Source organism: Spirosoma endophyticum (assembly GCF_900112365.1).
GTDB classification, from domain to species: Bacteria; Bacteroidota; Bacteroidia; order Cytophagales; family Spirosomataceae; genus Spirosoma; species Spirosoma endophyticum.
Window position 1 is genome coordinate 634,384 of record NZ_FOLQ01000003.1, and the last position, 81,362, is coordinate 715,745.

The window sequence follows — 81,362 nt, forward strand, 5'->3', positions numbered from 1 at the left end:
CAGGTTAGGCGAAGCCGTTGTCATTTCTGATATGTCGCTACTAAAATCCCAGGCCTGTAATTTGGCCCCAAACGCCATCCCCCGCGCTAATGCGTTAACACCAGTTCCAATCATGGTGGTTGCTACGTGCGTTGGGTGTTCCTCATCATCGGCAGTGGCGCTGGCGTTGTCTTTCTGCGTAACACGACCGGTTAATTCGACGTGGGTCGTGCGTACCGCTCCACCATCCCAGATACCCAGCTTGGTCTGTACCGATGCGCTGCTACCTGACAGATTCAGCCCAAGGCTACCGCCTGAATAAAGTGAAGAGGTGCGAGTTATGTTGGCCACCTGCGTATTACCAACATTCGTAGCATTATAGAGCAGATTTCCTAGCGCATCTACACCCGCCAACTCGACAATCCGACCATCGCTTCGGACTTCCCGAAGCGGACGCCCCAGTTTTTTGGCCAGTGAAACCGCTACGCTATAATTGGCGTCGTAAACTTTTTGAATGGTTTGCTGAAGCTGGATGATTTGCTGGCGTTGCGAAGCTGAATAAGGTAATGATTGCGCTGTCAACGTAGTGGCATTGAAACCAATGAAACCAGTTGTTAGCGCCAGGAAAAGCCGGAACCATAAACGTTGTAACATGCTGTAAAAAGAATCGGATAGAACCCTGATTGAAAGGTATATACTCAGTACGTAAAAAGAACGATTCATGTTGCGTTCCAGAATTGGGGCTGTTCTGGATTAATGGGCTTTTAATGGTAACTTATTAAACCTTTCGCTTGTAAAGCAGTCATACCGATTCAGTTAAGCCTTTGCATATGGATACGTTCACGACACGATCGCGCGATATTGTTCGGTTACGGTACCTATTCGCCCGCGCGGGTTTTGGCGCAACACCCGCCGAACTGGATGAGGCTTCTGGCAAGTCACTACGTAAAATAGTGCGTCGGTTGTTCACCGACAGCGAATCGGTAGTGGAACTGCACGTAGTGAGTCCGGACGAAAACGAGTCGAAGCAGGAATTAAAAGGCATGATGCGCGATGGGCAACTCGATAAAGATATGCTCAAAGAGCGCATTCGCCTGAATACCGAAAAAGTACGCGATCTCAACCTGCAATGGCTCGACCAGATGGCATCAGGCAAGGGCGCTTTGCGCGAGAAAATGGCCTTGTTCTGGCATGGGCATTTTGCCTGCCGGACGATGGGGCGCAATCCACTACTTATGCAACAGTATGCCAATACGCTCCGGCAACACGCGCTGGGCCGTTTTGGCAATTTACTCATGGCCGTCTCGAAAGAACCCGCCATGCTGCAATTCCTGAACAATCAGCAAAACCGGAAGAATGCGCCCAACGAAAATTTCGCTCGTGAAGTGATGGAATTGTTCACGTTGGGACGTGGTAACTATTCGGAACACGATATTAAAGAAGCGGCCCGCGCCTTCACAGGCTGGCAATTCACGCCCGAAGGTCAGTTTATCTTTCGGGAGCGCATTCATGACGACGGTGAGAAAACTATTTTCGGGAAAACGGGCCCCTTCAAAGGCGAAGACGTCATAGCAATGCTACTCGAAAACAAGCAGACCGCCCGATTTATTACCGCAAAAATTTATAATTACTTTGTTGCAGATGGCCCGGTTAGTAAACCAGACGACAAAAAACGGGTTGACGAACTGGCCGAACAATTTTACAAAAGCGGCTATGACATAACGGATCTGATGGAGACGATCTTTATGGCCGACTGGTTCTACGACGCTAAAAATCAAGGGGCGCACATTAAATCGCCGGTGGAGTTGCTGGCTGGTCTGCGCCACACGCTCGGCGTTCGTTTCGATCAACCGCAACCGCAGATTTTTGTGCAGCGAACGCTGGGTCAATTGCTCTTCTACCCACCGAACGTAGCGGGTTGGCCCGGCGGTAAAAACTGGATCGATTCATCGAGTCTGCTCTTTCGGATGCAGTTGCCAAACTACGTGCTGAAAGCCGCCGATGTCATGGTACAGCCCAAAGAAGATGGCGATGTGAACACGCAGGCGCTAGCCCGAAAAGGCGGGGCAAAATTCAGAACAACAGTTGATTGGGCCGATTTTGAAGCGGCCTTCAGCAAAACACCTGACGAAGAATTGACTAAGACCATTGCCGCTACGTTGCTACCGTTTCCACTACGTCCCGACCAGCTTCCGTTACTTGAAAAACAAACCAATCCGGCTCAGACTCGTTCTGAGCGCATTCGTGCCCTAACGGCCGCGCTGATGAGCCTGCCGGAATATCAACTAACTTAATGGTGAAAGAGCGAAAGAGTGAATGAGCAAAAAAACTGGCGCTATCAATTCACACTTTCGCTCTTTCACACTTTCGCTCTTTAATCATGAACCGCAGAAACTTCCTCAAACAATCGGCTTTCACGACGGCGGGCACTATGCTGATTCCGCATTTTCTGAAAGCCTACGAAATGCAGGCGCTGGGCCAGCCGTCAATAGCCTCAACTGGTAAAGTGCTGGTTGTTGTTCAACTGTCGGGTGGTAACGACGGCCTGAATACGGTGGTGCCCTATCGAAATGATATTTATTACCAGGAACGCCCGACCATTGCCATTCGACCCGAAAAAGTGTTAACGCTAAACGACGAAATTGGCCTGCATCCGGCTATGACGCCCTTGAAAGCCCTGTATGATGAAGGATTATTAACCGTCATTAACAACGTTGGTTATCCAAATCCCGATCGGTCGCACTTTCGGTCGATGGACATCTGGCAAACCGCCAGCGATTCAGATAAATACCTGCGCACGGGCTGGGTTGGGCGTTACCTGGATGCCGCCTGCTCTGGTAAGGAACAGCAGCCTTTTCGCACCGTCGAAGTCGATGATACGTTGAGTCTGGCTATGAAAGGCAGTAATTCGAATGGGTTGGCCGTTTTAGATCCGAAAAAACTCTATAATCAAACCCGGGGTAATCTGGTCACGGGTTTAAGTCACTCACATAACCAGACGAGTGAAGAACCCGAATCTGTAGCCTATCTGTATAAAACACTAGCCGAAACGGTGTCATCGGCGGCCTACGTGTATGATAAATCAAAAGTATATTCCAACACCGCTACGTATCCGAATCACGAACTGGGCAATCGTCTCAAAACCGTAGCGCAACTGATTCAGTCAGGGGTTACTACGAGCATTTACTACGTATCGATAAGCGGTTTTGATACGCATATCAATCAGCCGGGGCAGCAGGAACGTTTACTGGGTCAATATGCCGAAGCGGTCGGCGCTTTCATGACCGATTTGAAAGCTACCGGTCGTCAGAATGACGTCATGCTAATGACATTCTCTGAATTTGGTCGACGGGTGAAGCAAAACGCCAGCAACGGTACCGATCACGGCACAGCCAACAACGTGTTTTTGATTGGGGGCGGACTGCCATCAGGACGTGTATTGAACGAAGCCCCGAATCTGACGAAATTGACCGATGGCGACCTGACGTATTCGGTGGATTTTAGACAGATTTATGCTACACTTCTCCACGATTACCTGGGCGCCGACGACGTAGCCATTCTGGGTCGAAAATTCGATGGACTGAAGATCGTGTGAGAATAGGAGGAGAAAGGAGAGATGAATAGGTTAACTTTCATTCATTTCTGATTGAAGAGAAATTTTTCGGCGATATAACCCCGAAATCTCCTCTATTCTCCGTTATTTCGCAGATAAAGTTAGTTCATAAACATCTGAATGGTAGGTATTATCATGGGTAGTCTCTCCGATCGTAAGGTCATGCAGGAGGCCGCCACTATTCTGACCGAGTTGGGCGTCTCGTGGGAAATGGACATTGTTTCTGCCCATCGCACACCCGAAAAAATGGTCGACTATGCTAAAACAGCCCGCGCTCGTGGGCTGCGGGTCATTATCGCCGGAGCGGGTGGAGCGGCTCACCTGCCGGGTATGGTGGCGTCAATGACAATCTTGCCCGTCATTGGTGTTCCGGTCAAATCAAGTAATTCGATTGATGGCTGGGATTCGGTCCTGTCAATTCTGCAAATGCCCGGTGGTGTACCCGTAGCAACAATGGCCCTCGATGGGGCGCGTAATGCCGGTATTCTGGCCGCGCAGATTGTTGGCACCTTCGACGACGAAGTGGCTCGCAAGCTTACGGATTTTAAAGAAAGCTTAAAGGAAAAAGTGGCTGATATGAGCCGAGAGTTGCTAAATAATGGATAGTGTGCTTCTATAAAGCAGTTCCTTCCCAGAAGCCCACATATCTACCCTTATTTATACAATCCTAATTACACATTATTGACAATGGACGATACCAACCAGCCATCTAATCCTCGCCGAGCCGGAAATTCCAGTTTGCCAGCCATCACGCTCATTGCGTTGGTCGGACTGATTGCCGCCCTCCTTTATATTGGGTACGGCTACGTTACTGACGATACAGATGGCTCTGACGAACTAACAAACGTAGCACTCGATACGGCGTCGCAGCAACCACTGGCACAAAATGATCCTGAAATGTTGATGGCTCCACAGGAGGCTGACACGTCTTCGCAACCAGCGCCGGTCGATCTGTCGCAGGCAACACCGCCCGTCGATGCGCCTGAAGCCAATGCGAAAGCGGAAGAAGTCGCAGAAGACAATCGGGAAACGACTGATGGCAAGCCTGTTCCCGTCGAAAAGCCGGTGGCTGTTAAGCCGGTCGAGAAGAAAGTAGACAAGCCGAAAGAAGAAAAGAAAGCTGAAAAGCCAAAGACAGAAGAAAAACCAAAGGCAGAAGTTGCTGTCACGAAGGTGAAAGTGAAGCCCGGCGGTGTGGCAAGTACCTATACCGTTGGGAAAGGGGAAACCTTCTATAGCGTAGCGAATCGGTATAACATGAAAATTGCTACGTTAAAAGCCCTTAATCCCGACGTATCGGAAACCAATGTTAAAGCCGGCGTTACGAAGCTGAGGGTGAAAGCAATGACCGTTCATACGGTTGGACCGGGCGATGTACTACGTGTCGTGGCTCAGAAATATGGTGTCAGCAAGGAAGCCATCATGCGCGCCAACAAGAAAGATAAAGATATCGCCGTTCGGGGCGAAAAATTGATTATCCCGTATCCGGATAAACAGTAAAAATAGTCATAAGTCATTAGTCGCCAGTAACTGACGTTGGTGACCATTGACTTACGACTTACGACTATTTTTTCTCATACACCAGTCCGACCGTAAACCGTAGGTCATTGTTCTGGCGGCCCGGGACGACCAGGCTTTCGTAGGCATTCGCTATGGTTGACCGTAAACTGACAACCTGTGTTAGTTTTATCTGAACGCTCACACTTGCATTCCACCGAACATTATATTTCCCCAATGCGGGTTGATAGAAGGCCGTGTGAGTTATGGTAAATCGATCCTTGTCGAAGGTGTATTCGCCATAGAGCCGGGCTGAGTTTCGAAAAATATTGATATCATCCAGCTCGACGAAATCGGTGTATTCCTGCATGAGAACGTCAGTAATGGAAATATACACGCGCTTGCGATTTACGAGTTTATAGCCAGCCCCAGCTGCGGCCGTCCAGCGATGCGTGATCTGCCGCAAGTTGCTACGTTCATACGACCCGAAGGCCAGGTAGTATAATCGCTTTTCGTATCGATACGTTGTCCGCAAATCCCCAAACCACTCCCGTTCGGCCAGAACGCCACTTTGTCTCCCGTACACAAACGAAGGGGTGCTCGATAGTTTAAAATAGTTGCTTAACTGATAGTCGACGGCGCTGGTTAACTGGATAAGTGTGCGGTTCACATTCCCACTCGTAACCGTACCGTCGGCGGTGAAGCGATACCGAAAGATGCGTGTTACTGGCTTTGGAAGTTTGACTGAATCGACTTTCTGTTGGCCAGAGGTTATCCTGGCTGAATCTTTTTTACTGATTATAGTAGAGTCTGATAAAGAGGGCCGTAGTGGGTCGGATTGCTCAACAATTTGAGCGCATGCATGATAACGAATAAAGAGAAAACCGAAGAGGAGTAAGAATAACGGGATGTTTTTCACAGAATACCGTATTGTTGAAAGCGCAACTTAGAAAAAAAAGATACATTTGACGACTGACCAGCCGGTCAATTTATCCAATAGCCCTTACTTTCTAACCATCAATAACCATGACTCGCTGGGGAATTTTAGGACCGGGCCGCATTGCCCATAAATTCGTGCAGGACCTGCTTACACTGCCCGATGCGCAACTTTACGCCGTGGCATCTACTAGCCAGCAACGGGCCGATGAATTTGCCCAGGAGTACAACATTCCTCATGCATTCGGCGCCTACGAAGACCTGATTAACCTACCCGATCTGGACGTAGTGTATGTGGCAACGCCCCACGTAAAGCACCATGAAAACGTAATGATGTTGCTTAATGGAAATGTTGCCGTACTGGGCGAAAAGCCATTTGCTATGAACGGCGAGCAGGTTCGGGAAATGGTCGAAACGGCCCGGACGAAGGGCATATTTCTGATGGAAGCCCTCTGGAGCCGATTCATGCCCGGCATTGTACACGCATTGGAGTTGGTTCAGTCAGGAGCGATTGGGAAGGTCGTTTCAGTAAAGGCTGATTTTGGTTTTAAAGCCCCCTTTTCGCCCGAAAATCGACTTTTCAACAAAGATCTTGGCGGTGGTGCCTTACTCGATATTGGCATTTATCCGCTGTTTTTATCATACCTTATTCTGGGTAAACCCGTCACAATTAAAGCATCAGCTACGTTCGGAACAACGGGTGTTGACGAACAAAATGGTATCGTAATGACGTATGCTGATGGACAACTGGCTTTGCTGGATAGTACGTTGCTGGCCAAAACCGACTGTGTTGGCTTGATTCAGGGCGAAACTGGACAAATTAAGATTCATAGTCGCTTTCACGAAACGGAAGGGCTCACGCTTTTTCAGGAAGGCAAAGAGCCGACAATTATTGCGTTTGAACGTGCTACGCATGGTTACGATTACGAAGCTAGGCACGTTATGCAGTGCCTGGCCGAAGGCCGGACGGAAAGCCCACAGTGGTCGCTTGATGACAGCCTGAATTTGATGGAACTACTAGACACTATTCGTGCCGAAGCTGGAATTATCTATTGAGGGAAAAACAAGTATTTAATAGCGTTGTTTGTCTTAAAGCCTTCGTTAACAGCCATACTCGGCGTAGTATGAAAGGGAATAGGTCATGGTCCGGCGCTTCGTGGTTCCTGATTGGCTTTCTGGCCATATTGGAAGGGTGTATCGGTTTGCTTGATCCAAATGATCATAATAAAGGAATTATTAGCGCCGTATACCCTCAAACGGTCATCCCTTCTGACAAATGGAGTTGCTATGAACCGGCTCTTATCTTCAATCCAAAAATCGGGCAAGCCAATATTGTAATTGATAATGACAGCAGTTTTCATGGTTATTTCGACTACAAAAACTACTACGATTCAACTCGATTTTCCGGGAATTTTCCCTGTATAAATTACCAGCTTGAACCTATTGACTTTTCAAAATACACCTTGCTCGGTAACTATGCTGCTGGTGGCTGCAACGTAGCGTTCACCAGGATCGTTGAGCCAGATGATCGCGCAAAAAAATATATCTATACGGTAGACGTTCGAGAAGCTGGGGCTTGTAAAAAACTAGAATACAGCATGAACTGGATACTTGTCCCCAAGTTGCCAGTAGGCTATACCGTAGAGTTTCTGGTAAAGTAGGCATACGTTTACGTAACTTTGCGATATGACTGACCGCTATGCCCAGCGCGGAGTTTCCGCCAGTAAAGAAGACGTTCACAACGCTATTGCCCAACTTGATAAGGGGCTTTTCCCCAAAGCATTCTGCAAAATTGTCCCCGATACGCTGGCGGCTGATCCAGATTTTTGTACCATTATGCACGCCGACGGAGCTGGTACTAAATCGTCTCTGGCTTATCTCTACTGGCGCGAAACGGGCGATCTGAGCGTTTGGAAAGGTATTGCGCAGGATGCTGTCGTCATGAATACCGACGATTTAATTTGCGTTGGCGCTACAGGGCCCATGCTTTTGTCGTCGACAATCGGACGTAACAAAAACCTGATCCCGGGTGATGTGATTGCCGAAATAATAAAGGGTACGGAGGAGGTTTTGCAGATGCTCCGTGATTATGGTGTTGAGATTTATAGCACTGGGGGCGAAACTGCCGATGTGGGCGATCTGGTCCGGACGATCATTGTGGACAGTACCGTTATTGCCCGAATGCGACGCGATCAGGTGATTAGCAACGACCGGATTCAACCGGGTGATGTTATCGTTGGTCTGGCATCGTTCGGTCAGGCGACCTACGAAACGACCTACAATGGTGGCATGGGCAGCAACGGTCTGACGTCGGCCCGTCACGATGTACTAGCGCATTACCTGGCTGGAAAATACCCTGAAAGTTTTGATCCCGCTGTCGATAAATCCCTTATTTATAGTGGCAGCAAACAGTTAACAGATACGTTGCCAAACGTTCCGGATGGTACAACAGTTGGCCAACTCATTCTGTCGCCAACGCGGACCTATGCACCCGTAGCGAAAGTGCTGTTGGATGAACTTCGCCCGCAGATTCACGGCATGGTGCATTGCTCAGGTGGAGCCCAAACGAAGGTGCTTCATTTTGTTGATAACCTGCACATTATCAAAGACAACCTCTTCCCGATTCCACCTTTATTCCGGCTTATCCAGGCCGAAAGTGGTACAAGCTGGCAGGAAATGTATAAGGTCTTCAATATGGGCCATCGGCTGGAGGTCTACTTATCCGAAACGTACGCACAGCAAGTTATCGACGTAGCGAACTCATTCGGGATTGAGGCCCAGATTATTGGACGGGTTGAAGCCTATGACGGCAAGCAGGTGACAATCCAGAGCGAAGTAGGTAATTTTATTTATTGAGTTACTTAATGACTTTGTTTATAGATCGCTGTCGAAAGGATGTACCATCCTAACGAAGCCCTCTTATGAAAAAAGTCTATACTGCTCTTTTCCTGTTTTGCTTGCTTGTAGCTGCTGATGCCATAGGTCAGACGACTTATTTTGAGCAGGACTTTTCGACGGGTAGTGTTCCCGCTGATTATATTAGTGCTACGCCGGATAATACGAAGTTTAATGGTATTGGATCAGGGGCCACACTGCTTGTAAATGTTGTGGGGCAGGCATTGGAATTTGATCGTCAGGCTGACAATACGACGCGGGGATATGTAGTTCGGACGACAGATTTTTCGCCCGCGCCCAGTTCGTTGTATGTTCAGTTTCGATTCCAGGTGCTCTCAACATCTAAGCCCGGCGCTAACGCCGTGAAGTTTTATGTAGGCTCTGGCTTCAACGTTCCAACCCCACCAACCAACGCATCCGTTTATGCACGCTTTGCATTGGATATACAGGATAATACTAGTTTTCAGGCTAACGCGTTGCCCAATGGTGGAAGTGCTCCTAATAATCCACAAACATTTAGCGGCTGGCAAACCATTACGTTTATCCTGAACAAAGCAGGTAGTACACTACGTTACCTGACCCCATTAGGGGATTTGGAGCAGCAGCCTGTCGATACGTATGATTTATGGGTGGGTACCACAAAGGTTTTTGATAACCAGCCCGTGTTGACCCCAAGTCAGTCTGTCACTGATTTTAAATTGGGTTTCGACGACGGAATTTCTAAAATTCAGGTTGATGATTTTCTGATTCGCGACATCAATGGTATCCTCCCTGTTACGTTACTTGACTTCACGGCAAAACCCGAGGGTGACCGCGTTCAACTGGCCTGGACAACTGCTATGGAACGTAATACCGACCGCTTCGTCGTTGAGCGTAGTCGCGATTTAGGCGAGTATGTACCGGTTGGTGAACTAGCCGCCAAAGGCAATACCGATGAACGACAATACTACGGTCTGACTGACCTTAACCCGCAGCCGGGCGTGAATTACTATCGATTAATGCAGGTTGACAACGACGGTTCTCGCCATGCGTTCAAACCAATATCGGCCATTATTCAGGTTAATGAGCCCGTAGTGGCAGTGTATCCCAATCCATCGACGGCTGTTCGTATTCATTTACGCTTATGGAACGCCGGTGACGCTGTGATTCAATTGCGAACAACTACCGGACAGACGATTAGTGGACGGCTGGAACGCCAGGCAGGTGAGGCTGATTTCGTAGTCGATCAGCCATTGTCATGCGGACTTTATTGGCTGGATGTGCAGACCAACGGACAGAAAAAGGTTATTAAAGTACTTGTGCCCTAATGTAAACCGGTGAATCTGTGTCATCCCGACCGGTGCGGCAGTCAATTTTCTGGATAAGGTAGTTGTACTAATTGCGGTGTAGAAAAAAGCGTAGTTTAGGCTGATTCATAAAAAAAGCCCCACTGGTAACCAGTGGGGCTGAAGGTGCATAACGGTTTTAAAACGCTGATATAGCCTATTTATTGTACACGTTGAAACAGATCGCACTTTATTTAGCTCTTTATTAATTGGTGGTTTTGATTTGTTGCCCGCTTTAAAAAGTAATTGACTTTATGCCAACGTTGCGGATGACAGAGTTGAGTCTTTTAAAATGGCCGAAAGAACAACAGCCGGCAGGTAAGCGGTAGGGTGTATATCCATTCAGTGTCGATTTACAGGATAAGCTTTATCTATGTCTCTTAAAAGGGCTCACACATTAATCTTTCAGTTACGTTTGTTATCTAATCAACAAATGTTTAAAAATTCCCCAATGAAAATAGTCATGAGTTGGTTTTTAGCCGGTTTACTTGTTTCGTTGCTGACTCAACCAGTCGTTTTGGCACAATCAGCAACAGGCTATACTCTTGGTGACGCTGTAGCGGATTTCCGTGTGAAAAACGTGGATGGACGTAGCATCTCGCTCGCAGATTACAAGGCACAGAAAGGCTTGATTGTAGTTTTTACCAGCAATCATTGCCCTTTCGCAAAGGCCTACGAAGATCGTTTGATTGCATTGGATCGAAAATTCGCTCCGCAAGGCTTTCCTGTGTTGGCCATAATGCCTAATGATCCAGCTCTCTACGAAGAAGACTCCTTCGAGAATGTGAAAGCCCGTGCTCGTGATAAAGGTTATTCATACGCTTATACCATCGATGAAACACAGGCGACGGCTCATGCATTTGGCGCTACCCGTACACCGCAGGTTTATGTGCTCAAGCAAACGGGCGGACAGTTTATCCTCGAATATTTCGGTACGATCGATGATAGCCCGCAGGATGGCGCAAATGTGCAGCGTAAATACGTAGATGAAGCAGTTAGTAGTTTGTTGCTTGGTCGACCGGTTCAGTCGCCTATCACCAAGCCCATCGGTTGCGCGATTAAGTGGAAAGGTTAAGGTGATAGGCAACAGATAGATTGTATCTTCTTGCATTCTGGCATAGCATTTGCGAAGTGATTGATGAAAATCAAACTACACGTAGATCATTATGAAAAAGTCTCACTTAGTGTTAAACCAAGTCAAACACGTTGCCGGTACAGTAATGCTAGTCGCATCATTGGCATTACTGCAAGCCTGTGGATCAGATAACAAAAATGAGTCACGCACGGAAGATGCTCTCGAAAAAACGGGTGATGCCATTTCTGCTGACACGAAAGATGCTACCGAAAACGCAAAGGAAGACATAAACGAAGCTGGCGATAAAGTGGACAATAAAGCTGATGAAGTATCGGCTGACTTTAAACGTGAGCGTGATGAGGCTGTGGCGAAAATGAACGTTCAGAAGGACAAACTGGATGCTAAAATTGCTGAGTTAAAGGCTAAAGCTGATAATCAAAGCGATAAAGCAAAAGCCGAAACGGAGCGTCAGAAAGCAAAACTTGAAGTAGAACGAAAAGAATTAGGAGAGGATATTGATAACGCTAAAAATGCGACTGCCGATGCCTGGAAAGATGTAAAATCAGGTTTCAAACAAGCTGGTCGTGAGATAGGCGATGCTTTCGATAAAGCAGGCGACAAACTAAAGCGGGACAATAACTAATTCCTGCGTTCAACTTTTTGAACTATCTAACGAAGTGTCGACTTTTCGCGGAAAGTCGACACTTTTTTTGTTGAACGAATGTAGAGTATTTTCCTCACTTTTGAGGACAGATGTGCGATTACCACTTGTATTCCAGCGGGGAAAAGTGTTATTTTGCGGGCTAAAATTTCTGTTAAAAGCGAAATGTCTGTCATTAATAAGATCAGAGAACGTTCGGGACTGGCTGTTGGTATTATTGCCGTCAGCCTGATTCTGTTCATTGTGGGTGGGGATTTGCTCGGCGGTCGTAGTTTGCTGTTCGGCGGAAATCAGCAGGAAGTCGGAGAGATTGCTGGCCAATCCATTGACTATCAAGAGTTCAATGCTAAAGTGGACGAACTTCGTGCACAATTTGAACAACAATCTGGTCGCGCACCCGCCGATCAGGATTTAGCCCAAATCCGCGAACAAGCCTGGAATCAGATGCTGTTCGAGATAGCTTATCAGAAAGAGTTCGATAAACTCGGACTTAAGGTTTCTCAGGAAGAACTGGTTGATATGGTGCAGGGCAACAATATTAGCCCGGCTGTTCGTCAGGCCTTTACAGACCCGCAAACGGGGGTGTTCAATAAAAGCTCAATTATCGATTACCTGAAAAAGCTGAAGAATCAGCCTATTCAGCAGCAGCAGGCCTGGGCAAGTTTCGAGAAAAATCTGAGTTCGCAACGGCTGCGTGACAAATACGAAGGATTGATACGTCTGTCGTCATTCGCAACAACTGCCGAAGCACAGAAGGAATATCAGGCGCAGAATTCGAAAGCGGATGTGAAATTTCTATTCATTCCCTATTATACCATTAACGATACGACCGTTAAGGTCACGGATTCTCAATTGCAGGATTATCTGAGCAAACATAAAGATGAGTATCCTGGAACGGATAGCCGTTCGATTCAATACGTAACGTTCTCGGTTGCCCCTTCGAAAGAAGACAGTGCGTCATTGTATAACCAGATTAAATCGCTGGCTCGTGGGTTAGGCGGTGCTCAGAACGATTCTGTTTTTGCGCGGCAAAATAGCGATGTTCCCGTTCCCTTATACATGACAGCGGGCGAAATGCCGGAACAACTTCGGGCGTCTATTCCAACGTTCTCGCCAGGTGGTATATACGGGCCTTTTCGTGAAGGCAATACCTACTTCATTTACAAGTATGGCGGGACCAAGAAAGATACCAATTTTACGGCTCGGGCCAGCCATATCCTGATTCAGACGAAGGGCTTAGCCGACTCTGCGAAAGTTGCAGCACGTAACCGGGCGGAAAGCATTTTGAAACAGATTCAGGGTGGTGCCAGCTTTGAAGCGCTGGCTCAGACAAACAGCCAGGATGGCTCTGCTCAGGTTGGTGGTGACCTCGGTTATTTCAAAAATAATGGTCAAATGGTCAAACCGTTTGAATCGGCAGTATTTGGGGCGACTTCGGCCGGGTTGATTCCTCGGCTGGTTGAAACCGAATTTGGCTACCATATTATTAAAGTTACGCAGCCTAAAACGAACGTTCTTTACCGGATAGCGGCTATTGGGAAATCGATTACGCCTAGCCAGACCACTCGTGACGAAGCGCTACGTAAAGCTGATCAGTTTGCATCGGAAGTGCAGACGAAAGAAACGTTTGATGCGAAAGTAAAAGAAGATAAATCGCTGGTCGTTGCTACGGCTGATCGTATTATGGAAGGTGCTCAACAGATCAATGCACTGACAGGCTCTGAAGTACGACAAGTTATTCGTTGGGCCTTCAACGACAAAACGGAGCTTAATTCTGTATCGGAGCCATTCGAAATTGGTGATCAGTACGTTATTGCTGTACTAACGAATAAGACCGATAAAGACAACGTATCGGTAAATGATTACCGGACTGAGCTAACGGCTAAAGTTCGTAATGAACTGAAAGGTCAGCAGATTCTTGCCAAACTTGGTAATCCTAGCGGGACGCTCGAAAGCATTGCTCAGAAATATGGTGCTGGTGCCCTGGTAGAATCGGCTGAAGGCATTAATCTGGCAACTGGTTTTCTACGTAGCGCAGGTGTTGATCCAATTGCTTTAGGAAAAGCATTTGGCCTGAAACCCGGTAAACGTAGTAAGCCTTTTGTGGGCGAAGGTGGCGTTTTAATGATGGAAACGACAAACTTGACGCCAGCGCCTGCCATTGCTGATTATGCACTTTACAAAACGCAATTGCAGCAAAACAACACCTCACGGATTAGTCTGTATATCAACGAAGCGATTAAGGAAGCCGCCAAGGTTGAAGATCGCCGGGCGAAGTTTTATTAGACTTTACGCCTGATATATAAAATGCCCTCTTCTGGATTCCAGGAGAGGGCATTTTATTTAGTGTGATTAGCTATCCGCGCTACATTATTTGTTTCTTCAAATAAGTCAGCATCTTAGCCAGTGCCCGAGAGCGGTGGCTCATGGCATTTTTCTCTTCCAGGCTCATCTCTGCGAAGGTATGGTCGTAGCCATCAGGTTGAAAAATCGGATCATAACCAAATCCACCGGTGCCTCGTGGGTCCGCCAGAATATGGCCTTCTATAATGCCTTCAAACTGGTGTTCAACGCCGTGTAAGACCAGCGTAAAGACCGTAATAAACCGAGCCTTTCTATTGCTGTTCCCTTCTAATTTTCTAAGTAGCTTCTGAATATTTTTTCCCGCATCACGGCTACCAGAATAAAATGCCGAATCGACACCCGGCTCCCCATTCAACGCATTTACTTCCAGGCCAGAGTCATCAGCAAAACATGACACACCGAAATGCGTCCAGACGTAATCGGCTTTCTGACGGGAATTACCCGCAATCGTGCCCGAGGTTTCTGGCAGTTCGTCTGTGCAGCCAATATCACTGAGCGTTTTAAGAATGAAGGCATTACCAAGTCCGGTAGAGACTTCGTCTAATTTGTGTTGGTTGTTCGTAGCAAAGCAGAGTTCCATAATCAACAAAAGAAGCCGTTTACAGCTATAACTGCAAACGGCTTCTGAAAGAAACCAAAAACTACTATTATTAACGACCAGGTTGCGGCATTCCAGGTTGGCCTTGTCCTGGTTGTCCTTTCTGAATGTCAATCAGGTCAATGTCAAACAACAGTACCGAATTCGGGGCAATACCCTGATTTCCACGCGCGCCATAGGCTAATGTTGAAGGAATAATAAGCATAGCTTTTTCGCCTTTGTGCATTTTGCTGATGCCTTCTTCCCAACCCGGAATCACCATACCAACACCAATTTGGAATTGAGCTGGTTTCCCCTGTGCTTGTGGATTTGTGTGCGAATTGTCGAATTCTTTACCGTTTAACAGCTTTCCAACGTAGTGAACCTGCACTACATCACCTGGTTTAGGCGATGGGCCAGTGCTGGGTTGCGTCACTACGTAATAAACGCCGGATGGTGTCTTTTGCACTTTACCCGTCAGGCCATTCTTTGCTACGTAATCATCAATGATTTTAGCATCAATACCTTTCTGTTTCTCCGCATCGGCCGCCTGCGTTTTTTTGTACTCTTCTTCCGACTGTACATTCAAAATTTTCACCGCGATACCAATGTCGGTGCCCTTCTGAACCCCTGGTGGCAGGGGTTGCATCGCCTTGGTAAACAATGAGTCAGCACTAACATAGAACGTAGCGCTATCGCCTTTACCAAGCATTGTCAGCCCTTCTTCATAGGAACCTTTGAAAGGCGGAACCTGCAAAAGCATCTGAAAAGGAGCCCCTTCTTTGTGCGTATCGCGTAGAATGGAATCTTTGTTATTCATCAACGTGAGATGAAGCGTTAAAATATCGCCAACCTTTCCTTTGCGGGTTCCTTCCGCTTGCTCGTGAATTGTGTACTTCAGGCCGTTGTCCGTTACCTGTTGGCGGTTTTTACCGCAGGCCGCTACTACAGCGACGATCAGGGCGGCTTTCCCGAAATTTTTAAGAGACATGAGAATTTACTTGGTTTATGCTTAAAGTGAGTTTACGGTATATGACTTATGGGTTGCGGTACTAGTACGTGAACTGCATCGGTTTACTACCGTAAACTATAAACCGAATACCGCAAATTTTTCTAGACAGTTTCCAACAACTGCTGTTGGTAAAGTGGTAACACAGCTAGAAGTTTCTTTTCCGTTTCAGCCAGGGATAATTTAGACCGTCCACCAGCCGCGTTTCGATGGCCTCCTCCGTCAAAGTGTTCGCTGGACAGATTACGTACCGAAAAATCACTTATAGAACGAAACGAGAGCCTTATTTCGTCGTTACGTTCTATAAGAATGGCCGCCATGACAACGCCTTCGACCGCCAGTGCATAATTGACCAAACCTTCTGTATCACCAGTTTTTGATCGATAGCGTTTTAGTTCGGCGTCGGTTAGGGTGATGTAAGCAAACTTATACTGAGGCAGTACTTTCAATTTTTCATTTAATACGTAGCCCAGCAACCGAAATTTGTCGAGTGTTACGTTATCGAAAATGCGCCGGTGAATCGTACTGACATCTATGTTCAGGTCTACCAGCTCAGCAGCCATCCGGTGGACGTTACCGGTGGTGTTCGAATGGCGGAACGAACCTGTATCAGTCATTAAACCTGAGTACAGGCACTCTGCAATAGGAATATTAATCAGGGCTTTATCCCCTAATTCGACAATGAGTCGAAAAATCAGTTCGGCCGTTGCTGAAGCGGTAGGGTCCCATAAAGCTAGGTCAGCGAATGACTCCGGTTCAAGATGGTGATCAATCAGTATTTTAAGCGCCGACGACTGCCGCACTAGGGGTGCCAGTTCACGAATACGTTCGAGGCTCGAAAAATCGAGACAGAAAATAACACCAGCTGTTTCTATTAACTGGCTTATCGATACGCGCGCTTTTTCTTCAAAAGCAATGACCTGATCATTGCCCGACATCCAGTGAAGATTTAAGGAATAATCAGTAGGTGTAACGACAGTTACCTGATGCCCTTTTTGGCGAAGATAGCCCGCCAGTCCCAGCGATGAACCCATAGCATCTGCGTCGGGATTTTGGTGGGTCGTGATTAGCACGGTTTGCGCGGGGCCGTTGATAACCGCGCCAATCGCTTCAATTTCTTGCATAAACAAATGGCCAAAGCCAAATCAAAAGCCAAAAGTACGAATAATTCAAATACCAGCGGGCTTGTTACGTATCATGACATTTCAGGCGAAACTACCTACCTTTGCGCCCGCAACGTAAGACGCAACTAAAATATCGAAATAATTAGTAGAATGGCAACGAACCGCACGTTCACAATGATTAAGCCCGATGCCGTAGAGGCCGGGTATACAGGCGCAATTATTAAGCAGATTGAAGAAGCGGGTTTCCGCATTGTGGCAATCAAAAAAACGCAGTTAACGGGCGAACGAGCCGGACAATTCTATGCAGTTCACCGTGAACGTCCATTTTACAACGATCTACGGGCTTACATGTCGTCGGGGTCGATTGTGCCAATGATCCTGGAAAAAGAGAATGCTGTAGCTGATTTTCGCAAACTTATTGGCGCCACAAACCCAGCTCAGGCTGAAGAAGGTACTATTCGTAAATTATATGCCAAGTCGCTCGAAGCCAATGCCATTCATGGTTCGGATTCAGACGAAAACGCTGAAATCGAAGGTAGTTTCTTTTTTGCCACCACGGAGCAGTATTAAAATAATTGCTGGTCGGCAGTCAATAGTAGATTCATGGATCTATATTACGAATGACTATTGACTGACAACCAGCAACTTTTCGTAATATTTACAGAACTCTCTAAGCGCGCATATTTCGCATTTGGGAGATCGGGCTAGGCATACGTAGCGGCCATGTAAAATGAGCCAATGATGAGCTTTAGGAACGTATTGTTTTGGAATGTGCGCCATCAGGGCTTTTTCGACAGCTAGCGGGGTAGTAGCCGTCAACGGAGCCAGTCCAATTCGGTGGGAAACGCGAAATACGTGTGTATCGACCGCCATTGTTGGCTCATTGTACACCACCGACAGAATCACATGCGCCGTTTTACGCCCGACGCCTGGTAGCGTCTGCAACTCATCGACTGTCGCCGGAATTTCTCCTCCGAATTTGCTTAGCAGTATATTAGCCATTCCTACCAAGTGTTTCGCCTTATTATTAGGATAAGAAACACTACGTATGTAGCTAAATACTTCGTCTACAGAAGCAGCAGCCAATGATTCTGGTTCAGGAAATCGAGCAAACAGCGCGGGCGAAATCTGATTGATCCGTTTATCGGTACACTGCGCCGACAAAATCACCGCAACCAGCAATTCAAAGGGATTACCGAAGTTCAGTTCCGTTTTAGGGTCGGGGTAGTGCTGAGTAAAATACTCAATAAACCGCCGGAACCGTTCTCTTTTTTGCATAGCATTTTCATAGGGTGGGTATAAACTTGCGTAGCCAAAAGCTATGCGAGGTTGTACCCACCCTAGAATAACAAACCCATCTATCCGCTACGTCTGGCGTAAGCGGGCAGGTGGGTTTGCCGGATGGTGTTTTGAATAATTCAGAATGGTCTGAACCGTGTTTTTACGTGGCTGGCGTTCTATCTTATTCATCAAAGCTCTCAATTCCAGCGCTTCGAGGAAGAACGTCATCAGATCCGGCTCCGACATCAGGGCATCTTCAATGAGCAGATTATCCTCGGGCGAGGTCTCCTCATAGACATACCGGATCACATCATCTTGGGTAAATGTTTTTATCATAACTCGGCGAACGTTTGCTCAGTTGTTTGCGCAAATTAATTAGCGCATAACGCATACGTCCCAATGCCGTGTTAATGCTGACGCCGGTTGCATCGGCAATCTCTTGGAAACTCATTTCCTCGTAGTGCCGCATGATAAGCACCTGACGCTGTTGTTCCGGCAATCGCTGAATCAATTCGCGCAAATGCTCGTGTGTTTCCTGTCGAATCTGGAGTGATTCAACCGAATCCTCCGCAAACTCAAGCGTATTGAAAACACTGCTTCCGTCTTCAAACACCACACTGGGGTAGCGTTTATCCTTTCGGAAATAGTCAATGGCCAAGTTGTGAGCAATTCGAATAATCCAGGGTAGAAATTTTCCCTCCTCGTTATATTTACCCGACTTGAGCGTATCCACGGCCTTTATGAACGTGTCTTGCATCAAATCTTCTGCTACGTACTGATCCTTTACAATCAGGTAAATAGTCGTGTAAATTTTCGATTTGTGCCGTTGCACTAATTTTGCAAAGGCTTTTTCATTACCACGGATGTACAGGGAAATCAACTCACTGTCGTTTACCTGGGCTTTTTCCATTTTCAGTAAGACAATTAGGTAACGTAGAGCAGTGTTCCGATAGTGTATGGAGAGGTTATGTTTTTTATTTAGCTTTATTAATCCAGCCTTGAATTAAGCAAAGAAACTCTTAAAATCCAAATGAATGAGGCAATAAATCTGCTAAGCGGTCATTCTTTCCTCGAAAAATTCATTTTCGATACTGAAAAATTACAAATTTTTTGAATTTTGCCAAATCTAGCTTATTTAAAGAATTTTTTGTACTTACGTTTGAGCACACATCTTGGATTTAATTTTAGGCTTAACAGTTTAATCGTAGGCTTACTATTTTTTAATGTGGCAACAAGACATGCCTACAATAATAGATTTGCCTACGAAACTATAGTAAGTATAAGCGGCCATAAAATCGCTGAGTATACGCCTAAATTTCTCGCAACCGATTGATTTACTGCGCTAAATAGCTACTTTAGAGCTTCATATCAGCTACTGGATAGTCTGTAGGTGACCTATGCGATCATTTTGGCTTGGAATCTTAATGGTAGGGTGGTGCTTCAACTGCCTAGGACAGGGGCGCTTTGGCCTGCCTGAATTGAATTTCGACCGACGGGGCGATACTGTTTACATGGACAGTTTGCTAAGCCTCGGACGAGCTCATCTAAAGACTTCTCAAGGATCTCCCCGTTCCCTGCGTAATGATACGCTGCGTTTGGAGGGATTACGTTTCATGGCATTGGTTTTCAAGCAAATGCGGGGTTTGCAGCGGGATAGTAGCTTTCTGTATGCAAAAGCGTTGGAAGAACGGGCTTTCGCCTACAATAATATTCTGTACGCTGTACGAGCCATGATGCTACAGGAGCATTATATGCGTATCATAAAAGATGATTATCCCAAGGCACTACAGATTAATCAGCGTGCATCGGAATTGTGTGTGAAATTGCCTCGCGGGAGTTCTCCGCGTTGGCAAGTACAGATGAATATGGGCGATATCTACCTGTTGCTGAAGGAGTACGACCATGCCTTGTTGAGTTATGAGCTTTCGTTGAAATTCCTAGGTGTCAATACGTCACTGACGCCTAAAAATAGAAAACTCCTGACGAGTCAGGCCATAACCCAGATAGGGGAGGTCTATGAAATTCGGGGCGAGTATGATAAAGCTCGCCAGCAGTATGAAACGAGTCGGCAAATTGCGCAGGATGCCGGCTCGCAGGTTAACGTCGCTTATGCAAACGAACGATTAGGCGATTTTGCCCTCAGTCGCCATCAAGCTGGCCAGGCAATTGTCTTTTTTGAGAATGCCCTTTCCGGTTGGACACAACTTCACGATCGATTAGGACAGGCGTCGGTCTGGGCACGGCTGGCCGAATGCTACACGTTGTCCAATCGGGCCGACTTGGCAATTGAATTTGGCGAGAAGGCATTAACAATAGCGCGTGAGGAAAACTACCGGCGCATCCAACAAATCGCTACACAGGCACTCTATCGAGCGTATCGCCTGGCTAACAAGCCCGCTCAGGCATTGAGCATGTACGAAGAGTACAGTCTGCTCCGGGATAGTTTGACGACGCTTAAGCGAGTAGAAGAGTTATCGACAGTCCAGAAAAAATACGATATTAATCAAGTGCGGGCAGAGGCCGATAAAGAACGATTTATTCAGCAACAGCAGTTAATAAATGTGCGTCGACAGGCGGAAATAGCCCGATTACGGGCCGAGGCTGAGCGTGAACAATTGGCAGGCGAAACACGAATGAATCAGCTTCAGCAGCGCATTGAAACAGAACGTATTCGAGCCGATTCTCAGAAAAGCCGGTTGGAGCAGCGAGCACACATTGATAAACTCAGCCATGATATTGAGCAGCAATCGCTTATGCGGGCTGTTCTGGTCGGTGGGGTAGCTATGCTGCTCGGTTTTCTGCTCGTGTATTACCGGAAAAATCGGTTAATATACCGCCAAAAACGAGAGATTGAGGGACTGAATCTGGACTTAGAGGACAAAGTAATTGCCAGAACGGCTGAGTTGAAGCAAGCCAACGATCAACTTCGGGCTAAAAACCGAGAAATTGAAGAAGCTCTGTTAAAAGGTCAAACGCTCGAACGGAAGCGGATGGCAGCTGATTTGCACGATAGTCTGGGTGGTTTACTGGCAGCTATCAAGATGAGTTTGTCGGCTCTTAACCCTAGTCATATGGCAGATCGGGAGCAGGAAATTTACCATAACCTGCTGAATATGACCAAGGAGGCTTTCGCGGAAGTCCGGTATTTATCGCATAATCTGCAACCTGATGAATTGGAAAAGCAAGGACTATCAGAGGCATTAACACGCCTGGTTGGAAAACTTAACCTTACGCAGAATATTACATTCCGCTTAGATAATGCCCAGTTGCCTCGGCTGGACAAAACCACTGAGTTTAATTTATATTCAATTTGTATTGAGCTGTGTAGTAATATTCTCCGGCACTCAGAAGCTACGGAGGCCGATATTTTATTCCGGCGATTTAACAATGAATTGAATATGATCGTGAAGGATAATGGGTGCGGAATGGACCCATCCGACGCAACAGGCATGGGTCTTCGTAACATTCAGGCGCGCATGGACCTGATCCGGGGGCGCTATGAGGTACACTCCGGTATGGGTGAGGGGACTACGTTTATTTTTATATTACCCGTATCGTCGGATCTGGCGACCGTTTAAAAAGCAACGACCAATCTACTGAATCCGTCCGTCTACGAGAAAATCGCTTTTATCAAAATAGGGTAACTTCTGAAAGCCAGCCAGTTTGTAATGCTGTACTCGCCATTGACGCTTACCAATCAGTCCACTTTCCAGTAACAAATGACGCTCGGACGAATAGAGCGGATTGCTGGTTTGCAGTACGGCTTCAATTCGGCGCGGCTGGTGCGTCAACGAATCCAGCAGTACGGTCAGTGACCGAACGGTCAGTTTTTCTTCCGACGATTTCAAGGTATACCGATACGTTAACGAATCTGGGTGGGCAATTTGGTAGCTGCTACGTAGCGCAGGTTTGTTGATGTCTGCCTGGGTAAATAATTCCAGTTCGCGGGTCCAATTAATGTCGCGCGTAGCTTGCTGGTTCTGTTTTGTATTGATTGAGACAGCCTTGCTAACGAGTGGTTTCTGGGCTGATAAATCGGCAATCTGTTGTTTAACGAAGCCTGAAACATCGTAGTAAACGTTCGGCTGGGTTTGTTTGGCAGGATCGGTGCAGCCACTGAATAACAGTGGGAATAGAAGAAAAGCAACGTAACAAAAACGCATAAATCAAGACAAAATAGCCTCTAAGTAGGAGAGCTTTACGAAACCACCAACACGTTTTTTGGCAAATCGGTTTAGGCTATCGAATTCTGAACCAAATTTGCATTCATAATGCTTTCTTTACAGGGCTTAAGAAGTAAGACATCAGACGCAGTAGCTTTCGTTTAAACGAGTCTTGTCGGTGCTTTTTCTTTTGTCTTACGTCTTTCTTCTTACGTTTTTTTTAATTCTATGGAATACGATGTTATCATGATTGGTTCGGGGCCGGGCGGTTATACCGGTGCGATTCGCTGCGCCCAACTCGGACTGAAAACGGCCATTATCGAAAAATACCCGTCGTTGGGCGGCACCTGCCTGAACGTCGGCTGCATTCCGTCGAAAGCCCTACTCGACTCGTCGGAGCATTATTACAACGCAGCTCATACCTTCGCCGAACACGGCATTAAGCTGGAAGATCTAAAGGTTGACTTGCCCCAAATGATTGCCCGCAAGACAAACGTAGTCGATCAGACGACGAAGGGTATTGTCTTTTTGATGAAAAAAAACAAGATCGACGAAATCCACGGCGTTGGCTCGTTTGTCGATCCGCATACAATTAAAATTACCAAAGCCGACGGTTCGGAGCAGACCATCACCGGGAAAAATATCATCATTGCAACGGGCTCAAAACCCATGTCGTTCCCGTCGATGCCGATCGATAAAAAACGGGTTATTACGTCGACCGAAGCGCTAACGCTTCAGGAAGTACCAAAACACCTGATCGTGATTGGCGCGGGCGTTATCGGTGCCGAACTTGGCTCTGTGTATGCCCGTCTCGGTGCAAAAGTGTCGTTTGTAGAGTTTGCCGATTCGATGATCCCAACGATGGACAAAACGATGGGCAAAGAACTTCAGAAAGTCATTAAAAAGCTGGGTGCCGACTTCTATTTCAGCCATAAAGTCACGAAAGTGGAAAATACGGGCGATGAAGTTGTGGTTAGCGTTGATACGCCAAAGGGGGAACAAATTACCCTTACCGGCGATTATTGCCTGGTTTCAGTGGGTCGTCGTGCCTATACCGATGGGCTGAATCTTGAGGCCGCAGGTGTGAAAGCTGATAATCGGGGTAGAGTTGAAGTAGATGATTACCTACGTACCAACGTACCACATATCTATGCGCTGGGCGACGTAATACGTGGAGCCATGCTGGCGCACAAAGCCGAAGAAGAGGGTACGTTTATTGCCGAAACAATCGTCGGTCAGAAGCCGCACATTCATTACCGGCTGATTCCGGGTGTGGTCTATACGTGGCCAGAAGTGGCGGCTGTTGGCTATACCGAAGAAGAAGTGAAACAGGAAGGTATTCCGTATAAAGTCGGTTCGTTTCCGTTTAAGGCCCTTGGTCGCGCTCGGGCGAGTATGGACGTCGACGGTTTAGTGAAAGTGCTGGCGCACAAAGAAACCGACGAGATTCTGGGCGTTCACATGATTGGGGCCCGTGCCGCCGATATGATTGCCGAAGCCGTAGTTGCGATGGAGTTCCGGGCGTCGGCAGAAGACGTATCGCGGATGTCGCATGCACACCCGACCTATACCGAAGCGTTTAAAGAAGCCTGTCTGGCCGCTACGGACAACCGGGCGATCAATATGTAGGTTTAACGGGAATAGAAAATAAGTGAAAAGCCCGGTTGCTACTAGCGGCCGGGCTTTTCTGTATATTGCTCACTTAATTGATACAACCACCCTCCATGAAAAAAACGCTTACACTCCTCTTTACGCTATTTATTGGGTACGCACATGCCCAAAATGCCGACTCGGTCGCAATCCGGAAGATTTTCAATGAAGCCTTGTCAAACGGGAAATCCTATGAGTGGCTACGTCATTTAACGAAACAGGTTGGACCCCGGCTAAGTGGTTCTGCCGGTGCACAGAAGGCGGTCGACTGGACCAAACAAGTGATGGAGCAGCAGGGCTTCGACCGTGTGTTTTTGCAGGATGTACTGGTGCCGCATTGGGTACGTGGCGCCAAAGAAGAAGCCTTTATTCATAACGGTAAACAGAAAACGAACGTACCGATTGCTGCTTTGGGTGGCTCGGTAGCGACGGGGCCAAAAGGGGTTGAAGCGGGCGTGATCGAAGTGAAAAGTTTTCCTGAATTGAGGGAATTGGGTGCCGATAAAGTAAAGGGCAAAATTGTCTTTTTCAACCGCCCAATGGACCCCACGAAAATCAATACGTTCGAGGCTTATGGTGGGGCCGTTGACCAACGCGCGAATGGTGCAACCGAAGCCGCTAAACTCGGGGCCGTTGGTGCCATTGTTCGCTCGATGACTAATGTGCACGATGACAATCCGCACGTTGGCGGCATGCGCTACGGCACGGGCGTTGCCCTGATTCCAACGGCCGCGATCAGTACAAACGCTGCTGATTTGCTGAGTAAGTCGTTAACCGAAAACTCAAACCTGACTTTTTACTTCAAGCAAAATTGCGAAACCCTGCCCGATGCCAAGTCATACAACGTAGTGGGTGAGATCAAAGGCAGCGAAAAACCCGACGAGATTATCGTCGTAGGTGGCCATCTGGACTCCTGGGATCTGGCCGAAGGCGCTCACGACGATGGCGCTGGCTGCGTTCAGTCGATTGAAGTGCTACGTATTATGAAATCGCTCGGTATCAAACCGAAACGTACCCTTCGGGCGGTTATGTTCATGAACGAAGAAAATGGCCTGCGGGGTGGTGTTCAATACGCTGATCTGGCCAAAAAGAACAACGAAAAACACATTGCGGCCGTCGAGTCTGACAACGGAGGTTTTACTCCCCGCGGTTTTGGCATTGTTGGTACACCGGAGCAACGGGCGAAGGTTATGCCCTGGAAACCGCTACTGGCTCCTTATGGCCTGTTAGAAATTGGAGCGGGTGGGGGCGGTGCCGACATTGGTCCACTGGCACAGTCTGGCACAGTGTTGTTCGGTTTCAAACCCGATTCGCAACGTTACTTCGATTATCACCACACGTCGATTGATAAATTTGAAACGGTTAGTCAGCGCGAACTCGAACTTGGTGCAGCTTCAATGGCAGCCCTGATTTATTTGCTTGACCAATACGGCTTGTGATCAATTTTCAACTTCCCGGAAGTTCTAAACCGTACTTTCGGGAAGTTCTGTTCAAAAAGCTTCGCCTGTGAGAATATAAAAGCCGAGACCTTCGCGGGTGACGCCCATATCAGCACGCAGAAAAACGTCCTTTTTCTTGAAGAGTAAATAACGGATTCCCGTACCTGCTGTGGGAAGTAAATGATTGAATTGGACCTGATCCAGTGCGGGGGCTACCGTACCAACGGCGGCAAAGACAACAGCCCCAAAACGACGGCTAAACGGAAACGGTAGCCAGCGGTATTCGACTTGTGCTGCTGCATAAAACTTGTCCCGATAGCGTCCCATATAATACCCTCGTAACGTGTTTTCTCCACCCAGCAGCGCCAGTTGATTAAAGGGAACATTGCCCGTCATTAGATTCCCGTAAACCTGCCAGGCCAGCACCTGATTAGGCCGAATGGCGTGGTACATACGAAAATCGGCCAAAACGCTGTTGAACGACAGGTTGCTTCCCCGCGACTCACCATAATTGAGGTAAGCCAGCTCGCCAAAAAAACCTTGTCGGGGATTGAGGGCATTCGGGCGACTGTCGTAAATCAATCCCAGGCCCAATCCCAGATTCGAGGTTCCCAAACTGCCAAGCGGTAGATCATGCGCAGGACCATCAGGTTGTCTAAAATCTATTCGGCTCAAATGCTGGTAGTCTACTTCCAGACCACCGAATAGATTCGGATGCAGTCGACGCATAATACGTTCCCGAAGTTGAATTGAGAATGCATCAACCGTAGCGGGATGGTCTGGATCTGTTCTGGGGCCGATGCCATAATAAAGCAGTGGGAATCGCTGTATCCGCCCTCGTCCCAGAAAAAACCAGCGGTCGTTGTCACCATAAATCGCATGGTCAAGATTGAGCCCGTATTGACCTCGCAGGGTGAAAAAACTGAACGCCTGAATTTCACTTAGCCGATTGGCCAGCGTATCGTTTTTAGCATGATATAGGTACAGGGCAGACAGCCCAAATTCGAGACTGGTTTCGGGAGCGTACCCTAACGTTGGGTAAAACGATACGTGCGGTTTTGCCGACGAAGTTGTGTCGTTGAGGAAATGATTCACGAGTCGTTTGACAAGCGTTTGGGCTATTGTATGATGTGGTAACCCCATTATCATTCCAATAAGAAGTAGGGTCTTCCATAGCCAACTGAAATCTGCTTGCTGCATAGTTCTTGTACAATCGAACTCTTGGAACAACCAGGATTTCAGAAATGTGTTTTTAACCAGACTGGTGCGCAGCCCCTAAATACAGTGTATCTATTAAAATTTCATTAATTAAATAATATTTTTAATGTGAAGTTAAATAAGAAATTTTGTATTGAAATATTGTTAATTATAGCCTGAATGCCTGGTTATTTTATATGAATACCACAATTGGTGGTTTTGTCTCTAACTAATCTAACAACTCATGAAATACTATTTTACCGTGTACTAGAACGGTATTACGTGCTGATACCTGCGCTTTGGCTCCTTGCCGCAACGACTAACTGGGCGCAGTAAAATCTTGTCTAAAACCGATGGCACAAGCCTTCCCGGTGCAAACGTATTGGTTAAGGGTACATCGGTTGGCGCCGTAACCGACGCCGAAGGCAGCTTTTCAATTAATGCCCAGCCTAACGCTACGTTAACAGCTTCCTATATTGGCTTCATTTCGCAGGAGATTGCTATTGGTAATCAAACCGAATTGACAATTTCGCTGACAGAAGATGCGTCGCAACTGAATGAAGTCGTTGTAATGGCGCTTGGGATCGCACGAGATAAAAAAGTGCTTGGCTACAGCCTTCAGGAACAGAAAGGCAGTGAAATCACGCAGGCTCGTTTAACCAATTTAGTAAATGCGCTATCTGGGAAGATTGTGGGCGTTCAGGTGACCGCTACAAACGGTTTGCCCGGTGCGTTGTCGCGGATTCTGATCCGGGGCGCTAACTCCATCAGCGGCAATAATCAGCCACTGTTTGTCGTCGATGGTATTCCTATTGACAACGGTAGTTATAACGTAACACCCGGCAGCACCGGTGGAAACGTCAACAATACGACGACCGACCAAACTCTGGTGGGCCAAGTAAACGTACTTTTTCATTCTCGCCGGTTTAAAACCCGTCGAGAATGAAAAAGCTATAAACTTTTATCCAACAATTTCTTTGCTTCGTCGAACGCGCCCGGTAAGGGCGCGTTTCGTTTTACGATTTTTCCCGTCCGGTTTATAACCGTTGCTGAAAGTTCGCCTTCAGACCGCAACCGGTCAACGGCGTCGAACAGTTGCGTGTCGTTCAACAGAAGATGATCGCCGGAAAGGTTATACCGCGTAGCCATTTCGGGCCATAAGGATTGGTCGGTACCAGGAAGCGGGAGATAAATTAACGAAAAATCGCGCGGACTATATTCATTACGCAGGCGCTGGGCATCGAGCGCGGCCTGTCTGCCTGCCTCATCGGAAGGGGAAAGAAAAAGCAGATAAATGACCTTGCCCCGGTTTGCATTGATCACAGCGTCGAGCAGGTCGGAGCCACGGCCAAGGGTCGATTTTGTTACGAAAACACCCGGCGATATTTCCAGCGCCGACGCTTTGTTACCCGCTTTTTTCAGCGTTTGAATGGCGGCCCGAATCCGGGTACTGTCTTTTACTTCGAGTCGGTACAATTCATCGACTGATTGCGCCAATTGCGGGTCTTTCACCTGTGGGCGGCCATAGTCGTACAGCAGTCGGGCAAAGTCGACAGTGAGTCCTGGTAAAGAACTGGCTAGCCAGTAAGCAGCCAGATAATTTACGGATGTACTATCAAATTGGCGAATACTCCGTTGAATGAGCGTTTCGTAATTCACCAATCGTTGCAACGTATCGGGATTCCGTTTTACTAACCCATCGAAAAAACGTAAATCTGCGGGCCGGGCGCTGTTAGTCATTGCGTAGTCATCAAGACGAAGGCGTTCCTCGGCGGTTAGGTTTTTGCCATATCGTTCGAGCATGATTGATAAGGCGCGTACTGTCAGCCCATTTGTTCGGGTATTGGCATCGGCTGAAACCCGCTGCGTTGCGTATTTAGCAAATTGGTTCATGGCCGTTGCACGAGCGGCCGATAGCAATTGGTCGTTGGGTGGACGTAGTGAATCGTTCAATGCTTTGGGCAAAGCCTCATTTTCAAACGTGGCTTTGTCATAAATGAACGTAGCCGCATTGTACCGATTGGAAAAACCAACCCAGCGTGTCAGGAGTGGAAACGGTTTTTCCTTCCTGGCGAATGCCAAAAACGCCCCTTGATAGGTACTGGAAACAAGGCTGAACGCGGCTGCATCGCCCAAATTTTCGACCTGAGTTGACAGGGTTTTACCCGTTGTTTTGGGATAAGTAGCTTCAAATGCTTTATAGCGGGCAAACTGTTGATTTACCTGCGCATTGACGCCCCCAAACCGGAACGGCACGGCGACAGAAAAGAGGGAATCGGCATCTAACTCAATTGTTAACGTACCGGGTGCGGCCAGAAAAGCGGTTGAAATGCGCCCGTAGTTGAAATACATTTCTTCCTGTGGATAAATCAGGGGTAAGGAAACCCGAAACGTACCGTCAACATTCAACGGAGCGGGGCGTACCAACTCCCGATTGGCCTGTAAAATATTATTCCGACTAACCAATACTGCCGATGCTTCCCGATAAAGCCGTGCTGACAAATTCCGAATGCGCCCTGTTACAATAATGGAGTCAACGGCTTGCGCATTTGATAGAGTGGGGAGTAAGCAACCGGCAAAAAGTAGTACGTGAAAAAGGATCTGGTAAGGATTTTTCATTGCTTCAGTAAAAACAGATAAAGCAATAACAAACGAAAACGGCAAACAGTCAACATTCGGCAAAAAATGCTACCTGTCTACTTCGTTTTTATGCCGTGATACTGCTCTTCCTCCTGATAATCGGTACGTAGTGGATGGCCGACCCAGTCGGTAGGAAGTAGAATCCGACGAAGATCAGGATGCCCTTCAAACTGAATACCGACGAGATCAAAGGCTTCGCGCTCGTGCCAGTCGGCGGTACGCCAGATATGCGCCACGCTTGGTACCGATGGCCATTGTCTGGCTCCCGCATTACGGGGCACCATCACTTTCAGCATCAGATTGTGTTCGTAGGGGATCGATGTGAGGTTGTAAATCACGTCCATTGTGTTGGTTTCCAGGCCATTGTCAATTGCTGTGACGCAGGCCAGCAAGTCAAAAAACAACCGTTCATCGTCGCGCAGAAACTGGCAAATGTCAACTAATTGACTGGTTTTTACGGTAAGGTAGGGTTGTAGATTTTGCGTAGTAATTTGGATGTCCGGGCCAAATTGGGCGGTAAGGAGATCGGTTATTTCGGAAAAGGTCATGATCAATTACAAAAAGTCGCCCAAAGTTACGCCAGCCACGCCAGCCATTGCATCCAGTTCTCAATCCAGAACAAAAACTTGGTAGCAAATTTAGCCGCCGGTGCCGACGAGGGCTTAAGGGTCAAACTGTTGTTATTTAAATTGATATCCATATAAAGTTTCTGCTTTGGGTCAACCGTTGCCCATAGAACGTCCGCGTTTTCGGCGAGCGTAAACTGGCGTTGGCGGCCCTTGCCATCCCAGAACAGCATCAACTCTTTACCATTCTCGAAGTGCACGAGTACGTCCACCGGCATTTTTCCATCACCGTTACGTTGCACGTTGACAATCGCCTGTTTCTGACCGTCCCGCGTCCTATTTTTGAGTGAAATTAGCTCATAGTCAACCACATTTTCGCCGTAGAGAACCTGATCGAAAAACCAGTTCATGTCGGGGCCGTATTTGCTGCCGAAGCGCTTTGGAACAATCTCGTTCACGATGTCGATGAAATTCTGACCGTTGGGGTGTTTGAACTTCCAGCGTATGAAATACGTCTGCATAATTTCGTCCATCACACGCCGACCGACCAGGCCTTCAAGGGTTCGCATCCAGGTGGCCGTTTTGGAATAGGTCAACACGCCATATTGACCTTCGGGCAGTTGCCACGTATTGCCAAATGAGGAACCAATGGCCGGATTATCCTGATGTACGTACTGATCCCGCGAGCTTTCGAGATCACCCATACCGAAGCCAAATAAATCGATTTGGGATGAGCCATAGGTGGCGTCCATAATCCGGCCTTCGTAATATTGGTTGAACCCTTCGTCGAGCCAGGCTTCTTCAAATTCGTTGGTGGCTAGCAACTGCATAAAATACTGATGGCCAAACTCATGGATCGTTACCTCTTCCGGGAATCGCGCCCCGGCGGGTAAAAACGAGGCCGTTCCGGCGGTGATGAACGTCGGGTACTCCATCCCAAATGAGCCCTGAGCATCGAAAGGCGGATCTACAATGGTCAGATTCGGAAACGGATATTGGCCGAGGTGTTTGTCGAAATAGGCCAGCGCTGCTTTTGCCGCATCGATATGGCGCTGAGCCTGGTGCAGATGTTCGGGCTGCATCACCAGTTCAATGCTGACAAAACCACCAGAAGGGCGTTTCCATTTATCGTTGACCACCTTAAAGAGTGGTGAAGCCGTCCAGGCAAAATCTACTACGTCCTCGGCGTGATAGAGGATCGTTTTGGTGCCGTTGCTGTGCAGTTTTTCCGATTGGAACAAACCCGTAGCGCTCACCCAGAAATCATTAGGCGTCGTAATGTTCACGTCATACACACCGTAATCGGCATAGAACTCCGAGTGTGCATGAAACTGGTGGCAATTCCACTGGCCGACTCTGGACGGTCCGACGGGTCGATAGCGCATCCCGGCAGGCTCATAGACACCAATTTTGGGAAACCATTGACCAATCAGAAAAAAGTCCTTACTAAACCCCGTTCGGGCGAAAATTTTGGGCAGCTTGGCCCAAAAGTTAATATCGAGAACAATGGTCTCGCCCGGCCCAACGGGTTTGCTAAGCGGCACCCGGATGACGGTGTGATCATTGCTATTTTGGTCGTCGGGTTGGATAAACTGATAAGCCAATGCCTCCCCGTCGCGTGTCTTCATCGAAACAATATCAATGGAGCCATAAGGATCTATTTTGGCATTTCTGTCGATGGTTTCGCCCCGCAACTGCCCGCCCGACTCACGCATAAACGTGGATTTGTCATTGCGAAAGGCATTCAGGTACAAGTGGAACTGTAATTCCCGAATAAGATCGTTGGATGGGTTTTTCCAGGTAAGCGTCTCGCGGCCCGTAAGTTTTTTGGTGATCGGGTCGAGTGTTACGTCGATCTGGTAATTAGCGAGTCGCGGACTTAAGGGTGTCCTGAATATAGCCTTCGCTGACTGGGCGAGTGTTACCGGCGTTATCCGTAGCAACAGAAGTAAAAGCAAAAATCGCTTCATCAGATAAGAGATTGGGAGCGGAAGTAGGGCATCAATAGACCAAAGATAGGGATTAATTTACTTGGCGAATTCCGGGCATTCAGGATTAGGTTTCAGAATAAAAAACAGGCATATTGACCAGTAAATGGCTTTTCTGAAAAACCTTCCTCCGATACACGTATGCAACTCCGCTTTCTGCTGCTTGTTCTTTGCCTGATTCTGCCCGGTTTTCTTCGCGCTCAATCCTATGACCTTGTCATAAAAAATGGTCGGGTTATAGACGGTACGGGAAATCCCTGGATATATGCCGATGTTGCGATCCAGAACGGACGTATCGTTCGAATCGGAACCATTCCCGCAACCGATGCTAAACGAACCATTGATGCAACTGGATTAATCGTTGCGCCTGGGTTTATTGACGTTCATGCGCACGTAGAAGGCAGTCTGGAAGCACAACCGGGTGCCCCTAACTTCATTCATGACGGGGTTACGACCGTGATAACGGGGAATTGTGGCGGATCGAGCGCCAATATTCGTGCTTATTTTGATTCGCTCCGAATGATAGGCACATCCATCAATGTCGGTTCGCTCATTGGTCATAATACGGTTCGAATGAAAGTGATGAAGATGGCGTTTCGCGAACCGACCGCCAGCGAGCAGACGGCTATGGAAGCGTTGGTTGAACAGGCGATGAAAGACGGTGCTGTTGGTTTATCGACCGGGTTGATTTATACACCTGGTACGTATGCCCGAACGCCCGAAGTCGTCAATCTGGCGAAAATGGCGTCTCTTTACGGGGGCGTTTATGCATCGCACATTCGGAATGAAGGACAGAACGTTAAACAGGCCGTCGAAGAGGCTATCCAGATTAGCCGCGAAGCCCGGATTCCGGTCGAGATTTCTCATTTTAAAGTAGCCAGCAAACCCCTGTGGGGCAAAAGCACTGAAACCGTTGAACTAGTGGAAGCCGCCCGACGCGAAGGATTGGACGTAACCGTCGATCAATATCCCTACACGGCCTCCAGCACATCATTGGAAAGCATCGTTCCTTCATGGTCGTTGGCGGATGGTGATTCCGCCGTGCTGATTCGCTTCCGTGATCCGGTGACCCGCGCCAAAATCCGTGCAGAAATGCTGGAAACGCTAAAAAACAATCTCCGTAAAAACTACGAATATGCCGTTGTTGCAAGCTATAAGCCTGATACTACGTATAATGGTATGAATATCAGTCAGATAAATCAGAAGTTAGGTCGCAAAGATTCACCTGAAACCGAAGCTGATTTAGTTATGGATCTGATGGAGCGAGCCCATCTCAAACGCATACAGATGGTCTATCATACCATGTCGGAAACCGACGTCGAAAACATACTGCGGTACCCAAACACGATGATTGCGTCGGATGCCGGTGTCGCCAGATTGGGGTCGGGCATGCCGCATCCCCGCGCCTATGGCACTAATGCCCGCGTGTTGGGTCGCTACGTTCGCGAACGCAAAATTATCCCTTTAGAGGAAGCTGTTCGGCGGATGACGTCGCTGCCCGCGCAACGGTTCAAGCTGACGGATCGTGGCCTACTACGTGCCGGTTATGCCGCTGACATTGTTCTGTTCGATGAAAAAACTGTGGCCGACCGCGCTACCTATGAGCAACCTCATGCCTACACGACCGGCATTTCGTGGGTGCTGGTGAACGGAACACCCATTGTCGAAAATGGCAAACACACCGGCCAGCGGTCGGGGCAATTGCTGATGGGACCGGGATATGAGAAATAATGCATGATGTATGTTACATTTAAAATCAATGTCCTCAGAAACTGACCGTTTGTTGCTCCTTATAGTCTGTTTTTTCTGCATGCGGCTAAATAGTGTAATGAGTAGCAGGAGCACAACAATCGGTATGAGTGATAAGTAGAAAGCAGTTTGTCCCCCGTAAGCCTCCAAAACATCACCGGTAATAATAGAACCAGTTGTGCTACCGAGCGCCGAAAAAATTACGATTAAGCCCGCCATGGGGCCGTGCTGACGTAACGGCAAACTGCTCAGAATGAATGAGTTAATGGCTGGGTGAATTGGGGCAATGAACAAACCAATCAAGGGGGAAATGAACGCGGCTATCGGGGCATCGCTCCAGCTCGTCACGGCCCGACCATCTACCGAAGCAGCCAGCGGTAAGGCTAACAAGACAAGTCCTGCCGATACAACCAGACAGATCATCAGCAGCCAATACCAGGAAATTTTGCCCAAAAGCACACCGGCCAAAAACCGCCCTGCCGCCGTCGATGCCGCCAGAATACTGGCCATTTCGATGCTAAGAGACGTTGGTAACTGTAGGATTTTACCACAACCGGTGTGACGGCTAACCGGAACATGTCGGGCAGATCGTCGACGAGACTCTTCGTATCTTCATGACGCACGCTACGTTCGTTAACAGGCGTAGTGAGCAGTAATACAAAGGCGATCATAGCAATGACCGCCAGGATATAATAAACCGATAGCCACGCTGTTGATTGTGGATTTGTGTTATCGACAAAAGCGCTGAACAGGAAATAGCCAGATAAGACGCCAATCATAAAAAACGACTCCAGGAAATTCATGCATCCAGCATGTTCGTACGTACGTATCGTTTGCGATGAGGCCAATCGTTGCATATACCGATACTTTGGTCAGCGCAAAACTGGCGCCGATAGCCGCAAAAAGTAACTTCGTTGTCCAGAAAGCGGGTGCCTGTGGCATTGATAAACAAGCCAGTGTTACCAGGGCAAGGGCAAACAACATGGCTCGTTTATAGCCGATGCGGGTGATACACGACGCGACAATAAACGAGACAAGAGCAATCGTTAAATTTTTGAAGGCTTCGAGTATACTGGCCGACGAAGCCGATACGCGGTAGTTATTTTGAACCTGCAAAATCACCGTTCCGACACTGTTGAGCAGGATGGCAAGAACGAAATAATTAAGAAGTAAGGAGAGCTTTACCCGCCAGTGGATCATTTCTTACGGTGGTTTAGCAGGTTAGGGCAACAAGCATGCATGTTTATATCTATTATTTTTACCCGTTCTATTGGGGTATCTTGCATTTTTGCCACACCCGTTAGACGCAAAAAGACAAAAAAGTCTTTGCGCGTTACACCATCTGAAACGTCTTTATTCTACTTTGACAAATTCATTTTTGCCTCAATCGCCTGATCAACTCTTCGGTAATTTGTTTCATGATGTGCAGTTAGGTCACATTTTTGCGGACTCCAAAACGTTTGTAGACTGCATTCCAAAACTGGTTCCGGGCAATATCGTCGCGTTATACGAAGCAGAGAAACACAAGCCGGACTTCAATTTGAGCGCGTTTGTGCACGAATATTTTGTCGTGCCAGAGAAAGTTGCCAACGACTATGTCAGCGATAAAACCATCAGTACTGCCGAACACATCAATCGATTGTGGGACCGGCTCACGCGCCAGGCAGATACGCCCGTGGAAGGCAGCTCACGCGTACCGTTGCCGCATCAATACGTAGTACCGGGTGGGCGTTTTCGCGAGATTTTCTATTGGGATAGTTATTTTACCATGCTGGGCTTGCAACCATCCGGCGAATCCACGGACCGGCCGGGTCGTGTCGATTTGATACGGGGTATGGTCGATAACTTTGCCTACCTGATTGATACGTTCGGCTTTGTTCCAAATGGCAACCGGACATATTTCTTGAGTCGTTCACAGCCCCCTTTCTTCGCTTTAATGGTGCGTCTGCTGGCTGAAATTGATGGGAAAGAGACTCTCGTGAAATACCGGAAACAACTTGAAAAGGAATATGACTTCTGGATGCGCGGAAAACATAAACTCACCGACGTACAACCTGTTACACAACGTGTTAGCAAAGGCGGGAGCCATAGCGCCTTGAACCGTTATTGGGATGATACGCCCACCCCTCGGCCAGAAGCGTACCGACAGGAAGTTGAATTAGCGGAAGAAACGGAACCACTTGGCGTTGTGCCAGACGTATTGTTCAACCATATCCGGTCGGCCTGCGAATCGGGTTGGGATTTTAGTAGTCGCTGGTTTGTGGATCAGAAAACAATGGCTACGATTCACACGGCTAACATCATTCCGATTGATTTGCAGTGCCTGCTCTACTCGCTGGAAACCGCTTTACACGATGCCGCGCTGTACAGTGGCGATCATAAAATGGCATACGACGACTATGACTGGTTAATTAAAGATCGTGAAAAAGCCATTCAGCAGACGTTCTGGAACGAAGAAACCGGCTTGTTTCACGATTACGACATAACAACTAATCAGCAAACATCAGCTCTGACGCTGGCAGGTGTATTTCCATTGTTTTTCAAACTTGCTACGTCCGGGCAAGCCCAACGTGTTCATGACCGGCTCAAGTCCGATTTTTTGCAGGCAGGCGGCTGGGTGACAACGCTTAATCAAACCGGCCAGCAATGGGATTGGCCCAACGGCTGGGCGCCGTTGCAGTGGATGGTCTATCGTGGCCTGATGAACTATGGCTTTACCGAAACGGCCAGCGAAGGTCGTGACCGCTGGCTTGCCCTGAACGATAAAGTGTTTAAGGCGACGGGCAAGATGATGGAAAAGTATAACGTAGTGGATGCCGCTTTAACCACCGGCGGGGGCGAATACCCAAATCAGGACGGTTTCGGCTGGACGAACGGTGTCTATCTGGCGCTGGATAAGGACCGGGCTGGCGTATCAGCGAAAGAGTGAATGAGTAGTGAGTTCGCTTATGCATTCTTTCACTGGTACGCCAGCCCGGTCATTAATCCCCACGTTCTTTTACCCGATCATTCGCCCTTCCATCCGTATCTGGTTGTAACCTTCAACGAAGCACCGTAGTTTAGTAGCTGATACTTAATTAACTAAAGCCATGACACCCCTTCGCCGACATGCCGTTCTTCGGCGTGTAAAAGATATTACGCTTAGTGCTACGCTTAGTCTGGCGTTGCTCAATGGTTCGGCCCTGCTTCAAAGCTGTAGTAGCAATAGCTCAGATGATGAGCAGACAGAGCAAACCGAAACCCATTTCAAACAGGGCGTTCGAACCTTTATTACCGAAACGGCACCCGGTAACTTCAAAATTACCGATGAAGTCCAGGCCGATCCTGGTCAGGCGGGAGCCATTGTGAATTACTACGACGGTCACCGCGATACGTTGAGTGTTGCGGCAGCAAAGAAACTTGTTGAGTCGGACGAATCGACCCGAACGTACCTGAATAATCCAAATGGCTACCAGCACCACAACGGGTTGGCCAACGTACTGCTTTGGGGTGGTTTGGGCTACATGCTCGGTCGGTCTACGGCTCCTCAATATCGGAACGATGAACGTCGGTATGGGGCTGGTGTTTACGCAAATCAGGGCCTTTACGATCGTTCAAATCAGGTGCGCGAGAATGTGCGTACCTCTCGGGTAACGCGTACCGTTCGGCCATCGGGTGGACGTAGCGGTTTCTTTGGCGGTGGTCGCAGCCGGGGCTTCTCATCCTGAGTTGATTGGGTAATGGGGCAGAAGACGAGTTGCTTACCGTAATTTCAACAGGTTTAGGCAACTAATTGACCATGCGAAGCCGTTATCCAATTACTTTATAGTCAATAACATGAATCGGGAAAAGAATTGGGAGCGGCTGCGGAAAGAAACATTTGATGTGTGTATAATTGGCGCTGGCGCCAGTGGTGCCGGAGCCGCTTTGGATGCCGCTTTGCGAGGTTATCGCGTTGCCTTAATTGACCAGGGCGATTTTGCTGGTGAGACCTCTTCCCGTTCTACCAAACTGATTCATGGTGGCGTCCGATATTTGGAACAGGCCATCAAAAAACTCGATCTGGCCCAATTAAAGCAGGTTCGCCACGGGCTGGCCGAACGCCGGACGGTCATACGGAACGCTCCTCATCTAGCGCATCCGCTGGCCATATTGACGCCCGTTTTCAGTTGGGTCGAAGGCATGTATATGACCATTGGTCTGACGCTCTATGATTTTATTTCGGGCCATGATTCGTTTCCGAAGGGCCGTTGGCTCAATAAAACGCAGGCACTCGACAAAAGCCCGAGATTGACGCGTCAGATGCACTCCGCCGTCCTTTATTACGACGGTCAGTTCAACGATGCCCGCTACGCATTGGCACTCACACACTCGGCCGACGAAGCCGGTGCTGCTGTGCTCAACTACGTAGCACTGACGAATTTTGGCCATGAGGGCAAACGTATCAAAACGGCGACTGTACAGGACCAGATCACGGGTGAGACAATTGATGTGAAAGCGAAAGTGTTTCTGAATTGTACAGGCCCCTATTCTGATGCTGTTCGTTTGCTGGCCAATCCAACGCTTGACCAACGGATTCGACCCAGCAAGGGCGTTCATATTGTGTTGCCGCGGGAAACGCTGGATAGTGAGTATGCCATACTGATTCCTAAAACCGAAGACGGGCGGGTTGTATTTGCAATTCCATTCGGCGATAAAGTCTTTGTTGGGACAACGGATAACGATTATGCCGATCTGAAACACGAGCCCGTTCTGGAACCTTCCGAGGTTGATTATCTGCTCGAAACATTACAACCTTATCTGGACAAAACACCCGATCGGGCGGATGTGCAGGCGGGTTTTGGGGGTATTCGCCCGTTGATTGTGAGTAGCCGTGCTGATACCAAAACCCTCCTGCGCGACCACGAAGTTGAACACGACGATACATCGGGCTTGTTGAGTTTACTCGGCGGAAAATGGACAACATACCGATTGATGGCACAGGATGCGATTGATCGGGTGGCTGAGTTACTGAAAAGTTCGGTACGTAGCACGACCGAAACCCACTATCTGGTTGGGGGCGAAAACTACCGTTTCGAGGATTGGCAGACACTGCAAAAAAAGTATGATCTTCCGGCCGATGTATGTCAGCATTTAATGCGAACCTACGGTAATCGTGCCGAACACGTAGCAGAGCTAGCGCAACAGAACCCTACCCTGGCTGAAAAGTTGACCGACAGTCAGCCGTTTATACAAGCCGAAGTCGTGTATCAGGTGCGGGAAGAAATGGCCGTTACGTTACGCGATGTACTGGCGCGACGGTGGCGACTCGAACTCTCCGACTGGAAATTAACCGCACAACTCGCCCCGCAAGTAGCCGATTTGATGGCTACTGAATTGGGTTGGAATGATGCGTATCGAATCGAACAGATTCAGGGGTATCAACGCTTGTTAGCATCGTTTACGAAACAGGCCGGACTAACTCCCGAACGATCTGTATTTGCATAGTTTGAAACATCAAAAAAGCACCCGGATATGTTTGTCCGGGTGCTTTTTGATATCCATCGAACAAGACATTGTTACCAGGTTCGTTTGCTCATTACTTTATCTAATTCAGGTTTGGTCATGGCGCCTAACTCGGGGTGCTGGCCAAGCCATTTAAGAAACTCAGTTTTGATATCGTCTGGCCATTGGCTGTCGATCTGGCCGGTTGTGTAGCGTCCTGATTTGACCATTTCAAAGCCAAACTGATCTTTGCGGGTTACAAACTCGCACGTAGTGATTACCTGTTCGGCCATGTGAGCGGGCACAAAAAGGACACCTTCCCGCTGGGCTATCACCAGATCGCCGGGCAAGACCATCACATTCCCGATGCGGATCGGAGCGTTTAACCCCATCAGGACCATTTCTTCCAGGAACGACGGGTGGAAATCGCGAACAAAGGCATTAAACCCTTTGATGTTCTGTAATTCCTGCAAGTCTCTGGCAGCCCCGTTGAACACGACACCGTTGCCCGTTTTGCTGAAAATGGCATTTCCCAACGTAGCACCCATAAGGGTTCCTCCGCCAATTTTGCCAAAGGCATCAGCAACATATACATCGCCTTTGGTCAGGATTTCGATCGGCCAGGTATTCGTATTGCCTTTTCGGCCTTGTTTGGTTGTTCCGCGCTCTTTAATGGCTTTCTCCACATCCGGTCGGGTGGGCATGAACATCGCCGTAACGGCCCTTCCCGTTACCGGTACGTCGTCTCTGATTAGTTTCCAGTTACCCTCAAACTGGTTCAGGTAGCCTTCATTTTTTAAAACCGTCCAGGCATCATCAATGCCTATGTTTTTGGCTCGCTGGACTAAATCATCGGAAATCTTGGGTCGGCCATCTGGAAACCGCTCACCTTTCCACTCCGATGTTAAAAACATCAGTTCGTCTTTCGGAATGGTTTGGGCGAACAAAGATCCTGCGACACAAAGGTTCAATAGGAGTGAGAAGACAGCGTACTTACTGATCATTAGGCTGAAATTTGATTAATGATTGAACTTAGTTGATACAGCGGAAACGCAGATTTTCTCAATGCTCTCTGTGTCTGTCTCCGTTCCCCTGTGTTAAAAAAACAAGGTTAATGGCCCTCTTTCGCCAGATAGGCATCTATGTCTTTTTCGGTGATAGCTAATTTCTTCGGATACTTGCCTACCCAGGTTCTGAATTCACCTTTGATTTTGTCCGACCAGTCGCCGTGTATTTCGCCGGATGGATATTTTCCCTGCTGCAAAAGTACACGTTCAAATTCGTCACGTAGCGCCGTCATTTCAGATGCAGAAACCAGTCCTTCAACCAGATGCGCCGGAATGAACACCGTGCCATATTCATTCGCAAACACGGCATCGCCCGGTATCACGGTTACCTCGCCGATGCGAATGGGTGCATTGATCGACGTAGGGGTCATGTCTTTAATGTAAGACGGGTCATGCCCCTTTACCCAGGCATTGAAGCCTTTCGTATCTTTCAATTCCTGCATGTCCCGCACCGAGCCGTAAAAAATTACACCCTTGCCCGTTTTTCCGTAGATGGCATTTCCCAGACTTGAGCCGATCAGCGTACCATCTTTTATCTTGCCGTAACCATCGGCTACGTAAATATCGCCCTTCGTTAAGATGTCAATTGGCCAGATGTTTATACCGCCCTTTTGGGAGCGACCTTCGGCTTTGCCCTGCGCCCGTACGAGGCTGTCGAGGTCGGGGCGAGTCGGCATGAACTGGGCCGTCACGGCGCGGCCGGTCATGGTCTCACCGGGTTTGAGAATTACCCAGTTTTTTTCGACCTGATTGCGGTATCCTTTCCTGCCCAGATACCCCCAGATTTGCTCCAGCGTACAATTTTGCAGTCGTTCCAGAACGATATCGGGAATTTTAGGCCGACCATCCGGAAACCGTTCGCCTTTCCAGTCGGCGGTTAGCGCTTTAACGTATTCAGGCGATGAGCCTACGCGTTGGGCCTGGGCTACAAAGCTCCCCGAAAGAGCGATGACGGCTAATGCTGCAAGTGTTTGTTTTATCATTGCTTTAGGTAAGGAATTGACGATTCTGTGGAACGTAAGAAAGAAAGGGTTTTGCGGGTAGTTCTTCTTAAAAAGACCACAGAATAAGTAAAATACTGGTATTCCCTACTTACATATGTGTTGGATTCTCACAATCAATCTGGGCCTGTTTTAGCGCTACGTTGCCCAAAATTCTGACCTGGTTCCAAACGAAAATTCCGTACCTAACAGTTGTAAATCCCTGACTTTTTCTTTACCATGAAAAACATCTTCTCCCGATTGTCAGCACCCGGCAATCCCTCCGACCGCCGTGACTTCCTGCGTAATGCCGGATTAGGTGGTCTCTCACTCGGTCTAGCCTTCGATAAGCGTCCGGATGAGGAACTGGAATTTATCACGCAAAAGGTAAGCCGCTTTGCCAAACCCTCCGAATTGAAAATTACGGATTTGCGCGTTGCCGTTTTGCAGGGCGTACCGTTCAGCAGTCCAATTATTCGGATCGATACCAATCAGGGCCTTGTTGGCTGGGGCGAGGTGCGCGATGGGGCCAGTGCGAACTACGCGCTAATGCTCAAAAGTCGCTTGCTGGGTAAGAATCCGTGTAATGTCGAGCAGATATTCAAGCAGATCAAGCAGTTTGGTGGTCAAAGCCGTGCGGCTGGTGGTGTTTGTGGCGTTGAAATGGCATTGTGGGACCTGGCGGGAAAAGCATACAACGTACCGGCCTATCAACTATTGGGGGGTAAGTACCGTGATTTCATCCGGCTGTATGCCGACACGCCCGAGTCGGATAGTTATGAGGGATTTGCCGAAAATATGAAGAAACGCCGGGATCAAGGGTATACATTCCTGAAGATGGATTTCGGCATCGGTATGCTGGCCGACCAGCCGGGTATGCTGGTCAATGCCAATAACTGGAGCGTAAGAAGGCAGTGGAGTGATGCTGAACCGGGTAAACTGGGTAATTATGCGAACACAAAGCACCCCTTCACCCGCATTCAGGTCACGAAAAAAGGACTGGATCGATTAGTGGAACACGTGGGTAAAGTTCGGGAGATTGTGGGCTATGATACGCCACTGGCTGCCGATCACTTTGGCCATTTTGACGTTAATACGGCCATTCAGATTGGGAAAGCGATGGAGCCGTTCCGACTCGCCTGGCTCGAGGACCTTGTTCCCTGGTTCTATACCGACCAGTGGAAACAAATTTCTGATGCCATCGACACGCCAACCCTAACAGGCGAAGATATTTTCCTGAAAGAAGGATTTATCAAGCTGATCGATGCGAAAGCTATTGATATGATTCATCCGGATCTGGCCTCATCGGGCGGCTTGCTGGAAACCAAGAAAATTGGTGATTACGCCGAAGAAAAGGGCATTCCGATGGCCATGCACTTTGCCGGTTCGCCAATCTCGATGATGGCTAATGTGCATTGTGCGGCTGCTACCGAGAATTTTGTTGCGCTGGAACACCACGGCGTCGACGTAGCAGGTTGGGAAGATCTCGTAACAGGTATAAAGCCAATCGTTGAGAAAGGTTTTGTACGCGTACCTGACAAGCCAGGTCTTGGCGTTGAACTGAACGAAGACGCAGCCAAGAAATTCCTCAAAAAAGGAGCAACCTGGTTTGCACCAACCGATTCGTGGAACACCAAAGATTCGGCTGACCGAGAGTGGAGCTAGAAAACGTATTAACCGCTTAACAAAATGCCGCTGGAAGAGCTTCTTCCAGCGGCATTTCGTCAAGGGGTTAGCAAATTTTCCAAAGCCTTGGTCAAGTCGGCATATTTATACAAAAAATCGGTTTCTTCACTGATACGTTTGTTCAGGACGTAGTTACCGCCCGTTACAACGATGGCCATTTCACCGTACAGGAGTTTAATCGCAAACGTCGGGATGTTGGGTAATAGCAACGGCCGATGCAAAGCCTGAGCAATGGCTCGCGTAAGCGATTCATTCGTGACAGGATTGGGTGCAACGGCATTATAGATACCCTGCCATGACGGCTCTTTGATGGCCTGAATGTAGAGTTGACAGAGATCGTCGAGGTGAATCCATGAAACGTATTGCTGCCCCGATCCAATGGGTGCGCCCGCTCCCAGACGGATGGGCTGGACAAGTTTAGGCAACGCACCCCCGTCCATGGTGAGAGCGACACCTGTGCGAAGCTTTACGGTACGTATTCCCTGGGCCGCTATCTGATCTTCTGCCCGTTCCCACGCCCGGACTACCTGCGCCAGAAAATCGGAACCGCCCTGGCTGGTTTCGGTCAGGGGTATATCGTTGGTATCGCCACCATAATACCCGATGGCTGATGCGCCAATAAAGGATTTAACAGCATGCTGATTTTTGGCTAATGCCTGCGCCAGCAATTCAGTTGACTGAGTACGGCTATTCAGAATTTCATCTTTGCGTTCATCGGTCCAGCGTTCGTCGGCAATTCCCTCTCCGGCGAGGTGGATAATATGATCCGCCGTGGCGATGGCTTGTGGATCAATATGGCCTTTTTCTATATCCCACTGGTAAACCCGTACATCAGGAATAGACTTCGGAGACCGGCTCAATAACGTTACGTGGTACCCTTGTTGTTGAAGCAGTTGCGTTAAGCGACGACCGATAGAACCGGTGCCACCCGTGATTAATACTGTTTGGTTCATAGGCTGGTTAAGTAAGTTCGTACCTAAACAACCCGGTTATGAGGCTTACGGTTTGTTATTTTTGGTAAGTGTCTCGCAAACCTGCTCACCAGCTATACCTCCCATTCCTTCGGCAAGCCCAGTTGCCGGGCGTAGTGAATGAGTATTGGTTAAGAAACTACAATTTTTCGGCTATCGAGTATGTTCAGTACGATTACTTGGCGCTCAATTACAGCGTAATAGATTATGTTGTATGGCTGTAATGGCAGTTTACGAACAGCCGTCAGGTTGTCCAGCCTTCGCCCAATGAAGGGCATAGTTTCCAGAATACGTAGCTTACTATTTATTGTATCCGTGAATTTATCGGCTACTGAGAAGCCAAACGCGTCTAACAAATACAAGGCAATGAGCCGGTAGTTTTCTTTAGCCTCATCCGACCAGGCTATTGTGTAATCCATTGCTTCGCTTCGTTGGCTACTACGTCATGTGGCGTTGGGGAACTGGTTTGTGTCAATGATAGTGTCTGTTCTAACTGAGCTAATAGTTCGGGCGTTTCGATGAAAATAGTTGTACGCTGACTGATGAATTCACTTACCGTTAATAGTAAATCCTGAACGTCCTGTGGATCATCAAGACGGTCAATTTGTTGATGTAAGATTGACTTTAAATCGGCAGTCGCCATAGTCTTAACGTTTTATCAAATATAAACCATAAATATTACAAGTCCCATTCCTTCGGCAAGCCCAGTTGCCGGGCGTAGTGTGACGGAGCCGTGTAGTGCACCCAACTCAGCAGTTTATTGATCTCGTCGGCAAATTCAACGTAGTAATCAGGATCGAGTTTAGTCGCTTTTTTTAAGACCTGTTCGGTACGTTTGGCGATGTATTCGGCGGCTTTATCGGAGCGGGAATTGTATTTCTGAAGCAGGTGGGCGTTGTTCTCGTAGAACGTATTGAGCATATAGAGCATCAAATCTACTTCGCCGTATTTGTCTTTCGTAACTTTTAAATGCCGACTGATGTAGCCGCTCACGGTGCGCATGTCCATCATCAACCAGCCGGGCGTATCGGCGTGCAGATTGGCCGTGCGGTCAATGAACGCCCGAATCATACTACGTCGTTCGTCAATGGTTTTACTTTCTTCAACCAGTTCGAACTGGAGCCGTTCTGTCAGCACGGCATCCTTGGCGATTAAACGTAGCAGTAGCTTATCTTTTTCCACGCCCGGCATTCGGACAATGGCTTTTTTCAGGTCAGGATCGAGCGCAGGCATTTAAACCAATGATGAATGATAAATTATAAATGTAAAAATACTTCGCTATAAGTCATCATTCATCATTCATCATTCATCATTCATCATTCATTTACACTCCTACCGTATCGCCTTCATCGGTTCGGATTTTGTCTTCGATGTAGGTTATTATCTGAATAGCAATATCGACACCTGTGGCGTTTTCAATGCCCTCCAATCCGGGTGATGAGTTGACTTCCAGCACCAGCGGGCCGCGTTCGGAAGGAAGCATATCGACACCAGCGACTTTCAGGCCGAGCGCGCGGGCCGCCTGAATCGCGGTTTGTTCTTCCTGAGGAGTGAGTTCAATCGACACTGCATTGCCGCCCCGGTGAATGTTTGAGCGAAAGTCCCCATCAAGTCCCTGCCGTTTGATGGCGCCCACGACGCGCCCGCCTATCACAAAAGCCCGGATATCCGACCCTTTGGCTTCGGCAATGAATTCCTGAACCAATACGTTCTTTTTCAGGCCGTAAAAGGCTTCGATGGTTGACTTGGCCGCTTTGGTTGTTTCGGCCAGTACGACGCCAATACCCTGCGTTCCTTCCAGCAGTTTTATGACTACTGGCGGACCGCCAACGCGCTTGATTAACTGCGTAATATCACCGTTTTTGGGGTGGTTGGCAAACATGGTTTTGGGTAAGCCAACCCCCGCTTTCGATAATACCTGCAAGCTGCGTAGCTTATTGCGGGAGCGCATAATGGCCTGCGACTTGCCGGTTGTGAAAATATTCATCATTTCGAACTGACGGACAACGGCACAGCCGTAATCGGTGACGGAAGCACCAATACGTGGCACAATCGCGTCGAGCGCGTCGAGTTCCTGTCCTTCATAAAGCACTGAAGGTCTGCCGCCTTCAATCATTACCTGGCAGTTCAAATGATTGACAATAATGCCTTCGTGGCCGCGCTGACTGGCCGCTTCGAGCAGTCGCTGAGTCGAATATAAATTCGGATTGGCCGATAAAATGGCAATACGCATAAAAGTGGTTAGTCGATAGTCAAGAGTCTTCAGTTATCGTAAGTCTTGCCAGTAATACTAATCGCTTTCTTTACTGACGACTACTGACTGTTGACGATCGATTTTAAGCTGATAGGATAAATTTGTGTACGAAACATCGACGATGAACCGATTGCGGAGCAGCTTCCGGCCTAACAGCACTGGATTCTTGAGATGCTCCCGGTCGGCAAGGGTAAATTCGGCCAGAATGGTACGTCCAAACAAGACAATTCTAGTTTTGATAACGTAGCGCAGTTCGGCCACGCCGAATGAATTACGAATCATTCGTTGGCTAAACTGATCGCTATAAAATTGCCGGGCCGGTCCGCCTGATTTGTCGATCAGCCAGAAACTTAATTTCTTCCGAAGTCCGGTTCGCACTAACTGAACGTCTTTACAGTGCAAAGCAGAGGTAAAGGCCCCGGTATCGACTTTGGCCTGCACATCGAAAAGCTCCAGGTCGGGAAAATCGACAAGGTCCGTCATGCCGATAACCTGCTTGGGTTTAGGTGTTCGGTCCTTCATAGTCTTTCAGGTTGTCGCTACGGTATTCGGTTTTAAGTATACAATGGCTGAAGCCAATCAAAAACTGAATAGCGTAAATCGTTACATGCGAATTAAGCGGCTGAACGTGAGAGACATATCAAGCATGATCATTTTGGCCCGAGCGTTACGTTCGAGGTGATAGGCCGCTTCGTTAAGGTCAGAAACGATGCGTTCGATATGCTCGACGGTAAGGACTTTAACAAAATTTTTTACGAAAGCCATTTCGTCGTCGGGTAAGCGCAGGAGTGCACCGGCACCTTGCTGCCATAAAAATAAATCGCGGTACAGGCGGATGCTGTAATCGAGTAACCCCTTCTGTTTTTCCTTGCTGAAACTGTCAAACTGGTCGGCCTGTTTAACCAGCGCTATTAAATCCTGCCGGTAGCAGGTACGCATCCAATCGGCAAACCAGGTATGCTGGTCCGTTGAGTGTGTTTCCTGCTTACTCAGGTTCAGCGCTTCTGCCAGATTACCGTCGGCCAGGTAAGCCACGCGCCGGGCGGTCGTTTCGTCGAGGTTCAGGTGCTGACGCAGGTACGTAGCAACTTCCTCATCCGTAAAGGCCCGCACCGCAACCCGTTGCGTTCTCGACAGAATGGTGATCAATAATTTGTCGGACTGATTCGTGACAAGCAAAAAAAGTGTCTGAGCCGGGGGCTCTTCCAGTACTTTGAGCAGCGCATTGGCCGACGTTACGTTCATCAGCTCGGGGAGCCAGATGAGCATGATTTTGTAGTTTCCTTCGTAGGATTTCAGGGATAACTTCTGCAAGATACTACGGGCTTCCTCCGCCGAAATATTGCCTTGTTTGTTATCCGCCCCGACGGTTTCGAGCCATTCGGGCAACGTGCGGTAAGGTTGCTCAAGCAGGAATTTCCGCCAGTCTGTCAGATACGCTTCCGATGTTTTTCCCTTGGCCAGATTCGCTACCGGAAAGACCATGTGCAGATCGGGATGCACGAGTTTCTGCATCTTCACGCAGGACGCGCACCGGCCGCAGGCATCGGCGTCGGGCGTGCCAGCCTGTTGCTTATCTTCACAGTTAACGTACTGAGCCAGCGCCATGGCCAGTGCCAGGTTGGCCCCGCCCATGGGTCCATCGAACAGCAGTGCATGAGCAAGGTGGTTTGTCTGTACCGCCCGCAGCAGCATCTGCTTCGTTTCTTCCTGGCCGATAATTTCGTTGAAAAGCATAAGTTGTAGAACGGACAAGTCCGTCTGACGTAGTACGTCGTTCTGCTGATTGGCTAGCTATAGATCATTCATTGGGTTGAATGAGGTAAACGACCGCTCCTGGTTGAAAATTTCCCTTAAAATGCGTTCTTCCACCTCATTAAAATCCATATCACGCCGTTTGAAGGCCTCTCTGGCGACATGAATGGCTTTTTCAAGTCGATACGTTGTAAAGCCGTCGCTGGCACCACCCCAGGAAAAGGACGACACAAACTTTGTCTGGAAGCCGCTCCCAAACACGTTTACGCTGACACCCACCACCGTACCCGTGTTGAACATGGTACTAATGCCTGCTTTAGTGAAATCGCCCATCATCAGTCCGCAGAATATCCGTCCTGTATCCTCAAGCTGGCGGGTAGGATACGAATAAAGCTTAACGTTACTGTAGTCATTTTTGAGGTTCGAATTGTTGACATTGGCACCCAGATTGCACCATTCACCAATGACCGAATTGCCCAGAAAACCGTCGTGCGCTTTGTTGCTGTAGCCGAAGAAAATCGAGTTGCCTACTTCGCCACCCACTTTGCAAAAAGGGCCAATTGTCGTATTACTGCGCATTTTGCCGCCCCAATTGACCGTAGAGCCTTCGCCAAGGGAAAACGGCCCGATCACAACTGACCCTTCACTGATGGTCGCATTGCGGCCAATGTAAATTGGCCCGCCTTCTGCGTTCAGAATTGACCCATGTATGGTGGCTCCAGGTTCCACAAAAATATGTTCGGGGGCGTAACAGCGCGTAAACGGATCAGTTATTGGTTCAGATTGTCGTCCGGCGGTGAGTCTGGCGAAATCGGCGCGAATCTGATCCCCGTTGTGGACAAAAATATCCCATGAATTTCGCACGATTGTCAGTGGTTCCGCAAACGTGTGGAAATCATAATCGTCGTCGATGGCTGGCGAAGCTTCCAGCGGGTTATCAGTACGTACGGCGAGCACGAAGCCATCAGGCATAATGAGGCCCGCCCCCATTTCCAGCGCGGAAATAGCGTCATGCAGGGCAGGTATTGGACAAATGGCTCCGTTGACATACCAGTTGTCGTTACCGGCCATTTGTGGAAACTTTGTCTGCAAATACGATTCGGTGAGAAAGGATGGGGTCTGGCTTAGTGAGTCGCCCCATTTTTCGGCCAGGGTCTGGATACCAATGCGAATGCCTGCCACGGGTCGCGTAAAGGTGAAGGGCAGCAGCGCCTTTCGGATAGTCGGTTCGTCGAATAAGATCAGGTTAGCCATGGCATGTACCAGTGAAGTATGGGGGCAAATATCCAACCTTAATCTGGAAAAAGAGAACACATCAAACTGTACTTTTACGAAAATATGACGGGCTTAACCACGGAGGCTATTATTCAGCGTATCGCCGATTTGCAGGAAAAATCGGGCCTGTTTCCGTCGGTTCGCAGCAACGCTACGTTAAAGTACCGACGGGCGGACACGAATATATTCTTCACGGCCAGTACCGTCTTTGTGCTGCAAAAGCTGCGTCCGCACGTAAGCGATGGAACAAAATCCCTCATTGACCGGATTCTGGAGCGGGCGGAGAATGCCTATGGGTTGTTTCGCAACAAAGATGGCTTGACTACCTATAATTTCTGGCCAACGTGTCCGTCGAAACACTTCCCAAACGGATATCTATTTCATCGTTTTGAGCATTTCCGAATTCCCGACGATATCGATGATACGGCGATGGTTTACCTGACCATAAATCCATCACGTACGGACCAGCTTTGGCTAAAAAACAAACTGAGTCAGCACGCCAACATGAGTCAGGGACGCCAGATTCAAAATACGTACCCTGATTACCGCGATTTGCGTGCCTATTCGACCTGGTTTGGCAAGAATATGGGGATTGATTTCGATGCCTGCGCGCTGAGCAATATGCTGTATTGCATCTACCAGTTTGACCTGCCCCGCAATCAGCACGATACCGATTCGCTAACCTATCTGCGCGCAATCGTTGAGTCGGATCGCTACGTATCGGAACCGTTTCGATGTGCTCCGCATTACGCCCGTACGTCACTGATTATCTATCATCTGGCGCGATTAATGGCCGCATTCAACATTCCCGAACTGGAACCGATTCGCCCGCGCCTGATTGCCGATGGACAGCAGAAACTGGTTCAGGCCACCAACCGCGTCGAGCAAATTTTGCTGTCAACAGCTTTACTACGTCTGGGTGAAAAAGTGCCAAAGCTGTCAATCGACGGTATTGAACAGGATTTCACTACGTTCAATTTCTTCATTGCGGGCTTATTGACCGCCTACGAACAACCACTGCTACGTCGGTTTGCCGACCGCTCTATCGTACAAATGCGCTGGCAATGCGAAGCCCATTGCTGGGCGCTGGTGGCGGAGTATGTTGTGTTAATGATAAATGATGAATGATCAATTATTTTTTGTAGAATCATTCATCATTCATCATTCATCATTCATCATTCATCATTCATCATTCATCATTCATCATTCATCATTCATCATTAAAGTCCCATGCCGCCATCCACAAAAATCGTTTGTCCGGTAACGTAGCGGCCTGCGTTGGAGCAGAGTATAACGGCCATAGCAGCAATGTCATCGGGTTGGCCCTCCGAATCAATTGGAATGCTCATGCGTTGGCTAATGTGTTCGGGAATGGCGGGTGTTGGCTCGTCGGTGCGGGGCGTATTGATGACGCCGGGTGATAGATTGTTGACCGTAACCCCATTCCGGGCGAGTTGTAGCGCCAGATTGCGAACCGTGTTGGCAACGGCAGCTTTCGTGCCGGCATAGACAATCATGGCCGGGTGGGGTTTCAATTCCTGAACGCTGCCGATGGTCAGGATTCGCCCCCAATTGCGCTCAGTCATGGCTGGTGCAAAGCGTTGCATCAATAAGAGTGTTGATTTCCAGTTAGCGTTAACCTGTTTGTCAAAGTCATCGGCTGTCGTATCGTCCCAATCCTTCGGGAATTGCACCGACGCGTTGATCACCAGGATGTCAATTTCCCTGAACTGTTCAGTAGCTCGCTGGAAGAGATCATCGGCTGCTTTAGGCTCGGATAGGTCAGCACCAACAGTGCCGGATTTTACACCAAATGCCTGAATTTCATCCGCTACCGTCTGCGCATCCTTCTCATCGCTGCGGTAATGAACCAGCACGTTCGCGCCAAATTCGGCGAGTGCCAGCGCAATTGCCTTTCCAATGCCCTGACTTGAGCCGGTTACAAGGGCATTTTTTCCTGCTACGTTGAGTAAGTCCCTGATCATGGTGGTTTACGGTTTTCAGTTCACGGCGATCCGTCGTAAACCGAATATTACAAACCGAAAAAACTGTAAACAATCCCCAAAAATTTAGCCAGCTCGCCTTAATACGTCTTTGTCATATCGGCTGGAATGGCCAGTACGAAGTTAGCCAGATTATCACTCTCAAGCCCTTCGACTTTATGAGTAGGCTTGTCAATATCGGGAATCTCCACCGATGACAGCGTTACGATCTTGAGTGGTCGGGCATTCCCGGTAAGTTTTTGCTGACGCAGATACCAGACAATACCTTCGAAATTCTTGGAGTGATAATCGCCGTTGAAATGCAAAAATGTCTGGCCCGGCTTCAGGTTCTGCAGGATGAAATGGGCCATAGTAGCATCTTTGATCGCTTGGGCGCGGGCGAAATTGGCATTTACGTCTTCTATACCAGCCCTTGTGCTAGTCGTTCCAGAAGATGTCGTGCCTGCGTGGGATGTGCCTGACATCGGACCGCTACTCATCATATCCATCATACCTTTGTAGCCTGGCAGGGTCAGGTCAACCGTTAGTGGAAGTGGAGCCACCTGCTGTTTGCCTTCGCTGGATATCGTATCGAGTGCAGCCAGCCCCTGACGTGAAACCAAACGGGCGTATCGACGTGGTACGTTGGTGGCGATAAATGGGATTTTTTGTTCACGGGCAAAATCAACAATGGGTTTGTAGTCAGTGTCGTAATTGGGCCATAAGCGCGTTTGTACAGCCAGTTCCTTACTCGTTGTGCGTCCCTGAACGTAGTTACTAAGGCCCGTCTGGTTATCCGTTTCAAACATCTCGGCACCCAAAACCAGGTTGCCTTTTCTGGCGTCCTGTAAATCTTTCGCTAGCTGGAGTTCGAGCCAATGGCAAATAGGATTGTTATGCAGTTCGCCGAATAACACGACGTCGGCATCCGTCGCCTGACGAAGCAATTTGGCGTAAGTTGTCGCTTTTAGCGTAGGCGTATACAGCCTGTAGGCAGGTTTATCGGGTCGAAAAGCAAAAGCAAATAAACAAAGCAGAAGCAGCGTACTACGCATCAGATTATGGTTAAATTTGAGTCTTTATCAATTGATAAAGCCGCTGATGGAGAAGGGTCAAAGCGACAATATCGTCTCTGTAACCAATCCTATTTAGAATTGATTACCCGTTCAACTGCCAATTAAGTAACAATTCCGGCTCTGGTGATGGGCGGGACGTTCTAAAGTATCTTCTATTCTAAAACCATGAATCTGTTAGAAACCCTCCAAAAATTTCCGGATTTCGCGACCGTTCCGGATGAACAACTCCAATGGCTTATCGACCGGTCTGAAGAGGTCAACTATCCACGTGAGACGGTACTCTATAAACCCAAAGAACCGGCCGATCATCTGATTCTGCTCCTGGATGGGCGTATCCGCATTGATAATGGGACGAATAGCCTGGGCGACGAGCTATTTATGTATGATCCACATTCCATCATAGGCGTATTACCCTTTTCGCGGATGACGAGCTTTCCCAGCCGATTTGTGACCCAGACAGACGTGCGAATTCTTCGGCTTCATCGGGATCATCTGCTCGGGATGATACAGAATTGTTATGAACTGACGGCATCTCTGGTTCAACAAATGACAAGCCGCATTCGGTATTTTACGAAACAGGCTCAGCAAAATGATAAGCTGGCGTCGCTGGGTCGACTGTCGGCGGGGCTGGCTCATGAGCTGAACAATCCTGTGGCAGCCGTAGTACGTTCGGTCGAAACGCTGAGTACCCACTTGCGGGCAACGCCCGAAGCGTTCAAGACGGTGATGAGTCTCGACCTCACCGACGAGCAGGTAGACAGCGTAAGGGCTGTGTTCTTTAAAAAAATGGACCAGCAGTCAGGTATTGACAAGCATCAGTTGTCGCTGATGGAACGGACGAGTCTGGAAGATGACCTGACCGATTGGCTCGACGATCATGGTGTTGACGATAGCATGGATCTGGCCGGGCCAATGGTCGAATACGGCTTTACAACGGAGGATCTGGATTGGCTGCTGGAAAAAATTGGCGATGAAAATCTGGCGGGTGTGTCCAACTGGATCGTCAATAATTTAGTGACCGAAAAGCTGGTTTCTGACATAAGCGAAGCCTCGAAGCGGATTTCAACACTAATTGGCTCCATCAAAAATTATACGCACATGGACCGGGGCACCGGGAAAGAACAAGTGCCGCTTGCCGAGGGTCTACGTAGTACCATTACGTTACTGAATCATAAAATAAAAAGTAAGCATATTGACCTGACATTGACCATTCCCGACGATCTGCCCAGTGTTTGTGGCTGGGCGGGTGAACTAAATCAAGTCTGGACGAACCTGATCGATAATGCCATTGACGCCTTGCCCGACGGAGGTAAGATCGAAATCATCAGCCAACGTGACCGGGAGTTTGTACTGACCAAAATCATCGATAATGGAACGGGTATTCCCGAAGATATTCGGGACAAAATATTCGAGCCATTTTTTACGACGAAGGAAATCGGCAAAGGCACAGGACTTGGCCTGGACATTGTAAATGGTATTGTTGAGCATCACAATGGCTCGATTAAACTGAAATCCGTGCCGGGCCATACCGAGTTTAGCGTATGTTTACCAACTCAATAAAGTTAAACAGTGAAAGAGCGAAAGATTCAATGAGTGTATTGTAAATGCACACGTTGCTTCGTTCATTCACTCCTTGAATCTTTCGCTCTTTCAAACATGAAACTACCAATAATCTTTTCCATTGACGACGACCAACAGGTGTTGCAGGCCATCCAGCATGATCTGCGCCAGCAATACCGAAAAAAATACCGGATTCTTTGCACCACTTCCGCTAAGGAAGCGCTCGATTCGCTACCCGAATTGAAGAAAAAAGGCGAAGAAGTGGCCTTGTTTCTGTCCGATCAGCGCATGCCCACCATGAATGGAGTGGAGTTTCTGTCGCAGGCACGCAAGGTATTCCCGAATGCAAAACGGGCACTATTGACGGCTTATTCTGACATTGATGCGGCTGTTCGGGCCATCAACGAGGTACAACTGGATTATTACATTGCCAAACCCTGGGACCCTCCCGAAGAGAAATTGTATCCGGTGCTTGATGATCTGTTAAGTGACTGGCAGTCAGACTATCGACCTCCTTATGAGGGACTGAAGTTAGTAGGGTACCAATTTTCGCCCCGTTCGCACGAGTTAAAGGATTTCCTGGCGGGCAATTTATTCCCTTATCAATGGCTCGATATAGAGGATGATCCTCACGCCCAGGAATTGCTCGATTTACACGGTATCGAACGTACTGATTTGCCGGTTGTCGTGCTTGGTGATGGTACGGTTCTGAAACAGCCAACTATTGGCGACGTGGGTGGAAAAGTTGGCCTGCAACCAAAAGCGACCCATGATTTATACGATCTGGCCATCATTGGTGCGGGACCGGCTGGATTGGCTGCGGCCGTATATGGTGGTTCTGAAGGGCTGAGAACGATTCTAGTTGATAAACGCGCCCCTGGTGGTCAGGCCGGAACGAGTTCCCGTATCGAAAACTACCTCGGTTTCCCTAATGGACTAAGCGGATCTGATCTGGCTCGACGGGCTATAACGCAGGCGCAACGCTTTGGTGTCGAGTTTCTGGCTCCGCAGGAAGTAATTTCCATAAAGTCGCAGGGGCAATACAAGCATATCAGTATGGCCGACGGCAGCGAAGTCGTAACCCGGTCAATTGTGCTGAGTACGGGCGTAGCGTATCACAAGCTGGAGAACGAAAGCCTGGATAAATACACGGGAGCCGGTGTATACTACGGTGCTGCCACCACCGAAGCCTATGCCTTCAAAGGACGACCGGTGTATATTGTTGGGGGCGGGAACTCGGCCGGGCAGGGCGCTATGTATCTGTCACGAACGGCCTCGGAGGTATTCATTTGTGTACGTCGCAACGATCTGTCGTCAACGATGTCGCAATACCTGATCGATCAGATTGAGCGCACGCCGAATATTACCGTATTGGGTTGCACGGAGGTCGTTGAGGGCTTGGGCAAAGAGCTATTGGAATGCCTCGTGCTGGAGGATATGAATACCAAAGAACGACGTACTGTTAAAGCGGCCGGCCTGTTCATTTTCATCGGCACCAAACCCTATACGGATTGGATCGCAATGGACATTATCAAGGATAACAAAGGGTTTATTGCCACTGGGCGCGATCTGGCAAAATTTGCGGACTTTAAACAGGTCTGGAAACATGATCGGGAACCCTACCTCCTTGAAACGTGTAGCCCAGGTATTTTTGCCGCTGGCGACGTGCGGGCTGGCGCCATGAACCGCGTAGCCTCAGCCGTTGGCGAAGGGGCTATGGCTGTGAGTTTCGTTCATAAATACTTAGCAGAAAACTAAAATGATGTAGGGTATAGGATATATGCGCTGATTGGTCATGCATCATATATCCTACACCCTATATCCTATATCTTCTCATGTCACAACAATCTATTTGCTCTCACCTGGCCGCACTGACGGAAATTCGCACAGCTAAAGAACACGTTTGTGAGGAATGCATCAAAACGGGCGACTCGTGGGTGCACCTGCGCACCTGTCAGACCTGCGGCACGACACTCTGCTGCGATTCGTCGCCCAATAAACACGCCAGCAAGCATGCTCACGCGAGTGGGCATCCCGTTGTTGTCTCGTCCGAACCCGGTGAACGGTGGCTCTGGTGTTTTGTTGATGAACAGATGGTTACATATTGAACAAGGTTTGTGATTTAGCGTTTTAGTGGTAGAATTGTCTATAGACTTTGGTCAGTTCAAAACAACAGACGCTGAATGATTGCCGAACAAACGCTCACCGAGCACTATTACCGCGTACGACTGCATTCCGAAGCGATATGCCGCGGCCTCGAAACCGAGGATTACGTGGTGCAGCCTGTCGCCGATGTTAGCCCGCCGAAATGGCATCTGGGCCATACTACCTGGTTTTGGGAGACGTTTGTGCTCGTGCCGAACGTCCCCAATTACCGGATTTTTCACGAAGATTTCAGCTTCGTTTTCAACAGCTATTACGAAACGGTTGGAAAGCGCGTACTACGTACTGACCGGGGCAACATGAGTCGCCCAACGGTAGCGGGCGTGTATGCCTATCGTGCCTACGTGGACGAGCAGATGAGCCGATATCTGGACACGACCGAACTGTCGCCTGATCTTTACGCGCTCATTGAACTTGGGCTGAATCACGAGCAGCAACACCAGGAGTTGCTTATCACGGATATCAAGTACATTCTGGGCCACAATCCGTTGCTGCCTTCCATTGCCATGCCGGTTCATGAACATCAGGCGCAGCGATCCGGTCAGCCGATACTCATTGACGAAGGTGTTTACACCGTTGGCTATCAAGCTCCTGATGGTCACAAGGCTGGTTTGTTCCACTTCGACAATGAAGAGGGTTCTCACAAAGTATACCTAAACAAAACGACGCTGGCCGGTAATCTGGTTACGAATGAAGAATACCTAGCCTTTATCAATTCGGGGGGGTATCAAAATTTTCGGTATTGGCTTTCTGATGGATGGGCCTGGGTAAAATCAAATACCATTCAGGCTCCTCTCTACTGGCATCAGGTCGATGGCGAGTGGTGGCAGTACACATTTGACGGACTCAAGCCTGTTGATCTGGAGGCACCAGTTTGCCATGTGAGCCATTATGAAGCCGATGCCTACGCCCGCTGGAAAGGCCAGCGTTTGCCAACCGAATTCGAATGGGAAGTTGCCGCCGTGCATTCGGGAGCACAGCAATTCAATTGGGGGTTACGGTGGGAGTGGACGAACTCCGCTTACTTGCCATACCCTGGCTTTATCACCGCCGAAGGGGCCGTCGGCGAATACAACGGTAAGTTCATGAGTGGACAAATGGTGCTGCGGGGCGCTTCGGTAGCTACACCAGAAGGACATTCCCGGCCCACGTACCGCAATTTTTTTCAATCAGACAAACGATGGCAGTTTACAGGAATACGTTTAGTGACTCAATAACCTCGGAGTCGTTAACGGTTAGTCAGGAAACTGACCCGGCTTTGATTGAGGAAGTGCGTACAGGGTTGCAAAAAACACCCAAGCGGCTCTCTTCTCAGTTTTTCTACGACGCGGAAGGCAGTCGAATTTTTGCGGAAATAATGCACTCGCCGGATTATTACCTGACCCGGTCGGAGTATGAAGTGCTGGATACACATAAAGCGGATCTGCTCCGGCAGTTTACGCCCGATAACCGTCCGTTTGAACTGGTGGAGCTTGGGGCTGGCGACGGACTAAAGACGAAGATCTTACTTGGTTTTTTCGAGGATCAAAAGGCAGATTTTGCCTACGCGCCCGTCGATATTTCAGTCGATGCGCTGGAAGGGTTGATCGTTGATATTCGGAAGCAATGGCCTGATCTGCCCTTAAACCCGAGACACAGCGATTATTTTAGTGCACTCGAACAGTTGTCTGATGAATCGGATGCCCGGCGTATCGTCCTGTTTCTGGGATCAAACATCGGTAATTTCGCTCCTGACGACGCCATCGATTTCTATCGCCAGCTCCATGACCGGCTTCAACCCGGTGATCTGGTGCTAACGGGTTTCGATTTACAAAAACACCCGGCCATCATTCATACGGCCTATAACGATCGGCAGGGGCTTACGAAAGCCTTCAATTTGAATCTCCTCCGACGGATCAACCGCGAACTCGACGCCGATTTCGACCTAACGGCTTTCGATCACTACGAAGTCTATAATCCCGAAACAGGCGAAGCCCGTTCGTATCTGGTCAGTCAGAAAGCACAAACAGTTCAGATCACTACGTTGGAGATGACTGTGCCATTTGCCTATGGGGAAATTATTCATACGGAAATCTCCCGCAAGTTTACACGCGCTCAGATTGAGCAACTGGCTCAGCAAACGGGATTTACGGTATCTGGCTGGTTTACCGATGGCAAAGGATATTTTGCGGATGTCGTGTTTGCACGATAAGTGGCAGTTTGATTTTCTGTCACCTGATGTACAGAATACAACAAGCCCGACCAGTGTGGTCGGGCTTGTTTATGTTGTGATAAAAAGCAAATGGCTTACTGTTTATCCCAGAAGACACGGGTGTCTAAATCATCAGCTCCCTGGCGGGTAACGGCCGCATTGTAATTATCGGCGTTGACGGATTTTTCGCTCAACGGGTACGTTAGCCGACGAATAAAGGCACCTGCTATCGTTTTGCCCGGATAGGGGTTAGGTGTAAGAACTGGAAAACCGCTTCGCCGGAAGTTGGCAAAAGCCTCGGGACCGTTCAGGAAGGAGGCTACCCAGTACTGCGTATTGATTTGCTCCAGTGCCTTCGACGCATCGAATGGGTTTGCCGTTAGGTAAGCCGTGATGTCGGCGGCTGCAATCGTAGCCGATGCATCATATTCCTTCATCTGATTCATGTGAGCTGTAACTCCAGCTTTATAGAAATCAGCTGCGCTGCCAGTTGTCCAGCCCCGCTGGGCCGCTTCGGCCAGAAGAAGCTGCGTTTGTGCATAAGTAATGTAATGTTGTGGCGCATCTACCTTTGCCACCGTGCGTCGGTTGAGTTGAGAGTATTTCCAGCCACCTGAGCCTACGTTACCGGGATAACCAGGCGCATTGATAATACTACCGTTGTCGTAGCCAAGCGGGAAACCTATCTGGTTCGCTGGCGTATTATCTTCAGTTGTGCCGCTGGGGTCTTTTGACGGCTCGGCATATTTTGTTGCAATGACTTTCAAACGCGGGTCGTTGGTTTGTTTCAGGTAACTCACGAAGGGCTGAGCCAGATAGAAATTTGCTTTCTCCGTGCCATTCCACAAACCACTGGTTGGACTGGTAAAGATGCTGGTGTACTGAATCTTGACGTTGTCGTCGTTCGATTGCATGACTCCTCCCGCAACAGCTTTTTGCACAAAAGACTGGGCTTTCGCTGCGTCCACTTTCGATAGCCGCATAGCGACACGTAGCATCAGTGAATAGCCCAGGCGCTTCCATTGCGCAATGTTTCCTTTATAGAACAAATCACCCGTTTCAACTCGCTTGGCCGGGTCCAGAGCAGCTGTTGCCTGATCGAGTTCGTTCAGGAGATCGTTATAAATGTCCTGCTGGCTATCGTATTTGGGCAAATAGGTAGACTGTAAATACGCCTGTCCAGCCTGGGAGTAAGGAACATCGCCATACGTATCGACCAACACCTGAAAAACATAGGCTCTCCAGATACGTGACATGTTGTAAAGATTGCTTCGATTGGCGTCGGCTTTTGTCTGATTCATTACGTCGGCCAGTAGTTTCACAGGCCCGCTATTGCCATTTCCTGTTCCGCTAAAGAAAAAATTCCAGTTGACCATTGTGTTGGTCCGGTTATCCTGGTTGTAATTCCCGCCGTTGTTCACCCCACCAAAGGGCGTAATAATCTGCTGTACGATACTCTCTTCGTACATAATCGTTTGAGCGGCCAGTGTGGTTGAGAACTGTGCATTGGAGAATAGGTAAGTTGGGTCAATGATTGTTGACTGAACCGGATTCCGGTTTATCTCTTCGAACCCTTTGTCACAGCCACTCAAGCTGGTTAGCAAGAGGGCGCCTGATAGGATGTACTGTATTTTTTTCATGATTGGATGGCTGTAGATTGATTTATCCTTAAAATTTCAGGTTTACGTTGACGCCATAGCTGCGTGTTGTTGGCAGTGAATGCGTTTCGATACCCTGAATGTTGTCGGATGCCCCGGCTACTGCTTCGGGATCGAGGTTATCAACGTATTTTTTAATCAGCAGGAGATTGTTACCTATGGCCGAAACGGTTAAGCCTTTTATGAATGTCTTGTTGACAAACCGCGACAGGTCGTAGCCAATCGACAAGGACCGCCACCGAACAAAACTGGCATTATAAACAAATTGCTCGGTGTTGTTTGTACTACGGTAGCTGGAGTAAAAGTCTTCCGCTTCTACTCGGGTCGTATTGGGCGTATATTCAACCTGGCCCGTCGCATTTTTCACTTCATTGACGCCTTCGAATAAGACACCCCCTTCGCGGCCAACTAAAGACGCCTGAGACAAACCATGGCGCAGGAAATTCAGGTTTGAATTGGAAAGCAGTTTGTGCCCTGCTTTAAAATCAATTTGTGTAAAGATTCGGAAGCCCTTGTACGTGAACGTATTCAACCAGCCGCCCGTATATTTCGGAATGGCGCTGCCGAAGGTTGTAATGTCACCCGCCACGGGTTTGCCCCCCGACGTAATGATTCGTCCCTGCGGATCGCGTTTGTAGGCAATGCCGCGCAGAGAAGCCATCGGTAAACCAACCTCGTGCCATAATTCCCCAAAGAAATCACCCTGGCCTACCTTTAACCGTTGCTGACCATTGGCCAGTTCAAGCACCTTACTTTGGTTGTAGGTCAGGTTAAAGGTTGTTTCCCAGTTGAAATTATTATTTTTAATAGGCACCAGTGTCAGTAGCATTTCAACGCCCTGGTTACGCAGGCGGCCCACGTTTACTTTGGTCTTGTCGTAGCCCGATGCTGTTGAAATATCCACGTTCAGGATTTCGTCCACTGTATTCTTTTGATACACCGCCAAATCCAGGTTAATACGGCTGTTTAAGGCTCGTAATTCCAGTCCAACTTCAGCTTCTTTTATTTTGAGCGGACGAAGGTTCGCATTTGGACTGGTGTTGGTTGTGATGGAGCCAAGGCCCTGCCCCTGCAACGTATTGGCGTTTAGGCTGTAGAACAAGTTGTTCTGATAGGGATCTGTATCGCCCCCGACAACCGCATAAGCCGCTCTAACTTTAGCGTAGTTCAACCAGGTTGGCCGGATTTTCAATGCATCGCTGAGCACTAAACTTCCACTGACGGAGGGATAGAGGTAACTGGATTGCGCGAGTGTTGAAAACCAATCGTTTCGGGCCGTTACGTTAACGAACAAAAAATTCTTGTACGAGAATTCAGATGCTGCGTACAACGAATTGACCTGCTTGCGGCTATAAGCGTACTGAGGATCTTTGGCCTGGCCGTTCTGAATCGTGTATAGGTTCCGTATGTAGAAGTTGGTGGCCGATGCGCTGTTGTTCGTGTAAGTCTGCTGCAACTGGTTGCCCCCCAGCGTTAGGTCTATCCCAAAATTGCCAAACGTGTGGTTGGCTCCCAATAGGAAATCCAGATTCTTCTCCCGGAACGTAATTACTTCCTGATAGAAATAGCCATTAAAGCCCGTTGCCGCTGCCGATAGCGAGCGTGTTCCCGTTGGCCGGTTAAAGTCGTATGGTCGGGTATAGTAGTCTTGCCCGATACGTCCCTGTAGGTATAGCCAGTCATTAAATTGATATCGAAGGGATGCGTTGCCGAATAGCCGGTCACGACGTACATTTTCAGCGCGGTCATAGGCAACCCAGTAGGGATTGTTCCGATTTGTAAAGCGAGATGTAGCCAGCTCATTCCCATTGGCATCGTACCGGTTATCCCGTAATGTGTACATATCGACCGTATTCGCCGTGGTATAAACCGTTGTGTTGGCGTTCAGGTCCTGTAAGCCAATTTGGGGCGGATTGTGGTTGTATTCATTGGAATAGTTGGCGTTTATCTGGGCCGAAAACTTAGGCGTGAAATTGTAATTAAGGCCTATGTTAAAAATCTTCTTATGGTAGTCGGAGTTCGGAATGATGGCGTTGGCGTCGGTATTCGAAAAGGAGATTCGGAATCCGCCTTTGTCGCTGCCGCCCGATAAGGCCACTGTGTTTGTGAACGTACTACCCGTGCGATAGAATTTCTTGATGCGGTCCTTGCTGGCTAGATACGGCCGCATGACCCCATCAAACTGATACGTTGGCTTTCCATCAATTTTCTCACCAAAACTAAAAACGCCCGAACTCTGAGCTTCACCAACGGTGGTTGGCCGTTTGCCAAATTCGCCCTGACCATATTCATACTGGAAGTCTGTGTAATCCAGTGCCTGATCGGCTGTGAAGTTCGAGTTCACTTCCACGCCAATTCCGGCATTCCGACGACCTGTTTTTGTGGTAATGACAATAGCGCCATCTTTCGCCCGGAAACCGTAGAGGGCCGCAGCAGTTGATCCTTTTAGTACGGTCATCGTTTCGATGTCGTCCTGGTTAACGCTTTGTAAACCATCGCCCCCGTCCGCAGCCGATCCGCTACGGTTCGCTGTTCCGTCGGTGTCGCCCTGCCGACTCGAAAAATTGGAGTTATTGATGGGAACACCGTTAACGATAATGAGTGGCGAATTATCGCCTTTGAAAGACGATTGACCGCGGATACGAATTTTCGACGTTCCACCAGGCCCTCCCGTAGGAGCCGTAACGTTTACCCCCGCCACTTTACCCTGTAAGCTGTTTCCTAAATTGGTCGTTCGGTTGATAGTAAGCTGCTCTGTACCGACAGTTGCCGTAGCATAACCAAGTTTTTTCGATTCCTTTTTGATCCCTAAAGCGGTAACGACAATTTCGTTAAGGTTTTGGGCTGACTCCTGAAGCGTAACAGTCAACTGAGTTTGATTGCCCAGAACTATGTCCTGTCCAGTGAAGCCAATAGCACTAATGACCAGCGCTCCATTAGTCGGAGCAAGAATAGAAAAGTTGCCATCAGCATCCGTTGTGGTGCCATTGGTCGAGTTACGCAGTAAGATCGTGGCGCCTGGGATGGCCTTTTGATCGGTTCCCGAAATGACACGACCAGTTACGCGAATGTCCTGTGCCTGGACAGCATTGGTGAGTAGAATGGTTAACCAAAACAGCATGCCGAGCATACTGATTCGTCTTTGTACAAGATGTTTCATCAGGGGTAGGAATTAATTTTGGTTACTTATTTAAATAAGACAATCTAATCTTCTATTAATTATTTCTTAATAAAAAATTAATAAAGTGTCTGACTAGGTATATCTACTACTATTTTCAGATATGGGTGAAAAAATTTGGAAATATGAAAAGCACTATTCACCTTTGCCTATCAAACTAACAGAGTAAGTGGAATTAACTTAACCTTACAGATATGGTATCTTATCAACAACCGCTGGTTTTTACGTATCAAAAGGTGTACAAGGTATCCTTCGTCATTCCCTCTATGATGGATATGTGTTGTTAACCATCTCGTTTGTTCAGTGAAGCCCTACCTTCGCTTGATTCGTATCACCTATTTTTTAGTTTTCTGGCTTTCAAGCGACCTCACTACAGTTTATTCGTAGGAAAGCATATCTGAATTTTAGCAGCAAACCTCGGTTTGCTTTTCATCATCACAAATACTATACTTAATCTGTATAGTAAATGGTTTAAGTAAAATTAACTGAATTATTCATATGTCAATGGTATTATTAGAAGATCCAGCCCCTGTTCAGTCTACCAGCTTGTTAACCACTGAGCAAACGGCCTTTTTTGACAAAAATGGCTTCCTTCATATCAAGAACTTTGTTGATCACGACGTAGTACAGCTTTTTCTGCGCGAACTACAGCGCGTAGAAGCAAATTGGATTGACGAGAAAGTAGATAAAATCAACGGGACACCCATTAAATACGGGCGCGACGAGCATGGGCAGCAAATCGTCCAGCGGTTTGCGTTTGCTTCCTTATTCAGTCCGGTGTTACACGAGTTTTTGCAGGATGAGCGTCTAAAATCGCTTACTCAACTGCTGCAGCCTTATGAGGGACGTATCGGTGAAGAAGAAAAAGACGGTTTGGTTGTAAATCACTACGTTCGGACGCCCGAGAGCAACTTCTCGCGGATGGGCTGGCATACCGATAGCCCCCGCGATTTGTTCCTGGGTCACCGAATCCGGCCCATGCTTAATGTGGGTCTGCACCTGGATGAATGCCCAATGAGTAATGGCGGACTGCGTGTGTTGCCCGGTACGCATAAGCAGAATACACTGCTAACGCTGTTCCGTAAACGTCAGTTTATCGACCATCGGCCCGACCCCCGCGAGGTAGGATTCGACATCGAAGCGGGCGACCTGACCATCCATAACGGTAGCTTGTGGCATCGGGTGGAACAGTCGCCAAACTTGGGTGCCGAAAGCCGACGGCGGGTTATGTATATTCCGCTGATTACGGGGGAGTACAAGCCCAAAAGCGCAGCGAGCAAAACACCATTTTACCATCGGTTTGCGGCTAAAATTCAGAATTAAGTATAGTCTCCTAAATTGCTATTGACTAGTTACTCACGGCTTTGCTCATGCATTTTAACTGGCTTGCTTTTGCGGTTCCGCTGTTTCTGCTCTTTATAGGGCTGGAATATCTTGTGGCGAAGCGGCAGAAGAAAAATTACTTCCATTTTAACAACTCGGTTGCAAATCTCAACATTGGTGTAGGGGAGCGGTTGCTGGATAGTTTTACCGTTGGCGGGTTCTACTTCGTGTACGAGTACCTGCATCAACACTTTGCGCTGTTCGACATCCAGGCGAATGTGTGGGGCTGGGTTGGTCTGCTCATTGCCACCGATTTTGTCTGGTACTGGTACCATCGGCTGGCCCATGAAATCAATGTGTTCTGGGCGGTTCACGTCGTGCATCATCAGAGCGACGATTTCAACTACACAGTTTCGGCGCGTATCACGGTTTTTCAGGCGGTGGTACGTACGGGATTCTGGTCCATTTTGCCGGTCGTTGGCTTTCCCGCCGAGATGATTACGACGATGCTCCTGATTCATGGACTGTATCCGTTTTTCCTCCATACCCGTACGATTGGTAAGCTGGGCTGGCTCGAATACGTTCTGGTAACACCGTCGCACCACCGGGTTCACCACGCCAGCAATCCGCAATACCTGGATAAGAACTATGGCGATATGTTTATTATCTGGGATAAGCTCTTCGGTACGTTTGCTGAAGAGGAAGAGGAGCCAACTTACGGACTAACTAAACCACTTGACAGCCATAGTTTTTTATGGCAGCATTTTCATGGCTTGCTCGAATTGCTGATGGCTACCCAACGCGCAACGGGCTGGTCGGCAAAATGGGCTGTTCTATTTGGTCGTCCCGATACGGTCGATCCAGGCATTCGGGAAGAACTGGAAAATCGGTTTTTATCGGCCAATGCTGTCGAACGCTCCGTAGCACATAACAAGAGCCGACGCTTTCGGGGCTACGTTATTGGGCAACTGGCTGGTACGTTGTTGATTCTATTCTCGTTTTTGCTGCTCGATCAGTACGTGCCAGGGTATCTTCAGTTTTTAACCGCTTTATTTATTCTACTCACTGCCATCAATTGTGGCGCGTTGCTGGAACAACGGCAGTGGGTACTTTACCTCGAAATTGGTCGGGTAGGTGTACTCTGGCTGGCTCTATATGCAATACTAGGTGAGCCGATGCTTATCGTATTAGGATACATTGGTGCTCTATCATTCTGGGCTTACTTCTCATTGATCCAGAAACGCTATTTCCGACTGATCTACGGATGATTGGTTGCAACAATCCTAAAAAAGGCACAGGTGGCTTCTTCTCCTGAAAAACAGGGGAGGGCTGGGGTGGGGTAAGGCCTTACAAAACTTTTAAATACATACGCTGATGACACTTGAATTTGAAAACGAATTAGGCGATATTAGAACCGTTAGCACGCAGGAACGACTCCGTACTATTCGGATGCAGCCGCTGGTAACGGGTGATCTGGCGCCATTTTTCAGCCTTGCCGGAGCCCCAAGCGATTGGCGAGCGTCGGTTTTTGGTCATAAAAATCAGGAGTATACTACGTCGGTGCTGGATTTAGTCAGTGCCCGCCCTTTAGTCATTAGTTTTTATTGCCCATGCTGGGGACGGTACGCCCGGCCTTATCTGGATTCACTGGTTCGTTTGCATCAGCATCTACTTGTCGCTGATGCTGAGTTGGTTGTGTTTTCTGACGAGTCGCCAAAAGTACTGGCGCGGCAAATGAATGGACTGGATTTTCGGGTGGCTTACGATGCTGAATCGGCTGTAGCGCAACGGTTTGGCGTCTATAGCGAAGATGATCCCGTTTGGGAACGCGTGTCGGGCATTTCGGACGAAGCCTTTACGCCTGCATTATACGTAATTGGGCCGGATCGCCGGATTGCTTATCATTTCCTGGACGAAAACTTCGATCAGCCGATTGATCAGAATGTCGTTTTCAACGTCATTCGAGAGTTAAATGATGCGCATTATTAATTGCCTGCTATACAATCTGAAACGCGTTTAACTTTACTTTCTCATGAAACGAATCAATAAACCGGCTGAGCCCCTGAATCTCTATTCTGGCTTGTTCTTTGGGGTATGGTTGCTGGCAATGGTCGCATCCGCCGGCTTTCGGCAGGCTTCCGAATCGCACGCTGCCGGGGTGCGGTCTACCGATGACGGACCGGCCTACAAAGCCCAAATTGACGAGTGGCACCAGAAGCGGGTAAACTCCCTCAAAAGTGAAAACGGCTGGCTAAATCTGGCGGGATTGTTCTGGCTGAAAGAAGGCAAAAACTCGCTTGGCCGAGGGTCTGATTTCGACGTACCATTTCCTGAAGCCAGCGGCCCGGCAGAACTTGGTCAGCTCGTTCTGGAAAAAGGTGACGTTCGGTTTATACCAAAAGCGGGCGCAAACGTTCTGGCTGATGGAAAGCCTATTACAGAATCGGTGGTTGTTTTTTCGCCCAATAGTAAACCCGCCGTGCTGGAAAATGGCTCGTTACGTTGGGTAATTATCAAACGGGGCGACAAATATGGAATTCGACTACGTGATCTGGAGAGCCCGTTTTTGAAAGAGTTTACCACCGTTGAACGCTATCCTGTAGACGAAACCTGGAAAGTAAAAGCCAAACTGGAAAAGCCCGCAACCCCGAGAACCATTCCCATTCTGAACGTACTGGGTCAGGTTACACCGACGCCCTTAGCGGGTACGCTTGTGTTTGAAAAAGACGGGAAAACCTACCGGCTGGATGCTGTCGGCGAAGAAGGAAAGCTGTTTATTTTGTTTAGCGACCCGACCAATGCTCACGATACGTACGGTGCTGGTCGATTTCTGTATGCTGATAGACCAGCCGGTGCGGTGGATTCGGATGGGCTGGTAACGCTCGACTTTAATCAGGCTATCAATCCGCCATGCGCGTTTACGCCCTATGCGACCTGTCCGCTTCCGCCCAAACAAAACACACTGGCGCTGAACGTAACAGCGGGTGAGAAACGATACGGTGATCATTAATGCCGTGGAGTAGGGTATATGCATAGCGAACGAAATCAGGAGGGAGCATCGCATTTTCATGGGTTGCCGTATCAGGATCAATTGAATTTTGTCTGGCAGCAGGGTAAACTGCTCGAAGCCCGACGAATTCCCGGTTTTTGGTTGCATCTGTATTCGGTGAACGCCTTCTTTGTGGAAATGTGGGTTTGCCAGCGTCGGTATGATGTTACGTTAGTCCGGGTGCTGGAAGACCTGCATGAATTAGAGCCGTACGTTGACAAGATTTCGCTTGAAGGCTTACTCTCAGATCAATGATATAGCTTTGTTGGCTTAAAGCCTGCCCAATCAAAAAATCTAGCAATGCCTACGAATACACCTGCCTGGCCAGCAAGACGGCTTGTGTCGAAACTGCCGAATGTTGGCACGACGATTTTTACCGTTATGTCGAAGCTAGCTACCGAAATCGGGGCTATAAATTTATCGCAGGGATTTCCGGGTTTCGATTGTTCGCCCGAGCTGGTGACACTGGTTGAACACTACCTCAGAAAAGGGTTCAATCAATACGCCCCGATGACGGGCGTACCCGCTTTGCGGGAAGCACTGGCGCAGAAAACCACTGATCTCTATAATGTTAGTTACGACCCGGAAACGGAAATTACCGTAACATCGGGCGCCACCGAAGCGATTTTTGCCGCTGTTACGGCCGTGATACGTCCTGGCCGGGACGCCGGACCGGATGAGGTAATTGTGTTTGAACCCGCTTATGACAGCTATGTTCCCGCCATCGAATTAAATGGGGGTGTTCCAGTTTACGTAACGTTAACCCCACCCGATTACACGATTGACTGGGACGTAGTACGTGAGAAAATTACCGACAAAACACGGCTGATTTTAGTCAATACGCCCCACAATCCAACGGGTCGCGTCTGGACAACCGACGATCTCAATCAATTAGCGAGCGTAGTGCGTGATCGGGATATCTGGATTGTGAGCGACGAAGTCTATGAGCATATTTTGTTGGACGGAAGGCAACACAATTCGCTTATGACGCATCCTGATTTGCGGGAACGAACGTTCATTATTGGGTCGTTTGGCAAAACGTTTCACATTACCGGCTGGAAAATAGGCTATTGCCTGGCTCCAGCCGACCTGACAACTGAATTCAGGAAGATTCACCAGTACCTGACATTCAGCACCGTAACGCCGATTCAGTATGCGCTGGCCGATTACCTGAAAGAGCCTGAGCGTTACCTGAGCTTACCTGTCTTCTACGAGCGAAAACGAGATTTGTTCCTGGACGGTATTCGTGGTTCCCGATTTACATTCAAACCGGCAGAAGGAAGCTTCTTCCAAACCGTTTCGTATGCCGCCATTACCGACGAACCCGACTACGATCTGGCGATACGTCTGACCAAAGAAATTGGCGTAGCTTCCATTCCCGTTTCGGTTTTTTACAACCAGAAAAACGATTACAAGGTCCTACGCTTTTGCTTTGCGAAAGACGACGCCATTTTGCAGGAAGCCGCTGAACGATTGAGCCGGTTGTGAAAGCCCGATCGAGCCCTATGAGCCAATTTGACTATAGAGTTCATCAACGCGCCGATGTTGTTACTATCGGCGACTGGAATAGGAAATAATCGTAAATCAGACGGCTAACGTGGGCAATTGTTTGTTCCCGAACGTCTAGTGGTTGGGGTGATGGCCCAACAAATACGGCGATAGCGATATGGCCGGCGTCGCCCGGTAACGTAATAATACCTACGTCGTCGGTAGCATTGCCGTCCAGCGAGCCCGTTTTGTGGGCGATAATTGTTTCGGGTGGTAAATAACCTTTAAGTCGGTTGAGTCCGCCCCGACACCGCTGCATAACAGCCAATAACGTATCGCGGCTCGCGGGCGTGATGGCTTTCCCCCGGTAGATTTGGGTTAACAGATTCACCATTGCTTCCGGCGTTGACGTATCACGCAGATCATATTTAAATTTATCCTCTGCCGCTTTCAGGGATTCCGGTGTAACGCTTTTTTCCAGATTTTGATAGAAACCTAACGTCCACTGGCTGGGCGGAGGTAATGTAATGCCCTCTAAATCAGCCAGTAATTGAATAATAGTCCGGTCAACAGACATGCCCTGAATGCCCAGTGTTTTCAAGCGATTCTGAACCGCTTCGGTGCCCCCTGCCAGTCGAATCAGAATATCCGTAGCGGAGTTATCGCTGATCACCATCATCAACTCCAGCAAATTCTCCACCGACAACTGAACGCCTGGTTTGGCAAATAAAACGTCGAGTGTGCCGCTTCCCGGATGCAGATCGGATGGCTTCAGTTCGGTCATGGTGCTCAACGACAATTCGCCCTTTTCAATCTTGGTGAATAATTGTACCGCGATGGCTACCTTAATGGTACTCGCCATGGCAAACCGCTCCTGCAGGTTCAGGCTCACCTGTTTACCGCTTTCGAGGTGAACCGCACAAACGCCCACTTTCCCCTTTGCCAGCTTGGCGATACGTTCCAGTTCCTGCTGCAACCGTTGCGACGCTACGTCCGAAACGGCTTTGCCTTGCGCCCAGGTGGGGCGTATAGAACTGACCGAAAGTGCCAGACTAATAACAAGTATCCAAAGGGTTTTGAAACACGTAATTGATTTCATAATCGATGGAGGGTCAAGATAAAGAGTCTAGGGCCTGACCTAAATCAGCCATTAAATCTTCTACGTTCTCAATACCCACCGAGTACCGGATCAGGCTTTCGGGGATGCCCAGATGCGCGCGCTGTTCTTCCGTGAGTTCGACGTGGCTGGTGGTTCTGGGTGGTCCGGCTAACGTACTGACCGAGCCGAGGCTTGCCGCCAGATGCACGAGCTTCAGTTTTGGCAAAAACTTCTTTACATCTTCGTAGGTGCCATTTAGGGAAAAGCTCATCATCCCACCGAAACCCGACATTTGCGCCTTCGCAATGTCATGGCCGGGATGTGTTTCGAGACCTGGATAAAATACATCACTGACTTTGGGATGCGCTTTCAAAAAACGGGCGATTTTTAGCGCCGATGCGTTCTGGCGTTCAATACGTAATTCCAGCGTTTTCATTCCTCGGGCGATCATATACGCCGGATCGGCCTGGAGGCTGGCCCCGTTGATCTCCCGGAACTGGAACACCTTTTCGACAAGTTCTTTTTTACCCGCCAACAGGCCACCCATCGCATCTGAATGACCATTCAGGAATTTCGTCGCACTATGAATCACAAGGTCGGCTCCCAGCTTCAGCGGATTTTGGTTGATGGGCGTTGCAAACGTATTATCCACTGCCACAATCGCGCCAACCTTCTTGGCAGCTGCCGATAACCGTTTGATATCGACAATCTTAAGCGTTGGATTGGTTGGTGTTTCGAGGTAGACAACGTCGCAGCCTTTCGCAATTTCAGCCTCGAGTTGTTCGTGATCCGTGGTGTCGCAGAGCGTTACGTTGACATTGTATTTCGGCAGGAAATCCAGAAAAAGTCGGCTGGCTCCGCCGTATGTATCCTTAAGCGAAACAACCCGTTTGCCGGGCGTCAGGAACGAAAATAACGTATTGCTGATGGCGCCCATGCCCGTAGCGAACGACGTAGCGGCTTCAGCCGATTCCAGAATGCGAATCTTTTCTTCCAGTACGGCAACTGTCGGATTGGTGTTCCGGCTATAAATGTACCCCTCTGCTTTGCCGGTTGCCACGGCGTGCCATTCATCGAGATCATCGTAGGCAAAAGCAACACTGTTAACAATTGGTGAGGTAACTGCTCCTTTGAGAAACCGTTCGGTTTCACCACCCCAAACGGTGGCTGTACCAATTTTCTGTTCAGATAAATCCATTAAATTCAGGTGTTGTGTTTGTATGACTTGCTGTATACTACTTACTATTCATATAATTAACCGTGAGATGACACAGCGCTTTAACCCCACGTGGGAAACTGCTTTCGTCAATCCGAAAATCGGGCGTGTGGTGCGATAGATTTTCTCCCGGTTTAGTGTCTACAGGTTTGGCTCCCAGCCGGAAAAAGAAGCCGGGTACTTTTTGGGCGTAATAGGAAAAATCTTCTGATCCGGTTGCCGCGGGAACAAGTAATACGTTCTCCCGGCCCGCCAGTGCCTGTAGCGTCGGGACCATCTGCTTCGTCAAATTTACATTGTTGAAAACCAGCGCATCTTCCATACTGATCGATACGTCGACGGTTGCTCCGGCGCTTTTGGCAATGCTGGTGGCAATTTCCCGGATGCGTCGATGAATGGTGTTGCGCATGGTGGTATCCAGCGTACGGATCGTGCCAATCATGGTAGCTTCTTCGGGAATGATATTCTCCCGATTGCCTGCATTAAACGCGCCGACGGTCACTACCGCAGCGTTATCGGTGAGGGGCAGATTTCGGCTAACGATCGTTTGCAACCCCATAATAATCTGTGCGCCCGTAACAATCGGATCAACGCTGGACCAGGGCGAAGCGCCATGACTTTGCTTGCCATGAATGGTAATCTGGTAAATGTCATTTTCGGCGTAAAAGCCACCGGGTCGGTACGTGAACAGGCCAATGTCATTGCCTGACGCAATATGCTGGCCGAAAATGACGTCCACTTTTGGATTGTCGAGTACACCTTCTTTCACCATCAGCTTGGCGCCACCTTCCTCGCCCGTGGGTGGTCCTTCTTCTGAGGGCTGAAAAATAAACTTTACCGTCCCGCGTAGCTCACTTTTTACGGAGGCCAGCACCTCGGCCGCGCCCATCAGCATCGCTACGTGCGCATCGTGGCCGCAGGCATGCATCACGCCTGTGGCTTTGCCTTTATAGTCGGTCGTAGTGGTTGACTTGAATGACAAATTCGCCCGTTCGGTAATGGGCAACGCATCCATATCCGCGCGTAAAGCAACGACCGGTCCGGATTTACCGCCTTTCAACAGCCCAACAACCCCCGTTTTACCAACGCCCGTTTTGACTTCGATGCCTAAGGATTGTAAATGAGCGGCAATTTTTTCGGCTGTGTGAAACTCCCGGTTGCCGAGTTCGGGATTCTGGTGAATGTCGCGTCGCCAGGCAATTACTTTGGGCGTTAGACCGTCAGCAACTTTATCGATTTGTGCCAGTAAAACCGCGCTAGTCTCGTGGCCTTTTAGCGGTGTTACGTTCTGAGATAAGCAGACTAATGTGAATAAACAGGTTGATGCAAAAAAAACAAGTATCAGTCTGTAAATGAATTTCATAGAGTAACGAATGAAGGTAGATATGGATATTTAGCCAATTGATAGCTATCCATATCAGTCAAAGTTGGGAATAGATAGAATAGGAGTTACCTATACCGATGTGACTATTGTCTGAATGGTAGCCAAAAATACGGTCAACTATTTGTTTTGACAATTATTATTTGGTTAAATGGTCAAACCTGAGAATGCACTCTACCAGTAGGTAGAATTTTTTTAGTAAATATCTAAGCGCTCACCTAGTCATATTTTTTGTAATTTTGACTGTTTTGATATTAACATATTGTTAAATTATTGGTAAGGAATATGCAGAAATCTCTTCATCCTTTTTTCATTAAAAGGCTATCGCTCACGATGATAGCCTTTTTAATTTCTGGAGTTTTATGGGCTCAGAACGTTATTCAGGGAACCGTCCTGGATGCTAAGAAACAGCCTTTAGTGGGCATGAACGTACTTGTAAAGGGGACCACCCGCGGAACCGTTACCGATGTTGAGGGTAAATTTTCGGTAAGTGCTGATAATAATTCTATCCTGATTTTTTCGGGCGTGGGTTTTGTCAGGCAGGAAATTCCGGTGGGTAACCAGACGGACATTATCGTAACCCTTGCCGAAGATAATGCCGTGCTGAGTGAAGTCGTCGTAACGGCGCTGGGGATTAAGCGCGACAAGCGGTCGCTGGGGTATTCGATTCAGGAGATCAATGGCCAGGATATTTCGACCGCTAAAGAAGCTAACGTAGCTACTTCGCTGGCCGGGAAAATGGCGGGTGTTCAGGTCACTCGCTCGGCCAATGGCGCAGGCGGCTCGTCGCGGGTGATTATCCGGGGCGCCAACTCGCTCGTTGGGAACAGTCAGCCGCTCTACGTTATTGATGGAATTCCGATGGATAACCAAAATCCCCGCGCGCCCGGCAGCTCGGGCGGAATCGACTACGGCGATGGTATTTCTAACATCAATCCCGAAGACATCGAAACAATGTCGGTGCTGAAAGGCCCGAACGCGGCAGCCTTATACGGTCAGCGGGGGAGTAACGGTGTGGTCCTGATTACAACCAAATCCGGGAAAAATAAGAAAGGTATCGGGGTTAAATATGGCATCGATTATACGATAGGAAATGCGCTGGTCCTGCCTGATTTCCAGGATGAATACGCGCAGGGATTGGACGGCACGTTTACGAATTTTCGCGGAAACGACGGTAAGATTTACACTTGGGCCGCAGCGCAGGCGGCTGGTATTCAGGGGTTACCTAAGATGAGTGGCGGTCGGGACCGCTTCACCCGCGCCAGTTGGGGGGCTCACATGGAAGGTCAGCAATACGAAGATCAGTGGGGAAACGTACTGAATCTGACACCGCAGCCAAACACGTTTCAGAAGTTTTTCAATACGGAAAAATCAGTGGTCAATAACCTGAGTCTGGAAGGCGGCAACGATGCGGTGAGTTACCGACTGGCCTATTCCAACACGAACATCAATGGCTACGTCCCGACCAATACGTTAAACCGCAACAACATCAGCTTGCGAACGGTCGCTAAAGTAACCTCGAAATTAGAGGCCGACGTGAAGGTCAACTACATCGCGCAGGCGGGTGTGAACCGGCCGACGGTTTCTGATGCCGCCGATAATCCAGCCTATATATTTATCAGTCAGCCACGTAGTATACCGATGGACATTCTGGCAAATTCGGCCTGGACAGCATCGGACATTGCCAAACAACTCGGCTATGGTACAACCGCATTTGTCGGGCTTGAAAAAACCTACGCTACCAACTCCTCGACGGCAAATCCGTACTGGACAAGGGATCGTACCCGCAACTCCGACGATCGCCGACGTATCATTGGCTTAGTAAAACTGAGTTACCAATTCAACGACTGGATTCGCCTGACGGCCCGGACTGGAACGGATTTTTATACCGACGAGCGGTTCCGCTATCGTGATAAAGGCACCTACGTAACGACCAACAAAAACGGTGACATCACCGAAGAAGTGACGCGTACCCGCGAGGACAACAGCGACGTACTGCTCTCATTGACGCCTAAAATTTCGGAGAATATCTCGTTTGGCTTGAACCTTGGCGCCAATCATCAGCGGTATTACTCGCGCACAACGGGGAACACGGGTAACGAATTTATCGCTCCCAACCTGTTCATTATCAATAATACGCTGACAAATTCCTACGTCTTTGGTCTGACGGAATCGTCGATTAATTCGGTGTATGGTTCGGGTTCGATCGGCTACAAGGATATGGCGTTCATCGACTTTTCCGCCCGGAATGACTGGTCGTCGACGCTGTCGCCCAGGAATAATTCTTTCTTTTATCCGGCCATCAGCGGTAGTCTGGTGTTGACGGATGCCTTCCGGTTGCAGAGTCCCGCGCTGAGTTTCCTGAAAGTGAGAGCCTCCTGGGCGCAGGCCGGTAGTTCGGGAAGTCCGTATCAGCTCAACGGCAATTACTCGCTGGATCAGTACACGCAGGGGGGTATTCCACTGGCGTCGTTTGCCTCGACCATTCCCGATCCGAACCTGAAAAATGAGTTAACTACGTCGACGGAATTCGGCCTGGAAGCTCGGTTGTTCAAAAATCGGGTGGGCGTTACGTTTGCCTATTACAGCGCTGGCACCAGAAATCAGATTCTGAATGTGCCCCTGCCTCCGTCCAGTACGTTTACCTCACGATTGATCAACGCGGGCGAAATTCGGAACCACGGAATCGAGTTGAGTGTGAATGCTACGCCCGTTAAAACGGCGTCTGGGTTTTCCTGGGACGCTACGATAAATTACTCGCACAATCGCAACGAAGTGGTTTCGCTTGCTGAAGGTGTATCGACTTATATTCTGGGCAGTGACCGGGGTGTACAGGTTATTGCGACACCGGGGAAACCGTTTGGGACCATTCTTGGCAACGGATTTCAGTGGCTTCGGGATGGCTCTGGCAACCGAATCATTGATCCGGCAACGGGTCTTCCGGTGAAAACGAACGCTAAAATTCTCTACGAAATGGGGAACGCGCTACCGAAATGGATTGGTGGTTTCAACAACGCATTCCGCTACAAAGGCATTACGTTGTCGGGCCTGATCGACGTGAGTCAGGGGGGCAAAGTCTATTCGCAGAGCCTGCGCGAAGAACTGATTTATGGGACCATTAAAAAGACCGTTCCGGGTCGCGACGGAAGTTACGTAGCAGAAGGTGTAGTCGGTTCGAAAGCGGCTGATGGCACCTGGACCGGCACCGGACAGGCTAACACCAAAACCGTTCGGGCGCAGGATTACTGGAACGTAGTGGCTCCTGATAAAGACAACGTAGTGGCGGAAGAAATGCTCAATGACGCCAGCTACGTTATGCTGCGGGAAATGACACTCAACTATAACCTTCCCAGTAAATGGGTAAGCAAAACGCCATTCCGCAACATTCGGGCGGGCGTTTACGGGCGGAACCTGTTCTATCTACAGCGCAAAACGGATGGATTTGCGCCGGAAGCGTCGTCTTTCAACGTCAATAATTCCTCGTTGGGTCTGGAGTCGACAGCTTTGCCACTGCTCCGGTATTTTGGCTTTAGCCTCAACTGCGAACTGTAGACCCGATTCTTTACTCCAAACTTGATTCGTCAATGAAAAAAATACTAACACCCATCTATATCGCCGTGGCCTTATTGATGTCCCAGGCATGTACGGATGATTTTGAAAAAATAAACACGCCACCGACCTCCGTCACGGTTATTGATCCGGGCCTGGTGCTGTCGAAAGTGCAGCGGGACGCGGCTTTTTCAGAAGGTTTTGAGTACCCCAATAACCAGTTCGGTTCCTGGGTGCAGCAGTGGGCGGGCGGTGTGCTCATTTCGAGTTCGCGCTACGTGCAGCAGGCTGATACCGACCTCTGGGCGAGCCACTACGTTTATTTGCGGAACATCAGCCAGATTCGGAACCAGTTGCTGAAAGGGCTGGAAAACGATCCGAAGGGACGCACCAAACTGGCCATTGCCCGGATCGTGGAGATTTCGATCTGGCAGCGCCTGACCGATTTGTTTGGCGACGTACCCTATTCGCAAAGTGCGCTGGGTGTCGAAAATGTGAACAACCAGCCGGTGTTCGATACACAGGAATCGATCTACAAATCCCTGATTTCTACGCTGGATGCCGCCATTGCGCAGCTAAACGCTGGGGACGAAAACTACGGTACCGCCGATTTTTATTACAAAGGGGACGTAGCGAAATGGAAGAAATACGGCAATTCGCTGAAGCTTCGGTTGGGGATGCGGGTTCGCTACGCAGATGCCGCTCTGGCGCAGAAAACGGTTACCGAAGCCATGGGTCAACCGCTTATGGAGTCCAACGCCGATAATGCCGCCATTCCGACTTACAACGACGCAACCAACGCCAACGTCCACCCGGTACTGAACCACTGGCTGGCGGGAAGCCCCGATTTGAAATACCTGGCCGATAGGTTTGTGAATCAACTGGTTGCAACCAACGATCCGCGGTTACCAAGCCTGGTGCAGCCAACGGTCAATTCGGTAAAAGCCGGAAAACCTGCCTACAAAGGTATTGGTGTGGCCTTAACGGATGCGTTGCTCAAGACAATCATTAAGGACGATTACTCAACGGCTTCGCAGACGACGTATTTCAACAAAGCGTATAATCCTCCGATTCCGTGTCAGCACTTCACCTTTGCCGATGTGAGTTTCTACAAAGCTGAAGCTGCGCTGGAAGGCTGGGGGGCCACCGCCGATCAGGCCGAAAAATTCTACCAGGATGGCGTAAAAGCGGCTATGGCAATGTCGCCCTATAACGTAACGACGATCCCGGCGACTTATACCGAACTGTCGTTTACGGGCCTGACGAAAGAACAGAAACTCGAAAAAATCGGCACCCAGAAATGGATTCAGTTGTTTGGTCGATCCTACGAAGCCTTCATCGAATGGCGGAGAATGAGTTACCCAAAGCTCACACCGGGTCCCAACCCCGGCTCGACCAATGGACAGATTCCTCGTCGGTCGGTCTATTCCACGCAGGAGACACTGCTCAACAAAACCAACTACGATGCCGCCGTCGCTCGTTTTTCGAACGGAGACTCTTATCTGAGCAAAGTGTGGTGGGATAAACGATAGAAACGCAGCCCTTTACGTTGTTACCCAGGAGGTCGTTTCAGCATTGAAACGACCTCTTTTTATGCTCAATTGCCATTCATCCAGCAAAACAACCGTTCCGGTAGTTTGTAATACATAGTACCATCTGTCGCCCATATCTTTGTTTAACAAATCGGGAATAACCCGGCTAGATTTTAAACTGAAACAAAAACATACATATCATGAAAACCCTCATCAAATCACTCGCTTTAGCCCTTACACTGGGTTTTGTTACATCTTTCGCTACGTTCGCTAACACAAACCCTGGCGGGCGCCAAACAGTAGTAGCCTCTTTTAAATCAGCCATTTATACGACTGTTAGTGGCAAATTGAGTATTGCGCTTGACAAAGAAATTGGCGGAGTCGTTGACGTTCAGCTGAAAAATAAAGATGGTAAAATTTTATACGCTCAGCATCTGAGCAAGAAGGAGCGCCAGTACCGTAGGTTGTTAAACGTGAGTGAATTGCCCGATGGCGATTACCAGGTAGAAATCACCAATAGTGTTGAAACCACCACGCACAAGATGACGCTCTCGACGCAACAACCCGTAATGCCGAGCCGTTTGGTTGTGATAAACTAACCGGTAGCATTTGCTACTAATAGAACTCCTCATCTGAGAAAACGGGTGGGGAGTTTTTGCTTTTTGTGGCGGAGATGTTTGCTTAAGAGGTGTTTTTATTCGAATATTCAATGGGGTCTATAAAACCATTAGCTATTTAACAGTCCGTTATAATCCAATAGATCATTAAATAATACGCTCTCTTCTTCTATCCACTTATCTTTTTGATAGAGTTCATCAATCAGTTTACGTTGCTCGTCGCTGAACAGTTCCTCTAAGGGAATTTCGGGATGGGACAGTTTTTCCCATAAATCAGAGGGCCAACGACTGCCATGACCAGCAACACCTACTTGTTTACGAGGAGCGCTTTGTGGTGGGGTGAGTAGACGTGTTCGGCGGTTGTGATTAAGTAAATGTATAGCATATACATCCCGGTAAATAGTTAAGCCTGCATAATCCCAATCGCCAAAATAGCAGAATGTAGCTCCAGGGTCAGGTGCGTGAGCCAATTTTTCTACATTGCGTCCACCCGCATGACGTAGCTCTACTTGTTGAGTAAAGGCCTTTTGCCATTGAAGTAAATAGTGTTGATTCTCACAGAGGAGTACTAGACGAGCTTTGGGATGTCCACTTACCCAAATTGACTCTTGTATTAAATGACTCAACTGTGGATATTGGTCCAAATCAAGTAATTTTAAAACTGCTGAATTGAGACCTTCTTTTTCCTTTAATGCTTTAGCACTGTCAAAATATAAGGTTCCTACAATCTCGCGTGAATATTCACCCTTTATAATTACCACGCATTCATTAGCTACCTTCTGTAAACTCACTACATCTTTAAGAGTAAATTGAGCGTGGTGCGTATCCAAACCACAGTCTCCTAAAAACTTTTGAGCTTCTTTGTAAATAGGGGCGATTTCACGGTCATAGAATGCATTAAAAGTTGGACAAGCAATAGTAATATGAGGATAACGATGTTTTGGAGCAATTAAAAGCTGGTTCTTGTAACTAGTATAAACCGGATTTGTAAAGATTGGCTCGCCCAATAAAGTTTTGCTGCGCGTTTTTCCTCTACAACGTATTTCAGCCAAAGCTCGCAATAAACGCCAAGTATATTCAGGGCCAAGAAGAATAGGGTTAGGCTGCAACATCTGGTGGGAGCGGATCGAACAAAGTTGGATTAGGTATGGGAGCGAAACGCTCAGTTGGAACCGAAATAAGTTCGCCTTTACTTAACATAACTGGTGGCAGATTTTGACGAAGTGTGCGATTGCGACCAAGATGAAGAAAGTATAGTCGTTGCTCAGTACCTGTTTCATACACCAGAGGACGTACGGATAGCGAAATTACTTGGAAATTCTCTTTGTGTGCTAGTTCTAATAATGTTGTGTAATTACTGCCTAAACTGTCAACTTCATCAATAGCCATGAATCGTAAACCCCGCGAAGCTGTATGCGGTCCGCCACTACGTCCGATTACCGATAAACGGGCTATATTAAGCAAAGCTGCTGCCATGAAAGTTTGACCACTGCTCCCGTCATTAATATGGCCATCGTCGTTTTTCATCTCGAATTCCAGCTTAAGATAACTCAGCGGATCTAACAGCTTGGGAATAGTACGTTTTGGGTCTGTTCCACCTTTCTGAATGTAGGCACGAAATAGTATACTCTCGATTGAGTCTAAGTTAGCTAATTGACGGACAGTTTCAGGTTCGGCGGCTATACGCTGGAATTCATCTAACCATTCGACTGGATAAGCTGTAACTGGGCGTGTTGCGATATATGGTCGAAAACCGCCAGTTATTTCTGTTTTTTCTCTTCGAAAATACTTTTGTAACTCTCCTACTTCTTTGGCGAAGACATCATAGGCATCGCGAACATCGCTAATTAATTGGCCTAACTCTACTAATTTGAGACGGGCAATTTCCCGTGTTGATTCATTGATACTTCTCAAGGCACTTTGTAAACGCTCCTGCCCTTCGTTGGTAGAGTGGATTACACCACGGACTTCATCTGGTAATACTTCCTGCATAAAAGTTAATAAATCATCGGCAGGTCGGTATTTAGCTATTTCATCGCTACTTAGAAACTCTTTTACAAGTTCACGAAATAGTATTTCATATTCGTTTTCTTTTTCTTGAACCTCAATATGAGTGGGAATAATATTCAGTTCTTCAGCTTCTACTAATGGTAGCTTTTTGAAATTAGCTTGAGCTTCCTCTTCTATTTTCTGTAGATCGACAAGCTTAAGTTTAGTATCAGTTAATTCTTTTTGCTCTGCTTTAAGGTTGAGTTCTGCTGTAATTAATTGTCTGGTTAGGTCTTCACTTAATCTACCGTCTGCGTTGTTAATTTCTACGTAATGTGTGTCAATAAGTTCAGCAGGTATATCACCAGAATTCTCCTTCAACCAATCTCTTGTCTTATGTTGGGTATTGCGTAGTTGTATGCGATATCTCCACAAATTAGCGGCTAAATGTGTCCTATTAACTTCATCGACTTGCTTTTGCAAGCCATTCAGCTCATCTTCTAGTTTTATTGCTTCTCCCAAGGCAGCAGCATAAGCAACCTTAGCCTCGTTAGCATTAGTGATTGCTATTTGTTCAGCTAGTATCAAATCATTGCGCTTGCGGTGTAGACTAGTAGCATTATTAATATCTGTTGGGCTTGTAGGAAAGTCAGTAGGTATTGTTGTTTTGTTTACCCTTATGTCGTCCAGCAAAGGCAACGCTTCCTCCCACTGTGTAAATCCTTTTAAAATGTCTAGTAAATTTCTTGCATTTCGACTCTTGGATTCTAACACTTCAGCCTGCTTTTCATTTTTCTGACTCCATGTTGCTAAAAGCTGTACGTCGTCAAGTAAAAGTGGACAAAAGGGTTGGGAATGGGAAGAGACAATTCAGTAAATTGTTTCACTCAAACCTCCTTGATTATGTCCAATTCAACCAAAACTTCCAAAGGCAAACGTGCAGCTTCTCCAACCCCCACATCTGCCGAGCGTAAACCTGCTTTATCCATTATCAAAGACATCCAGCGACAAACCAGACGACAGTACACCGCGGAAGAAAAAATTCGCATTGTCCTGGAAGGCTTACAAGGCGAACAGTCAGTAGCCGAGATCTGTCGGCGAGAAGGGCTCAATACTAACATTTATTACCGTT

The 81,362-nt window shown here is 48.4% G+C and carries 72 protein-coding genes and 1 pseudogene (1 of these 73 running past the window's edge); 38 read left to right on the forward strand and 35 right to left on the reverse strand.

From position 1 onward, the window contains the following. On the reverse strand, positions 1-633 hold the 5' end (the start) of the coding sequence (locus BM202_RS11670; RefSeq protein WP_093826094.1) for a S8 family serine peptidase. The gene continues 3,423 nt to the left of window position 1, outside the view; 633 of the gene's 4,056 nt are visible here — the first part of the coding sequence; its start codon is at positions 631-633; its stop codon lies off the left edge, out of view. Positions 634-809: 176 nt separating this feature from the next. Between BM202_RS11670 and BM202_RS11675 the strand changes: the two genes are divergently transcribed. The 4 genes from BM202_RS11675 to BM202_RS11690 all read left to right on the forward strand — a co-directional run bounded on the left by BM202_RS11675 (position 810) and on the right by BM202_RS11690 (position 5,092). After that, complete coding sequence (locus BM202_RS11675; protein ID WP_093826095.1) at positions 810-2,273, forward strand: DUF1800 domain-containing protein; 1,464 nt, start codon at positions 810-812, stop codon at positions 2,271-2,273. An 86-nt stretch (positions 2,274-2,359) separates the two neighbouring features. Then, on the forward strand, positions 2,360-3,574 hold the full coding sequence (locus tag BM202_RS11680; RefSeq protein ID WP_093826097.1) for a DUF1501 domain-containing protein: 1,215 nt from the start codon (positions 2,360-2,362) through the stop codon (positions 3,572-3,574). Positions 3,575-3,712: 138 nt separating this feature from the next. After that, complete coding sequence (gene purE, locus BM202_RS11685) at positions 3,713-4,198, forward strand: 5-(carboxyamino)imidazole ribonucleotide mutase (protein ID WP_093826099.1); 486 nt, start codon at positions 3,713-3,715, stop codon at positions 4,196-4,198. A gap of 81 nt (positions 4,199-4,279) precedes the next feature. Continuing rightward, positions 4,280-5,092 (forward strand): LysM peptidoglycan-binding domain-containing protein, encoded by an 813-nt coding sequence (locus BM202_RS11690; RefSeq protein WP_093826101.1) that lies wholly within the window; start codon positions 4,280-4,282, stop codon positions 5,090-5,092. Between the two features lie 64 nt (positions 5,093-5,156). Here the strand turns inward: BM202_RS11690 and BM202_RS11695 are convergent, their stop codons facing one another. Further along, positions 5,157-6,008 carry a DUF481 domain-containing protein gene (locus tag BM202_RS11695; protein ID WP_093826104.1) on the reverse strand — a complete coding sequence of 284 codons (852 nt, stop codon included), beginning with the start codon at positions 6,006-6,008 and terminating at the stop codon, positions 5,157-5,159. Positions 6,009-6,115: 107 nt separating this feature from the next. Here BM202_RS11695 and BM202_RS11700 point away from each other — a divergent pair, with 107 nt between their 5' ends. The 7 genes from BM202_RS11700 to BM202_RS11730 all read left to right on the forward strand — a co-directional run bounded on the left by BM202_RS11700 (position 6,116) and on the right by BM202_RS11730 (position 14,267). Further along, complete coding sequence (locus tag BM202_RS11700) at positions 6,116-7,081, forward strand: Gfo/Idh/MocA family protein (RefSeq protein ID WP_093826106.1); 966 nt, start codon at positions 6,116-6,118, stop codon at positions 7,079-7,081. Between the two features lie 68 nt (positions 7,082-7,149). Beyond that, positions 7,150-7,686 carry a hypothetical protein gene (locus BM202_RS11705; protein ID WP_093826109.1) on the forward strand — a complete coding sequence of 179 codons (537 nt, stop codon included), beginning with the start codon at positions 7,150-7,152 and terminating at the stop codon, positions 7,684-7,686. Between the two features lie 25 nt (positions 7,687-7,711). Continuing rightward, positions 7,712-8,881: an AIR synthase related protein gene (locus tag BM202_RS11710; protein WP_093826110.1), complete on the forward strand. Its 1,170-nt coding sequence runs from the start codon at positions 7,712-7,714 to the stop codon at positions 8,879-8,881. A gap of 65 nt (positions 8,882-8,946) precedes the next feature. Then, positions 8,947-10,227, forward strand: coding sequence for a T9SS type A sorting domain-containing protein (locus BM202_RS11715; protein ID WP_093826114.1), 1,281 nt, complete (start codon positions 8,947-8,949; stop codon positions 10,225-10,227). A gap of 481 nt (positions 10,228-10,708) precedes the next feature. Then, complete coding sequence (locus BM202_RS11720; protein ID WP_245776630.1) at positions 10,709-11,320, forward strand: thioredoxin family protein; 612 nt, start codon at positions 10,709-10,711, stop codon at positions 11,318-11,320. A 91-nt stretch (positions 11,321-11,411) separates the two neighbouring features. Continuing rightward, entirely contained in the window at positions 11,412-11,963 is a 552-nt protein-coding gene (locus tag BM202_RS11725) for a sll1863 family stress response protein (protein WP_093826117.1), read from the forward strand. A gap of 183 nt (positions 11,964-12,146) precedes the next feature. After that, entirely contained in the window at positions 12,147-14,267 is a 2,121-nt protein-coding gene (locus BM202_RS11730; protein WP_093826118.1) for a peptidylprolyl isomerase, read from the forward strand. A 79-nt stretch (positions 14,268-14,346) separates the two neighbouring features. Here BM202_RS11730 and rdgB read toward each other — a convergent pair whose 3' ends face one another. From rdgB to BM202_RS11745, 3 genes are all read right to left on the reverse strand, one after another. Further along, positions 14,347-14,925, reverse strand: coding sequence for an RdgB/HAM1 family non-canonical purine NTP pyrophosphatase (gene rdgB / locus BM202_RS11735; protein WP_093826120.1), 579 nt, complete (start codon positions 14,923-14,925; stop codon positions 14,347-14,349). Between the two features lie 70 nt (positions 14,926-14,995). After that, complete coding sequence (locus tag BM202_RS11740) at positions 14,996-15,913, reverse strand: FKBP-type peptidyl-prolyl cis-trans isomerase (protein WP_093826122.1); 918 nt, start codon at positions 15,911-15,913, stop codon at positions 14,996-14,998. Between the two features lie 122 nt (positions 15,914-16,035). Then, positions 16,036-17,055 (reverse strand): DHH family phosphoesterase, encoded by a 1,020-nt coding sequence (locus tag BM202_RS11745; protein ID WP_093826124.1) that lies wholly within the window; start codon positions 17,053-17,055, stop codon positions 16,036-16,038. 150 nt (positions 17,056-17,205) lie between these two features. Here BM202_RS11745 and BM202_RS11750 point away from each other — a divergent pair, with 150 nt between their 5' ends. Beyond that, positions 17,206-17,625 (forward strand): nucleoside-diphosphate kinase, encoded by a 420-nt coding sequence (locus tag BM202_RS11750; RefSeq protein ID WP_093826126.1) that lies wholly within the window; start codon positions 17,206-17,208, stop codon positions 17,623-17,625. 54 nt (positions 17,626-17,679) lie between these two features. On the opposite strand, the gene nth is transcribed toward BM202_RS11750, so the two are convergent. The 3 genes from nth to BM202_RS11765 all read right to left on the reverse strand — a co-directional run bounded on the left by nth (position 17,680) and on the right by BM202_RS11765 (position 19,246). Continuing rightward, positions 17,680-18,333, reverse strand: coding sequence for an endonuclease III (gene nth / locus BM202_RS11755; RefSeq protein WP_093826127.1), 654 nt, complete (start codon positions 18,331-18,333; stop codon positions 17,680-17,682). Between the two features lie 87 nt (positions 18,334-18,420). Continuing rightward, complete coding sequence (locus BM202_RS11760) at positions 18,421-18,672, reverse strand: hypothetical protein (RefSeq protein WP_093826129.1); 252 nt, start codon at positions 18,670-18,672, stop codon at positions 18,421-18,423. Next, entirely contained in the window at positions 18,647-19,246 is a 600-nt protein-coding gene (locus tag BM202_RS11765; protein WP_093826131.1) for an RNA polymerase sigma factor, read from the reverse strand. Before BM202_RS11765 ends, BM202_RS11760 begins: the two co-directional genes overlap by 26 nt. Before the next feature lie 685 nt (positions 19,247-19,931). Here BM202_RS11765 and BM202_RS11770 point away from each other — a divergent pair. After that, entirely contained in the window at positions 19,932-21,914 is a 1,983-nt protein-coding gene (locus BM202_RS11770; RefSeq protein ID WP_245776631.1) for a tetratricopeptide repeat protein, read from the forward strand. 15 nt (positions 21,915-21,929) lie between these two features. Here BM202_RS11770 and BM202_RS11775 read toward each other — a convergent pair whose 3' ends face one another. After that, positions 21,930-22,499: a hypothetical protein gene (locus BM202_RS11775; protein ID WP_093826133.1), complete on the reverse strand. Its 570-nt coding sequence runs from the start codon at positions 22,497-22,499 to the stop codon at positions 21,930-21,932. Positions 22,500-22,727: 228 nt separating this feature from the next. On the opposite strand from BM202_RS11775, the gene lpdA reads away from it, so the two are divergent. Next, positions 22,728-24,128: a dihydrolipoyl dehydrogenase gene (gene lpdA, locus BM202_RS11780; protein ID WP_093826135.1), complete on the forward strand. Its 1,401-nt coding sequence runs from the start codon at positions 22,728-22,730 to the stop codon at positions 24,126-24,128. A gap of 95 nt (positions 24,129-24,223) precedes the next feature. Then, positions 24,224-25,588, forward strand: a complete 1,365-nt coding sequence (locus BM202_RS11785) for a M28 family peptidase (RefSeq protein ID WP_093826136.1) — start codon at positions 24,224-24,226, stop codon at positions 25,586-25,588. Positions 25,589-25,639: 51 nt separating this feature from the next. Here the strand turns inward: BM202_RS11785 and BM202_RS11790 are convergent, their stop codons facing one another. Then, a complete protein-coding gene (locus BM202_RS11790; protein ID WP_245776632.1) occupies positions 25,640-26,731 on the reverse strand; it encodes a BamA/TamA family outer membrane protein in 1,092 nt (363 codons plus the stop codon). Between the two features lie 394 nt (positions 26,732-27,125). Between BM202_RS11790 and BM202_RS11795 the strand changes: the two genes are divergently transcribed. Continuing rightward, positions 27,126-27,731 (forward strand): carboxypeptidase-like regulatory domain-containing protein, encoded by a 606-nt coding sequence (locus BM202_RS11795; RefSeq protein WP_245776633.1) that lies wholly within the window; start codon positions 27,126-27,128, stop codon positions 27,729-27,731. Between the two features lie 5 nt (positions 27,732-27,736). Here BM202_RS11795 and BM202_RS11800 read toward each other — a convergent pair whose 3' ends face one another. The 3 genes from BM202_RS11800 to BM202_RS11810 all read right to left on the reverse strand — a co-directional run bounded on the left by BM202_RS11800 (position 27,737) and on the right by BM202_RS11810 (position 31,961). Next, the gene (locus tag BM202_RS11800; protein WP_093826141.1) at positions 27,737-29,404 is read right to left on the reverse strand and encodes a hypothetical protein; all 1,668 of its coding nucleotides are present in this window, start codon (positions 29,402-29,404) and stop codon (positions 27,737-27,739) included. Positions 29,405-29,481: 77 nt separating this feature from the next. Further along, the gene (locus BM202_RS11805) at positions 29,482-29,973 is read right to left on the reverse strand and encodes an NADH-quinone oxidoreductase subunit C (protein WP_093826143.1); all 492 of its coding nucleotides are present in this window, start codon (positions 29,971-29,973) and stop codon (positions 29,482-29,484) included. A 26-nt stretch (positions 29,974-29,999) separates the two neighbouring features. Beyond that, positions 30,000-31,961 (reverse strand): M1 family metallopeptidase, encoded by a 1,962-nt coding sequence (locus BM202_RS11810; RefSeq protein WP_093826145.1) that lies wholly within the window; start codon positions 31,959-31,961, stop codon positions 30,000-30,002. 159 nt (positions 31,962-32,120) lie between these two features. Between BM202_RS11810 and BM202_RS11815 the strand changes: the two genes are divergently transcribed. Further along, positions 32,121-33,710 (forward strand): N-acyl-D-amino-acid deacylase family protein, encoded by a 1,590-nt coding sequence (locus BM202_RS11815; protein WP_093826147.1) that lies wholly within the window; start codon positions 32,121-32,123, stop codon positions 33,708-33,710. A 111-nt stretch (positions 33,711-33,821) separates the two neighbouring features. Here BM202_RS11815 and BM202_RS38190 read toward each other — a convergent pair. The 3 genes and pseudogenes from BM202_RS38190 to BM202_RS38200 form a co-directional block, all read right to left on the reverse strand. Next, positions 33,822-34,238 (reverse strand): annotated as a pseudogene (locus tag BM202_RS38190) (MFS transporter); the annotation flags it as partial. After that, on the reverse strand, positions 34,151-34,507 hold the full coding sequence (locus BM202_RS38195; protein ID WP_245776634.1) for a hypothetical protein: 357 nt from the start codon (positions 34,505-34,507) through the stop codon (positions 34,151-34,153). The pseudogene BM202_RS38190 and the gene BM202_RS38195, both read right to left, overlap by 88 nt. After that, positions 34,458-34,928, reverse strand: coding sequence for an MFS transporter (locus tag BM202_RS38200; protein ID WP_245776635.1), 471 nt, complete (start codon positions 34,926-34,928; stop codon positions 34,458-34,460). The genes BM202_RS38195 and BM202_RS38200 overlap by 50 nt, the downstream gene beginning before the upstream one ends. Before the next feature lie 163 nt (positions 34,929-35,091). Here BM202_RS38200 and treF point away from each other — a divergent pair, with 163 nt between their 5' ends. The 4 genes from treF to BM202_RS11835 all read left to right on the forward strand — a co-directional run bounded on the left by treF (position 35,092) and on the right by BM202_RS11835 (position 39,194). Then, positions 35,092-36,657, forward strand: a complete 1,566-nt coding sequence (gene treF / locus BM202_RS11825; RefSeq protein WP_245776636.1) for an alpha,alpha-trehalase TreF — start codon at positions 35,092-35,094, stop codon at positions 36,655-36,657. Further along, a complete protein-coding gene (locus tag BM202_RS38725) occupies positions 36,658-36,786 on the forward strand; it encodes a hypothetical protein (RefSeq protein ID WP_262507673.1) in 129 nt (42 codons plus the stop codon). Between the two features lie 31 nt (positions 36,787-36,817). Next, positions 36,818-37,435, forward strand: coding sequence for a Cj0371 family chemotaxis-regulating polar lipoprotein (locus tag BM202_RS11830; RefSeq protein WP_093826149.1), 618 nt, complete (start codon positions 36,818-36,820; stop codon positions 37,433-37,435). A 109-nt stretch (positions 37,436-37,544) separates the two neighbouring features. Further along, complete coding sequence (locus BM202_RS11835; RefSeq protein WP_093826151.1) at positions 37,545-39,194, forward strand: glycerol-3-phosphate dehydrogenase/oxidase; 1,650 nt, start codon at positions 37,545-37,547, stop codon at positions 39,192-39,194. Between the two features lie 71 nt (positions 39,195-39,265). Here the strand turns inward: BM202_RS11835 and BM202_RS11840 are convergent, their stop codons facing one another. Further along, complete coding sequence (locus BM202_RS11840; protein WP_093826153.1) at positions 39,266-40,195, reverse strand: RraA family protein; 930 nt, start codon at positions 40,193-40,195, stop codon at positions 39,266-39,268. 107 nt (positions 40,196-40,302) lie between these two features. Further along, entirely contained in the window at positions 40,303-41,241 is a 939-nt protein-coding gene (locus BM202_RS11845; protein ID WP_093826155.1) for an RraA family protein, read from the reverse strand. A gap of 237 nt (positions 41,242-41,478) precedes the next feature. On the opposite strand from BM202_RS11845, the gene BM202_RS11850 reads away from it, so the two are divergent. Beyond that, positions 41,479-42,903 carry a mandelate racemase/muconate lactonizing enzyme family protein gene (locus tag BM202_RS11850; protein ID WP_093826157.1) on the forward strand — a complete coding sequence of 475 codons (1,425 nt, stop codon included), beginning with the start codon at positions 41,479-41,481 and terminating at the stop codon, positions 42,901-42,903. A gap of 59 nt (positions 42,904-42,962) precedes the next feature. Here the strand turns inward: BM202_RS11850 and BM202_RS11855 are convergent, their stop codons facing one another. From BM202_RS11855 to BM202_RS11890, 8 genes are all read right to left on the reverse strand, one after another. Further along, positions 42,963-43,877 (reverse strand): TIGR01777 family oxidoreductase, encoded by a 915-nt coding sequence (locus tag BM202_RS11855; protein WP_093826160.1) that lies wholly within the window; start codon positions 43,875-43,877, stop codon positions 42,963-42,965. Between the two features lie 149 nt (positions 43,878-44,026). After that, positions 44,027-44,314, reverse strand: a complete 288-nt coding sequence (locus BM202_RS11860; protein WP_093826162.1) for a type II toxin-antitoxin system RelE/ParE family toxin — start codon at positions 44,312-44,314, stop codon at positions 44,027-44,029. Further along, positions 44,299-44,538, reverse strand: a complete 240-nt coding sequence (locus BM202_RS11865; protein WP_093826164.1) for a hypothetical protein — start codon at positions 44,536-44,538, stop codon at positions 44,299-44,301. The genes BM202_RS11860 and BM202_RS11865 overlap by 16 nt, the downstream gene beginning before the upstream one ends. Positions 44,539-44,573: 35 nt before the next feature. Beyond that, positions 44,574-45,128 (reverse strand): hypothetical protein, encoded by a 555-nt coding sequence (locus tag BM202_RS11870; protein WP_093826165.1) that lies wholly within the window; start codon positions 45,126-45,128, stop codon positions 44,574-44,576. Positions 45,129-45,219: 91 nt separating this feature from the next. Further along, positions 45,220-46,128, reverse strand: coding sequence for a 30S ribosomal protein S6--L-glutamate ligase (gene rimK / locus BM202_RS11875; protein ID WP_093826167.1), 909 nt, complete (start codon positions 46,126-46,128; stop codon positions 45,220-45,222). 57 nt (positions 46,129-46,185) lie between these two features. Next, positions 46,186-46,671 carry an ATP-dependent zinc protease family protein gene (locus BM202_RS11880; RefSeq protein WP_177236564.1) on the reverse strand — a complete coding sequence of 162 codons (486 nt, stop codon included), beginning with the start codon at positions 46,669-46,671 and terminating at the stop codon, positions 46,186-46,188. Positions 46,672-46,752: 81 nt separating this feature from the next. Then, positions 46,753-47,886: a DNA polymerase III subunit gene (locus tag BM202_RS11885; RefSeq protein ID WP_093826168.1), complete on the reverse strand. Its 1,134-nt coding sequence runs from the start codon at positions 47,884-47,886 to the stop codon at positions 46,753-46,755. Positions 47,887-47,943: 57 nt separating this feature from the next. Further along, a complete protein-coding gene (locus tag BM202_RS11890) occupies positions 47,944-49,158 on the reverse strand; it encodes a putative sugar nucleotidyl transferase (protein WP_093826169.1) in 1,215 nt (404 codons plus the stop codon). An 84-nt stretch (positions 49,159-49,242) separates the two neighbouring features. Between BM202_RS11890 and BM202_RS11895 the strand changes: the two genes are divergently transcribed. Continuing rightward, a complete protein-coding gene (locus tag BM202_RS11895; protein ID WP_093826171.1) occupies positions 49,243-50,307 on the forward strand; it encodes a hypothetical protein in 1,065 nt (354 codons plus the stop codon). A gap of 92 nt (positions 50,308-50,399) precedes the next feature. Here the strand turns inward: BM202_RS11895 and BM202_RS11900 are convergent, their stop codons facing one another. Both BM202_RS11900 and BM202_RS11905 read right to left on the reverse strand, forming a co-directional pair. Further along, positions 50,400-51,164 (reverse strand): SDR family NAD(P)-dependent oxidoreductase, encoded by a 765-nt coding sequence (locus BM202_RS11900; protein WP_093826172.1) that lies wholly within the window; start codon positions 51,162-51,164, stop codon positions 50,400-50,402. Positions 51,165-51,262: 98 nt separating this feature from the next. Further along, the gene (locus BM202_RS11905; RefSeq protein ID WP_093826173.1) at positions 51,263-52,216 is read right to left on the reverse strand and encodes a ChaN family lipoprotein; all 954 of its coding nucleotides are present in this window, start codon (positions 52,214-52,216) and stop codon (positions 51,263-51,265) included. A gap of 186 nt (positions 52,217-52,402) precedes the next feature. Between BM202_RS11905 and BM202_RS11910 the strand changes: the two genes are divergently transcribed. The 5 genes from BM202_RS11910 (at position 52,403) to egtD (ending at position 58,151) form a co-directional block, all read left to right on the forward strand. After that, a complete protein-coding gene (locus BM202_RS11910) occupies positions 52,403-53,797 on the forward strand; it encodes a sensor histidine kinase (RefSeq protein WP_093826175.1) in 1,395 nt (464 codons plus the stop codon). A gap of 96 nt (positions 53,798-53,893) precedes the next feature. After that, a complete protein-coding gene (locus BM202_RS11915) occupies positions 53,894-55,555 on the forward strand; it encodes an NAD(P)/FAD-dependent oxidoreductase (RefSeq protein ID WP_093826177.1) in 1,662 nt (553 codons plus the stop codon). Between the two features lie 77 nt (positions 55,556-55,632). Beyond that, entirely contained in the window at positions 55,633-55,905 is a 273-nt protein-coding gene (locus BM202_RS11920) for a UBP-type zinc finger domain-containing protein (RefSeq protein ID WP_093826179.1), read from the forward strand. Positions 55,906-55,980: 75 nt separating this feature from the next. Beyond that, positions 55,981-57,177 (forward strand): ergothioneine biosynthesis protein EgtB, encoded by a 1,197-nt coding sequence (gene egtB / locus BM202_RS11925; RefSeq protein WP_093826181.1) that lies wholly within the window; start codon positions 55,981-55,983, stop codon positions 57,175-57,177. Continuing rightward, positions 57,141-58,151, forward strand: coding sequence for an L-histidine N(alpha)-methyltransferase (egtD, locus tag BM202_RS11930; protein ID WP_093826183.1), 1,011 nt, complete (start codon positions 57,141-57,143; stop codon positions 58,149-58,151). Before egtB ends, egtD begins: the two co-directional genes overlap by 37 nt. A 95-nt stretch (positions 58,152-58,246) precedes the next feature. On the opposite strand, the gene BM202_RS11935 is transcribed toward egtD, so the two are convergent. Both BM202_RS11935 and BM202_RS11940 read right to left on the reverse strand, forming a co-directional pair. Next, a complete protein-coding gene (locus BM202_RS11935; RefSeq protein ID WP_093826185.1) occupies positions 58,247-59,791 on the reverse strand; it encodes a SusD/RagB family nutrient-binding outer membrane lipoprotein in 1,545 nt (514 codons plus the stop codon). 28 nt (positions 59,792-59,819) lie between these two features. Then, on the reverse strand, positions 59,820-62,969 hold the full coding sequence (locus BM202_RS11940; protein WP_093826188.1) for a SusC/RagA family TonB-linked outer membrane protein: 3,150 nt from the start codon (positions 62,967-62,969) through the stop codon (positions 59,820-59,822). A 522-nt stretch (positions 62,970-63,491) separates the two neighbouring features. Here BM202_RS11940 and BM202_RS11945 point away from each other — a divergent pair. The 6 genes from BM202_RS11945 to BM202_RS11970 all read left to right on the forward strand — a co-directional run bounded on the left by BM202_RS11945 (position 63,492) and on the right by BM202_RS11970 (position 68,847). Continuing rightward, positions 63,492-64,310: a phytanoyl-CoA dioxygenase family protein gene (locus tag BM202_RS11945; protein WP_093826190.1), complete on the forward strand. Its 819-nt coding sequence runs from the start codon at positions 63,492-63,494 to the stop codon at positions 64,308-64,310. Positions 64,311-64,357: 47 nt separating this feature from the next. Then, on the forward strand, positions 64,358-65,578 hold the full coding sequence (locus BM202_RS11950) for a sterol desaturase family protein (protein WP_093826192.1): 1,221 nt from the start codon (positions 64,358-64,360) through the stop codon (positions 65,576-65,578). A 106-nt stretch (positions 65,579-65,684) separates the two neighbouring features. Then, complete coding sequence (locus BM202_RS11955) at positions 65,685-66,299, forward strand: peroxiredoxin family protein (protein ID WP_093826194.1); 615 nt, start codon at positions 65,685-65,687, stop codon at positions 66,297-66,299. A 43-nt stretch (positions 66,300-66,342) separates the two neighbouring features. Next, on the forward strand, positions 66,343-67,320 hold the full coding sequence (locus BM202_RS11960) for a DUF1684 domain-containing protein (RefSeq protein ID WP_093826195.1): 978 nt from the start codon (positions 66,343-66,345) through the stop codon (positions 67,318-67,320). A gap of 18 nt (positions 67,321-67,338) precedes the next feature. After that, positions 67,339-67,614 carry a hypothetical protein gene (locus BM202_RS11965; protein ID WP_093826197.1) on the forward strand — a complete coding sequence of 92 codons (276 nt, stop codon included), beginning with the start codon at positions 67,339-67,341 and terminating at the stop codon, positions 67,612-67,614. Positions 67,615-67,659: 45 nt separating this feature from the next. Further along, the gene (locus tag BM202_RS11970) at positions 67,660-68,847 is read left to right on the forward strand and encodes a methionine aminotransferase (RefSeq protein WP_093826199.1); all 1,188 of its coding nucleotides are present in this window, start codon (positions 67,660-67,662) and stop codon (positions 68,845-68,847) included. 43 nt (positions 68,848-68,890) lie between these two features. On the opposite strand, the gene bla is transcribed toward BM202_RS11970, so the two are convergent. From bla to BM202_RS11985, 3 genes are read right to left on the reverse strand one after another with little or no spacing between them, the layout of a single operon-like run. Continuing rightward, on the reverse strand, positions 68,891-69,946 hold the full coding sequence (gene bla, locus BM202_RS11975; protein WP_093826201.1) for a class A beta-lactamase: 1,056 nt from the start codon (positions 69,944-69,946) through the stop codon (positions 68,891-68,893). A gap of 13 nt (positions 69,947-69,959) precedes the next feature. Continuing rightward, the gene (locus BM202_RS11980) at positions 69,960-71,144 is read right to left on the reverse strand and encodes a cystathionine gamma-synthase family protein (RefSeq protein ID WP_093826203.1); all 1,185 of its coding nucleotides are present in this window, start codon (positions 71,142-71,144) and stop codon (positions 69,960-69,962) included. A 37-nt stretch (positions 71,145-71,181) separates the two neighbouring features. Continuing rightward, the gene (locus BM202_RS11985; protein ID WP_093826205.1) at positions 71,182-72,525 is read right to left on the reverse strand and encodes an amidohydrolase; all 1,344 of its coding nucleotides are present in this window, start codon (positions 72,523-72,525) and stop codon (positions 71,182-71,184) included. A gap of 351 nt (positions 72,526-72,876) precedes the next feature. On the opposite strand from BM202_RS11985, the gene BM202_RS11990 reads away from it, so the two are divergent. The 3 genes from BM202_RS11990 to BM202_RS12000 all read left to right on the forward strand — a co-directional run bounded on the left by BM202_RS11990 (position 72,877) and on the right by BM202_RS12000 (position 78,223). After that, the gene (locus tag BM202_RS11990) at positions 72,877-76,095 is read left to right on the forward strand and encodes a SusC/RagA family TonB-linked outer membrane protein (RefSeq protein ID WP_245776637.1); all 3,219 of its coding nucleotides are present in this window, start codon (positions 72,877-72,879) and stop codon (positions 76,093-76,095) included. 32 nt (positions 76,096-76,127) lie between these two features. Beyond that, positions 76,128-77,624 carry a SusD/RagB family nutrient-binding outer membrane lipoprotein gene (locus BM202_RS11995; protein WP_093826209.1) on the forward strand — a complete coding sequence of 499 codons (1,497 nt, stop codon included), beginning with the start codon at positions 76,128-76,130 and terminating at the stop codon, positions 77,622-77,624. A 200-nt stretch (positions 77,625-77,824) separates the two neighbouring features. Further along, entirely contained in the window at positions 77,825-78,223 is a 399-nt protein-coding gene (locus BM202_RS12000; protein WP_093826211.1) for a hypothetical protein, read from the forward strand. Between the two features lie 128 nt (positions 78,224-78,351). On the opposite strand, the gene BM202_RS12005 is transcribed toward BM202_RS12000, so the two are convergent. Then, entirely contained in the window at positions 78,352-79,353 is a 1,002-nt protein-coding gene (locus BM202_RS12005; RefSeq protein WP_093826213.1) for a hypothetical protein, read from the reverse strand. Further along, positions 79,340-81,004, reverse strand: coding sequence for a hypothetical protein (locus BM202_RS12010; protein ID WP_093826214.1), 1,665 nt, complete (start codon positions 81,002-81,004; stop codon positions 79,340-79,342). The genes BM202_RS12005 and BM202_RS12010 overlap by 14 nt, the downstream gene beginning before the upstream one ends. Positions 81,005-81,133: 129 nt before the next feature. Between BM202_RS12010 and BM202_RS12015 the strand changes: the two genes are divergently transcribed. Next, the coding region (locus tag BM202_RS12015) for a transposase (RefSeq protein WP_177236565.1) at positions 81,134-81,362 on the forward strand (229 nt) is incomplete at its 3' end.

Bases quoted from the DNA above. Each gene is read 5' to 3' on its own strand.
- BM202_RS11675 (WP_093826095.1), top strand. From the start codon at position 810: ATGGATACGTTCACGACACGATCGCGCGATATTGTTCGGTTACGGTAC.
- BM202_RS11680 (WP_093826097.1), top strand. From the start codon at position 2,360: ATGAACCGCAGAAACTTCCTCAAACAATCGGCTTTCACGACGGCGGGC.
- purE (WP_093826099.1), top strand. From the start codon at position 3,713: ATGGTAGGTATTATCATGGGTAGTCTCTCCGATCGTAAGGTCATGCAG.
- BM202_RS11690 (WP_093826101.1), top strand. From the start codon at position 4,280: ATGGACGATACCAACCAGCCATCTAATCCTCGCCGAGCCGGAAATTCC.
- BM202_RS11700 (WP_093826106.1), top strand. From the start codon at position 6,116: ATGACTCGCTGGGGAATTTTAGGACCGGGCCGCATTGCCCATAAATTC.
- BM202_RS11705 (WP_093826109.1), top strand. From the start codon at position 7,150: ATGAAAGGGAATAGGTCATGGTCCGGCGCTTCGTGGTTCCTGATTGGC.
- BM202_RS11710 (WP_093826110.1), top strand. From the start codon at position 7,712: ATGACTGACCGCTATGCCCAGCGCGGAGTTTCCGCCAGTAAAGAAGAC.
- BM202_RS11715 (WP_093826114.1), top strand. From the start codon at position 8,947: ATGAAAAAAGTCTATACTGCTCTTTTCCTGTTTTGCTTGCTTGTAGCT.
- BM202_RS11720 (WP_245776630.1), top strand. From the start codon at position 10,709: ATGAGTTGGTTTTTAGCCGGTTTACTTGTTTCGTTGCTGACTCAACCA.
- BM202_RS11725 (WP_093826117.1), top strand. From the start codon at position 11,412: ATGAAAAAGTCTCACTTAGTGTTAAACCAAGTCAAACACGTTGCCGGT.
- BM202_RS11730 (WP_093826118.1), top strand. From the start codon at position 12,147: ATGTCTGTCATTAATAAGATCAGAGAACGTTCGGGACTGGCTGTTGGT.
- rdgB (WP_093826120.1), bottom strand. From the start codon at position 14,925: ATGGAACTCTGCTTTGCTACGAACAACCAACACAAATTAGACGAAGTC.
- BM202_RS11740 (WP_093826122.1), bottom strand. From the start codon at position 15,913: ATGTCTCTTAAAAATTTCGGGAAAGCCGCCCTGATCGTCGCTGTAGTA.
- BM202_RS11745 (WP_093826124.1), bottom strand. From the start codon at position 17,055: ATGCAAGAAATTGAAGCGATTGGCGCGGTTATCAACGGCCCCGCGCAA.
- BM202_RS11750 (WP_093826126.1), top strand. From the start codon at position 17,206: ATGGCAACGAACCGCACGTTCACAATGATTAAGCCCGATGCCGTAGAG.
- nth (WP_093826127.1), bottom strand. From the start codon at position 18,333: ATGCAAAAAAGAGAACGGTTCCGGCGGTTTATTGAGTATTTTACTCAG.
- BM202_RS11760 (WP_093826129.1), bottom strand. From the start codon at position 18,672: ATGATAAAAACATTTACCCAAGATGATGTGATCCGGTATGTCTATGAG.
- BM202_RS11765 (WP_093826131.1), bottom strand. From the start codon at position 19,246: ATGGAAAAAGCCCAGGTAAACGACAGTGAGTTGATTTCCCTGTACATC.
- BM202_RS11775 (WP_093826133.1), bottom strand. From the start codon at position 22,499: ATGCGTTTTTGTTACGTTGCTTTTCTTCTATTCCCACTGTTATTCAGT.
- lpdA (WP_093826135.1), top strand. From the start codon at position 22,728: ATGGAATACGATGTTATCATGATTGGTTCGGGGCCGGGCGGTTATACC.
- BM202_RS11785 (WP_093826136.1), top strand. From the start codon at position 24,224: ATGAAAAAAACGCTTACACTCCTCTTTACGCTATTTATTGGGTACGCA.
- BM202_RS11790 (WP_245776632.1), bottom strand. From the start codon at position 26,731: ATGGGGTTACCACATCATACAATAGCCCAAACGCTTGTCAAACGACTC.
- BM202_RS11800 (WP_093826141.1), bottom strand. From the start codon at position 29,404: ATGAAAAATCCTTACCAGATCCTTTTTCACGTACTACTTTTTGCCGGT.
- BM202_RS11805 (WP_093826143.1), bottom strand. From the start codon at position 29,973: ATGACCTTTTCCGAAATAACCGATCTCCTTACCGCCCAATTTGGCCCG.
- BM202_RS11810 (WP_093826145.1), bottom strand. From the start codon at position 31,961: ATGAAGCGATTTTTGCTTTTACTTCTGTTGCTACGGATAACGCCGGTA.
- BM202_RS11815 (WP_093826147.1), top strand. From the start codon at position 32,121: ATGCAACTCCGCTTTCTGCTGCTTGTTCTTTGCCTGATTCTGCCCGGT.
- BM202_RS38195 (WP_245776634.1), bottom strand. From the start codon at position 34,507: ATGATTGGCGTCTTATCTGGCTATTTCCTGTTCAGCGCTTTTGTCGAT.
- BM202_RS38200 (WP_245776635.1), bottom strand. From the start codon at position 34,928: ATGATCCACTGGCGGGTAAAGCTCTCCTTACTTCTTAATTATTTCGTT.
- BM202_RS38725 (WP_262507673.1), top strand. From the start codon at position 36,658: ATGAGTAGTGAGTTCGCTTATGCATTCTTTCACTGGTACGCCAGCCCG.
- BM202_RS11830 (WP_093826149.1), top strand. From the start codon at position 36,818: ATGACACCCCTTCGCCGACATGCCGTTCTTCGGCGTGTAAAAGATATT.
- BM202_RS11835 (WP_093826151.1), top strand. From the start codon at position 37,545: ATGAATCGGGAAAAGAATTGGGAGCGGCTGCGGAAAGAAACATTTGAT.
- BM202_RS11840 (WP_093826153.1), bottom strand. From the start codon at position 40,195: ATGATCAGTAAGTACGCTGTCTTCTCACTCCTATTGAACCTTTGTGTC.
- BM202_RS11845 (WP_093826155.1), bottom strand. From the start codon at position 41,241: ATGATAAAACAAACACTTGCAGCATTAGCCGTCATCGCTCTTTCGGGG.
- BM202_RS11850 (WP_093826157.1), top strand. From the start codon at position 41,479: ATGAAAAACATCTTCTCCCGATTGTCAGCACCCGGCAATCCCTCCGAC.
- BM202_RS11855 (WP_093826160.1), bottom strand. From the start codon at position 43,877: ATGAACCAAACAGTATTAATCACGGGTGGCACCGGTTCTATCGGTCGT.
- BM202_RS11860 (WP_093826162.1), bottom strand. From the start codon at position 44,314: ATGGATTACACAATAGCCTGGTCGGATGAGGCTAAAGAAAACTACCGG.
- BM202_RS11865 (WP_093826164.1), bottom strand. From the start codon at position 44,538: ATGGCGACTGCCGATTTAAAGTCAATCTTACATCAACAAATTGACCGT.
- BM202_RS11870 (WP_093826165.1), bottom strand. From the start codon at position 45,128: ATGCCTGCGCTCGATCCTGACCTGAAAAAAGCCATTGTCCGAATGCCG.
- rimK (WP_093826167.1), bottom strand. From the start codon at position 46,128: ATGCGTATTGCCATTTTATCGGCCAATCCGAATTTATATTCGACTCAG.
- BM202_RS11880 (WP_177236564.1), bottom strand. From the start codon at position 46,671: ATGAAGGACCGAACACCTAAACCCAAGCAGGTTATCGGCATGACGGAC.
- BM202_RS11885 (WP_093826168.1), bottom strand. From the start codon at position 47,886: ATGCTTTTCAACGAAATTATCGGCCAGGAAGAAACGAAGCAGATGCTG.
- BM202_RS11890 (WP_093826169.1), bottom strand. From the start codon at position 49,158: ATGGCTAACCTGATCTTATTCGACGAACCGACTATCCGAAAGGCGCTG.
- BM202_RS11895 (WP_093826171.1), top strand. From the start codon at position 49,243: ATGACGGGCTTAACCACGGAGGCTATTATTCAGCGTATCGCCGATTTG.
- BM202_RS11900 (WP_093826172.1), bottom strand. From the start codon at position 51,164: ATGATCAGGGACTTACTCAACGTAGCAGGAAAAAATGCCCTTGTAACC.
- BM202_RS11905 (WP_093826173.1), bottom strand. From the start codon at position 52,216: ATGCGTAGTACGCTGCTTCTGCTTTGTTTATTTGCTTTTGCTTTTCGA.
- BM202_RS11910 (WP_093826175.1), top strand. From the start codon at position 52,403: ATGAATCTGTTAGAAACCCTCCAAAAATTTCCGGATTTCGCGACCGTT.
- BM202_RS11915 (WP_093826177.1), top strand. From the start codon at position 53,894: ATGAAACTACCAATAATCTTTTCCATTGACGACGACCAACAGGTGTTG.
- BM202_RS11920 (WP_093826179.1), top strand. From the start codon at position 55,633: ATGTCACAACAATCTATTTGCTCTCACCTGGCCGCACTGACGGAAATT.
- egtB (WP_093826181.1), top strand. From the start codon at position 55,981: ATGATTGCCGAACAAACGCTCACCGAGCACTATTACCGCGTACGACTG.
- egtD (WP_093826183.1), top strand. From the start codon at position 57,141: ATGGCAGTTTACAGGAATACGTTTAGTGACTCAATAACCTCGGAGTCG.
- BM202_RS11935 (WP_093826185.1), bottom strand. From the start codon at position 59,791: ATGAAAAAAATACAGTACATCCTATCAGGCGCCCTCTTGCTAACCAGC.
- BM202_RS11940 (WP_093826188.1), bottom strand. From the start codon at position 62,969: ATGAAACATCTTGTACAAAGACGAATCAGTATGCTCGGCATGCTGTTT.
- BM202_RS11945 (WP_093826190.1), top strand. From the start codon at position 63,492: ATGGTATTATTAGAAGATCCAGCCCCTGTTCAGTCTACCAGCTTGTTA.
- BM202_RS11950 (WP_093826192.1), top strand. From the start codon at position 64,358: ATGCATTTTAACTGGCTTGCTTTTGCGGTTCCGCTGTTTCTGCTCTTT.
- BM202_RS11955 (WP_093826194.1), top strand. From the start codon at position 65,685: ATGACACTTGAATTTGAAAACGAATTAGGCGATATTAGAACCGTTAGC.
- BM202_RS11960 (WP_093826195.1), top strand. From the start codon at position 66,343: ATGAAACGAATCAATAAACCGGCTGAGCCCCTGAATCTCTATTCTGGC.
- BM202_RS11965 (WP_093826197.1), top strand. From the start codon at position 67,339: ATGCATAGCGAACGAAATCAGGAGGGAGCATCGCATTTTCATGGGTTG.
- BM202_RS11970 (WP_093826199.1), top strand. From the start codon at position 67,660: ATGCCTACGAATACACCTGCCTGGCCAGCAAGACGGCTTGTGTCGAAA.
- bla (WP_093826201.1), bottom strand. From the start codon at position 69,946: ATGAAATCAATTACGTGTTTCAAAACCCTTTGGATACTTGTTATTAGT.
- BM202_RS11980 (WP_093826203.1), bottom strand. From the start codon at position 71,144: ATGGATTTATCTGAACAGAAAATTGGTACAGCCACCGTTTGGGGTGGT.
- BM202_RS11985 (WP_093826205.1), bottom strand. From the start codon at position 72,525: ATGAAATTCATTTACAGACTGATACTTGTTTTTTTTGCATCAACCTGT.
- BM202_RS11990 (WP_245776637.1), top strand. From the start codon at position 72,877: ATGATAGCCTTTTTAATTTCTGGAGTTTTATGGGCTCAGAACGTTATT.
- BM202_RS11995 (WP_093826209.1), top strand. From the start codon at position 76,128: ATGAAAAAAATACTAACACCCATCTATATCGCCGTGGCCTTATTGATG.
- BM202_RS12000 (WP_093826211.1), top strand. From the start codon at position 77,825: ATGAAAACCCTCATCAAATCACTCGCTTTAGCCCTTACACTGGGTTTT.
- BM202_RS12005 (WP_093826213.1), bottom strand. From the start codon at position 79,353: ATGTTGCAGCCTAACCCTATTCTTCTTGGCCCTGAATATACTTGGCGT.